This window comes from Rhizobium sp. BK377 (genome assembly GCF_014193935.1).
Classification (GTDB): domain Bacteria; phylum Pseudomonadota; class Alphaproteobacteria; order Rhizobiales; family Rhizobiaceae; genus Rhizobium.
The window spans coordinates 567,508-680,782 of sequence record NZ_JACIAC010000001.1; the positions used below are offsets into that span (position 1 = coordinate 567,508).

The window sequence follows — 113,275 nt, forward strand, 5'->3', positions numbered from 1 at the left end:
CGGTTGATGCTCCTCGCCCCCTCCTCCATCCGGCTTCGACGAGCACGCGGAACAGCCGGTTTGGGTGATGGCGAGCCCCATCAGCCGCTCGGCCTAATCCGGTACGGCCGCCGGCGCCGACCAGACGCAGCCAGAACCTATTTGATCACGCCGCAGGCGATCCTGTCGCCGGCGCCGCCGGATGGCTGGCTTCGATAGTCATCAGAATCGGCATGCACCATCAGCGCCCGGCCACGCACGCCATCCTCCTTGCCATCGAGCGAGATCATGGTGTCGAAGATCTGTGCGCGCAGGATGCCGTCCTGACCGACAAACTGGTTCGGCATGTCGCCTGCATGCGGTCCCTTGGCCGCCAGGAAACCATGCTCGGCCTTGGTCGGATTGAAATGGCCGCCAGCTGATTCATGATGGGATGCCGCGTCACAGCGGCCCGTTTCGTGGATATGAAAGGCAACCCACTTATTGGCCGGCAGGCCGGAAATTTCCGCCTCGATGAAAACGCCGCCATTGGCGGCAGCGGTCAGCGTGGCGCGGCCTGCCTCCTTGCCGTCGGGACCGATAAAATTCGCCGTCGCCGTCTGCTTATCCTGAGCAAAACCTTGGGACGCCGCCCCAAGCATGCCGAGGACAGCGATGATGCCTATGATTTTCATCGGGATTCCTTCCGTTTCGGGGACTGAGTCCCAACGCCTCACAAAGGAAGGTGTTCCGGTCTGCATAAAAGGCAAGAAAAAGCCGGCCGCGAGGCCGGCTGACCAAGCATGCTGACGAAAGGGTCAGGCGGCAGCACCGAGATCGAACTCGCCGTAGGTATTGCGATAGATCTGCATCGCCTGGTCATCGGCATCAGGGGCAAGCTGCTGCAGCGCATAGGGAACGGCCGTTCCGCTCGCCGAGCCGGTGTCACTGTATTCCATCATGAGCGCGACGAGTCTGCTCGGATATTTCGGCGCCGAATTGTCGACATCACCGTCTTCGAGAAATTCCCTGATGATGCCGGGCTTTTCATCTGCCGCGCGCTCGGTGCGGCTCAACACGCCGTCGCCATTGGCATCGAGCCGCGAGAGCGTTGCCAAATATGCATAAGAGATGTCTGGAACTGATGAAAGAGCAGTCATACAAATCTCCATTCACCGCTTCCTACGGTGAGGGTCTGTACGCAGTACGCGGGTGGAAAATATCAAAGACTGGCTTGCTGGTTAAACTGATTTGCGGCCTCGGTCAATAAGCTGTTAACTCTCGATTAACCATAGTTGACAAAGCGTAACTGCCTGCCGCGACGGCAGTTTCATTTTAGCTCGATAAGCCAGGTTTCTTCGTTATTTCAGTAGTTTGTGAGATACGAGCAAATTACCGGCCAGGTATAAAGAGCCGCCCGGTTGCAACCGATTATTAATCGGAGCGGTAGAAGATGCCGCATGCAGGTTGCTGTAAACGGCCATTTGCAGCCTACAAAAAATTGATTCTCATATTCATTTTAGAAAGGTCTTTTTTATGCCAGGCGCGATATGGCACCTTTGCCAATCGAAGACGTCTTTGCCTTTTGCCATGCTTCCATCGCAACCGTCCCGCGAGGGGACCTGTGCGCATGAAAGCTGAGGCGCTTTTCTGGCAACAGTGCACGCAGGCCGTCAATGAGGACGGATCTATCGATGCAGAGCATCTGATGGAGCTCGTCATCGCGACCTATCGCAGCCATGAAAGCGGATATGATGAGATCGAGCGCAGCGCCGAGATGCTGCTTACCGAAAATCGCGAACTTCGGGACACTATCAGTTCCACTGCCCAGGCGCTTGCAGAACAGCACAAGCTCTTCGAAATCGTCCTGAACAATCTGCCGCTCGGGCTCAGCGTGTTCGATGCGGACCAGCGGCTGACCCTTTCCAACCTGCGCTTCCGCCAGCTCTTCGGCTTTAGCGACGGCGATGTTGCGCCCGGCACGAGGATTGCCGACCTGATGCACAAGACGCATGGCACTGAGCAAACCGGTGCCAGGACACGCAGCAGGAAGGAAGGCCAGGAGGCCTCCTCGAAGGCCAGGCGCATTCGCCGGCGCGAATGGCTGATGGATGACGGCCGCATCATCCAGAGCGTCGTCACCATTCTTGCCGACGGCAGCAATATCGCCATTCATGCCGACATTACCGAAGACCGCAAGGCTGCCGAACGCATTACCTATCTCGCCCACCACGATCCGCTGACGGGCCTGCCGAACCGCATTCGCTTCCGCGAACAGCTCGATGCGGCTCTTGCCGAGCGCAGGCAAGACGAGCAGATCGCCCTTGTGCATCTCAATCTCGACCGGTTCAAGTCGATCAACAATACGCTGGGCGTCTCGGCCGGCGACAAGATCCTGCAGCAGGTCGCAGAGCGCATCCGCGCCTCGGCCGGCTCGGAGAATATTCTTGCCCGTCTCGGCTCGGACGAATTCGCGATCCTGCAGACACACCGCCAGCAGCCGTGGAATATCACGGCACTCGCCGATCAGATCCGACGAGAGCTCAGCGAACCCTTCTTCCGCGGCGACAAGCAGGTGGAACTCAGTGTTTCCATGGGCATTTCGATCGCTCCAGACGATGCTGCCGAAAGCGATAAGCTGCTGCGCAACGCGGCGGTCGCTCTTTCCCACGCCAAGGCGGACGGACGCCGGCACCAGCGCTTCTTCACCGACGAGATGGACGAAAAGATGCAGGCCCGCCATGCGCTGGAGGCCGATCTGCGCGCCGCCGTGCAGAACGAGGAATTCGAGCTTCACTACCAGCCGCTCTACGATCTGGCGCAGCATCGCATCTGCGGCTTCGAGGCGCTGATCCGCTGGAATCATCCGGTGCGCGGTCGCGTCCCGCCGATGGAGTTCATCCCGCTTGCGGAGGAGGTCGGCCTCGTGGTCGATATCGGCCGCTGGGTTTTGCAACGCGCCTGTAACGATGCAGTGCGATGGCCCGAAGATATCAAGATCGCGGTGAATGTCTCGGCCATCCAGTTCAGCAGCAGCGACCTGCTGCAGGATGTCAACAAGGCGCTTGCAGCCGCAGAACTCTCGCCGTCACGTCTGGAACTGGAAATCACCGAGAGCGTGCTGATGGAAAATCGCGATGAGGCATTGCCGATCCTGCATGCGCTCAAGGAGCGCGGCATCCGCATTTCCATGGACGACTTCGGAACCGGCTATTCGTCGCTGAGCTATCTATCGAGCTTCCCCTTCGACAAGATCAAGATCGACAAGTCCTTCGTGAACGATATCGTCGATCATAAGGAAGCGCATGCGATCATGCGCGCGATCATCCTGCTCGGCGATGCGCTCGGTATGCGCGTGACCGTGGAGGGCGTGGAGACCGCAGAACAGATGGCACTACTCGAACGCGAGGCATGCGACGAGATCCAGGGCTATCATATCAGCCCCCCAAAACCGTTCGGCGATGCGGCGCACATGCTGTCCATGCCGGCAAAGAAGAATGGCACTACGCCGTTCGCCAAGCGCCGGCACTGATCTCGGCACGTTGCGACTCGCCGGCCAAGCCGTTATCGACTGTATGCGAACCCTTTGAAAACCGGTGACGACGATGTTCAAGGCCGAAGCCTTCTTTCCCCACGAGTCTCTGGCGGTCGAGCTCATTCCACATGCGACCGAGGGTGACGACGGGTCTCATGACCTTGCCCATATCCTGCGTGTCTTCCGCAACGCCATGCGTATCCATGCTGCGGAAGGCGGCAAAGGCCACGTGCTCGCCGCTGCCGTACTGCTGCATGATTGCGTCGCCGTCGAGAAGAACTCGCCGCTGCGCGCCCATGCCTCGGCGCTCGCCGCCGAGAAGGCTTCGCGGATATTGAAAGAGTTTGGATGGGACGCCGAGGATATCGCCGATGTCGCCCATGCGGTGACTGCGCATAGCTTCTCGGCGAACGTGCCACCGGAAACGCTAGAGGCGAAGATCCTGCAGGATGCGGATAGGCTGGATGCCATCGGCATGGTCGGCGCGGCGCGCTGTTTCTATATAGCGGGGCGGCTCGGATCGGGCCTCTACGATCCGTTCGATCCTGCTGCCAAGGATCGAGCGCTCGATGACAAGCGTTATGCGGTTGACCATTTCCAGACGAAGCTGTTCAAACTGGCCGATGGTTTCCAGACCCGGACCGGCCGCGAACTGGCCGCCGCCCGTGACAGGAGCCTGCGCGACTTCCTCGCGGCATTTATGGACGAAATCTAGGAGCCTATGATGCGTGTCAGCGATCTCTTCATCTATCCGCTCAAGAGTGCCCGCGGCGTCGCCCTGCCCGCTACCGAGATCGATGCCTATGGCCTGCCCGGCGACCGGCGCGCCATGGTGACGGACGCGGACGGACATTTTATCACGCAACGCGAGCTCCAAGCCCTTGCCCGCATCGACGTACGGCCCGAAGCCGGCGCCTTCCGGCTGCTGATGCAGGGCAAGTCCGACATCGCCGTTCCGCCGCCACATCCGGACCGGCGGCTCGATGTCACGGTCTGGAAATCGGTCGTCAACGCTGCCGTTGCCGATGATGACAGCAACGGCAGGCTTTCGGAATGGCTCGGCCGCGAGGTAAAGCTCGTCTTCTTCGACGGTCAGGCTCAACGAACGGCCAATGCAGAATGGGCGGGCGAAGGCACGCCGGTGACCTTTTCCGACGGCTACCAAATCCTGGTGACAACGACTGGATCGCTGAAGGCACTCAACGCCGATCTCGCAGCCCATGCCGAAGGCGGCGTTGGGATGGAGCGCTTCCGGCCGAATATTGTCATCGACACGGACGAGGCCTGGGCAGAGGACCGTTGGGCTGCGATCGAGATCGCTGGCATCCGCTTCGACCTCGTCAAGCCCTGCGCCCGCTGCATCATGACGACGCAGGACCAGTTGACGGGGTCGCGCGATGTCGCGAACCCCATGCCCGCCATGGGCCGCATCCGCATGTCGGGCGACCGGCGTGTGCCCGGCCCGCTTTTCGGTTGGAACGTAACCCCGCGCGGGACAGGCAGGGTCGCAATCGGCGACGAGGTGAAGATCATCGACGCGCGGCCGGAAGGCTGGACCTTCAAGGTGCGCGTCCGAGCCTAAACGCTGTCTTAGACGCGAGCCAGCGCCGCATCGATCTCCGTCATCACATCGGCCGGCAATGGTCCCTTTTCCAACGCGCCGGCATTTTCCTCGACCTGCGCCACCGTCCGGAAACCGGGAATAGGCAGGGTGCGAGGCGAACGCGCCCAGAGCCAGGCGAGCGCACCCTGCGTCAGCGTACGTCCGCCAGAAGTCAGCAGGCTGCGCACTGCGTCCAGCCTTGCGGCAAATTCCGGCGCCATGCGTCCATCCTTGAAATAAACCATCCATTCGAGCGCTGCACCACGCACGTCCTTGGCGCCGACGGCCTTGTCCGGCGTGAATTTGCCTGTCAGCAGGCCCATGGCAAGCGGACCGCGATTGATGGAGATAAGGCCGTTCATTTCGACGACATCGATCATTTGAGGCACGGGCTCGAAGACGTTCATCGTATGCTGGATCGAGACGAAACCCGGCCGGCCGGCATGGCGGGCGGCGCGATCGGGGAAATCCGTGCTCCAGCCAAAGGCATCGATCTTGCCCTCATTTCGCATAGCCTCCAGCGTATCGAAAACTGCGTCGGACTGTTCCAGCGGAAAATCGTTGATGTGGAATTGCAGGAGATCGAGACGCTCACGCTTCAGACGGCGGAGAGAGGTCTCGACGGACTGGCGGATGAATGCCGGATCGGCAAAAGCGCCGGTCGCCTGCTTCGTTTCCGGATTGGTGGCAAAACCGAATTTGGTGGCGATGACGATATCGGCGCGATTACCAATCGCCTGTCCCAGAACCTCTTCCGAATGGCCGGCACCGTAATTCGAGGCCGTATCGAAAAAGCGAATGCCAAGGTCAATCGCGCGATTGATCGCGGCGATGGATTCATTGTCGTCCACCTCACCCCAGCCGAGCGGCGTGTCGCCGGCGAAGAACGGACCGCCGATCGCCCAGCAGCCCATGCCGAGGCGGGGAATCTCCTGTCCGTTCCAGAGCGTGATGGTGGTCGATGTATCGGGCCTGGTCAGCATGGCTTCCTCCTTGAGCGCTAGGCACTTTCCTGATCGACGGAGAGATAGGGGTGCGGCGCATAAGGGTAAACCGCCAAAACTGAAGACTATTTTGCAGCAATGAAAAGCCCTCAGGCAGAAAGTTCATCCGGCCGCAAAAGCGCCCGCGCAGCCGGATTCAGCGCCTTGAGTGCTGCCTGAACAAAGCCCTCGCGCGCTGCCGAAGCCTCCAGGCCACGCGGTTCATAGACATGTCGATGCAGAAAGAATCCTGTCAGACGGAATGCTGCCGCGAGACTTTCGAAATCGGCCGCGTGGTTTTCCCCTGCATTCAGGAAAGCTGGCAAAAGGAGCATCTTGTCGGCCCAAGGCTCTCCGGCACCGCGGCTCACGGCGCGGCCGGATTTCGGCGAGACATAGGCGAGATCGGTGCGGGTTCCGGTCGCCGCGCATTCGGTAAGATCGAGCCCGAAGCCGAGGTCGTTCAACACTGCAAGCTCGAAGCGTACGAAAAGCTCGCCGGCATCGGTGGGGTTGTGAAGATGATCGAGGATGACTTCCAGCGCCTCGAAGAGATGCGGATGCGGATCGCGTTCGGGGAGCAGGCGCAGAAGGGCACCCATGGCCTGCACACCGTAGACGGCGGTTGCCGTCTCCATCAGCCGCGCGGCACGCAGCTTTACCGGTTCAAGGCGGAACTCACCGAGATGTTCATCCAGCCGGGCACGCCAGGTGATCTCCACCTCATTGCCGGGCTGCAGCATCGGCTGCATTGTGCGCGAACGGCCGGAGCGGACGAGACCGAGATGACGGCCGCGCTCACGCGTCATCACCTCGGCGATGACGCTCGTCTCGCCATGGCGCTTGACGCCAAGTATGATCGCCTGATCCTGCCATTGCATCGGAAAACCGTCCTTCAGCCTGCCGATTCATTTTAAAGCACGGTTCGAGCTATGTCATTCCGCCGGCGACGGGAAAAGCTTCTGGAGGAAGTCGCGCATCGCATTCTCGTCGAAAGGTTTGACGAGAAGGGGCACATCCTGAAGATCGGTCGGGAAATCCTGCGTATCGGAATAGCCGCTGACGAAGCCGAACGGAATATTCGCCAGCGACAGATCCCGCGCGAAATCGAAGCTCATCGCCTCTCCCAGATTCACGTCGAGAAGCGCGAAATCGTAATCTGCGACCCGGATTGCGTCCCTGGCCTGATCGACGCTATTGGCAATATCGATAGTATCGGCACCAACGAGACGCAGGATATCCTCCGCCTCCATTGCGATGATAAGACTGTCTTCCAGGACCAGAACACGGGTTCTTGCGTTCATGATCTCCATGCCCCTCGTGAAGCGCAGACTATGCGGCGCTTCGGCCTTTTTGCAAACATCATTCCGCCATTGCCCCACCTCGACCGTTGACGGCGATTGCTCACCACAACTGAATAACCACATTTTCGCCTCCGGTCGATAAAAACGAAAGTCGTCGGAAAAGATGACGCGACTCTATTTTTTCCGAAGTCACTTTGCATTTAAAAAAGACATCAAGGCTGAGCAATCCGAACAAGAGAGATTCTACAGTATCGGCTCGAGAATCGGAATCGATTTTCGGAAAGCCTGTTGGGAGATTCAATGAGTTGGAGCGTCCTTTGTGCGTCCGAATGGCGCACAGCGCTCTAAAAGCACATCGCGATCCTTCAGATCCCGCCACGTTTTTTTGGTTGAGGCATGTCGTTATCGCAAAATAACTGCTGCACGCTTTTGCGGGCATGCTTCAGATGAAAGGACGCTTTCCTTCTCGCATTCCTTCCCAGCCCGCCACCTGCATCAGTCCCTCTCCGTCCAGCACGTCGCAGCCGCGTTCCTGCCAGCGGATCAGATTGCGCCCCGCAAGCTTTTTCAGCGTCTTGTTGGTGTGAACGATCGAGAGACCGAGCGTGTCGGCAATATGCTGCTGCGTTATCGGGATGACATTGCGGCCGTTGAAAAGGCTTAGCTTCCTTGCGCGCTCAAAAAGGAAGGCGATGAGATATGCGGCTCTTTCGAGCGCCGTGCGACGGCCAATGCTCAACAGGTGTTCATCGAGAATGCGCTCCTCCTGCGCCGCGATCCAGGTAATATCGAAAGCGAGCGAAGGGTGCCTGTTATAAAGGGTCATCAGTTTGTCGCGCTCGAAGACACAGAGCGTTACCGGCGACAAAGCCTCCACCGAATGTTGCATCTCGCCCATGATCGTGCCCTGCAGACCGATCAGATCGCCGGGCATGATGTAGTTCAGGATCTGCCGGCGGCCATCCTCCAGCATCTTATAGCGAAAGCCCCAGCCTGAGAGCACCGTGAAGAGATGGGCGCTGTGCGCAGCTTCGACCAGGATAGTCGCACCCGCATCGACGGCCAGTTCGCCCCTCTTGAATCTGGACACGAAGTCCAGCTCATCGCGGCTGAACTCCCGGAAATGCGGCAATGGCCGCAGCGGACACTGCTCACAGGGCGTCTTGAAGGAATGGGTGGGTTTTGCCGTCGCCATCTTGCCCCCGCCGTCGCAAAAATCGGCGCTGCAGGGTGCAGCGCCGTTACCATACCAATGCGCCAGCAGGCCGATTTGTTCCTTCGAACAGACAGCGATTTTTATAAAAAAACAAAGGGCTGAGTGCCCCTTGTCAATTTTCTTGCCAAACCAAAGCGCGTCGCGATTTTTTAAACAGCTGCGCACTTTTGCGCGACATGCCTTAGCGCGGAAATTCGAGGCCCATTTCACGGAAGCGCTCAGGATCATCGCCCCAGTTCTCGCGTACCTTGACGAACAGGAAGAGGTGGACGGGCTGCTCGAGGATTTCAGAGAGTTCGCGGCGCGACGCCGACGAGATCGCCTTGATCGTTTCGCCGCCCTTGCCAAGCGCTATCTTCTTCTGGCTATCGCGCTCGACATAAATGACCTGTTCGATGCGCACGGAGCCATCCTTGCGCTCTTCCCACTTTTCCGTCTCGACATGCGAGGAATAGGGAAGCTCCTGATGCAGGCGAAGGAAGAGCTTCTCGCGGGTGATTTCGGCGGCCAGCTGGCGCATCGGCAGATCGGAGATCTGATCCTCCGGATAGTACCAGGGGCCTTCCGGCAGGTTTTTTGCCAAATAGTCCATCACGTCGTCGCAGCCCGAACCGTTCTCCGCCGAGATCATGAAGGTCTGGTCGAAGTCGACCTTCTGGTTCGCAGTGGCAGCGATCGCCAGAAGCAATTCGCGGTTGACGCGGTCGATCTTGTTGAGAACCAAAATCTTCCTCTGGGGAACGTCCTTCAAGCCTTCGAGGATGGCTTCTGCGTCGCCGCGCAGGCCACGCTCGCTGTCGATCAGCAGCATGATGAGATCGGCATCCTTGGCGCCACCCCAGGCGGATGTGACCATGGCGCGATCGAGGCGGCGGCGCGGCTTGAAGATGCCGGGCGTGTCCATGAAGACGATCTGCGCATTGTTATGAATGGCGATGCCGCGCACGATGGCGCGCGTGGTCTGCACCTTGTGGCTGACGATCGACACCTTGGCGCCCACGAGGCGGTTGACCAGCGTCGACTTGCCGGCATTGGTGGGGCCGATCAGGGCGACGAAGCCGGAATGCGTCGGATTGCTTTCGGCGGCGTTCTCGGCCGCCATTTCGTTTTCTTCTGTCATTGATCCCGTCAATTTCCGGCAGATGCTGCCTGCCAAATGCCTTCGCGCTCGAGCATTTTCGTCGCGGCGACCTGTTCTGCGGCGCGCTTGGAGCGCTCTATGCCTGTTTCCGGTGCGACGCCAGCGACTTCTACAGTCACCTTGAAGCGCGGATCATGATCCGGTCCGCTGCGTTCTTCAACCCGGTAGACGGGCGTGACGCCATATTTGGCATGCGACCATTCCTGCAACTCGGTCTTTGCATCACGGCGAGCACCATCGGCGCGCACCGCCCTGCCCTCCCAATAGCGCAAGATGAAGCGGCGGGCGACCTCCAGGCCGCCATCGAGATAAAGCGCAGCGATCAGGCTTTCGACGACATCAGCGCGCACGTTCATCATGCGTTTGTCGGTGAGCTTCTTCACGTCGGCGCCAGTGCGGATATAGAGATGGAGATTGAGTTCGTCGGCAACTGCCGCGCAAGTTTCGGCGCTGACGAGTTGGTTCAGGCGCACTGAAAGTTCGCCTTCCGCCGCAGTCCCGAAGGTACGGAACAGCAAGTCGGCGATGCAGAGGCCGAGAACCCTGTCACCGAGAAATTCAAGCCGCTCGTAATTGCCCTTGTCGGTACGCGCGCTGGCATGGGTCAGCGCGCGGTCCAGACGTTCCTTCTCGGTAAATTCATGCCCGATCAGGGTTTCAAGCTTTGCGCGGTCCGCCGCTGAGAGCGCCTGCGCCTTGCTCATTCAACAACCTTGAAGAGGCGATCCCAGCGCATGTTGGTCGGCCATTTCCAGATTTCGCGGAAGGAAGTGTCGTTGCCGAGCGAGAAGAAGATGACGCTAGCGCGGCCGACAAGATTTTCCGCCGGGACGAAGCCGACATCGAAGCGGCTGTCGAGCGAGTTGTCGCGGTTATCGCCCATCATGAAGTAATGGCCTTCCGGAACGATGAACTCACGGGTGTTGTCACCGCGAGAGACGGGCGACTGATCGAGCGTGTCATAGGTCTTGCCATCATCAAGCGTCTCGCGGAACACAGGCACGTCCTGGCCCGGGTCGAGCTTGTAGTCGGAATTGAAGGCACCATCAGGCACCTTCGGAACCGGCTTGCCGTTGATGTAGAGAATACCGTCGGTTACCTGGATATGATCGCCCGGCAGGCCGACGACGCGCTTGATGTAGTCGACATCGGGATTCGGCGGGAAGCGGAAAACGACGATATCCCCGCGCTTCGGATCGGAACCGAAAACGCGACCGCTGAAAATGTCGGGCGAGAAAGGCAGCGAATATTTCGAATAGCCGTAAGCAAACTTGTTGACGAAGATATAGTCACCGACCAGCAAGGTCGGCATCATCGAGCCCGAGGGAATGGTAAAGGGCTGGAACAGTACGGTCCTGATGACCATCGCCAGGATAAGAGCCTGGATGATGACCTTGATATTTTCCCAGAGGGCATTCGGCTTGGCTTGGACTTTTTCGGACACGCAGTCTTATTCCTTCAAAACGCCATCAAGGCGCATTTCTTTCTGATGTTCTCTCTAGCGGCTTCGGCCGATGGCGGCAATAACGACCGCATTAAAAGCGACGAGAGGCCGCTATCATACGACATCCGGCAGCGCTTCGATGATCACGAAAGCCTGAGCCAACGGATAATCATCGGTTATTGTCAAATGAATGGCGGCCTTATGGCCGGTCGGCAGCATGGCCTGAAGAACGGCTGCGGCACCGCCCGTCAGCTGCATCGTCGGCTTGCCGCTCGGCAGGTTGACGACGCCCATATCCTTCCAGAAAACGCCCTGCGAGAGCCCGGTGCCGAGCGCCTTGGAGCAGGCCTCCTTGGCGGCGAAGCGCTTGGCGTAGGATTCAGCCCGGTTGGCGCGGCGGTCCGAGCGAGCGCGCTCGATCTCGGTGAAACAGCGATGCGTGAACCGGTCACCGAAGCGCTCGATAGATTTCTCCACGCGCCTGATGTCGATGAGGTCGCTGCCAATGCCGATGATCATGCAAGAGGCCTTTCGGGAAAGAACTGCTTCGGGCTCAGACAGTCGGCATCTCTGCGGCCGGATCGGCGAGCCGTAGCCGCGCACGCTCCACCAGCCGGGCGCGACGGCGCGCCTGAAAGCCCCTGACGGTGTAGAATGTCAGTCCATAAAGCGCAACCGAGGTGACGGCTGCCGGCGGGATGGCACCGATCAGCATCGGCTCCAGCACCGGCTTCCAGAGTTCGGTGAAATGCAGCTTATGGAAGAGTTCGGCGAGATCGATCGTCTGCCCCGCCATCTGGTCCTGCCGGCTGAGCAGCAGGTGGCCGACTTCCCAGGTGATGCCCCAGATGAAAGGATAGGTCAGCGGATTGCCGAAGGCCGCACAGCCAAGCGCTGCCGCCACCATATTCCCCGACAGGAAATAGGTGATGACGAAGGCCATGACGAAATGCACGCCGATAAAGGGTGTCCACGAAACGAAGACACCCGCAGCGACGCCCACCGCGACGGCATGCGGCGAGGCAGTCAGGCGCAGGATGCGCATCATCAGATATTTTGGCGGGCGCAGAAAACCTTTACGAGGCCATACGAGCTCTCGCAGCTTTTCCTTAAATCCCGCGGGTTTGCGACGGCGAAACAACATGGCGCGTATTTAGTGCAGCGCACATGACCATGACAAGAGCGGCAAATGGAACCGCTTCACAAACAGGCCGTCTATTTTCTTTTTTCCAAGGGGCATAAATCATGCATAACGCCCCCTTCCTTACTTCAAGTATATCTCAGCGATTAGCGATTGCGGAAGATACCGCGATCGACCTGACGCTGACGATATTCAAGATCAATACGATCCTGCGAGCCATTGAGATATGCCATTTCACGTTCCTGAGCGGTCGGAGCGCGAAGGGCGCGGGCGAACTTCCTGATCGGTTCAAACATTGCTTTGCCTCATCTTCGTTTCATTTTTCGATGACCAGAAGATAGTCCCGGCAATGATTAATTACCACCGCTGTAACCTGAGCACAGCCATGCACATTGCGCATGGCTTGCCATTTCAATATGCCTTTTTGGCCGTGAAATGATCACAAAATATGCAAAACGCAATTCGCAGTCCGCAAGACTTTAATAGAATCCTAATCGTAAAGGCGCCGGACCGTCGCGATGCAGTCCAGATCCTTGAGTTGGGCGAGAAGCTGGTTCAGCTGCCGCAGGTCCCAGACCTCCACCTCCAGGACCATTTCGGTGAAGTCGGTCGCCGCACGCACCGTATTCAGCATGCGGATGTTGACATCCAGGCTTGCGACCGTCTGCGCCACCTTGGCGAGCGTGCCGGGCTCGTTCAGCGCGTTGACCATGATCCGGGCCATGAAGCGGGATTTGTTGGCCTCGTCGAGATCCCAGCGCACGTCGATCCAGCGGTCCGGCTGATCATCGAAGCGCTGCAGCGCCGGCGACTGGATGGGGTAGATGGTGATGCCCTTGCCCTTTTCCATGATGCCGACGATGCGATCGCCGGGCACGGCGCCGGCCGGCGAGAACTTGACGTCGACATTGCCGGAGAGGCCGCGGATCGGCACGATATCGGGATCGCTCTCGGTGGAGGCGCGCCCGCCGTCGAGATCGGCCTTGGTCTTGCCGGGGATCTTGAAGATCATGCCTGCGGCGCTGCGGACGTTGAACCAGCCTTCGTCGCCGGCCGGCTTGACCGTGACGCGCTCGTCCTGATGATCGGGGTAGACAGCGCGCAGCACGTCGAGCGAGGACATCTCGCCGCGGCCGACGGCCGCGATCGCATCTTCCACATCCTTCTGCCCCAGACGATGCAGGGCAGGCTTCATGGCATCACGCGAGAAGATCTTGCCGGCGCGCTCGAAAGTGCGCTCCAGGATGCGGTGGCCGAGACCGGCATATTGCTTACGGATCGCCATTCGCGTCGCACGCCTGATGGCGGCGCGCGCCTTGCCTGTCACGACGATCTCTTCCCAGGCGGCCGGCGGCACCTGCACGCCGGAGCGGATGATCTCCACTTCATCGCCATTGTTGAGACGGGTCACCAGCGGCATGATGCGGCCGTTGATCTTTGCGCCGACAGTGGTGTCGCCGATATTCGTGTGGACGGCATAGGCGAAATCGATGGGTGTGGCGCCGCGCGGCAGGGCGATCAGTTTGCCCTTCGGCGTGAAACAGAAGACCTGATCCTGAAACAGCTCGAGCTTGGTGTGCTCAAGGAATTCTTCGGGGCTGTCGCCTTCGGCGAGCGCTTCGATCGTGTGCCGGAGCCAGGAATAGGCGTTGCTTTCGCGCGAGAGGATATCGCCATCGGCATTGGTGGCGCCGTCCTTATAGAGCGTATGAGCGGCGATACCGAATTCAGCGATCTCATGCATGCGTTTGGTGCGGATCTGCAGCTCGATACGCTGCATCGACGGGCCGACGATGGTGGTGTGCAGCGACCGGTAATCGTTCTGCTTCGGCGTCGAGATGTAATCCTTGAAGCGGCCGGGCACGACGCGCCAGCGCGTATGCACGATACCGAGCGCACGGTAGCAGGAAGGAATATCCTCGACGATGAGGCGAAAACCGTAGACATCGGAAAGCTGCTCAAAGGAGAGCGACTTCGACTGCATCTTGCGGAACACCGAATAGGGCTTTTTCTGCCGGCCCTTGACATAGGCACTCGTCAATCCATTGGCGATCAGCAGGTCGCGCAGTTCGGCCTCGATCTTCTTGACCAAGCCTTCGTTGCGCTTCGACAGTTCCTCGAGGCGTTTGGTGACGGTCTCGTAGGCCTCCGGGTTCATATGCCGGAAGGAGAGCTCCTCCAACTCCTCGCGCATGTCCTGCATACCCATACGGCCGGCGAGCGGCGCATAGATTTCCATCGTTTCTTCGGAAATGCGGGCGCGCTTTTCCTGCGACATATGGTCGAGAGTGCGCATGTTGTGGAGACGATCGGCGAGCTTGACCAGCAGGACGCGCACATCGTCGGAAATGGCAAGCAACAGCTTACGCAGATTTTCCGCCTGCTTGGCTTTCTTGGTGACGAGGTCAAGCTTCTTGATCTTCGTCAGGCCCTCGACGAGGCGTCCGATATCTTCGCCGAAGAGTTCGTCGATCTCGGCGCGCGTCGCCGTCGTATCCTCGATCGTGTCATGCAGGAGGGCGACCGCAATCGTCGATTCATCGAGATGCATGTCGGTCAGGATGGCGGCCACTTCGAGCGGATGCGAGATGTAAGGGTCGCCGCTCGCCCGCTTCTGCTGCCCATGCTTCTGCATGGCGTAGACATAGGCTTTGTTCAGCAGAGCTTCGTTGGCATCGGGCTTGTATTTCTGAACCCGTTCCACGAGCTCGTACTGCCGCATCATTCCAAGGCCACTCCAATAAAATAAAAGCGCGCCAATCGCAGATTGGCGCACACATGGGCAATATTATGCCTAAGCTTTACAGGCGCAAGATTGATGATTGGTAATCGTCGATCTTTTGCCGCGCAGGAAAACCCGACCGCTCAAAGGCCGGGGATGCGCTTAGTAATCGTCGCTCTTTTCCGGCGGGACAAGACCTTCGATACCGGCCAAAAGCTCTTCTTCCGACATCTGGTCAAAGGTGATTGTTTCCGGCAGGTCGTCCTGCTCTTCGCTGTCGGCAGATGCTGCAGCGCCGGCAGCGATCAGGCTCGCCGGATCGGGCTCGGGCTCGTCCACTTCCACATGCTTCTGCAGCGAGTGGATCAGATCTTCCTTCAGATCATCGGGGGACAGGGTCTCATCGGCGATTTCGCGCAGAGCCACAACCGGGTTCTTGTCGTTGTCGCGATCGATGGTGATCGACGCACCCTGAGAAATCAGCCGGGCGCGATGGCTGGCGAGCAGAACCAGCTCGAAGCGGTTCTCTACCTTGTCAATGCAATCTTCTACTGTGACACGGGCCATTGCCTGTCCTTTGCGGTCGTCTTTTCGGGATTAGAACGCCCGATACAATTAAAACCGGGCAAATTCAAGTTTTTCGTTCGTGTTCCCTCGCCTTTATCCGCGGCTGGTCTAAATTTCCATGCACAAGATGACATTTCCACCGAAGGTTGCTTGGAATATCCCGAATCGTGCCCTAAATCTTTCATATATGAATAATTCATAAAGTACGGAACAGCTCGACACCACATCCACAAGCCGCTGTTTTTATTGGGCTTAGTGGCTTATGGATTTCGATTACTCTCTTTGGATTGGTAAGCGATGTTTGACCCACGCGAAAAAATTGCACTCTTCATAGACGGCGCCAACCTTTACGCTGCATCCAAGAGTCTGGGCTTTGATATCGACTACCGCAAGCTCTTGAAAGCATTTCAGAAACGTGGATATCTGCTGCGCGCATACTACTATACCGCGCTTATCGAAGACCAGGAATATTCCTCGATCCGTCCGCTCATCGACTGGCTTGATTATAACGGCTACAAGGTCGTGACGAAGCCCGCCAAGGAATTTACCGACTCCATGGGGCGGCGCAAGATCAAGGGCAATATGGATATCGAGCTCGCAATCGATGCCATGGAACAGTCCGAAACGGTCGACCATCTCGTCATCTTCTCCGGCGACGGCGATTTCACCAATCTGGTTGAAGCGCTGCAACGCAAGGGACGTAAGGTTTCGGTCATTTCGACTATGTCGACCCAGCCGCCAATGATCGCCGACGACCTCCGCCGCCAGGCCGATCACTTCATCGATCTTCTGTCGTTGAAAGCCGAGATCGGCCGGGATCCTTCCGAACGTCCGCCGCGTCCCGCCGAAGTGGCACCTGCCAGCGATTTCGAAGATTGAGCCTTTAACCGCGAATATCGGCCTTTTATTTACGGATAGCGGCAAATGGTCAGCCGTTGTCTTTCAACAGACGGCTCTTCTGCCTGTTCCAATCGCGCTCCTTCTCGGATTCGCGCTTGTCATGCAGCTTCTTGCCCTTCGCGAGCGCCAGCTCGAGCTTGGCGCGGCCTTGATCATTGAAGTAGACCTTCATCGGGATCAGCGTCATGCCCTCACGATTGATGCCCGCACGTAATCGGTTGATCTCACGCGCGGACAAGAGCAGCTTGCGGCGGCGGCGCGGCTCGTGGTTGAAGCGGTTCGCCTGCAGATATTCCGGCAGATAGGAATTGATCAGCCAGATTTCGCCATCCTCATCCGAAGCGTAGGATTCGGCGATATTGGCCTTGCCTTCGCGCAATGACTTGACCTCAGTGCCCATCAGCACCAAGCCCGCCTCATAGGTATCGATGATCTCGTAGTTGAAGCGAGCCTTGCGGTTTTCCGCAACAACCTTCTTCACGATGCGCTGGCTGCCTTTGGGGGCCATGATGATAATTCCATTAGAGGGGCGCGATGCCGCGCCCTCATTTCCTGTCATCTATGTAAGAGAACGGCCCGGTCTTGTGAAGACACGAGCCGGTTTGCAGCCTCAGTTCAGCAAGCCAGCGTGACGCATTGCGGCGTCGATTGCCGCTTCCGTCGAGGGCTCCAGCGAGGACATCAGCGGTGAGCGCACGGTGCGGCTCATGCGGCCGAGCTTCGCGAGGCCGTATTTCGCGCCGCAGACGCCAGGCTCCATGAAGACTGCCTTGTGCAGCGGCATCAGCCGGTCCTGCAATTCCAGCGCCTTGGCGTAGTTTCCTGCGGCCGTCGCCGCCTGGAATTCTGCACAGAGGCGCGGGGCGATATTGGCAGTGACCGAAATGCAGCCAACACCGCCATGGGCGTTGAAGCCAAGCGCCGTCGCATCTTCGCCGGAAAGCTGCTGAAACTCCTTGCCGCAGGTGATGCGCTGCTCGGAGACACGCTCGATCTTGCCGGTCGCATCCTTGACGCCGACGATGTTCTTGTGCGCCTTGGCAAGCGCGCCCATCGTCTCCGGCGTCATGTCGATGACCGAACGGCCGGGGATATTGTAGATGTAGATCGGCAGGTCAACGGCTTCGGCGATCGCCGAATAATGAGCGATCAGGCCCTTCTGTGTCGGCTTGTTGTAATAAGGCGTGACGACCAGAACCGCGTCCGCGCCGACCTTCTCGGCATGCTGGGCAAGCTCGATCGCTTCGCGCGTGTTGTTCGAGCCGGCGCCGGCCATGACGGGCACACGCTTGGCCGCCACTTCGATGCACAGCTCCACCACCCGTTTGTGCTCGGCATGCGACAGCGTCGGCGACTCGCCGGTCGTGCCGACCGGCACGAGGCCGCTGCTGCCCTCCCCGATCTGCCAGGCGACATGAGCGGCGAAGCTGTCTTCATCGACCAGGCCTGCATCGGTGAAGGGGGTTACGAGCGCGGGGATGGACCCATTGAACATGCAAAGCTCCTCACGGCCGATATCCTTGCTTCAGCCGCATTCCATAAATAAGAGTTGCGCACCATAGAGCGGCAATATGGCCGCGACAAGCGCGCATAGATCGGTTTAGGGCAAAATCCGATAGCAAATGTGAATGAATTTTACCTGGTTTGGTAAGGTTTCGTTAATGTGCCTGCAGCCAAATGGAAGGGCGTATTTTCGTTGCGAGTCATCCGGATGAAGAGAGCCGTTCTGATACTGTCCGTCTTCGGTCTGGTGGCCGCGGCCTGGGGCAGTGCTGCATCGCAGCTGCCCGGCGAAGGCGCGCCCCTCCCCGCCGTCAAGCCGCTGGCTTTCGTACCGGAGACCGCATCCTTCCCTGAGTCGATCACGACCGGCGCCATCCCGCGCAATCCAGTGATCACACCTGTCAATAGCGATCTGAAGGCTGGTCTCGACGCGCTCTCCGGCAAGGATCCGCAACAGGCGCTCGCCATCCGCAACACCATGGCAGCGGGAACGCTCGATCGCCACATCCTGACCTGGGCAATCGCGACCTCCGGCCTGAAGGGCGTGCCCTCCTATGAGATCGCCAGTGCTTCAGACGAACTGAAGGGCTGGCCGGGTCTGGAGCGTTTGCGCAGCAATTCCGAGCGCGCGCTCTATGACGAGAACCCTGCTCCTGCCGCCGTGCTGAACGCCTTCGGAGATACGGCGCCCGAGACGCCGCAGGGTGCAATGATTGTGTCGCGCGCGCTCGTAGCGTCGGGAAAGTCTGCGCAGGCGACGAAATATATCGGCGGAATCTGGCGCGGACAGGTGCTAGACAAGGCAACCGAAGACAAGATCCTCGCCGAATTTGCCGGCCTGCTAACCGCAGCCGACCATAAGACGCGGATGGATTACCTGATGTATCGCGGTCGCGTGGCACAGGCCAAGCGCTTCGGCGATATGGGTCAGGCGCAGTCGCTCTACAAGGCATGGGCCGCCGTCGACGCCAGTGCGGATAACGCCGGCGCACTGCTGAACGCGGTCGATGCCAAGTGGCGCAGCGATCCGGGCTTTCTCTTCGCGCGCATCGAATATCTGCGCAAGCAGGACAAGTATCTCGAAGCTGCCAAGCTCTTGCAGCAGATACCGCGCGACCGCAGCGAACTGATGAATTCCGGCGAATGGTGGAACGAGCAGCGGATCATTAGCCGAGGCCTCGTCGACCAGGGACAATTCAAGGCGGCCTATCAGATCGTCGCCGCCGCCGTTGCAACAGTGCCGACGGATATCGTCGAAGCACAGTTCCATGCCGGCTGGTATGCGTTGCGCGGACTGCAGGATCCGACGGCGGCCGAGTCGCATTTCCGCAAGATCCTGCAGGTTTCGAACGGCCCGCTTTCCGTTTCCCGCGCCTGGTACTGGCTCGGGCGTTCGGCGGAAGCCGGCGGGCCGGGCAAGGCCAGCGAATTTTTCGCCAAGGCCGCAAATTTTCCGGGCACCTTTTACGGACAACTGGCGGCCGAGCGACTTGGACGGAAGATCTTGAACGTCACCTATCCATCGCCCACAACAGCCGACCGTCAGAACCTCCAGCAGCGCGAAGCCGTGCAGGCGATCGGACGGTTGGAGGCCGCAGGTCATGGCTGGCGCGCGACAGCCCTCTATCTGGCGCTCGCCGACCAGCTCCAGAGCCCCGGCGAGCTTGCGATCCTGACGGCCAAGGCCGAGCAGGCGGGCGACCATCATCTTTCACTGCAGATCGGCAAGATCGCCTATGGACGCGGCATCGATGTCGCAGCCCTTGCCTTCCCGGTCGGCGTCATTCCTGCGAACGCCAATATTTCCGGCTCGGGCAAGGCCCTTGCCTACGCGATTGCCCGACAGGAAAGCGCTTTCAACCCGGCTGCCGTCTCCGCAGCCAATGCCCGAGGACTCCTGCAGCTCCTGCCGGGCACGGCTCAGGCCGTCGCCAAGCGGCATGCCATTACCTATTCCAAGGAAAAGCTGACGGCCGATGCCGGCTACAATGCGACGCTCGGCGCGCATTATCTCGGCGAGCAGATCGAAGCCTTCGGCGGCTCCTATATCTTGACCTTCATCGCCTATAATGCCGGCCCAAAGCGCGTGCCGGAATGGATCGGCCGCTATGGCGATCCACGCGGCAAGCCGGTTGACGAGATCGTCGACTGGATCGAGCGTATTCCCTTTCCCGAGACGCGCAACTACGTTCAGCGAGTGATGGAGAATTATGAGGTCTATAAGGCCCGTCTGGGGCAGACGCCCGACATCGAGCGCGACCTCATCGGGGGTCGCAGCGCGACCTGAGACCGGCTGGCAGACCTACCGGAAGCACGCTACATCTCATTTTGACAGACGAGATGGGGATGTCATGGGCGAGGCGGTCACGAACGGGTTTACCGAAAAATTCTATGGATCGACCGATGGGCTGAAGCTCTACGCCCGCCATTACCAGCCGACCGGCGGAGACGCCGGTCGGCTGCCGATCGTCTGCCTGCCGGGCCTTACGCGCAATGCCCGCGATTTCCACGAAATCGCATTGCTTCTGGCACGGGACGCAGCTTTCCCGCGGCGTGTCATTGCATTGGACTATCGCGGACGCGGCCTGTCTGATCGGGATGATAACAAAGGAAATTACAATCTCGCTGTCGAATGCGGCGATGTGATTGCCGCCTGCGCTGCGTTCGGCATCGACCGAGCCATCTTCATCGGGACTTCGCGCGGCGGGCTGATCCTGCATCTGCTGGCGGCAATAAAGCCGGAGCGGCTTGCAGGCGTCATCTTAAACGATATCGGCCCGGTCATCGAGGCAGCCGGGCTTATGGCGATCAGGGACTACCTCAATCGTGCCCGCAGACCTCAGAGCTGGAGTGAGGCGGTCGATATCCTCAAGGAAAATCACGGCGCTTACTTTCCCGCACTTGGTTTCACCGATTGGGAGGGCATGGCGAATGCCATCTATCGGGAACAGAATGGCGTACCTGTCGCCGATTATGACCCCGCCATTGCCGAGCAGCTGAAAGCAGTCGATTTCAGCAACCCTCTCCCTGACCTCTGGCCGCAATTCGAAAGTCTGCGCTCCATACCGCTACTGGTTATCAGGGGAGAGTATTCCAATCTGCTATCGCGGCAGACGACCGACGAGATGACGAAGCGGCATCCGCGGATAGTGCAGATCACGGCGAAAGGCCAAGGTCACGCGCCGCTTCTGCATTTAGGAGACATTCCGGAGACGATCGGCAGGTTTGTCAGCAAACTCGGCTGATCCTGCGGCTGAAATCGTTCGCGTCTGACTTCACCTATTTTCAGATTGCCAATATGCATCGGCCCTCCGGTATAAAAATGAAAAAGCCCGGCTCGAAAGCCGGGCTTCTCTGAATGACCGAAGTCAGATCAGATTAGAATGCACGCTGCAGGCGGAAGAAGCCCGACGTTACGTCGTCAGCGTGATCCGGATCGAGGTACTGAACCGAAACCTTAGCGGAGAGGTTGTCAACGATCTGGTAGTCAACCGTTACACCAACCTTCCAGGCGTCGTTGTCCGAGAAGTCTGCGTCGGTCGTGGGGGTAACTACGCCATAGTTGCCGTAGTACTGAACAGCCGGGGTGATCTTCAGCTTGTCGGTAGCCTTGATCGCGTATTCAGCAGCGATAGCCCACTCAGACTTGTTGTAGTAGGCGTTCGGGTTAGTGGAGTAGACAGCTGCGAGGCCGAGCGTGCCCGGACCGATAGCAACGGTACCCATAGCGCGAACAGCGCCTTCTTCGTTATCAGTGTCGTAACCAGCGGTGATCTGGTAGGTGAAGGCGCCAGCCTTGCCACCGAGGCCAACAGCTACACCGAAGTTGTTAGGTTCTTCGCCATTGTAGAACGGACCGTCCTCCAGTTCGTCGACGCTGATGCCAGCGTAGAAGTCGCCGGTTTCGTACTGATAACGGATGGAGTTATGCAGGGTAACCGGGGAGCCGATGTCGTCCGTTTCGCCGGAGAGACCATCGTCCCACCAGGAGTAGAACAGACCAGCGCGGAAGCCGGCGATGTCCAGGTAAGCAGAGTCAAGCTGCGTCTTCTGGTTTGTAGCGTTGTCGGCGTTCGCCTGGATAACGATCACGCCTGTGAGCGGGCCGTATTCCGTGTCGCTCTTGGCCGTAAACTGAACCTGACCACGCGTACGGGCGTCCCAGCTCGAGTCGTTATCAACGAAACCACCGCCGCTGGCGCTGATCGAGCTAGCGCTCGGACCAGCATCAACCTGGAAACGGATGTAGCCGTTAATCTTGAGGCAGGTTTCCGTGCCGGGGATGTAGAAGTAGCCGGTGCCGTAGGCGTCGCAGACGCGAACGTATTCGACCGGTTCCGGTTCAGCTGCAACGATAGCGTCAGCAGCCTGAGCGCCGGAAACTACTGCCATAGCGGCAGCAGAGCCAAGAAGAAGGCTCTTGATGTTCATAATGACCTCCAATTCAAGTTTCGATCGGAGGTAAGATCACGCCTTACGGCGTTTCCCTGCCTTACCCCCGGTGTGAAGAAGTCGGGCGGTCAAGCCCTTGCTTCCGAGGCTGAAAATACAAGACGGCGGCTGTCACGCAATCACCAACTTGTGTTCGAGAGGGGTTTACGAAAACCTTACCCAAACCCTGTTGCTGAAAGGCCACAAATTGGGCAGCGGGGTCGCAGCGTGTTTAGGCTTTATTAAGAAAGTGCTTATTTTCCCGATATTTATTGCGCTTTCATGAGAGGGCAGCGCGTTCCTCTGTGCCAGATCGGCACCATTTTTCTGCCCGATTCCACTTTTTTGAGAAACCGGCCAGCGACCGGTGGAGCTCGCCAATCCGAAAATCGAAACCGCATTCAGCGTTAGCGGACGAGCGGCGATCGGTTTCCGTATGCGATTCGCCCCGCAATCATCGCGATTCGAGAACGAGGCATGTGGCCGGCTGGAGGGCAATTCCAGGCGATTCGATCGATGACGCTGTTCATCGGAGGTTCACGCCTGGGGGCTCAAGCTGAAGACCTAAGAGGATACGTCGATGAGAAAGCTATTACCAGCACTCGCAGCCGTCGTCCTGGCTGCATCTTTCGTCCCACCGCTGAACGCGGCGCCGATCTTCGTGCCGAGAGCAGAGCAAGTGCAGATTGGCAACGTCGAACAGATCAGACATCGGAGCCATCGGCATTGGCGCGCGGATCGCCACTGGAACCACCGGTACGCCTACCGTTCCTGCAGATACTATGGCAGATGCTACGGATATCCGCGCTACGGTTACAGATACCCGCGGTATTACGATCGCGATTATTACGGCTATCGCGATTATTACGGTTACCGTCCGCGGTCAGGAGTGACCTTGTATTTTCGGTTCTAACCGGTGACACTTGTCCGCCATGCCGCAGGTGCGGCAAGCCCCGTTGAGGCAGGCGAAATTCTGCTGTGGCAAGTGGTATGGCTGGATCGATATCGGCTGGCATTCATCTGACTCTATTAGACAGATGGCGGAGAAGATGGGATTCGAACCCACGATACCCTCTCGGGTATACTCCCTTAGCAGGGGAGCGCCTTCGACCACTCGGCCACCTCTCCGGTGGGAGCCCTGATATGGGTATTCACCGGTACGATCAAGCTTTTTTTGCAGTTTTCACACGTCCTTTATTTAGGTGGCAAACGCGATTGTGACGGTTCAAAACTGAAACTGCCTGCAGAGCCAAGCGAGCTGACTCCGCCTTAGCCCAGCAATTGCTTCAGATCGACGGAGGGATCAGCGAGCATCGCCCGATCCGGATTAATGCCTGATTCCAACATCTTCTTGCCCGTCACATAGGCTTTTGCATCGTTGATGGCGTCGACGGCGATCAGCTTGCCCTCGCGGAAATACCAGACGGAGCTTGCTCCTTCGCGGGCGCCGGGGCGCAGCAGCGTGTCGTCGTAGCCCATATTGAAGCCGGCGATCTGCAGTTTCACATCATACTGGTCAGACCAGAACCAGGGTTTCGGGTCATAGGGTTCGTTTCCGCCGGCGATGACGGCGGCGGCGGCGTCCGCCTGATCGACGGCGTTCTGGACCGATTCGAGCCGTATTCGACCGCCCTGCCACGGCAGACTTGCGCAGTCTCCCGCCGCATAAATCGACGGATCAGACGTGCGGGCGAATTCATCGACGATGATTCCATTGCCGACTTCGAGCCCTGCCTCCTTGGCGAGGAGATCGTTCGGCACCACGCCGATGCCGACGATGACGAAATCCACATCGATGATGCTGCCATCGGAAAGCTCGGCGCCGGTTACCCGGCCATTCTTGCCTACAAGATGCTTCAGGCCAGTCTTTTCGCGAATCGTCACGTCGTGGCTCTTATGGATCGCGCGCATGATGTCGGCCGTTTCCCTGGCGGCGACACGCTGCAGGATACGGTCGGCCATCTCGATAACGGTCACTTCAAGACCGAGATGGCGGGCGACGGCGGCAGCCTCAAGACCAATATAACCGCCGCCGATGATGAGGACACGGCGGCCGGGGCGCATTTCCCCTGCCAGCAGATCGGCATCACGCTTATCGCGGGCGACATAGACGCCTTCGAGATCGCCGCCGATGGCCGCAGGCAGGCGGCGGGGCGTCGAGCCCGTCACGATTGCCAGCGTGCCATAGTCGAGAGTGGAGCCATCCTGCAGCAGAACCTGCTTCGCATCGCGCTTGATCTGCTCGGCCCAGGTCGAAAGGCGGATCTCGACATTATTGTCTGGATACCAATGCTCGGGGCGGAACAGCAGGCGGTCGAAGGCCATTTCGCCGAGCAGATACTTCTTCGACAGAGGCGGGCGCTGGTAAGGAAGCACGTCTTCGGCGCCAATCAGCGTAATCGGACGCTCATCCTTCAGCGCACGCAGCTTGGCTGCCAATGCGAAGCCTGCCTGCCCCGCGCCGATGATCACCAGTCTGTCCGTCACGATACCACTCCCGAATATCAGCCATTCAACAGGGATAAGGCCTATCCCCTGCCCCAAACGCCGTCAACGGAAGCGAAGGCTTGCTTCAGCCGATCTCGATCCAGCGGCGCTCATGAAAGGACTGTGCCATGGCATGAACCGACTTCTCTATCCTGAGACCGTCTTCGAATGTCACGATCGACGCCAGCTCCCCGGAAATCGCCCGGATCAGTTCGCGGCATTCGATGATCTTGAGATCGTTGAAGCCGAGGCCGTGGCCGGGGGCCGGAATGAAGCGATCATAGGGATGATGGGCGGGAGCCGCCAGTACCTTGCGGAAGCCCTGCTCGGAGCCTCGTCCCTCGGCCTGATAAAGCTCGAATTCGTTCATGCGCTCCTGATCGTAGAGGATCGAGCCCTTCGAGCCGTAGATCTGCAACGCGATACGGCCCTTGCGGCCCCAGGCGGCGCGGTTTGCCATCAGCACCGCCGAGATACCGCCGCCGAGGCGCATCAGGACATTCGCCGCATCGTGATTTTCGACCGCGCGTCTGCCGCCTTCCTTCAGAGGACGGTCGGCATAGGGTTTGACCATATCCGTGGTGACGGCTTCGACATGGCCGAAGAGATACCAGAGCAGCGACAGCGGATGGACGGCGAAATCGTCGAGTGCGCCGTAACCGGCCGACAATTCGCTCTTCCAATAGAAGAGACCGTCCGGATCAGCCATGAAATCCTCGTCCATTTCGACGCGGATATGATTGACGGAGCCGATCGCACCTTCGCCGATCAGCGTCTTGATATGCCGCATGATCGGGTTCTGGATATAGTTGTAGCCGAGCACGGCGACCTTGCCGGATTGCCTGGCAATCTGAAGCATGCGCTCGGCATCGGCATAGGCGGGCGCCATCGGCTTTTCGCACCAGACATGCTTGCCCGCCTGCAAGGCGGCGATCGCCATTTCGGCGTGGAACTGGTTGGGTGTCGTGACGGAGACGACATCCACATCGGGATCAACAATCAGCGCCCGCCAGTCGGCCGTCGCCCTCTCGAAGCCAAATTCGGCAGCGCGGGCGCTTGCGAGCTCCGCATTCGCCTCTGCAAGATGCACGAGGCGCGGCCGCTCGACATCGCCGAAGACGGTTTTTACCGCGTTCCATGCCAGCGCGTGGCACTTGCCCATATAACCGGTGCCGATCAAACCGATGCCGAGTGGCTTCATTGCAGGGTCTCCTCCTCAACTCCGGAGGAATTTTTGGAATATTTGGATCATTTTGACAAGCATGTCCCGCTGCATCAATTCGGTCCGGCCTTCTCTAAATTGTCTAAAACCCTTGATTTTCAGCCTATTAAAAACAATTAGGCGCCTTCATCGAAATCGTTTATGCTCCGAAATATGGAATATTTGTTTCATCTTCTGAGCCGTCAGCATGGATAATGATCCCCAAAGAGCGCGCGTGCCACGCGATTTCGAAAGCCTGCGCAGTACGATCATCGAGCGCAAGGCGAACATGCCGAAGCGGCTGGCGCAGGTGGCCGCCTTTGCGCTCGGCAATCCCGATGAAATCGCGTTCGGCACGACGGCCAGCATTGCCGCGGCCTCCGATGTGCAACCCTCCACGCTGGTGCGCCTTGCCCATCACCTCGGCTATGAAGGCTTTTCCGATCTCCAGAGCATTTTTCGCGAACGGCTGCGTGACCGGACGCTGAGCTATGAGGAACGCCTCGTTACGCTGGAGCAGTCCGGCGGGGATGATGAGGATGCAACGCTGCTGACAGGCTTTATTTCCGCTGCGAGTCAGTCGGTGAACCGGCTTGCGGCGACGGTGCAGACGGACACTTTTGCGAAGGCCGTCGATATCCTGGCGGCGGCGGAGACCATCTATCTCATCGCCAAGCGGCGCTCCTATCCGCTGACGGCGCACATGACCTACGCCTTTTCCAAGCTGAACATCCGCCATCAGATCGTCGCCTCGCCAAACGGCGTCGATCCGGAGATGGTACAATTCGCCACGCCGCGCGATGCGGCGATTGCGGCGAGCTTTTCTCCCTATGCGGCCGACAGCCTTATCCAGAGCCAGGAGCTTGCCGATCGCGGTGTGCCGGTTGTTGCGATCACCGATTCGGCCTTCTCGCCGCTCGCTGCCTGCGCCACGCACTGGTTCGAAGTAGCGGAGGCCGATTTCGCCGGCTTCCGTTCATTGTCGGCCTCCATGGCACTCACCATGGCGCTGCCGGTTGCCATTGCGGAGCGGCGACGCAAATTACAGCACTCAAAACCCGTGAAGACAAAAATGGAATAAACATTCCGAATTGACAAAGAGACGGAACCAATGTTTCATTATTCAAAATTCGCGGACGGTCCAGGCCGCGTAAAAATCTAGCGGGAGGACATCATGGCACAATCGAATCCGGGCTCACAGCCGGAGCCGACACTCGACGTGATCACCATCGGCCGTTCGTCCGTCGACCTTTACGGTCAGCAAATCGGTTCGCGGCTGGAAGATATCGGTTCGTTTGCGAAATCCGTCGGCGGCTGCCCTGCCAATATCGCGATCGGCACGGCGCGGCTCGGGCTGAAATCGGCATTGATTACCCGCGTCGGCGACGAGCAGATGGGTCGCTTCATCATCGAGCAGTCGGCGCGCGAAGGCGTCGAGACGAAAGGCATCAAGACGGACAAGGACCGGCTGACGGCGCTGGTGCTGCTGGCGGTCGAGGCCGAAGGCGTTTCGCCGATGATTTTCTACCGGTCCGACTGCGCCGACATGGCGCTCGATGAAGGCGATATCGACGAGGATTTCATCAGGTCCTCGCGGGCGGTGCTGGTTTCGGGCACACATTTCTCCCGCCCGAATACGGAGGCCGCGCAGCGCAAGGCGATCCGCCTTGCCAAGGCGAACGGCCGCAAGGTGATTTTCGATATCGACTACCGGCCGAACCTCTGGGGCCTTGCCGGCCACGCCGAGGGCTTCGAGCGTTATGTGAAATCGGACCGCGTCTCATCGAAGATGAAGGAGACGCTGCCGGATTGCGATCTGATCGTCGGTACGGAAGAAGAGATCCTGATTGCATCGGGTGCCGATGATGTTCTCGGTGCGTTGAAGGAGATCAGACGCCACTCGCCTGCGACCATCGTTCTAAAGCGCGGAGCCATGGGCTGTATCGTCTATGACGGCCCGATCAGCGACAATCTGGAAGACGGCATTGTCGGCCAGGGCTTTCCGATCGAGGTGTTCAACGTGCTCGGCGCGGGCGATGCGTTCATGTCCGGCCTGTTGCGTGGCTGGCTGAAGGATGAACCGCTGAAGACCTGCGCCACCTGGGCGAATGCCTGCGGCGCCTTTGCCGTTTCCCGCCTGCTCTGCTCGCCAGAATATCCGACCTGGGCGGAGCTCGACTTCTTCCTGAAGAACGGCAGCAAACACCGCGCGCTGCGCAAGGACGAGGCGATCAACCACATCCATTGGGCCTCGACCCGCAAGGGCGAGATCCCGCTACTGATGGCGCTCGCCATCGACCACCGTTCGCAGCTAACCGCTGTCTGCGACGAGCTCAACATCGATTACAAGCAGATCGTCGCCTTCAAGCGACTGGCGGTGGAAGCCGCTGCCCGCGTTGCCAATGGCCGGACGGGCTATGGCATGCTGATCGACGAACGCTTCGGCCGCGATGCCTTCTTCGACGCGGCCAAGAAGGATTTCACCTGGATCGGCCGCCCGGTCGAGCTTCCGGGCTCCAAGCCGCTGCGTTTCGAATTCAGCCAGGATATCGGCTCACAGCTGGTGGAATGGCCGCTCGACCATTGCATCAAGTGCCTGTGTTTCTACCATCCCGACGATCCGGACGAGTTGAAGAAGGAACAGCAGGAGAAGCTGCGCACGCTCTTTGAAGCCGCACGCAAGGTTGGCCGCGAGCTGCTGGTGGAGATCATCTCCAGCAAGAACGGGCCGCTGACCGACGATACCGTCTCGACGGCGCTGGAAGAGCTCTACGCGCTCGGCATCAAGCCGGACTGGTGGAAGCTGGAGCCGCAGGCCTCAACCGGCGCCTGGAAAAAGATCGATGCCGTGATTGCCAAAAATGATCCATTGTGCCGCGGTATCGTGCTGCTGGGGCTTGAGGCTCCCGCCGACGAACTGGTGAAGGGTTTCGAGGCGACATTGGCGGCGTCCTCGGTCAAGGGCTTTGCGGTTGGCCGCACGATCTTTGCCGATGCGGCGCGCGGCTGGCTTTCGGGCAAGCTCAACGACGAGGAAGCGATTGCCGATATGGCCGGCCGCTTCAAGCAATTGACAGAGGCCTGGCTGAAAACGCGCGGTCTCAATTAAGTAGAGTGAATTTGGGAGGCGCCCGATGGGCAAGACGGTAAGATTGACGATGGCGCAGGCCGTCGCGCATTTCCTTAGAGTGCAGATGACCATCGTGGACGGCAAGAAAGTGCCGATCTTCGGCGGTGTCTGGGCGATCTTCGGCCACGGCAATGTCGCCGGCATGGGCGAAGCGCTCTATCAGGTCCGCCAGGAACTGCCGACCTATCGCGCGCATAACGAACAGGGCATGGCCCATGCTGCAATCGCCTACGCCAAGGCGAGCTTCCGCCAGCGTTTCATGGCCTGCACGACCTCCATCGGCCCCGGCGCGCTGAACATGGTGACGGCCGCTGGCGTGGCACATGTCAACCGCATCCCGGTGCTCTTCCTGCCCGGCGATATCTTCGCCAATCGCGCACCCGATCCGGTGCTGCAGCAGATCGAGGATTTCGGCGACGGGACGGTTTCGGCCAATGATGCTTTCCGCCCGGTCTCGCGCTATTTCGACCGTATCACCCGGCCGGAACAGATCATCACGGCGCTGAAGCGCGCCATGCAGGTTCTAACCGATCCGCTCGATTGCGGCCCGGTGACGCTGTCGCTCTGCCAGGACGTTCAGGCGGAAGCCTTCGACTATCCGGAAAGCCTGTTCGAAGAAAAGGTCTGGACGGTGCGCCGTCCGCAGCCGGATGCCGACGAGCTTGCCAATGCCATTGCCCTGATCAAGGCTTCGCAGAAGCCTGTCATCGTTGCCGGCGGTGGCGTTCTCTATTCGCAGGCGACGAAGGAACTTGCCGCCTTCGCGGAAACGCATGGCGTTCCCGTCGTCGTAACGCAGGCAGGCAAGTCGGCAATCGATGAACGTCATCCGCTGGCGCTCGGTTCCGTCGGCGTAACCGGCACCTCGGCTGCCAATGCGATTGCCGAGGAAACCGATCTGGTGATTGCCGTCGGCACGCGCTGCCAGGACTTTACAACAGGCTCATGGGCGCTCTTCAAGAATGAGAACTTCAAGCTGCTCAGCCTGAATATCGCGGCCTATGATGCGCTCAAGCATGACAGCCATCCGCTGGTTGCCGATGCCCGCGAGGGACTGAAGGCACTCTCGGCTGAGCTCTCCGGCTGGAAGGCACCGGCTGCCCTTGCCGAAAAGGCAACGAAGGAAAAGAACGTCTGGATGGAAGCCGCCGCCAAGGCGATGGGCACCACCAATGCCGCCCTGCCCTCCGATGCGCAGGTTATCGGCGCAGTCGCCCGGTCGATCGGCGGCGAGAAGACGGTGCTGCTTTGCGCCGCCGGCGGGCTGCCGGGTGAGTTGCACAAGCTATGGCCGGCGACTGTTCCCGGCAGCTACCACATGGAATACGGCTTCTCCTGCATGGGCTATGAAATCGCCGGCGGCCTCGGCGCCAAGATGGCGCATCCGGAAAAGGACGTGGTCGTTATGGTCGGCGACGGCTCCTACATGATGATGAACTCCGAGCTTGCGACCTCGGTCATGCTGGGTCTCAAACTCGACATCGTGCTGCTCGATAACCGCGGCTATGGCTGCATCAACCGCCTGCAGATGGCCACCGGCGGCGCCAACTTCAACAATCTCTTGAAGGACGCCTATCACGAGGTCATGCCCGAGATCGATTTCCGCGCGCATGCCGAAGCGATGGGAGCGATCGCGGTCAAGGTTTCCTCGATCGCCGAGCTGGAACAGGCGATCGCCGATTCGAAGAAGAATGACCGCACCTCGGTCTTCGTGATCGACACCGATCCGCTTGTTACCACCGACGCCGGCGGCCACTGGTGGGATGTCGCGGTGCCGGAAGTCAGCCCGCGCGGCGAGGTCAACAAGGCGCATGAGGCCTATGTCAAAGCGCGCGCTGCCCAGCGCGTCGGCTGATCGATTGCTATGATTTTCTGGAGGAGCGGCAGCGCTCCTCCGCGCCATTTCCAAGGAGACTATTCATGAAGGCCAAACTCGGCATGTCGCCCATCGCATGGTGGAACGACGATCTTCCCGAACTCAGCGACGACGTTTCCCTCGAGGAATGCCTGCGCCAGTCCCGCACCGCCGGCTTTACCGGCATGGAGCAGGGCCGCCGTTTCCCGAGCAACCCGCAAGAGATGCTGCCCATTCTGCGCGCCGCCGACGTGACGCTCTGCGGCGGCTGGTTCTCCGGCACGCTTGTCAACGAGGAGCTTGCGGCCAACAAGGACCGTATCGCGCCGATGATCGAGCTGTTCAAAGCGGTCAATGCGCCCTGCATCGTCTATGGCGAGGTCGGCCGCTCGATCCAGGGTGATCGCTCCAAGCCGCTCGCGACCAAGCCGCGGCTTGGCGATGACGAGATGAAGGCCTATGGACGCCGCGTCACCGAATTCGGCGAATGGTGCGCCGATCAGGGCATGCCGCTTTCCTACCACCATCATATGGCAGCTGTCGTCGAGACCGAGCCGGAGCTCGATGCCTTCATGAAGAATTCGGGCGCGGGCATTCCGCTGCTGCTCGATGCCGGGCATCTGGCCTTTGCCGGCGGTGACGTGCTGCGCGCGATCGACAATCACCATGCCCGCATCAACCATGTGCACGTCAAGGATATCCGCAAGGCCGTCGTCGATGGCCTGGATCGCAGCAAGCAATCCTTCCTCGACGCGGTGGCGCTCGGCGCCTTCACCGTGCCGGGCGACGGCTCGCTCGATTTCGGCGCGATCGTCAAGCGGTTTGCTGATTATGGTTATGAAGGCTGGTTCGTCGTCGAAGCCGAGCAGGATCCGCGTAAGGCGCCGCCGCAGAAGATGGCAGAGATCGGTCATGCCGAGCTGATGCGGGTCATGACGGCTGCCGGCTATACGGTGGAGACGGAAGGGTTTCCGAAGGGGTAACGGAAGAGAAAAACCCCTCCCCAGTGGGGAGAGATTGAAGCTAGCGTCGGAGCGCGCAGCCCCCTCATCCGCCCTCCGGGCACCTTCTCCCCGCTGGGGAGAAGGTGGCGGCAGCCGGATGAGGGGGCCGCACGCACCAATTCAGGAGGAGAATACCAATGCCAAACCTCAAGGTAAAACCGTCAGGCACGCATGGCCGCGTCACGCATGTGACCCCGGAAAGCGCCGGCTGGACCTATGTCGGCTTCGACATGTACTGCCTGAAGCCGGGCGAGACGGTATCGGGCGAGACCGGCGAACGCGAGGTCTGCCTCGTCTGGGTGAGCGGCAAGGGCAAGGCTTCGGCCGGCACCAGGGATTTTGGTACGCTCGGCGAGCGCATGAGCCCTTTCGACGGCGCACCGCACGCTCTCTATATCCCGATGGAATCGACATGGTCGGTGACGGCCGAGACTGATCTGGAGCTGGCCGTCTGCTCTGCCCCCGGCGGCGGCACCTATGAGGCGAAGGCCATTCCGCCGGGCACCCACCCGCCGCTGACGCGCGGCAAGGGCACGAATGTGCGCTACGTCAACAATATCATGCCTGAGGACGACAGCTCGGCGCATTCGCTGCTCGTCGTCGAGGTCATCACGCCCGGCGGGCACACCTCGTCCTATCCACCGCACAAGCATGACCGGGACGATCTTCCGCATGAAAGCATGCTGGAAGAGACCTATTATCACCGCCTCAACCCGCCCCAGGGCTTCGGCTTCCAGCGCGTCTATACCGATGACCGCTCACTTGACGAGGCCATGGTCGTGGAAGACGGTGACGTGACGCTGGTGCCTAAGGGATATCACCCTTGCGCGGCGACGCATGGCTACGATCTCTATTATCTCAATGTCATGGCTGGTCCGAAGCGTGTCTGGAAGTTCTACAATGCGCCGGAACATGAGTGGCTGCTGAAAGCCTGACGCAGCTGCAGATCGCTAAATAATCTGACAGCGGGCAAGCCGCACAAATGGTTCAATCCTCCCATTCCAACGCACTGGATGGAGGAAACACCATGCGCGGCTCTAGCCTTACAATTTATGCCCAGACCACCCGCCGAACGGAAACCAGACAGTCCCGGCTTCTTGCAGGTCTGGTGACCGGCTTTCGTTTGATGGCACGAAAGCTCGCCGAACGGCGCAGTCGCAGCGCCGTCATGGAGCTGTCAGACGATCAGCTGAAGGATATCGGTCTTTCCCGCGGCCAGATCGAAAGCGACGTGCATATCTCAAGCCACTACTGGAGCAACAAGGGATTGTGATAAGGTGCCGCGGCGGGCACTGCTCGCCGCGCAAAAATCCGGAAACACCGATGTCGCAATTTTCGACCGCATTGCTCTTGAAGACGAAGACTGTCGCGATCCGCGACATTGTCTGCAATGGGGAATGCCGTCACAAGAGCGACGAGGAATGCGCCCACAAGATGAGCCTCGTCTATCCCTATCGCGGTGTCTTCATGCGCCATGTCGGGCGCGCCGACACGGTGGCGGAAGCCAATCAGATGCTCTTCTTCAATGTCGGGCAAGGCTACCGCATCAGCCATCCCGTCGAGGGCGGTGATGCCTGCATCGATCTTTCCATCGACGAATCCCTTTTGGCCGAGCTTGCGCCCAAGGATCAGGTGCAGGCCGGCGAGCTGTTCGGTTTCAAACGCCAGCGCAGGCGTATCGATCCGCGCGCGCAGGCGCTTGTCGCGCTTCTTCGCCACGGGTTGCGCCGGGGTGTTGCCGAGACGCTGGAAGCGGAAACGCTGGCGCTCACTCTCGTGCGCCGTTCGCTTGGCGAACGCACCTCGCATGCAGCGGGTGCGAGTGCCGGAAGGCAGAAACTTGTCGACCGGGCAAAGCTCGTGCTCTCCTCCGATCTCGCGCGACGCTGGACGCTCGCCGAGATCGCAACGGAAGTCGGCGTTTCGCCTGTCTATCTCACGCAGGTCTTCCAGCAGGTGGAGGCGACGCCACTTTACCGCTATCAGCTTCGACTTCGCCTTGCCCGAGCGCTCGATCTTCTTGGCGGGTATGAGGATCTGACGGCGCTCGGCCTCGATCTCGGTTTTTCCAGCCACAGCCATTTCACCGCATCCTTCCGCCAGGCCTATGGCCAGACGCCGGCGGAATTTCAGCGCGCGACACGGCTTCGGGCGTAAAGTCGCTAAAGAATTCGACAGCGGCGAAAGGCGAGCAGTGGTCTCATGATCCTGCCCCAAACGGGACCCAACCGGAGGATGACAAGATGAAGAAGACCACATGCGCTGCCTGCGACTGCGAGCTCGGGCCGGATGCCATCAGCGTGAAGCTTGGCGGCAAGACCGTTGAAGTCTGTTGCGAGGAATGTGCGCAGGCGCTCGGAGAAGCGGAGGCTGCTGCGGTATCCGCATCCGCACCCGCAGCCAGCGGGGATTGAAAAAGGGCCGCGCCGGCAAGGTGCGGCCCTTTCTTGCTTTTCTTTTCAAGCGGGCAGCAGCCCATAGCGCCAGCCGAGCCGCCTTGCATTGCGCGCAAGCACAGTGAAGGCCAGCAGGAACATGCAGGCCTCGGCAAAGACCGGCACCATCCAGATGCCCATCTCCCCGAACGCACGCGGCAGCAGGAAAGTCAGCGGCAGCGTGAAGAGATAGGCGCGCGACAGGCCGAAGATCGCTGCGCGTCTGGCATCGCCGATCGCCTGGAAATAGCCAGACAGCACCATCATCTGGCCGAACAGAAAATAGGCGCCGATCGTCCATGGCAGGATGCGCGAGACCTCGGCGATGACGACGGGGTCGGCAACGAAGACATGGCCGAGGCGACTAGCCAGCAATTCCACCGTAATCTCTACGCCGGTGCAGTAGACGAGGGCTGCGATCAGGGCAACTTGCAGGCTGCGACCGACACGCTCGGAAAGGCCGGCTCCATAATTGTTGCCGCAGATCGTCTGGAAGGCGATGTTGAGGCCGAGCAGCGGCAGATAGGCGACGGTCATCACACGGGTGATGATGCCGTACGCCCCGACGGTTGCGGCGTAATCGCCCTCGCCCCAAATTGACAGGTTGAAGATCACGGCTGCCGAGCAGAGCGAGATGCCGATGAAGCCGAGGCTCATCGGCGCGCCAAGTGCCAGGATCGGCCGCCAGTCCGAAAGTGGAAAGCGGGTGGCCGGGCGGAGCGCGCGCTCGTTGCGCGAGCGGTAGATCAGCACGGCAACCAGGCAGATCGCCTGGGCGAGCACCGAGCCCACCGCCGAGCCGGCCACACCCCATCCAAGGATCGCCATGAAGAACCAATTGGCGGCGATGTTGAGTGCCGTGGCGGCAAGCATCACCATGGTCATGAAGCCGATCCGGCCTTCGCTGCGCAAGGCATCGATATTGAGCGACAGGAAGAAGGCGATGGGCGCGGCACCGGCCATGATACCCATGAAGGTGCGGGCATTTTCGGCAACGGCGAGATCGCCTGCGGCGGCATTGTCGACGATGTTCCAGCCGACCGTCCAGTAGATCGCGTTGATGACGAGCACCACCACGATTGCCAGCACATGGGCAGCCGCGAACGTGCGCCGGGCAGCATCGCGATTGCCTGCGCCGAGTTCACGGGCAAGGATGCTCGCCATACCGTTCGAGACGAGCGACTGGAGGGCGACCAGCATCATCAGGCCGGGGAAGATCAGTGTGACGGCGGAAAGTGCGCCAGCCCCGACATAGGCACCGAGGAAATAGGCGTCCACCACGGCGAACAGGCCGTTGATAGTGGTGATCAGAATGATCGGCAGCGCAGTGCGGACAAAAACCGCAGGCAGCGGACCGGTCAGAAAGGCATTGGTTTCAGAGCGTGAGGTCATGGACGGAATCCGGGTGCTACGGGCAGCAATTTGGCGATCAGATATCGAGAACGAGATGCGGCAGACCGTTGGAGGTCTTGCGCGGCGAAACGCCATTCTCGTCGATCTGGGCGTGGATGCGCTGTCGGAAGGCCGAGAAGCTCTCGAAGGTCACGACATCAACAGGCTCATCGAAATGGATGGTGATCCTGTAGAATTCGCTGCCCGGGACGGCCGCAAGCGCCAGAACCTTGCCGGTGAAGGGCTGGTTCAGATAACGCCCGCTGACATGGGCGCCGACGAAAATCGGCGAGGCGGGTTTGTCATTGGGCTTGGCAGCGAGGGCAGAGAGCGTATTCCAGTCGCGGGCGCCATATTGGCGGGCGATCAGTTCGAGAGCGGCGGCATGGCTCATCTCGCTGCCGCGCTCGGTCATGGCCTGGCGCAAGCGCTTTGCCTGGGCCTTCAGCTCGTCGATCGGTGGATAGGTCATAGTCATAGTGGTACGAGTCACGGGTTCAGCCTTTCAAAGGCATGCCATTCGACTGTCAGGGGGGCTCGCATTGCCGTCAGTCAGCATGCATAGGGGCTGTGACCATGATCGCGAGGGCTTCACCATGGATGTTTCATCCGCGAGCAGCAGGTGCCTCGAACCGGCTTCTCTATGCGCGACCACGGACGCCAAGTCAATGATGGCGCAGGCTTGACTGAAAATTGGGCGGATTCTGAACAGTATAGCCTGCAATAAAAGCGTTATGCCGTTAGGTTTTGCACAAGCTTTCAATTTTAAGATCGTTGTTCAGCAGATGTAAGTATTCACGCGTTAAAATCTGATCGTACAACAAGCGGAGGCTGATATGGCCTTTCAGATGCACCTCGACACAGAACATCCCAAGCCCGAAGAGGCTTACAGGGAGTTCAACCTCGACCGGCCCGGCAACATCATCTTCGTCGGCCACCATCTCAGCACCGGCACGCAAGTGCGCTGCCTGATCCGCACCATCACGCTCGCCGGCGCGCTGCTGGAAGTCAGCCCCAGCCTAGAAATGCCGCAGAATTTCTTCCTGGAAATCCTCGGCATCCATGACGAGATCGGCGCGACCGTGGTCAAGCGCGAAGACGAGTTCGTGACCATCAGCTTCAACATGCTGCTGAACCCCGAATTCCTGCATCACGTGCTGCGGCTGAGTTTCGAAACCAGCCTGTGATTCCCTCATTTTCGGCCATATAAAAAGCGCGGGCCGTTTGACCCGCGCTGGAAGAGCGATAGCTTGCGGCGATCAGGCGGCAAGATACCGCTCGATCTGATCGACGGGAAGGTTGGTATAATCCTTCGCCACCTCGGCTGAGATCGCTGCCTGCGCATCGGCGCTGAGATTGGGACGCAGCGTGCCGAGCGCACGCGGAGGCGCCACCAGAACGATGCGCCTTGCCTCCTTCTCATGCACGAGTTCATCGAGTTTTACCGCAACTTCTCTCAGGAAGTCGGCTTCGGCCTGGTCCTGCCAATCGGTCTCTTCCATGGCGCTGCCGCTGAGCCCGTCCGGGGCATAGGCGCGGCCCGGCTTGTCGGTACCAAGCTCACGGGTCGGCTGATTGGGCTGTGTGAGAGTTTCACGGACCTGAAGGTTCATCAGCTCGGCGTCACCTGCATTCTGCAGGATCAAGGCTTTTGCCCCATCGCACACGACGACCCAGGATTCCCAGGGAACTTTGACATCTGTCATTTCAGTTTCCTCGCTTTCATCATTGGAAGCAGCGCATCGTTAAGAGAAAACGCCCGGCAATTGAAAGAGTTCGGGAAAAATCTGCCCAAAGAGAATCAACCGCGATCCTGAAGGCAGGCCATGGCACAGAAGGGACAAAGCGGGAGATCGAAGACGATGAAGACAGCGCTCACTGCCTGCGCCGGCTGCCTCGACGCCCGCACGTCCTACGGCGATCAATTAGGCAAAGGGATGCCTCCCTAGCCGAACCTTGGAGTGGCGCTTCTCCATGGTGCCATTTTGGGACTGGCGGCTTACCGCCCCTGCAACATCCCTCGTTTGTCGACACGAAAGGACTGGCCGCTCGCCATGAGCCTCTGGTGGATATTGTTTAGGCGAACCTTTCCGGTTGCGCCCGATGCCTGCGAGGGCCATTGCTCGCAAGATTGCCGGCCTAACGTCCGCCGGTTTATTCCCAAGAGGGTACAATAGATGTGCCGCTACCGCACAAATCTCAAACTCGTTAAAACTGTAATTTTATATTTGACGAATGTGAAAAGCATTCGTGTGAGCCTCTCCGTCGAACAGCCCGAAATTTGAACTGTCTGACGGAGAATGCGAAATGGAAATGCTCCGCGCAACGCACCTCGCCACGGTGAAGTCGGCTGTCTACGACATTCGCTGGGAGGAGTTCAACGTCAAGCGGCCGGCCCGTATCGTCGCCGTTCGTCCCTGCCTGACCGGAATTTCGATACGCAGCGCCGAAATTCTCGAGATTTCCCAGGGCGGCGCGACCTTCGTCGTGTCCACCACGGCCGGCCTGCCCAAGCATTATTACCTGAACATCCTGGGGCTTGCCTATCGCATCGGCTGTGCCGAGGTCTACCGCCATCACGAACGCATCGGTGTTCGCTTCATCAACCTCATCGAACTGGATGTCCTGCGCAAGGTAGTGCGCGCCGACTTCATGATCGGCAATACCGAAGCGATCGACGCGCGCCGCAACGGCAAGCGCGTCTGAGCAGTCGCGAGCGTGAAATAATCTTGCTTGCCTTGGCAAAGCGAGAGCCTATTGTTGCGCGGCTTTTTCAACAGTTTCGGGAAATTGCCCTCGCATGTCTGCCTTCTCGCGCTTCACGCCGCTCGCCAGCGCCCTGCCCTCCACCGTTCCTTTCGTCGGCCCCGAAGCCATCGAGCGCCAGCGTGGCCTGAAGGTCAAAGCGCGCATCGGCGCCAATGAAAACGGTTTCGGCCCGGCTCCCTCGGTCATTACCGCCATGCGGGAACAGGCCGGCGATATCTGGAAGTACAACGATCCGGAAAACTACGCTCTGCGCGAGGCGCTCGCCGCCCATCTCGACGTGACACCGGCCAATATCGCCATCGGCGGCGGCATCGATGAATTGCTCGGGCAGATCGTGCGGCTGGTGATCGAGCCCGACGGCACCGTCGTCACCTCGCTCGGCGCCTACCCCACCTTCAATTTCCACGTGAACGGTTTCGGTGGCCGGCTGGTCACCGTTCCCTATGCCGGCGACCGCGAGGATCTCGACGCGCTGCTCGATGCGGTCAAGCGCGAGAACGCACCGCTCGTCTATTTCGCCAATCCCGACAATCCGATGGGGAGCTGGTGGGATGCCCAAGAGATCGTCGCCTTTGCGCGCGCTTTGCCGGAGACCTGCCTGATGATCCTCGACGAAGCCTATAGCGAGACCGGCCCGGCCTCGGCCCTGCCCTCGATCGCCTCCCTCATCGACCTGCCGAATATCGTGCGCACCCGCACCTTCTCCAAAGCCTATGGTCTTGCCGGCGCCCGCGTCGGTTATGCCATCTCGACGCCGGGTACGGCGCAGGCCTTCGACAAGATCCGCAACCATTTCGGCATGAACCGGCTTGCGACGGTCGCAGCGCTCGCAGCCCTCAAGGATCAGGCCTATCTTTCCGAAGTGATCGGGAAAATCCGTGCCGCGCGCGACCGGATCGCTGATATTGCCAGGACGAATGGCTTGCAGCCGCTGGTATCCGCCACCAATTTCGTGGCCGTTGATGCCGGGCGCGATGGCGCTTACGCGCGGGCGATCGTCGACGGATTGATGGAACACGGTGTCTTCATCCGCATGCCGGGTGTGGCGCCACTCAACCGCTGCATTCGTGTCAGCGTCGGGCCGGAAACGGACATGGCGCTGCTCGAAGAGGCGCTGCCGCTGGTGCTGAAGAAGCTCGGCTGAAAACGAGTAAGCCAAAACGGTAAACCGCGGCCGGCAGAGGACAAGCCGGTCGCGGTTTCCTACTCCTGACATCGGCCCCGTCCAAGGTGCCCCGCCAGCTCCCCTCTTTGAGGTTGTTATTTTGCTCTTGTCGGTTTGTTACCGCAGGGGGACGATCTTAGTGGATCGTCATCCATTCGCGGGCGGCGCGGAGCGCTTCGGCAAGCTGCATCTTGCTCATCGAAGCGGCCACATCGGCGCGCAGCTCGGCGGCGCGGTCGTTGCCCTTGATTGCGGCGATGTTCAGCCACTTGTGAGCGGAGACGAGATCGATCTCGCAACCACGGCCGGTCGCATACATCAGACCCATTTCGCAGAAGACATCGGCGCTGTTGTTTTCGCCACCCATGGTGGCCATTTCAGCATTGTGCATTTCAAAGCGTGCCATCGGTTCTATCCCTGTTTAGCCTGTTAAGACGTACCCTGTTTTACCTTTGGGCCTTGCCATCTTCTGCGGCTTCCGGCCTCTCCGGTCCGGCGGGTTTGCCCCGCTCGTTTGATGGGTTCACTATGCCGAACGGCTTTCAAAAAACGCCTAAAATGCATGATTAATTTGACGCAAACAAAGTGCAAATGCTTGGTAAAATTGGATTTTTGTTAAACATCGGAATCCCTGCGAATTAAGGATTTTTGCGCACCTTTTACGAAAAATTCAGATTTGGAAATTGAGGATCTGTTCACCATGAAATCAGCATCGATCAGGCCATCAGCAGAAAAAACCTCGCGCGGAGGCCGGATTTTTGGCCCTTCCCGCAACGTATTTACCTTTACGTTCGCGTCAGTTATTTTCGCGCCATTTCATATCTCATGGAGGAAGAGATGATCCGTACCCTCGTTCTTGCCGGCGCAATGGCACTCGTGGCAGGCCTTGCGCAGGCAGATGAACCGATTGTCGGCAACTGGAAGACCCGCGCCGGCGATACGGCGGTGATTGCCCCCTGCGGCGGGGCATACTGCATCACACTGAAGACCGGCAAATATGCCGGCAAGAAGATCGGCAGACTGTCCGGCGCTGGCGGCAGCTATAGCGGTGAGATCACCGATCCCGCCGACGACAAGACCTATAGCGGCTCGGGCAGCATCTCCGGCGGCTCGCTCAAGATGCAGGGCTGCGTGATGCAGGTCTTCTGCAAAACGCAAACCTGGACCCGTCTCTGAAACACTCAGGCAGGCTCAGAGAACCTTAGCCGGCCTCAGAAACTGAACGCAAAATGAACCGCCATCTCAGCACCCGTTCAGCCACGTCATGGCAAAACAGCACCATGAAGGGCGTATATCGGGGTAAGGACGTGGACGTGTTCATTCTGGCGAGACGGTTTACAATCATGACGCTGTTTGCGGCGATCTTCGCGATCTCTTTTTCGGCAGTCGTCGTGCGCACCGGCGGTGGCGGCGCACAGCAATCGCATTTCGGCGCGAACTATACGTGCCTGGAAAGCAACGGCGGCTACTGCACCGTCATCCGCTGAGACCCGGAAAAATCTGGGTCTCAGCCTTCGAGCGTCGTTTGCTTGTTAAAAACGACTCTCTATAATGCCTCATGAGCAAACGAATATATCCCCTGTCCGCTTTCGACATTTCGTCCCCTACCCCTTTCGAGCCGCAAGCCTTCGATGATCCGGCAAAAGCCGTCGAAGTTTTGACTGATCTCTACGAGCGCAACACCTCGTTCCTGATCGACAGCTTCACGAAGCTCGCGCAAGGAGCGCCGGTCACCTCCCGTTACCGCGCTTTCTACCCGCAGGTCAGCATCGAGACGGCGAGCTTCGGTCACGTCGACTCCCGCCTCTCCTATGGTCATGTGACGGCACCGGGCGTCTATACGACGACGGTCACGCGGCCGAGGCTCTTCAAGCATTATCTGAAGGAGCAGCTGCTGCTCCTGATGAAGAGCCACAACGTGCCTGTCGTCGTGTCCGAATCCTCCACGCCGATCCCGCTGCATTTCGCTTTCGGCGAAGGCGCCCATGTGGAAGCGTCTGCGGCGGCTTTCGTCGATATTCCGCTGCGCGATCTCTTCGATACGCCTGACCTCAACACGACGGACGATGAGATCGCCAATGGCGAGTATCTGCCGCCGCCGGGCGAGCCCTCACCGCTGGCGCCATTCACCGCACAGCGCATCGACTATTCGCTCGCCCGCCTGTCGCACTATACGGCGACGGGTGCCGAGCACTTCCAGAACTTCGTGCTGTTTACGAACTACCAGTTCTATATCGACGAGTTCTGCTCCTGGGCACGCAAGCTGATGGCAGAAGGTGGCGAAGGCTATACGGCCTTCGTGGAGCCCGGCAATATTGTCACGCTGGCAGGATCGAGCGTTCCGGAAACGGATGCCGCACTTGCCCGCCTGCCGCAGATGCCGGCCTATCACCTCAAGAAGAAGGGCCATGCCGGGATCACCATGATCAATATCGGCGTCGGCCCGTCCAACGCCAAGACGATCACCGACCACGTGGCCGTGCTGCGCCCGCATGCCTGGTTGATGCTCGGCCATTGCGCCGGCCTGCGCAACAGCCAGCGGCTCGGCGATTACGTTCTGGCGCATGCCTATATGCGCGAAGATCATGTGCTCGACGACGACCTGCCGGTCTGGGTGCCGATCCCGGCACTTGCCGAAGTGCAGGTGGCGCTCGAGGCTGCCGTTGCCGAGATCACCGGCTACGAAGGCTTCGAGCTGAAGCGCATCATGCGCACCGGCACGGTCGGCACGATCGATAACAGAAACTGGGAACTGCGCGATCAGGCAGGCCCGGTGAAGCGCCTGTCGCAGGCCCGCGCCATCGCGCTCGACATGGAATCGGCAACGATCGCCGCCAACGGCTTCCGTTTCCGCGTGCCTTACGGAACGCTGCTCTGCGTTTCCGATAAGCCGCTGCATGGCGAATTGAAGCTGCCTGGCATGGCGACCGCCTTCTACCGCACGCAGGTTAACCAGCATCTGCAGATCGGCATAAGAGCAATTCAGAAGCTTGCCGCCATGCCGCCGGAAGCCCTGCATTCGCGTAAGCTGCGCAGCTTCTTCGAAACGGCATTCCAGTAAGATATCGAGGGCAGCCCAGCAGCCGGGCTGCCTTTTATCTAGGCGCTTGCGGCGAGCTGCAGCGCCTGGACAAGGCCGGCAAGCGCGGCGAGCGCGATCACGGTCCTGACCAGCACCTTCATCACCTCGGCATTCTCGAGCGGCGGCATCTTGCGTGCACCGCGTGTGACGATCAGATGTGCTATTCCGAATTCAAGCATGCTCATTGCTCCATCTCCTCGATGTGTTTCGACGGAGCCTTGTCGAGTGTTGTCTCGATCTTTCGACACGCAGGCCGCTAAAAAGATATTTTTCTTCCCTGTCGAAAAGCGCTTACGCTGTTCGTCCAAGGGCTGTGAAAGCACTGCGTGGAGGATAAGCAATGAAATATCTTTGCCAGGTCTGGTTCGACGGCACGGCGCTGTCGGCCATGTCTCCGGAAGAGAAGAACAAGCTCGACCGGGATTCGCTTGCCTATGACCGCGATCTTGCCGAGAGCGGTCACATGATCGTTGCCCAGGCGCTGCAGTCGCCACAGTCGGCGGTCACGGTCAGGGTGCGCAGCGGCGAGATGTCGGTCACCGACGGCCCCTTCATCGAGACGAAGGAAGCGCTCGGCGGCTTCATCCTGATCGACGCCAAGGACCTCAATGACGCTATCCGTATTGCCGCCGGCATCCCGCTGGCAAAGCTCGGCGCGATCGAGGTTCGCCCTATCCACGAATTCGGCTGAGGAGGTCATATCGTGAAGTTTCTGGGTCAGATCTGGTTCGATACCGAGAAGAGCAAACGCGTCCCCCGCGAGGAGTGGGATGCACTCACGCAGGAATGCATCGTCAGCGATGATCACTGGCGCGCCAGTGGCCATATGCTGAGCGCGCTGGCGCTTTACGAGCCGGAGCAGGCAGTGACGCTCAGGATTCGCAACGGCACCGTTGCCGCGACAGACGGTCCCTTCGCCGAAATCAAGGAGCATCTCGGCGGCTTCGTGGTGATCGAGGCCGGGGATATGGCGGAAGCACAGTCGATCATTTCCACCTTCCCGATCCTCAAATATGCATCGGTCGAAATCCGGCCGGCCTATTCAATAAGGGATGGGAGATAGCCATGCGCTTCGTCTGCCTCATCTATAATTCCGCCGATGTGGACGGCACGCTCAGCCAGGCCGAAGGCGACGAACTCGTGAGGGCGCATTTCCACTATGACGAGGAGCTCGAGCGCAAGGGCATCATGATTCACTCCGATGCATTGGAAGGTCCGGGCAGTGCCTCGGTGCTGAGAGTGCGCCATGGCATTCTGTCTTCGACCGATGGCCCCTATGTCGAGACGAAGGAACATCTGGCCGGCATCTACATCATCGAGGCGGCCGATCTCGAAGAGGCGCGCAAAGTCGTCGCGGGCATCCCAAGCGTCCGGGTCGGGTCGATCGAATTGCGGCCGGTGAGAACGCTCACCCTGCCGCAGTGAGGATAGGCACTTGGACCGGGTAATCGAGGACGTCTATCGGCAGCACTCGCGCCGTGTGCTCGCAACGCTAATCCGGCTGCTCGGCGATTTCGACCGGGCGGAGGAAGCGCTGCACGACGCCTTTGCGGCGGCTGCGCGGACATGGCCGGTCGATGGCATGCCAAACAACCCGGTCGCCTGGCTGGTGTCCACCGGCCGCTTCAAGGCGATCGATCATCTCAGGCGGCGGGCGCGCTTCAATGCCTCGCTGCAGCATATCGAGGACGGGCTTTATCCTGGTGGCACGGAAACGGAGATCGGCGACATGGAACCGATCGAGGACGACATGCTGCGGCTGGTCTTCATCTGCTGCCATCCGGCGCTTCCGGCGGACGCGCAGACCGCCATGGCGCTGCGTGAGGTCTGCGGGCTGACGACGGAAGAGATCGCGCGCGCTTTCCTCGTGCCGGCGCCGACCGTCGCACAGCGTATCGTGCGCGCCAAGAACCGGATCAAGACCGAGAAAATCCCTTATGAAGTGCCTGTCGGGGCGGAGCTGTCGGAGCGGCTCGACCGGGTGCTGCATGTGATCTATCTCGTCTTCAACGAGGGCTATTCGGCATCCTCGGGCAACACGATCGTGCGCGCCGACCTGACGGCCGAGGCAATCCGGCTGGCGCGGCTACTGGCAACCCTGCTGCCGCATCCGGATATCGCAGGTCTGCTGTCCCTATTGCTCCTGCAGGAGTCGCGCCGTGCTGCCCGGCAGGATGTCGATGGCGCATTGGTGTTGCTTGCCGATCAGGATCGCTCACGCTGGGATCGAAGCAAGATTTCAGAGGGGCTTTCGCTGCTCGCAAGCGCCATGCGCGCGCCTGAGATCGGCATCTATACGGTCCAGGCGGCCATCGCGGCGGAGCACGCGAAGACCGGCAGATCAGAGGAAACGGACTGGCGGCGCATCGCCTTCTATTACGACCTGCTGATTGCCGCCCATCCCTCTGATATCGCCGAGCTCAACCGCGCTGTGGCGATCGCCATGTCCGAAGGCCCGGAAAAAGGACTGGAGCTCGTCGATGCCATCATCGGCAAGGGAGAACTGACGACCTATCACCTGGCGCATTCGGCGCGGGCAGATTTTCTGCGGCGGCTCGGACGACGCGACGAAGCGATCGAAGCTTACGAGACGGCGCTGAGCTTCTGCCGGCAGGAACCCGAGCGGGTTTTTCTGCTCAGGCGTATCGAAGAGCTCGTGGCTTCCTTATGACGCACGCGTGCGCCGCGGCCGCGCCCTGCCCGCCCGGCCTCTGCCTGATGGTGTTCCGGAGGGTGGCGGCTTCAGATCAGCGGGGTCGAGGGTGATCGCCGGTGTGGCTGCCCGGCCGGCGCGAATATCGGCCGTGCGAAGCTGATCGCCAAAATCGAGCTTCGTCAATGCCTCGATCTCCTCGACGCTCGACAGGAATTCGGAAACGCGCGCCAGTTCTTCCTCATCGCCAAAGGCTTCCGGTCCGAGGGCTTCGGCGGAGATCGCCTCCGGCATGATCTGCAGAACCGGCTTCTGATCGGCAAGCAGAGCGATCGCGCGCAAGCTGTCGCGATCGCTCCAGACGGCGATCTTCCAGAAGCGCAGCGGCACCTTGCTGGCGAAGCGATATGGCGGATCGGCTTCGTCGAAGACCGGGCCGGCAAATACGCTCACACGCTGCTTCATGGTCACGGCGTTTCGCAGCACATATGTTTCCACGGCCCGCCAGCGCAGCTTGCCCTTGGAACCTGGCCGGTCGAGCGCGCTGCCCTGATTGAAGAAGCCAACCTGCGGAGCTGCATTCGTATAGAAGAACGTGTCGCGTTCCGCGGCCAACGCTTCTGTCTCCGAACCCCATGCCGGGTCGCCGCGCAGGACGATATGTCCTTTCTGGAAGATGCGCGCCGTGCGCTCCGGCGATTTCGTATCGAGAAAACCCTTCACGATCTGCTTCTCGTAGAATGGGCGGTTCATCTGTTCCTCAAGCAGGACGCGACGGTCCGGGCGGAAGTCGTCGCTTGCCTCTGCGCCATCCGCGCCGATGGATTCGACGCCAAGATCCTTCAGCGAAGGCTCGTCGATGACGGTCTTGTCCTCGCGATTGATTGCCTTGATGCGTCCGCCATCGATATTGACGGCAGTGAAACCGCAGAGACGACGGTCGGCATTCATGACGATAGAGAAATGGTGATAGGGCAGTTCGTTCGGATCGCCGCCAGCCGGCGGGATCTGGTTCTTGGCGGGGCGCCATCCCGTGCCGCTGAAATCGGGGAGCGGAATGCTGTGTCCCGGGACGAAGCCCGGCTCGTAGCCACCGCGATCGCTGAAATCCTCCGTCTCCCAGCTGGCGGCTTCGGCCGCACCACCCGTCAAAGGACCAGTCTTCAGGCGAGGTTGGCCGCCACCCGTCCGCTCCACGACAGGCGGGGCGGCCAGCGGCGCACGCACGCTGATTTCGATCGGAAAGGTCCAGGTTACCGAGCCGTCCGGATTGTGTCGTGGATTGGGTGCTTCCGGCTTTGGGATGGAACCCTGCGGACCCTCCGGGATCCTCTCTTCCGTCAACTTCAGCGGCGCACCTATCGCATTGGTTTCCGGGCGCCGCGCACTGTCCCATGCAGCGAGCGCGCGGCGCACAGCCTCTGCTGCGGCGCCGGCAAGCCTTGCTTCGCGCAAATACCTGACGATGGCGCTGATGCGAATGCCTTCGTTGATCTCGCGCGCCAAGGGCTTGCCATCTGTGCCCATCACCTCCAGCCAGGGGCCACCCCAGTGATGAAGGGCGATCGGCTCCCATTCATTGTTGAAGACCGGCGAACCGGAAGAGCCCTGTTCGGTATCGGCGACATAATGCAGAACCTGCTGGGTCTCGTCGCGGGCGACGAGATGGTTCTCGCGCAGCACCAGTTCCTTGAACCGCCCATCGGGATGCTGGATGACGTTGGCGATCTCCCCGAGCATATGCTTGTCGCTGGCATCGGAGAGCGGAATGAAGCCGAACTCTTCGAGGCGGCGGGTGCCTGATCGTCGGTGGCCGATGCCGATCAGCGTAAAATCCAACCCCTCGATACCGTCGGTCACGAAACAAAGCGCGGGATCGAACAGGAAAGACGTCGGATTGCGCGCCCGGCCGGCAACGTCATACTCGTAATCGAACTGAACCTGAAACTTGCCGGAAGCGGCCGCCGATTCAATCACATGATGATTGGTCAGCAGAAGGTTGGGCGCGACCAGAAAGCCGGTTCCCTGCGGTCCTTCGTTCAGGAAGGCGATACGGCCGACCGCATCAGCGGCCCGGCGGCCCCGCTCCAGAAAGGAAACGCCGACGAAATCGAGCGTCGATCCAAGAATGGCTTCCGGCCCCGGCATTTTTTCGGCGCGAACACCCTTATCCCTGGCGATCATGTCGATCGCCGACGATATCAATCCCGCTTCTTCGCGGCTGAGACCGGCCTTGACCTGCAGTCTGTCGATGCGCCTCGTCGTCTGGGTCTCGGCTGCAAGCGGGTTGCCCTCGGCGATCTGCGTCAGCGAACGCTCGATCTCCGGCTTCATCCGTCGCAGGCGGCTACGGACGACATTCTCAACTTCTCCGAAAGTCCGCAGATCCACCATGAAGCCCCTCCCTCGTCATGGAATTCCAGCGAAATCAGAAACTATCGCAATCTCACGTTGTTAATATGACAGAATTTGCGGAGATGTCGTCAGGCTTTTCGGCGGCCGAGCGGAAGCGAGATGGCGGTCCCGGTCAGGGCCGAGACTATGATGAGCAGATGTGCGTTGACGCTTGCCTGGGCCAGCGCATCCAGCGCCATGCGTTCGCTCGATGCGCCGAAGGCGACCGCACCGGCGGTGATACCGGCGGGATAGGTGCCGACGCCACCGGGCGCGTGGACCGGAAGGACGGAGGAAAGCTCACCGCCCAGCGCGCCGCCGAAGCTTGCGGCCATCGGCATGACACCCATCAGGCCGAGTGCCCAGGCGAGCACCAGCACCTTCACCAGCCAGTTGACGATTGTCATCGCCCAGGCGCGGCTGAAGGCAACGGCATCGAAAGGCAGCCCATTCTCGATTTCGTGAAGCAGCACCTGCGCCTTGCGCGGCAGAAGTTTTGCACCGAGGCGCAGCAGCGGCTTGCGGGCAGCGAAGGCAAGGACCGGCAGGAAGAGGAATATGACCCAGACGAGCCAGGCAAGCGCGGCATTGGAGGCGGCCACAGCAAAGCCGAGGCCGGCGGCAGCGAGCAGCGCATGCAGGTCCAGCAGCCGCATGACCAGCAAGGCGGAAGTGCCGCGCGTCAGGGGAATGCCGAATTCCGTGCGCATCAGCACCGGAAAGCTGGTCTCGCCGGCGCGGAAGGGCAGCATGATGTTCAGAAGGTTGTGGATCTGGGTGACGCGGAAGAGCGTTGCAAAACGGCCCGCCGTCTCCCGTGGAAAATAATCGTAGATGCGCCATGTACGCAGGAAATAGGTGCTGGTCAGGAGTATCAGTGCGCCGATGACCGGACGCGGGCCGACAGCGGCCCATTGTTCCAGTATGACCGGCCAGCCCCAGAACCATTCGATGAAAAACGCATAGGCTGCGACGATTGCGACCGTCAGAAGGCTCATGCGATTGCGCAGAAACCAGGATTGCCCGCTTTCAACACTCGGGGTCTTCATGTATCAGGCTTCCTAAGTTTGGCTGCGGCGGCTGGTTTTCATCGGTCTTCCATTGCCGCGCCTTTTAGGAGAAATGAAAGTTGCAGACAACGGTAGAGTCCATTCGCGGTGCGAATGATCAGGTACAACCGCTCGAACTATCGCTGGTCGTTCCTGTCTTCAACGAAGAAGACAGCATCGGCCCGCTCGTCGAGCGTATAGCCGCGGCCATGACCGATTATCCGCATCGCTGGGAACTGATCCTCGTCGACGACGGCAGCACGGACGCAACGCTCGTCAATGCCCGCAAGTTCGTCAACCGCGAAGGGCTGGCGCTGCGCATCGTCGAGCTGCAGCGCAATTTCGGCCAGACCGCCGCCATGCAGGCCGGCATCGATACCGCGCAGGGACGGCTGATCGCCACCATGGACGGCGACCTGCAGAACGATCCGAAGGATATCCCTTCCATGGTCTCGGAGCTGGAACGGCGTGAGCTCGATCTGCTCGTCGGCTGGCGCAAGAACCGGCAGGACGGGCTGCTGCTGCGCAAAATCCCTTCCTGGTGCGCGAACTACCTCATCGGCCGCATCACCGGTGTGAAGCTGCATGATTATGGCTGCAGCCTGAAGATCTACCGCGCCTCGATCATCAAACAGGTTAAGCTGATGGGCGAAATGCACCGCTTCATCCCAGCCTGGGTTGCCGGAGTGGTGCCGAGCTCGCGCATCGGCGAAATGGCCGTCACCCATCATGCGCGGCAGCACGGCACCTCGAAATACGGCATCTCACGCACCTTCCGCGTGATCCTCGACCTGCTGTCTGTGATGTTCTTCATGCGCTACAAGGCGCGTCCGGGCCATTTCTTCGGCTCGCTCGGCCTTGGCCTCGGCGGCCTCGCAGCGCTGATCCTCCTCTATCTCGGCTTCGACAAGTTCATCATGGGCAACGATATCGGCACACGACCGATGCTGATGGTCGGCGTCGTGCTGCTCTTGTCCTCGGTGCAGATGATCACCACCGGCATTCTGTCTGAAATGATCGCCCGGACCTATTACCGCGACGATGCCTCGCCGAATTACATCGTGCGCCAGATCTTCTCCCGAGAAAGCTGAACGTGAAGAGCCTTTTCAGCCGCCGGCCACATCTGATCCTGGCGGTACTCGGAGCCTATTTTCTGCTCCACCTGATCGTGCGGCTCAGCATTCCCAATGCGCTGGAGCTCGACGAGGCGGAGCAGATGCTGCTCTCGCAATGGTTCGCTTTCGGCTATAATTCGCAGCCGCCCTTCTACAACTGGATGCAGTACGGCATGACATCGCTCGTCGGCGTGTCGCTGTTTTCGCTGTCGTTCCTCAAATGCACCATGCTGTTCCTCTCCTACGTCTTCTACTGGCTGACGGCGCGGTTGACATTGAAGAACAGCAGCCTGGTGGTGGTGGCGACGCTCGGCCTGCTCACCGTGCCGCAGGTCGTCTTCGAGGCGCAGCGCGATCTGACGCATTCGGTGGCGACGATCTTTGTCGGCTCGCTGTTCCTCTACGGCTTTTTCCGAACGCTGAAGACGCCCTCGGCAATCTCCTATGCCATCGTCGGCATCGCGACCGGCATCGGCATGATATCGAAGTATAATTTCGCGCTTCTCCCCGCCGCCGCTCTGGTCGCCGCCCTCGTCGACACCGATTTCCGCAAGCGGCTCTTCGACTGGCGGCTAATCCTGACAATCGTCTTGTCAATCGCGATCGTTCTGCCGCATGCGCTCTGGTTCCTGCAGCATCTCGACCTTGCCGTCGATCGCACGCTGCACAAGATGACCGGTGAAGAAGATGGCTTTCTGTCACAGGTAGCGACCGGCTTTTTCCGCTTCATCTCCGCGATGATCGGCATCGCCGGCCTCTCGGTCGTCATCTTTCTGGCGCTCTTTGCCAAATCGTTGCCGGCAATGTGGCGTGCGTCCAGCCACTGGACAAGAATTGCGGGTCGCATCCTGCTGATCGAGATCGGCGCCATTGCGCTGATGATCCTGCTTGCCGGCGTCGACAACGTCGCCGACCGATGGCTGACGCCGCTGTTCCTCATCCTGCCGCTCTATATCTGCATGAAGGCCGAAAGTGCCGAAGTCGATGCAGGGGCGCCGCTGCGCAAATCGATCGCTGTCGGTGGTGTCATCATGGGTGCAGTGCTGGCCGTGCTCGCCATGCGCGCCTATTATGGCCCGCTCTTCGGCAAGTATCAGCGGCTGAACATCCCGTACGCGAGCTTCGCCGAGACGATCCGGAAGGACATCGGCGGCGAGCCGGGGCTCGTCGTCGGATACGATCCGCATTTGGACGGCAATATGCGGCTGCAGATGCCCGGCACCCCGGTACACTCCTATTTCTATCCGGACTTCAAGCCGACGTTCCAGCTCGATGCGAAACACCCCGTCGTTTTCGTCTGGCGAGATGACAAGGGCAAAACGCCCCCTGCCTGGCCAGATTACTATTTCAAGGACGTCATCGCGCAAAATGGCTTGAAGCAGCCAGAAATCCATGTCGTGAGCCTGCCCTATATCTACGGTCGGCCTGGCGACACCTATCAGTTCGCTTACGCCGTCGCCTATCCCTAGGCTCGCAACTCCTTCCAGGCAGCATCCAACGCAATCCTGGCGATACGCGCCATCTCGTCGACCTCCTCATGGCTGATGACGAGCGGCGGGGAGGCCAGCATGCGGTCGCCGGTGGCGCGCAGAACGAGGCCGTTTGCGAGAGCATGATTGCGCACCAGCGCACCGATCGGATCGGGCTTTTCGAAGCGGGTGCGGGTCTTCTTGTCAGCGGCGAGCTGCAGGCCACCCATCAAGCCGATGCTTTGCGCCTCGCCGACGAAATCGTGTTCGGCAAGTGCGCCCCATTTCTTGGCGAAATAGGGGCCGATATCGTCGCGCACACGCTCGACCAGCTTCTCCTCCTCCAGGATGCGCAGGTTTTCAAGCGCTGCGGCAGCGCAGACCGGGTGGCCGGAATAGGTGAAGCCGTGGTTGAAGTCGCCGACCTCGTTGATCAGCACGTCGGCAATGCGGTCGCTGACGAGCACGCCGCCGATCGGCAGGTAACCCGAGGAAAGTCCCTTGGCGATCGGCGCGAAATCCGGCTCGACGCCGAAATATTGATGGCCGAACCATTCGCCGAGGCGACCGAAGCCGCAGATGACTTCGTCGGTAACCAGCAGGATGTTGCGCGCCTTGCAGATGCGGTCGATCTCCGGCCAGTAGGTCTCCGGCGGAATGATGACACCGGCCGCACCCTGGATTGGCTCGGCGACGAAGGCTGCGATATTCTCCTCGCCCAGCTCATCGATCTTGGCGTCCAGCTCACGGGCAGCCTTCAGGCCGAATTCGGCAGGCGAGAGATCGCCGCCCTCGCTATACCAATAGGGCTGACTGATATGGACGATGCCTGATATCGGCAGATCGCCCTGCTCGTGCATATATTTCATGCCGCCGAGGCTGGCACCGGCAACCGTCGAGCCGTGATAGCCGTTGCGTCGCGCAATCACCATCTTCTTAGAGGGTTTGCCGGCGGCTGCCCAATAGACGCGGGCCATGCGGAACCAGGTGTCGTTCGCCTCCGAGCCTGAGCCGGTGAAGAAGATGTGGTTGAAGTGCGGCCCGGCCTTGGACGTCACCTTCTCTGCGAGCAGGGTCGCCGGCGGCGAACTCGTGCCGAAGAAAGTATTGTAATAGGGAAGCTCGTTCATCTGGCGGGCCACGGCATCGGCAATTTCCCTGCGGCCATAGCCGATATTGACGCACCAGAGGCCAGCGAAGCCATCGAGATACTTTCTGCCGTGGTTATCGAAAATATGCACACCCTCGCCGCGCTGGATGATGCGCGTGCCTTCGGCATTCAGCTTCTTCATATCGGAGAAGGGATGCAGGTGATGGGCGGCATCGATCGCAGCAAGGTTGGACAGCGGATAAGTATCGGACATGATTGGACCTTTGGATTGAAAGGCTTTGACTGATGGTTTACGAGCTTGGCCTTCTGCGAGAGGATTTTCAAGGTCATGGCGAGCAACGGCAAAGAGGCTGAAGCGGGCGATCCGCGTTTCGAGATTTTGATCGTCGGCATGAATGGCGATCTGCGCGGCAAGCAGCTTCCGCTCTCGGCCGAAAAGAAGGTCTGGGCGGGCGATATCCGCCTGCCGACCTCCACGCAGTCTCTCGATATCTGGGGTGACGACAATGACGATATTACAGGCCTGTCGCTGACGATCGGCGATCCCGACGGCAATGTCATCCCCGACAAGCGCAGCCTGACTCCGGTGCCCTGGGCGCCCGAAGGATCCATGCAGGTGCTCGCCACCATGCACGAATTCGACGGCAGCCGCAGCTTCATGGATCCGCGCGGCATTCTCGCTTCCGTGCTTGAACGCTATGCCGAACGCGGGCTGACGCCCGTCGTCGCGACCGAGCTGGAATTCTATGTGATCGAGGAGAACTGGCGTGAGACGGGCATTCCCTCCCCGCCTGCAAGCCTTACCTATCGCGGCGATCCGAACGGTTTCCAGCTGTATGACATGAGCGCTGTCGATGCACTCGACAGCTATCTTCAGACGCTGCGTGCCTATGCCAAGGCGATGAACCTGCCGGCGGAGGCGACGACGGCGGAGTTCGGCCCCGGCCAGTTCGAAGTGAACCTGCTGCACCGGCCCGATGCGCTGGCTGCGGCCGACGACTGCCTTTACCTGAAGCGCATTGCCGAGCAGGCGGCGCGCAAGCACGGTCTGAAATCCACCTGCATGGCCAAGCCCTATTCGGACCATGCCGGATCGGGTCTGCATGTGCATGCGAGCATCATCGACAGGGATGGAAACAATATTCTCGATGCCAAAGGCGACGAGCCCAAGCTTTTAAAATCGGTGACGGCAGGAATGCTACAGACCATGCAGGAGGCGCAGCTTGTCTTCGCGCCCTTTGCCAATTCCTATCGCCGTTTCCAGCCGGGATCCTTCGCGCCGACCGACCTCACCTGGGGCAGCGGGCATCGCGGCACGGCAATCCGCATTCCTGACAGCAACGGGCCGGCGGCGCGCATCGAACACCGCGTGGCGGGTGCCGATGCCAATCCGTATCTTCTGCTCGCAGCCATTCTCGGCGGCATGCTGCTCGGCATCGACGGAGATCTCGATCCCGGCGAGGAAACGACGCCCGCCTATGCACCACCGGGCGCGAAGCGTCTAACCCATGATTTTCTGACGGCGGTAGACGCCTTCCGGCAGTCGGCCTTCATCGCCAATATCTTCGGCGATAAGTATCGGAAGCTGTATGGCGATACGAAGTATAAGGAAGCAATAGCGTACCTGCGCACGGTGTCGGATTTCGACTATCGCACCTATCTTGCGCGCCTCTAGGGTCGGGCCTCTGGCATCAACTGCCAAGAGCCGCACCTTACCGAAGAACTCCGCAACCGCATTCAGACACATGTCATTCGCCGGCGTCGCTCTCTCTGAGGGTCAGGCCGCCGGCTCGCGCCGCTCTCCCTCCCCTTCTTGTACGGCCAATCCCTGCTTGACAAGGACCTTCAATTCGCCAGGATGCAGCTTGACGGTGACATCACGCTCCAGCGGCAGAAGCTCGCCGTCCATCACGCAATTCGCCTTGGCGCGCAGCTTCGGGAAGTGCAGATGCACCTCGGCCGGGTGCAGGACCATGACCGCATCGTTTTCCCGGAACTTGCCGCGCAGCATGTCGATCGCCAATCGTGCGACGCCGAGCGGTTTCAGCGGTTTTGCCGTGTAGAAGCCGAGTTCGCCGCTGCGCAGATTGTCGGCATAGAGCAGTGCGTTCTCGCCGAAGGGATTGTTCGAGACTGAGATCGCCGAGACGCGTCGGGTTTCTCGCATACCGGCGGCCTCGAAACTCACCTCGAATTCCGGCGGGTTGAACACGACGCCGAAGGCGGCGCGGGTGCTGGCGCGCATTTTTCCAAGACGGGAGCGGTAGCTGTAGGAATTGCGGTAGCGCACCATGCGCGCATGCAAACCGGCGGAAAACTGGTGGATGAACGGCCTTCCGTTGGCGCTGGCGATGTCGACATTGTCCAGTTCACCGAAAGCGAGCACATCGAGGGCCTGCCAGATATCGAGCGGCACTTTCAGCGAGCGGGCAAAGAGATTCATGGTGCCGGCCGGCACGACGCCAAGCGCCACCCCGTTCTTCCAGGCGATGGATGCAGCGGCTGAGATCGTGCCGTCCCCGCCGCCGGCCACGATACCGTCGATATCGTCGCGCCGTGCGGCACGCTCCATGGCGGGAACGATCTCGCTGCCGGAAAAGACGATCGCCTCGAAATCATGCCCGGCATCGCGGAAGACCTCCTCCGCGCGCTTCTCATAGGCCTGCATGTCCGTCGTTCTGAAGGTACCGCCGTCGCGATTGAAAAAGCCGACGAGCCTCATGAGGTGATTGTTTCCTATCCTCGCTGTCCCTGCCCTCAAGAGATGGTTGATGCACCTGCGATTTCAAGCCGGACGGTTTGCCCCGTCACATCGCCGAAACGTAAATATTGCAATGGACGTATGCGGATAGCAGGACGCTGCACTGCAAAAAAAGCACTCGACGCGTTCAGCTTTGCGTTCAATAAATGGAAAACTGGAGGTCACAGCACCTCCACCTCCCGCCATTTCTGCCTGCCAATTCCAAATGACCGGTTCTGCGCTCAACGCCAGCGGCCATTGCCAAGCTTAGACCCTCCGAGGACCGCCCGTGAGCCAGGTTGCCGTCAACGATACCATGGATTCCGAACCGGAGGCAGCCCTGCCCTCGGCCATGACTGTCGCACTGGTGCAGCTGGCGCTCGCCGCCGGCGGCTTCGGCATCGGTACCGGCGAATTCGCGATCATGGGCCTGCTGCCCAATGTAGCCGATACGTTCTCGGTCACGACACCGCAGGCAGGTTATGTTATCAGCGCCTATGCCCTTGGCGTCGTCATCGGCGCACCTGTTATTGCCGTGCTTGCCGCCAAGATGGCGCGGCGCACGCTGCTGCTTTGCCTCATGATGCTCTTTGCTGCCGGCAACCTCCTGAGCGCCGTCGCGCCGACATTCGAAAGCTTCGCAGTGTTGCGTTTTGTTACCGGCCTGCCGCATGGCGCCTATTTCGGCGTGGCAGCGCTCGTCGCTGCTTCCATGGTGCCGGTGCATCGCCGCGCGCGGGCTGTCGGCCGCGTCATGCTCGGCCTGACGGTCGCGACCCTGCTCGGCACGCCGCTGACGACCTTTTTCGGCCAGGTGCTCGACTGGCAGGTAGCCTTTCTCACTGTCGGCATCATCGGTCTCATGACGGTCGCCCTCATCTGGTTCTACGTACCGCATGACAAGGTTGCCGAAGGGGCAAGCGCATTGCGCGAACTCGGCGCCTTCCGCCGTCCGCAGATCCTGCTGACGCTTGGCATCGCCGCCGTCGGCTATGGCGGCATGTTCGCGATGTTCAGCTATATCGCTTCGACGACGACCCAGGTGGCGATGCTGCCGGAAACAGCCGTTGCGCTCATGCTCGTGCTCTTCGGCGTCGGCATGAATGCCGGCAATGTCATCGGCTCATGGCTGGCGGATAAATCGCTGCTCGGCACGATCGGCGGCTCGCTCGTCTATAACATCGTCGCGCTGACGATGTTCTCTCTGACCGCCTCCAACCCCTACATGCTGGGACTCTGCGTCTTCCTCGTTGGCTGCGGTTTTGCGGCAGGCCCGGCGCTGCAGACGCGCCTGATGGACGTCGCAGCCGATGCGCAGACACTGGCTGCCGCCTCCAACCATTCGGCCTTCAACATCGCCAACGCCATCGGTGCGTGGCTCGGCGGCCTCGTCATTGCCTGGGGTTACGGTTTTGCAGCGACCGGCTATGTCGGCGCCGTCCTGTCTTTCCTCGGCCTCTTCGTTTTCGCGGCGTCGCTACGCCTGGAGCTCCGCAGCCGGCGCGTTTAGAGCCTTTGCGATACGCAGTTCCCGCCCCTCCGGACTGCAGAAGACAAATTCATCACCCCAGGCGGCAAGCGCCCGGATGACCGGCTTCAGCGTGGCGCCGAGCGGCGTCATCGCGTATTCGACGCGCGGCGGAACGACCGGGTAAACTGTCCGTGAGATGAGGCCGGAGTCTTCCAGCTCCCGCAGCTGTTTCGTCAGCATGCGCTGGGTGATGGCAGGCAGATGGCGTCTCAGCTCGTTGAAGCGCAAAGTCCTGTCCATCAGGTGGAAAAGGATCACTCCCTTCCACTTTCCATCGAGATAGGTCAGCGTCGCCTCGACCGGGCAGCCGGGGAAATTCTCGATCAGCTTGGCGCGCGGGCGTGACATTTACAGTATCCTTTTTGGTCCTACGTACAGAATTTGTGCATTCTTGCGTTGCCGGAACATAGGTCGCATCTAGCTCTCGTACAATGAACACAGGAGTTTCAAAAGATGCGCGCCGTCGCCTATAAGATCCCACAGCCGATCACCGCCGAAACCTCGCTGATCGATGTCGAACTGCCCACACCCGAGGCCAAGGGCCATGATCTGCTCGTCGAAATCAAGGCCGTCTCCGTCAACCCCGTCGACGTGAAGGTCCGCGCCAGCACGGCGCCGTCCGCCGACCAGTTGAAAGTGCTGGGCTTCGATGCTGCCGGCATCGTCAAGGCAGTCGGCTCGGATGTGACACTGTTCAAGCCGGGCGACGAGGTCTTCCATTCCGGCGTCATCAATCGCCCCGGCTCGAATGCGGAATTCCAGCTCGTGGACGAGCGTATTGTTGGCCGCAAACCCAAAAGCCTCGACTTCGCAGCGGCGGCCGCCCTGCCGCTGACCTCGATCACCGCTTACGAAATGCTGTTCGACCGGCTGCGCGTGTCTGATCCGGTCTCGGGCGCGGCCCCCGCCCTGCTCATTATCGGTGGCGCCGGCGGTGTCGGCTCGATCGCCATCCAGATCGCCCGCGCGCTGACGAATCTGACCGTCATCGCCACGGCCTCGCGTCCGGAAACGCAAGCCTGGGTCAGGGAACTCGGCGCCCATCACGTTATCGACCATTCGCAGCCGATCGCGCCGCAAGTCGCAGCGCTCGGAATCGGCGCGCCGGACTTCATCTTCTCGACCACGAATACGGACAAGCATGTCCCCGATATTGTCGAGGCGCTCGCTCCGCAAGGCCGTTTCGGGCTGATCGACGATCCCAAGACCTTCGATATCGTTCCCTTCAAGCGCAAGGCGGCTTCGGTTCACTGGGAGCTGATGTTCACCCGTCCGCTCTTCGGCACGCCTGACATGATCGAACAGCATAAGATCCTGAACAGGATTTCCGAGCTGGTCGACAATGGCAAGATTCGCACGACGCTGTCGGAGACCGTCGGTACGATCAATGCCGCGGACCTGAAAAAGGCACATGCCATGGTCGAGAGCGGCAAGATGAAGGGCAAGGCGGTTCTCGCGGGATTCTGACGTTTCGCAGGTCGAAAACCGGCCGTTTCCGACGCTCGAAATATTGCGTAAAGGATGCCGACTTATGGTGTCGCGCCAAGGGTGCGGCATTCTGGCGTTAAGCATTTAAGCAGCTTGACTTTTTCCGCATTCGGGACCACCTAGTGTGACACGTGGATGACGTCTGTCGACCACGGATATCAACGGAGCCATCATCACGATGCCAAGCGACAGTAGCAGTCGATTGCCTTTGCCGTACGCGGCCGTCGCGCGCTGACCTGGACGCTCCAGGCTCGCCCATTCGGACGCTACGGCGGATCGACGGAAAGGCGAGCCAATGAATATCAATCGCTTCCCCCTGCGGGCCGGCTATGCCGCCCGTGCCTTCATGAATAACAGCCGTGTCGCCACCATCGCCGAGCGCGTGGAGTCGTTGAACGGACTTGCCCCGGCTGAAGCCGGCCGCATCCTTTCCCGGATGCCGCAGGACTATGCCGTCAACATTCTCGACCGTCCGGAGCTGCGCAATGCGCCGGCCATTCTAGCGCTGATGGACAGCACAGATTCGGCCCGGCTGCTGCACGGCATGTCGAACGACCGCGTCGCCGACGTTCTGCTGGAGCTCGACGTGGATGATCGTGTTCGTCTGTTCTCCAGCCTGGAAGAGCCGGTGCGCGTTGCCATCCAGCATCTGATGGGCTATCCGCCGCGCACGGCCGGCAGCATCATGACGACGGAATTCGTCAGCGTGCCCGACGACTGGACCGTCGCCCAGACGCTGGATCACGTACGCCAGGTCGAACGCTCCCGCGAAACCGTCTATGCCATCTACGTCCTTGACCATAACTCCGGCACGCTGATGCATGTGGTGACGCTGCGCCGCCTCATCACCGGCGAGCCCGATGCCTCGATCCTGTCCGTTGCTCAGAAGGGCACGCCGGTTTCGGCCAATGCACTGATGAAGCAGGAGGATGTCGCACGGCTGATCCGTAAGCACGACCTCCTGGCGCTGCCCGTCGTCGATGACCATGGCATGGTGCTCGGCATCGTCACGGTCGATGACGTCATCGACACGATGATTGCTGATACGACCGAAGCTGCTCAGAAGTTCGGCGGCATGGAAGCGCTCGGCAAGCCCTATATGAAGATCACCTTCGGCGGCATGATCCGCAAGCGGGCGGGCTGGCTTTGCGCCCTCTTCCTCGGCGAAATGCTGACGGCAAGCGCCATGCAGCATTTCGAAGGCGAGCTGGAAAAAGCCGTCGTGCTGACGCTCTTCATTCCACTGATCATGAGCTCCGGCGGCAATTCCGGCTCGCAAGCGACCTCGCTCATCATCCGGGCGCTCGCCGTCGGCGAACTGAAGCTCTCCGACTGGTGGCGGGTGCTGCTGCGCGAACTGCCGACGGGCGTCACGCTCGGTGCCATCCTCGGGCTCGTTGGCATGATCCGCGTTATCTTCTGGCAGACGGCCGGGCTCTACGATTACGGCCCGCACTGGCAATTGGTCAGCCTGACGGTCTTTGCCGCGTTGGTCGGCATCGTCACCTTCGGCTCCATGTCGGGTTCGATGCTGCCCTTCCTGCTGCAAAAACTGCGGCTCGATCCGGCAACGGCATCGGCTCCATTCGTCGCCACGCTGGTCGATGTCACCGGCCTCGTCATCTACTTCTCGGTGGCGCTGCTGATCCTCAGCGGGACACTGCTGTAGGCTCGGCTTCAGATTTCAGGCCGGCCGGCCTGAAATCCTCCGCATCGAGAGCTTTGTTCTGATGCAATTCGGACGAGGTCTTCAATGCCTGCATAGGATGCATAGGATGCATAGGCAGTTTTACACGCTCTATAGGAAATGTCGGATACACATCTGTCATGTCATCATCTGACATTTCCCACACGGCGTACAAAAAATCCTATGCATCCTATGCATCCTATGCAGAGAGCCATTGATCCGGTTCGTTCTGTGCAAGATCAGCTCCATCTCATAGCTTCAACGCATAGCGACGGCGTCGATGCCGATGTGGTCGGCATATTGGGCGGCGTGATCGAGATCGTGGACGACCATGATGGTGGTGCGTCGACTTTCGGGGGCATCAACTGCCTTCGGGCAGCTTCAGCGGTCCATGTGTCTTGATGCTGCGGATAGCGAAATTCGACCTGATATCAGTGACGTTCGGCAGAGTCAGCAGCGTCTCCGTCAGCAACCGCTCGTAGGCGGAGAGATCTTCGACCACCACTTCCGCCAGGAAGTCCGCCGTGCCTGAAATCAGGAAGCAGGAGACGATCTCGGGAATGGCGAGCAGTGCTGCCTGCTGCGCCTCGGAATTCTCCTTGCTATGACGGGCGACCTTGAACTCGACGAAGACGGTGAGACCAAGGCCGACCTCCTTGCGGTCGATATCGGCCGTATAGCGGCGGATCACGCCGAGCTTTTCAAGGTTGCGGATGCGGCGCAGGCAGGGTGACGGTGAGAGGTTCACCTTCTCGGCGATTTCGACATTGGTGGCACGCGCATCCTCCTGCAGGCACTTCAGGATGGCGACATCGAATTTATCGAGATTTGGCATAATTGCGAAACTCGTCGGCATGAATTGGCAGAACATTGCGCGTATCATGTTTTTCGAGTCATAGATAGCAAGGACATGCTTCGGCGCTTGGCGCTAATGTTCTTTTCAACCGGACGACATCCGGAACGGAGGAAAGGACAGAACGATGAGCACGATCGCATTTTCCAATGAGAAGTCACCTTCGCAGGGACTGGGTTATGCCGCCGGCACCGTGACGGTGCTGATCTGGTCGACATGGTTTCTGGCGACGCGCCACAGCGCTGCGACGCCGCTCGGCTCGCTCGATATCGGCCTCATCCGCTTCGGCATTCCGGCACTCGCACTTTCGCCTGTCTGGATGAAAACCGGCTTGTTGCCGAAGGGCCTGCCGCTGCATCTGCTGGCGATCATGGTCGCCGGCTGCGGCGCGATCTTCTTCCTGGTGACGACGCTTGCCATTCATTCCACACCGGCCGCCTCGTCAGGCATCCTGCTCGGCGGCTCCATGCCGCTCGCCACCGCCTTGATCGGCATTCTGCTCTTCGGCGAACGGCCGGATGCCACGCGGATTGCCGGGCTAATAGCGATCGTCGCCGGTGTGCTGATCCTGCTGGTGCGCAGCCTTGCCGATGCTTCCCTGCCCTGGACGAGCTTCGTGCTGCTGCCGGCAGGCGCCGTTCTCTGGGCAAGCTATACCCATGCCTTCCGCCGCTCGGGTCTGACGGCCATTCAGGCGAGCGCGCTGATCGCGGTCTGGTCCTTCCTGATCATGGCTGCGCTGGCACTGGTCTTCGGCATCTCGCTTCCGCAAGCCTCGCTTCCGGACGTCGGCTTGCAGGTGCTGAGCCAGGGCATTCTTTCCGGTCTCGTTGCCATGGTCGCCTATGGCACGGCGGTGCGCACCCTGGGCGGAACACAGGCTGCCGCCTTTACAGCACTGACGCCGGTGCTGGCCACTCTCGGCGGCGGCTTCCTGCTCAGCGAGCAGATGGGCCCTGCCGAAATCAGTGCCGCCGTGATCACCGGCATCGGTGTCGCACTTTCGACCGGCATCGCTGCCAAGCGCCGCTGAGCATTCGCCCAAAACAAAGCCGCCGACAGCGATCCGCTGCGGCGGCTTTTTGTATACCTGTTCGGGCCTAAGCCTCAGGCTGCCGCCTGGATGACGACGACCCTGGCGCCAACTTCGACGCGGCTGTAGAGGTCGATCACATCGTGGTTCATCATGCGGATGCAGCCGCTCGACATGGCAAGGCCGATTGATTGCGGCTGGTTGGTGCCGTGGATCCGAAAATGCGTGTCGTTACCGCCGCGATAGAGATACATGGCGCGCGCACCGAGCGGATTGTTCGGGCCGCCCGGCATGCCGGCGGCAAGCTTGCGATAACGCTCCTCGCGACGCTGCATGTTTTCCGTTGGCGTCCAGCTCGGCCATTCCGCCTTGCGGCCGACATAGGCATTGCCGGCGAAGGCAAGACCCTCGCGGCCGACACCGACGCCGTAACGCATCGCGCGGCCATCCCCGATAATGTAATAGGCCCGCCGCGCCGGCGTATCGACGATGATCGTGCCCGGCGCATAGTCGCCCTCATAGGCGACTTCGGTGCGGCGCAGCTCCGGCTTGATCTGATCGATGGGCACCTGCCTCAGCGGGAATTTCTCATCCGGAAGGGCGGCATAATTCGTCTGGCTGTTCAGAGTGGTCGAAGAGCAACCGGCGACAAAGAGGGGCAGAGCGATCAGGAAGCCCCGGCGCGAGATCGTCATGAACGTGTCCTTAGTGCGTCAAGAAGATGTCGCAAGCTAAGGAGATTATGGTTAATGAAATGATAAATGAGCGGAACGAAAAGAGATAACGAATGCGTTATCAGGTATAAGCAGCGCACTACTCCACGATTGCCTGAGAGTTACTCGACAGCGCAGGAAATTCTCATCACCTTTTCGGCGACGGATTTACGGCGCCGAAAACCACGCGACCTTACATATTCGGATAGACCGGCCCTTCGCCACCTTGCGGGGGGACCCAGTTAATGTTCTGGTTGGGGTCCTTGATGTCGCAGGTCTTGCAGTGGACGCAGTTCTGGGCGTTGATGACGAAGGTCTCTTCGCCGTCCTTTTCCACCCATTCGTAGACCCCGGCCGGACAGTAGCGGGTCGACGGGCCGGCATAGACGCCGAGCTCGGAAGATTTCTGCAGCGCCATGTCCTTCACCTGAAGATGGACCGGCTGGTCCTCTTCATGGTTGGTGTTCGACAGGAAGACGGAGGACAGGCGGTCGAAGGTCAGCACACCATCCGGCTTCGGATAGTCGATCTTCCTGTGCTGCGAGGCAGGCTCCAGCGAGGCGGCGTCGGTCTTGCCATGACCAAGGGTGCCGAAGAAGGAGAAGCCGAAGAGCTGGTTCGTCCACATGTCGAGACCGCCGAGAGCCACGCCGACGGCCGTGCCGAACTTCGACCAGAGCGGCTTGACGTTGCGCACGCGCTTCAGGTCCTTGCCGATATCGCTCTTGCGCCAGTCGTTTTCGATCTCGACGACTTCGTCATTGGCACGGCCCGATGCAATCGCTGCGGCGATACGGTCAGCCGCCATCATGCCCGAGAGCACGGCATTGTGGCTGCCCTTGATGCGCGGCACATTGACGAGACCCGCCGAACAGCCGATCAGCGCACCGCCAGGGAAGGAAAGCTTCGGCACCGACTGGTAGCCGCCTTCGGTGATGGCGCGCGCACCATAGGAGAGGCGCTTGCCGCCCTCGAACGTGCCGCGGATCGCCGGATGCGTCTTGAAGCGCTGGAATTCCTCGAAGGGGTAGAGATAAGGGTTCTTGTAGTTCAGGTGGACGACGAAGCCGACGGCGACGAGATTGTCTTCCAGGTGATAGAGGAACGAGCCGCCACCCGTCGACATGCCGAGAGGCCAGCCGAAGGAATGCTGCACGAGGCCTCGGCTGTGGTTCTCGGGCTTCACCTCCCAGAGCTCTTTGATGCCGATGCCGAATTTCTGCGGCTCGCGATCCTTCTGCAAGTCGAACTTGGCGATCAGCTGCTTGGCGAGTGAACCGCGCACACCCTCTCCAACAAGCACATATTTGCCCATGAGCGCCATGCCACGCGCATAGTTCGGGCCGGGCTCGCCATTTTTCTCGATGCCCATGTCGCCCGTCGCAACACCGATGACGGCGCCCTCATCGTTGTAGAGCACTTCGGTGGCGGCAAAGCCCGGATAGATCTCGACGCCGAGTTCCTCCGCCTTCGTCGCCAGCCAGCGACAGACAAGCCCAAGCGATACGATGTAATTGCCATGATTGCTCATCAGCGGCGGCATCATGATGTTCGGCAGACGGATGGAACCGGCCGGGCCGAGCAGCAGGAAATGATCGTCCTTGACTTCGGTCTTGAAGGGATGGTCGCTTTCGCTGCGCCAGCCGGGCAGCAGGCGGTCGATACCGATGGGGTCGACGACGGCGCCGGAGAGGATATGGGCGCCGACTTCAGCGCCCTTCTCCAGGACGACGACCGAGAGTTCGGGATTGACCTGCTTCAGGCGGATGGCGGCCGAAAGGCCGGCCGGACCGGCGCCGACGATCACCACGTCGAATTCCATGCTCTCGCGTTCCGGCAGCTCAGTCATTTCAGTCATCAATCCGTCTCCGCTCGGCCTTCTCAAGGCCGTTCATCCCCATTCTAAGCTATTCTCTTGTCAAAACCGGAAAACATTGTCGAGCCGGGAAGCGACAGCCAATCCTCCAATTCGCACAATGATATTCCCTAACACAAAAGATTATATAACGCTTACGTTAACGTCAATTATTTGAGGGCCGTGAAAGCGCCTCTTCGAGCTTTTCTTTCACGAGACTTCCGCCTTATAGAGAGGCGACAGGAAATGGAGGAAATCATGGATCTCGGCATCAAAGGCAAACGCGCACTCGTACTGGCTTCCTCGCGCGGCCTCGGGCTCGGCATTGCGAAGGCGCTGGCGCAGGAAGGGGCAAACGTTCTCCTTTGCGGCCGCAGCGGCGAGCAGCTGGAAACCAATTGCAAGGCGATCAACGCCGAAGGCAAAGGCAGGGCCGACTGGATTTGGGCCGATCTTTCCGATGACAATTTCGTCCAGACCGTCACGGCTGCCGTCCAGGAGAAGTTCGGCGGGCTCGATATCCTCGTCAACAATACGGGTGGCCCGACGCCCGGCACGACCGAGGACATGACGCCGGAAAAGCTCGAAACCTATTTCCTTTCGATGGTGGCGCGCGTCATCACGCTCACCAACGCGCTTCTTCCCGGCATGAAGGCGCAGGGCTGGGGTCGCATTTTGACGGTCGCCTCTTCAGGCGTGATCGAGCCGATCGCCAATCTGGCGCTGTCGAACACGCTGCGCCCGGCCCTTGCCGGCTGGAGCAAGACGCTGGCATCGGAAGTGGCCGGCCATGGCGTCACCACCAACCTGCTGCTGCCCGGCAGCATCCTCACCGCACGGCTCGACGATCTCGATGGTGCCGCCGCAAAGCGGACCGGCAAGAGCGTCGAAGACATCCGCACAGAGAAGGAAGCGCGCATTCCGGTCGGGCGGTACGGCAAGGTCGAGGAATTCGCCGCAACGGCCACCTTCCTCTGCAGCCAGCCGGCAAGTTACATCACCGGCTCGCTGATCCGTTGCGACGGCGGTGCGGCGCGTTCCGTCTGACTGATTGCGTTATCCGGCATGGGCCGAAACAGCGGCCCATGCCGTAACGCTATCGATCTTTGCGCCGATATAGGCAGGATCATCCGCAAGTTCGGCGAGTTCGGACAGGCGATGGAAGCCGGTCAGAATGGCGATGCGCCGACGGTCGAGCCGGCGACCTGTCAGCGTCTCATAGGCCGAGACGATACGCGCCGTCAGATCGGGTGAGATGAAGTTCGAATAGATGAATTCCTGATGCAGCGGCCCGAAGCCGGAATCGGCGAAGTCATAAAGACCGTTCAGCCTGCCCGCAGCATGATCGAAGGCCATATTCCAGCCGTGACCGTCGAAGAAGCCGTAGGTGTTGCCGTAAGGATCAGGAGGCAATGCCTGGAAATCCCAGATGAGGTTTTCAGCATAGCTTGCCAATTCAGAGGATAACAGCGGCAAGGCCTTGTCCCTGACGGTCTCGGGCGATTGCCACGGCAGGATCGGCCCGGCACCAAGCGCACGCATGCGGTCGTCATCGAGATCGTGCAGTTCGGCATAGAAGCGGGCGAGATCGTCGCCGAGACGCTGGCGGGCCGCGTTCGGCAGAGCCTCATAATCGTCGGTGATGAGATGTTCGCCTTGGATCTTGGCGTGGCTGGAGAAGATCGGCGGGCCGTCATGGATGCGCATATCGGGGACCGCGATCGACAGCGACGGCCCGATGATGCCGAGAAGGGCGGCCTCCTTCAGCAGCGCCCGTTCGGCGGCCGGATTGCGCGGAAACTTGAAGATCAGGCGGTCATCTACATCGATGGCTATCGAGTCCCAGCCCTTCGTCGCGAGCCTGAAAACGGAAGCCGTAAGCTCCGGAAAGATGTTGGTGATGAGTGAGCGAAATTCACCGGCATTCAACTCAGCCATGACTGCCTGCCTCTGCGTTTTCCAGGTTCCATCCCGCGCGAGATCTGCAGTGCAGCTCAAAAGTGGTTCGCCAATGCAGTCTGCGCTTGGCAGGTCACCAGGTGGACGACGCTGCCTACCCAAATATATATTAGTATAGCTTGAATATTACAGGATGTTCATTACGAAAATTTAAGCCGTTATAACTGGTTAGTGATCACGGTGGGGGTGATTATGTCTTTTTTGCGCCGCAATATAGGCGGCTCAATCAGCGTAGAAAATCATGCAATCTGCCCAAGACAAAACCGGTCTCGCCCATGAAGAAATTTTTCTGGATCACCGTCAGCATTATAGCCGTGGCCGCAGTTGGCTTCTGGCAGTTCGGGGACAAAATCCCCTATGCGTCCGATATCCCCTATCTGTCACAGCTCATCGACAAACCTGAGGGCGGGCAGCATAGCGGCCATCAGCAGGCGCAGGCCGATCAGGCCCAAAGCGGCGGCGGGCAGCAGGGTGGTCAACAGCAGGGTGGCGGGCGCAGGCGCGGTGCCGGTGGCCCCACTATGGTCAAGACCGTGGCAGCCGTGAAGGCCGCTCTGCCCATGGATGTGACGGCGACCGGCTGGGCCGATGCCGAGGATAATACGACGATTGCCGCGCAGGAACAGGGCCTCGTCGTCAGCATCGAAGCCGAAGACGGTGCGACGGTCAAGGAAGGCGACCTGATCGCCAAGCTGGACGACCGCACGGCAAAGGCCGCCGTCGACAAGGACAATGCGATGATCGTGCGCGATACGGCAACGCTCGCAGAATCCGAGACGGCGCTGACCCGGGCGCAGGACCTCTTCAACCAGAAGGCCGGAACCCAGCAGAGCCTCGATCAGGCCAAGGCTGCCCGCGATACTGCGGCCGCAACCGTCGAAGCCGACAAGGCTACGCTCGCCTCGGACCAGGTCATCCTCGAGCATACCGATATTCGTGCGCCTTTCGACGGCAGGCTCGGCGATATCGCTCTCAGCAAGGGTGCCTTCGTCAATGCGGGTGCGGCCATCGTGACCATTGCCAAATACGATCCGATCTATGTGAAGTTCCACCTGCAGGAACGTTACCTGCGTGAACTGAAGAAAGCGCTGGCCGTCGGTCCAGTCGAAGTCAGCACGGCACCCAATTCCACCAAGGGAAAGGTGCGCAAGGGCGAGATCAGCTTCTACGACAACACTGTCGACACCGCATCAGGCACGATCCTTGCCAAGGCGAAGTTCGAAAATGCCTCCGGCGCTCTGTGGCCCGGCCAGTCGGTCAATATCGTCGTGCATTTCAACAATGACGAGCAGCAGGTGGTCGTGCCGACGGTTGCCGTCAGCCCCGGCCCCGACGGTTTCTTTGCCTTCGTGGCCAAGGACGGCAAATCGCATCTGACGCCTGTGACCGTCGCCCGCGCCAATGGGGGCTTCACGGCCATCGCGTCAGGCCTTTCGGAGGGCGACCACGTGGTCGTCGAAGGCCAGGGCCAGCTCAACGACCAGCAGGCGGTCAGCGAGCAATTCGACGACAAGACGCTTGATGTCGCTTCCGCTGACGTGCCTCAGCAACAGCAGCAGGCCGAGACGATCGCGGTGGGGGCTCAGCAATGATCCCGAATTTCTGTATTCAGCGCCCGGTCGCAACAACGCTGCTTGCGATCGGCGTCATTCTGGCAGGTCTTGCGGGCTATCGGCTCGTGCCGGTCGCGGCTCTGCCGCAGGTCGACTTTCCGACTATCAACGTCTCGGCGCAGCTGAGCGGCGCCTCGCCGCAGACGATGGCGACTTCGGTCGCGACACCCTTGATCAAGCAGTTCGAAACGATCCCCGGCATCAGCGAGATCAGCGCGTCGAGTTCGCTCGGCAGCACCAGTATCGTGCTGCAATTCGACCTGAACCGCGATATCGATGCGGCCGCCGCTGACGTGCAGGCGGCCATTTCGCATGCGACGCGGCAGCTGCCCGACAACATGACGACGCCGCCGAGCTACCGCAAGACGAACCCGGCGGATGCGCCGATCATGCTGCTTTCGGTGCAAAGCAATACCATGCCGCGCAGCAAGCTCGACGAGATCGCCGAAGACATCATCTCGCCATCGCTGTCGACGCTTCCCGGCGTCGCCCAGGTCAGCGTCTTCGGCGCGCAGACCTATGCCGTGCGCGTCGAAGTCGACCCCAACAAGCTGCTCACCCGCGGCATCGGCATCGACACCGTCAATAAGGCGCTTGCCGCTGCCAACAGCCAACAGCCCGTGGGCACGCTGCAGAACAATTCGCAGGCCATGACCATCACGGCCAATACGCAGCGTACCAATGCCGAGCAGTTCCGCTCGCTCGTCATCGCCAATCCGAACGGCGCACCGATCCATCTCGGCGATATCGCCGATGTTCAGGACAGCGTCGAGAACCAGTATACGGGCAGCTGGTATGACGGCCAGCGCGGTATCATCCTGGCCATCCAGCGCCAGCCGGACGCCAATACCGTCGACGTCGTCGATGCGATCAACGCCAAGCTGCCGCAGCTTCACGCCGAGATCCCGCCCTCGGTCAACACGGTCATCATGAACGATGCCGCAAAGCCGATCCGCGATGCCATCGCCGACGTGAAGTTCACGCTGCTTCTGACGATCGGCCTCGTCGTTCTTGTCATCTATCTCTTCACCGGTCATGCAACGGCTACGATTATTCCGGGCCTTGCCGTTCCGCTGTCGCTGATCTCGACCTTCGGCATGATGTACGTGCTCGGCTACAGCATCGACAACATATCGCTGCTGGGTTTGACGCTCGCGGTGGGTCTCGTCGTCGACGACGCGATCGTCATGCTGGAAAACATCTTGCGCCATGTCGAGGAAGGCATGCCGGTGCGGGAGGCGGCGATCAAGGGTGCCGGCGAAGTCAGCTACACCATCATTTCCATGTCGGTGTCGCTGATCGCGGTCTTCATCCCGATCCTGCTGATGGGCGGTGTCGTCGGCCGCGTGTTCAACGAATTCGGCATGGTAGTGGCGATTGCCATTATCGCTTCGGCGATCGTGTCGCTGACGGTGACGCCGATGCTCGGCTCGCGCCTTTCCAACAACCACAGTCGCCCGCCGCTGCTCATCCGCATCTTCGATGCCGGTTTCGAGCGGACGCTGCGCGGCTATGACAATGCAGTCGGCTGGTGCCTTCGCCATCGTCCTTTCATCCTCGGGATCTTCCTCGCTTCCGTCGCGCTGACCGTCTATTTCTTCATGACGCTGCCGACGAGCTTCTTCCCGCAGGAAGATATCGGACGGCTGACGATCAGCACGCAGGCGCGACAGGATATTTCCTATTCGGCGATGGAGGCCCTGCAGCAGCAGGCGGCCGCCGTCGTCAAGGCGAACCCGGCCGTCAACCACGTGATGTCGACCATCGGCGGCAACCCCAACAAACCCCAGAATAACGGCTCAATGTTCGTCGAACTGAAGGACAAGGATCAGCGTGAACCGCTTGACCGGACACTGCGCGAGCTGCGCACTGATATCAACAAGATCCCCGGCCTGCAGGCCTTCGTGACACCGAACCAGAGCCTGCGCTTCGGCGGCCGCCAGACCGCCAGCCAATATCAGCTGGTCATCCAGGCGCTGAACGCCGACCAGACCAACCTATGGGCCGGCAAGATCCAGCAGGCGATGCGCGCCGACCGCCTGTTCACGGACGTGACCTCGGATGCGCAGAACAATGCGCTGCAGGCGAGCATCGTCATCGATACCGAGCGGGCAGCAGCCTACGGGATCGACAACGACACGCTGCGCACGACGCTGCAGGAATCCTTCAGCGGCTTTGCGGCCGCGGAGATCCAGTCGACGGGCGACAGCTACGACGTCATCGTCGAATATGACACGAGCAAGCCCTGGGATGATCAGAAGCTCTCGGAAATCCGGGTCGCTTCTTCCAATGGCAGCCTGGTGCCGCTGTCGAACTTTGCGCATGTCGAGCGCACGGTCGGACCTGTCACCATCAACCAGACGGGCCAGCTCGTCTCAACCACCGTTTCCTTCAACCTGCCGGAAGGCGTATCGCTCAGCGACGCGACGGCGAGGATCGACCAGATCAAGAAGGACCTCGACATGCCGGCCGACGTCTTTACCTCCTACGGCGGCACGGCCGAGATTTTCCAGCAGTCGCAGGGCAATACGCCCTATCTGATCCTGGCGGCGGTGCTGACCATCTATGTCGTGCTCGGCGTGCTCTATGAAAGCTTCATCCACCCGCTGACGATCCTCTCCGGCCTGCCGGCAGCGGCCTTCGGTGCGCTGCTTGCGTTGAAGATCATGGGCTTTGATCTCTCGATCATCGCCCTTATCGGCCTCCTGATGTTGATCGGCATCGTCAAGAAGAACGCGATCATGATGATCGACGTGGCTGTCGAAACCATGCGAACGACGGGCGAGAAGGCGACGGCAGCGATCCACGAAGCCTGTGTGCGACGCTTCCGCCCGATCATGATGACGACTTTCTGCGCTCTGCTCGGCGCCCTGCCGATCGCACTCGGCACGGGTGCGAGCTCGGAACTGCGCCAGCCGCTCGGCATCGCCGTCGTCGGCGGCCTGATCGTGTCACAGCTTCTGACGCTGTTCATCACGCCCGTCATCTTCGTCGAAATGGACCGCTTCGGGAATTTCCTCCACCGCGTGCTCAGCCGCGAGAAGAAGGAAGAGCATGTGGCAGCGGAAGCACAACCGATGGCCGCAGAATAGAAAGACGGAAAGGGCGCCTTCCGGGGCCCTTTCACATCAGCGACCTTCGACCAGCCTTGGGAAATCGGCGACCAGTGTGTCCCGCGTCTCGAAGCTGATCGGATTGTCGCTGTAGCGGTGATTGGCGATATAAAGCCTCGCGAAAATCAGCCGCCTGTCGCCCTTCGTCGCCCAGCCGACGAACCAGCCGAGCGGCCGTTCATAATTGATCTTGCCGGCCGCGTTGCGTAGCCAGCCGGCGCCCGTCTTGCCCTGGATATCCCAGCCGCCAGCCGCCTCAAAATGCGGGACGATCGCCTCCGTCATCTGCCGCGCACGCTGCGAAATCGGCAGGCGGCCGGTGCGGAAACGGCGGAGGAACTGCACCTGATCCTCGGCGGAGATCCTGAGCGACGACATCAGCCAGGATTCGGTCAGCCCATCCGTATTATCAGGACCGCCCGAGACATCCTGATTGCCGTAACCGAAGCGCCTGACGTAATCGGCAAAGGCACGTTTGCCGAGCTTGCGGGTCAGCGCCTGTGAGAACCAGACGATGGAATCCCGCTCCCAGATTGTCGGGTCGGTGTCCTTCTGCTCGCGCCGCGGTCGCTTGAGCTTCGGATCATATGTCCAGTGCGGATTGTGCTCATCGACCAGAATGCCGGAATCATAGCCCATCATGGCCAAAGGCAATTTGAAGGTCGATTGCGGATAGAAGCCCTGATCGCAATTGCCCTGACGGTAAATCGTCTCGCCGGTCTTTTCATCGATGATGACGGTGCAGCGGATCGGATCAGCGGCATCGGCCGGCGATGCACTCATGGAAATTGCTGTAATACTTATGAAAAATACCAGAGGAAGAAGTCTTTCGAAAGCCACTTTCGTTCTCCATAGGGTTCGACCTCGGCTTTCTAGGCCAGCCTGGAAGGCTCGATCAAACGATGATATTTGCGGTCAGGCATAAATCAGATTAGGCCATTGCCATGGTTCGACCATATTTGCCGCTGAACTCGCTGCGCGCCTTCGAGGCGGCGGCGCGGCATCTTTCCTTCACCCGGGCGGCAATTGAGCTCTGTGTCACGCAAGCGGCCGTCAGCCATCAGGTGAAGCTCCTGGAACAGCGTCTCGGGGTGAGCCTGTTCCGCCGCCTGCCGCGCGGACTGATGATCACGGAGGAAGGGCTCGCGCTGCTGCCTGCCCTGCAGGATTCCTTCGACCGCATGGCCGACATGCTGGAGCGGTTCGAGGGCGGGCATGTGCGCGAGGTGCTGAAGCTCGGCGCCGTCGGCACGCTCGCCGTCGGCTGGCTCCTGCCGCGCCTTGCCGATTTCCGCGAGCAATATCCCTTCATCGATCTCAGGCTTTCGACCAACAACAATCGCGTCGATATTGCCGCCGAAGGGCTCGACTATACGATCAAGTTCGGCAATGGCGCCTGGCACGATATCGACGCGGAGGCTCTGTTCGAGGCGCCGCTTTCGGTGCTCTGCGTTCCCTCGATCGCTCGCCAGCTTTCGTCCCCTGACGATGTCGCCCATCAGACATTGCTGCGCTCCTACCGCGCCGACGAATGGCCTGGCTGGTTCGAGACGGCCGGCGTCAAACCGCCGCCGATCCGGGGCATGGTCTTCGATTCCTCTGTGCTGATGATCGAGGCGGCACTGCAGGGCGCGGGCGTGGCGCTGGCGCCGCCATTAATGTTTTCCCGCCAGCTTGCGGCGGGGGAGCTGGAGCAGCCCTTCCCGATCTGGATTTCCAAGGGCAGCTACTGGCTGATGCGGCTCAAATCCCGCTCCGTCACGCCCGCCATGGAGATGTTCCGCAAGTGGATCGGCAGGATGGCCGAGGAGACGCGGATGCAGCTCGGAAACTGACGAGAACGGGTTGCTTTCCGACCTCTCCTGTGCGATCACGCGCCTCTCAAAACATCTTCGAGGGCGCAGCAAAGCGCCCTTTCGCATTTCGGGGTATCTGCCCCGGCTCACAAATTTTCGACATATTTGATAGGGAGCACGGCCATGGCACGGGCGCTCGGGCTTGACTTCGGCACGACCAATACTGTTCTGGCGCTGGCAGATGGCGGCGCAGACACGCATTCCATATCGCTTTCCAGCAGCGCCGGCACGGCCGACAGCATGCGCACCGCGCTCTCCTTCATGAAGGACGCGCAGCTTGGCGCTTCGGCGCTGAAGGTCGAGGCCGGGCATGCGGCGATCCAGCAGTTCATCGACAATCCCGGCGACTGCCGTTTCCTGCAGTCGATCAAGACCTTTGCTGCAAGCGCGCTCTTCCAGGGCACGATCATCTTCGGCAAGCGGCAGAGCTTCGAAGACCTGATGGAAATCTTCATCCGGCGCCTGCGCCATTACGCAGGCGAGAACTGGCCCGATGATACCAGCCGCATCATCGCCGGCCGCCCGGTGCATTTTGCCGGCGCCAGTCCGGATCCGGTGCTGGCGGTGCAGCGCTACAACGAGGCGCTGACGCGCTTCGGCTTTCCGGAAATTCACTATGTCTACGAGCCTGTTGCGGCTGCTTTCTACTTCGCGCAGAATCTGAAGTCCGATGCGACCGTTCTCGTCGCCGACTTTGGCGGCGGTACGACCGACTATTCCCTGATTCGCTTCGAGACCAAGGCAGGTAAACTGACGGCAACGCCGATCGGCCATTCCGGTGTCGGCGTCGCCGGCGATCATTTCGACGCGCGCATGATCGACAATATCGTCGCGCCGCTGATCGGCAAGGGCAGCCATTTCAAGAGCTTTGACAAAATCCTTGAGGTTCCCTCGAACTACTATGCGAGCTTCAGCCGCTGGAACCAGCTGTCAATCTTCAAGACCTCCAGGGAATTCGAGGATCTGAAGAAGCTGGTGCGCACGGCGCTGGAACCGGAGAAGCTGGAAACCTTTGTCGATCTCATCGATCATGACGAAGGCTATCCGCTCTATCAGGCGGTCTCGGCAACGAAGATGGCGCTCTCCTCCGCGGAGGAAGCCCCCTTCCATTTTGCCCCGCTCGGGCGCGGTGGCCACCGCATGATCAAGCGCAGCGATTTCGAAAGCTGGATCGTCGATGACCTCGCCCGCATCGAGGGGGCGCTGGACGAGGTGCTGGAAAAGACCAGCACGGATGCATCCGGCATCGACAAGGTATTCCTGACCGGCGGGACGTCGTTCGTGCCGGCCGTGCGGCGCATCTTCACCGAGCGCTTCGACAGGGACAAGATCGAGACCGGCGGCGAATTGTTGTCGATCGCCCATGGTCTGGCGCTGATCGGCGAACGCAGCGATATCGACCAATGGACTGTGCAATAACGGGCGAAAGGGCGTGGGCTGCTCTGCCCGCCCTTTCATTGCCGTTTTCGCTCCGCTAAAGTCGCACCATGATCTCCGCCAACGACCTGAGTCCGGCCGAACTTGCAGCGCTTCTGCATTTCCATGCGGAAGCGGGTGTGGATTGGCTGCTGGAGGAAGAGCCCGTCGACCGTTTCGCCGAATTCGAGGCCATGAAGGCGGCACGCCGTTCGGCAGCTCCGGCCACACAGCCGCAGCTGGAACGGCAAATACCCGCCCGCCCTGCACCAGAGCAGCGCGCGGCCGCACCAGCTCCTGCCTCGCGGCCGCAACCGGCAATCCCTGACGGCGAAGCGGTGCAGCAGGCGCGGTTCGCGGCCGCGAGCGCCCGCTCGCTTGCAGAACTCAAGACGGCGCTCGAAGCCTTCAATGGCTGTAATCTGAAAAACAGCGCCCGCTCGACCATCTTCGCGAGCGGCAATCCGGCAAGCGGTATCATGGTGATCGGTCCGGCGCCGGGTGCGGACGACGAGCGCGAAGGCACGGCCTTCGCAGGCCGGCAGGGCCAGTTGCTGGACCGGATGCTGGCCTCGATCGGCCTTGAGCGGTCAGCCATTCTCCTGACGCAGATCATTCCCTGGCGTCCGCCGGGCAACCGCATGCCATCGGCGGCCGAAACTGAAATCTGCCGTCCCTTCATCGAGCGGCAGATCGCGCTTGCCGAACCGCGCGCCATTTTGCTGCTCGGCAATTACACGGCGCGCTTCTTCTTCGGCGAAAATGACACGATTCATGGGCTTCGCGGCCGGTGGAAGGAGATCGCTGTCGCAGATCGGATCATTCCGGCCATCGCCAGCCTGCATCCGCAGGACCTGTTAACCGCGCCGGTCAATAAGCGGCTGGCCTGGAGCGATCTGCTGGCCTTTCAGGCTAGGCTTAAAGAGCTGTCTCTGCTTACAAATTAGCCAGGTTTTAAAATATTTATGAATTTGTCCATGCAATATACGCATGGCTGCATCCTGCAAGGGTGCATTGAAGAATCAATGCTGCACTGCAATATAGAAGGCGTGTCTTGGGAGGAACGAACAGGAACCAAGGCCATGAGCAAGCGTTTTCGTCCTATACATTGCGGGTTTGAAACCCTGCGCCAAGCAAGCGATCAGGTTCGCACCACTCAGGGCTACAGCCGTTTCGGCTTTGCCACAAACGAACAGATGATCGCCCGCGGCACCGGCATCAGCAGCCGTACCTCGCGTCCGGCCGCGATTTTCGCCGATTTCCAGGAATATTGAAGATTCCGGAATGATGATCCGGCAGGCGGTTCGCCTGCCTTTTCGCATTTCAAGAAGTAACGACCGATGTCAACAATTCTGATTTCACTGCTGCGCAATCTCCACTCTTTCGAGCATATCCGTGCTGCCGTCTGTGCTGCTCACGAATATCGTCGCGAGCTTTGCGACATGCCGCCAGAGGCCACGACCCCGGCTTCCGCGATCGCGCTCTGAGAGTACAGTTTACTGGAATTACTTCAGCAGTTTTCGGCGTCGAATCTCGCCTTTGCCCATTCGAAGGCTTCGTCCACATAGGCGAACTTGATCGCCTGCCAGCCGACATATTCCCTCAGGAAATCGCGCGACAGCCACAGTTGCGACTTCCTCGGCTCGTCGTACCAGCCGAGACAGCCGCGCTGGGCACCCTTGGCGAGGAGCCGCTGGAGATGCGTGCGCGACATCATGAAATCACCGGCGAGCGGGCGGGTCTCCACCCTGCCGATCGAGAGCCGTGCCGGATCGCTTCCCTCGAGGTCGAGCCGGGACATGAAATGATCGATGACCATACCGCCCGCTTCCGTCCAGAGGAATAGCGCCACCTGTTCAGGCGGTTCGCGCCATCTGCTATCTTCGAGGCAGTTATAGGCGACACGCGGTTGGATCCGGCGGAAAAGCACAGGATTTTCATGTAGAAACGCCGCCCGGTTTCCGCCATCGATGAGGTCAAGCGCCCCGAGGTTGGAGTGCAACCAGCCGAACATTGCCTGATGGCTGACTTCGGCCGGCTCGAAATGGCGCGGGCGGCGGCGTTCGTCACCGGGCGTATGGGTAATGAAGCGGTAGGTAAAGAGCTCTTCGATGAAGGCCAGCACCGTGTTGCGGCTGGCAATCTTGTGTGCCGTGATCTTGCCGGTCAGCCGAACGGCAGTAAAACCTGAAGTCGGGTCCTGCGGATTATATTCCAGATGCAGCGCATAAGCCGTCTGCGTCAGCAGCCAGCGTTGATGCGAGGCCAGCAGGCGCGCCAGCCGCGGCCCCGCATCGAACAAGCCGCGCATTTGCCCGGCCAGAAAACGAATGCTCACTACAAAGGAAGGGTTCTGCGCCAGTTGCTCTGCCGTGAACGCCATATGCTTTTCCTCACCCTCGCTCGCAAGCCAGCGTTCGGAGCAGCGATACCGAAACTCCCCCGGCATCTATGGCCTATCGATTATGCATAGCTTTGAATAAATGAAAGTAATTCACTTTCATATCCATATTTTCGGGCGAAGCGATATCCTAAGATTTTGCCAGTTCTGCTCTTTTCTGAGGATAAGCGGCATAACTTTTCAATCACTACGATATTCAATTCGACCTATAATATGGGTTCAGCCGCTCAGGATTGCTGTGCGCCGGCTTTTCGCGCTTCCCGACGCTCGAGGCCAAGCTGATGCTCGCGATAGATGATGAAGATGCCGGCGGCGATGACGATGACGGTGCCGAACAGCATGGTGCTGCTCGGAATGTCGCCGAAAACGAAATAAGCGACGATACCGCCAAGCAGGATCGAACTGTATTCGAACGGAGCGATGGTGGACACGTCCGCATGCCGGTAGCTCTCGGTCAAAAGGATCTGCGCCACACCGCCGCAAAAACCGGCTGCTATGAGGAAAAGTGCCGAGGGCCAGTCGAGGAGAAGCCAGCCGAAGGGGATCGTCGCCAACGAGAAGACCGAAGCGGTAATCGAAAAGTAAAGCACGATCGTCGCCGTCTTCTCGTCCTCGACAAGGCGGCGAACCTGTATCATCGCCATGCCGCCAAGCACGGCCGACAAGAGTACGCAGAGTGCCCCGACTGCCTGTTCGGTCGCCATCCCGCCTTCGCGGAACAGCGTGAGCTTCGGCCAGGAGATGATGGCGACACCGATGATGCCGAAGCAAACGGCGCTCCAGCGGTAGACGCGCACCGTCTCTCCCAGGAAGACGGCCGCGAAAATGACGGCGATGAGCGGCGTGGCGTAACCGAGCGCAATCGCTTCGGGGAGCGGCAGATGCAAAAGCCCGTAGAAGCCGAGTCCCATCGAGATGATGCCGAGCGTGCCCCGCTTCAGATGGCCGATCGGATTGGCGGTGTAGAAGGCAGAGCGCAGCTGATTCCGGTAGCCGAGATAGGCCATGATCGGAAACAGCGCGAAGAAGGAGCGGCAGAAGGTCACCTGCCCCGGCGGGATGTCCGACCCTGCCAGCTTGATGAATGTCTGCATGGCCAGGAAGACCACGACCGACGAGACTTTCAGCGCAATGCCTCTCATCGGGTTTCTGAGAACCGATTCCATGATTCAGGCTCTTATGCGGGCATGCCGAGCGGGGAGACGCGTTCGACTCGAACGCAGCGGACGAGTTTCTCATCGTAACCGAAGAAATGTGCCGATGGGGAAAAATCTGCGCGCACTCGAGCTCCGTGGGTCCATTCGGACGCACACATGACGCTCCAACTCCTGGAATCTACGTATCAGGCTTTCCGAAAATTTTCGAACCGACGCTGTAGCCAGCAAGTATTAGCCGCTTTTCATCTGCCGCTTTTCTGTGCAAGTCCGTTTTCTAATCAAAAAACTTCGCGTTTTACGTTCATTCCCCCGAAAATGTTCAGATTCGGACCCTTTGCGTTAACCGGTTGCAAACCATGCCACCGCATCGTTCTCAGCTAATTATCATACAAAAGAATCGCATTCGTTCCGCAGCCAGTCACGTCACATTTTTTAGGATCCTTTTGATGAAGCCGCTCAGCGCAGAGATCATATCCCAGTCACAAAACGCAACGCCCCGCTCGATGCGTGTCGTGACCGATGGCATCAGCACCGATCTGGAGCGTTTCAGCACCGACAACACCAGTATCGTCAAACAGATCAAGCTGCTTGCCATCAACGCGCTGATCGAAGCGGCGCGCGCAGGTGAAACCGGCAAGGGCTTTGCCGTCGTCGCCAATGAAGTGCAGCGTCTGGCGCAGATCGCGACCGAAATCACCAGCAAATTCGAAAGCAACGTACTCGGGCGCATCGGGCTCAGCCGTGCGATGGCGGATTCGCTGGTGACCGAAATGGAAGGTGTGCGGCTGACCGATCTCGCGCAGACACTGGTTCAGCTTATCGTGCGCAACCTGTTCGAACGCACCGCCGACGTGCGCTGGTGGGCGACGGATCCGGCGCTCTGGCAGGCGTTGCAGGAGCCGGACAAGGAACGTGTCGCCTTCGCAGCCGAGCGTCTCGGCGTCATCAACCGCTTCTATACCGTCTATCTCGACCTCGTCATGACCGATCTCTCCGGCCGGGTGATCGCATCGGCCAACCCGACTTTCCAGCGCAAGATATCAGGTTCATCGCTTGCGGGAGATCCCTGGTTCAGGGCCGCCGCAGGCTGCGCTTCCGGCGACGACTATATCGTCGACGAGGTAAAACCGAGCCTTCTGCACGACCAGCGGCATGCGCTTGTCTACGCGACCGGCATCCGGGAAGGCGGCAAGCTCGACGGCAAGCTGCTCGGCACGCTCGGCGTCTATTTCGACTGGCAGAACCAGGGCCAGTCGATCGTCGAGAAGGAAGCGAACCTGCCGCCGCAGCTTGCGGAGAAGACCACTGTCATGCTGCTCGACGGCGCAAGCCGGGTGATTGCCAGCACCAATCCAGCCATGCTGTTTGCCCATTTCGCGCTCGCCAATCAGACTAGCCAGTCGAAAGGCAGCTATTACGACAATAACGGCTCGATCGTCGCCTTCGCCCGCACGCTCGGCTACGAGGATTATGACGGGCTCGGCTGGTATGGTGTCGTGGTGCAGCAGACGGAAAGCGATGTTGCGATCAAGAACGCCTTCAATCTCAAATAGCAATCTTCTTCTGCTGCATGCACGATAATTCGACCATAATAATTTGGCTGTGAACTTCTCGTTCACTGCCAATTTGCTTTAAGTTTAGTTCAGACTTTAATGTAATCATGGCCGCCAATTTCAGCAGAGCGCGCCCCGCCTCTGCATTCGGCCATTGTCTAAAAAAGGTCTTCAGGCAACATGCGAACAGATACCGGTCAGGTCGTCAATCTGGCAGATTACCGCCCAACAGATTTCGTGCTGGAACGCGTCGACCTGACCTTCGAACTGGATCCGACGGAAACAAAGGTGGAAGCCCGGCTGATCTTCCATCGCCGCGAAGGTGCCGATGTCTCCGCTCCCCTTGTTCTCGACGGCGACGAACTCAATCTTTCCAGCCTTCTCTTCGACCAGAACGAATTGGCGCCGGAGCGCTACACGGTAACGGCCGAAAGCCTCACCATCCGCGACCTGCCGGAAACAGCGCCTTTCGAAGTGACCGTCACCACGATCATCAATCCGGAAGCCAATACCCAGCTGATGGGTCTTTACCGCACGAGCGGCATCTATTGCACGCAATGCGAGGCCGAAGGCTTCCGCCGCATCACCTATTTCCCCGACCGGCCGGATGTGCTGGCGCCCTATACGGTCAACATTATCGCCGACAAGGATGCCAATCCGCTGCTCCTGTCGAACGGCAATTTCCTTGGCGGCGCCGGCTATGGTCCGGGCAAGCATTTCGCCGCCTGGTTCGACCCGCATCCGAAGCCGAGCTATCTCTTCGCGCTGGTTGCCGGTGATCTAGGCGTCGTCGAAGACACGTTCACCACGATGTCCGGCCGCGAGGTCGTGCTGAAGATCTATGTCGAACATGGCAAGGAGCCGCGCGCAGCCTATGCCATGGACGCGCTGAAGCGTTCGATGAAGTGGGATGAAGACGTGTTCGGGCGCGAATACGATCTCGATATCTTCATGATCGTCGCCGTGTCCGACTTCAACATGGGGGCCATGGAGAACAAGGGCCTCAACATCTTCAACGACAAATACGTGCTCGCCGACCCTGAAACGGCGACCGATGCCGATTACGCCAATATCGAAGCGATCATCGCGCATGAATATTTCCATAACTGGACAGGCAATCGCATTACCTGCCGCGACTGGTTCCAGCTCTGCCTCAAGGAAGGCCTGACCGTTTATCGCGACCACGAATTCTCGTCGGATCAGCGCTCGCGCCCGGTCAAGCGCATCGCCGAAGTTCGCCACCTGAAATCCGAGCAGTTCCCGGAAGACGGTGGCCCGCTCGCCCATCCGGTGCGCCCGACCAAGTATCGCGAGATCAACAACTTCTATACGACGACGGTCTACGAGAAGGGCAGCGAAGTCACGCGCATGATCGCGACCTTGCTCGGCCGCGAGACCTTCAAGAAGGGCATGGCCCTCTATTTCGATCGCCATGACGGGCAGGCCGTCACGATCGAGGATTTCGTCAAATGCTTCGAGGATGCGAGCGGCCGCGACCTTTCGCAGTTCTCGCTCTGGTACCATCAGGCAGGTACGCCGCTGGTCACCGCCTCCGGCACCTATGATGCAGGCGCCAAGACTTTCAGCTTGTCGCTGGAACAGATGATCCCCGCTACCCCCGGCCAGCCGACCAAGGAGCCGATGCACATTCCGCTGAGCCTCGCGCTCTTTGCTGAGGACGGCTCCAAGATCGAGCCTGCTACCGTCGACGGCGCCGAATATGCCGGCGAGGTGTTGCATTTGACGGAACGGACTCAGACGGCCGTCTTCCACGGCGTTGCCTCGCGTCCTGTTGTTTCGATCAACCGCAGCTTTTCCGCACCGATCAACCTGCATTTCGACCAGAGCCCGGCTGATCTGGCCCTGCTCGCCCGCTACGAGACGGATCATTTCGCCCGCTGGCAGGCGCTGACGGATCTGGCGCTGCCGAACCTCCTGAAGGCCGCCCGCGATGCCCGCGAGGGTGCGTCGATCGTCTGCGAACAGACCTTCGCCGATACGCTGATTGCGGCCGCCGCCGATGAGAGCCTCGAGCCCGCCTTCCGCGCCCAGGCGCTGGCCTTGCCGAGCGAGTCCGACATTGCCCGCGAACTCGGCAGCAACATCGATCCCGATGCCGTACATGCGGGCCGCCAGGCGATCCTGAAGCAGATCGCCGAAGCCGGCAAAGCCACCTTCGCGGCCCTCTATGACGCGATGATCACATCAGGCGAATTCAGCCCGGATGCCAAAAGCGCCGGTCGCCGCGCGCTGCGCAATACTGCCCTTACCTATCTCTCCTATGCCGAGAGCAGCCCGGCTCGTGCCAAGGCCGCCTTCGACGGCGCCAACAACATGACCGATCTCAGCCATGCGCTGACGATCCTCGCCCATCGCTTCCCCGACAGCGCAGAGGCAAAGGCGGCACTCGAAGCCTTCCGCAGCCGTTTCCAGGAAAATGCGCTCGTCGTCGACAAGTGGTTTGCGATCCAGGCCGGCATTCCCGGACAGGGCGCAGTCGATCGCGTCAAGGCACTGATGGAAAACCCGCTCTTCAAGCGGACCAACCCGAACCGCATGCGCTCGCTGGTCGGCACCTTCGCCTTCGGCAATCCGACCGGCTTCGGCCGCGCCGACGGCGAAGGCTATCGCTTTCTGGCCAGCCAGATCCTCGATATCGACCAGCGCAACCCTCAGCTTGCCGCACGCCTGCTGACCTCGATGCGCTCCTGGCGCTCGCTGGAACCGGTCCGTGCCGATCATGCACGCTCGGCATTGCTCGAGATCGAAGGGGCAGCCAACCTTTCGACCGATGTCCGCGATATCGTCGAGCGCACCCTTAAGGGGTGATTTGTCGTAATGATTTGCCGCCTGGCTGTCTTGAGTTCTTCAGGCAGCCAGGCCGGCCATTGACGAATCCCTGTGAAAAACCAGCAATCACAAATGGTTAACAAATTTTTACCGTCAGCTCTGGACAAGGCGAATCACGCATGATTCTCTGTATGTAGTTCGAGCGAGCGGCGCGCGAATCACACGAGGGATCAGGTTCAGAGATGATGGACGTGCGGCGGGCAACCGCGGCCGAAGGACGGCTGCGTGTCGATTTTGGCGGGCTCAAAGCCTGGCGCGACAGCCTGTCCGGAAATGCTGCGAAAGCTCCTGAACCATTGCTGCGCCACCTGCCGAAGGCAGAGCTTCTCCTGAAGCGCACGATCCCCGTTCTGATCGTCGCCTTCCTTGCCGTCGTGGCGGCCTCGCATTTCTTCGGCATGGTCAGCGAATATAGCCGCATGGAAGCCTCCGCGCGCCATGCGACGGCGCTCTCGGCTGCAACGGCGGCCGCAGTCTTTGCCGATGCGACCGATCTCTTCGACGGCGGCGGCGCCGCGGAGGCGCAAGCGCGACTTGCGAAATTCCTGCCGCAGGACCGGCTGGAAAACGGCGCCTTCGTGCTGCTGGTGGAGGCGAGCGGCAAGGTGTTTGCAGCAACGACGGCCGGCGCCACCTATGTCGGCGCCGATGTCTCCGCCCTCTTCCCCGAGATATCCGCCATCCGCCGCTTCGGCGACCGCTCCGATGTCATCGAAACCAGCATCGGCGGCGAGCTGCACTATGCCGAGATTTCCCTGATGGGCACGGCCGGCGGCTATATCGTTTCCGCCACCTCGCTCAACGAGATCAACCGTCTCTGGCGCGAGGAACTGACCCTCAACGTCACGCTGTTTGCCGGCATTTCCTCCATCCTGCTCGTCGTCCTTTACGCCTATTACATGCAGGTGAAGCGGGCACGCGATGCCGACGACATCTTCCTGGAATCCAATCTCAGGGTCGAGACGGCGCTGTCGCGCGGCCGCTGCGGCCTCTGGGATTTCGATTTCCACAATCGCGAATTCTTCTGGTCACGCTCGATGTACGACATGCTCGGGCTTGCCGGCTCCGACAAGACGATGAGCTTTGCCGATGCGGCACGGCTCATGCACCCGGAGGATAACGGGTTGCACGAGATCGCCCGCGCCGTCGCCAAGGGTGATTCCGGCCAGGTCGATCAGATCTTCCGCATGCGCCACGCGAGCGGTCACTATGTCTGGATGCGCGCCCGCGCCCAGGTGATCCGCGGCCATTCCGGCCGCGTGCACATGATCGGCATCGCCATGGACGTGACCGAGCAGCATCGGCTTGCTCAACGCTACGCCGAGGCCGACCAGCGTCTGGCCGATGCTATCGAGTGCACTTCAGAAGCCTTCGTGCTATGGGACAAGAACGACCGGCTCGTCATGTGCAACGCGCATTTCCAGCAGGCCTACGGTCTTCCCGACAGCGTGCTCGTGCCTGGCACCGAGCGCACGGTCGTCCACGCCGCAGCGGCACGCCCGGTGATCGAGCGGCGTATCGCCGATGCCGACGGCTCCGGCTATTCGCGCACCACGGAAGTGCAGCTGGCCGACGAGCGCTGGCTGCAGATCAACGAGCGCCGCACCCGCGACGGCGGCCGCGTATCCGTCGGCACCGACATCACGCCCTTGAAGCGCCATCAGGAGCGCCTGCGCGATTCCGAGCGCCGGCTGATGGCGACGATCAACGACCTCTCCGCCTCGCGCCAGACGCTGGAACTGCAGAAGGCCGAGCTTTCGACCGCCAATTCCAACTATCTCGCGGAGAAAGAGCGTGCGGAAGCGGCCAACAAGGCGAAGTCGGAATTCCTGGCCAATATGTCGCACGAGCTGCGCACGCCGCTCAACGCCATCCTCGGCTTCTCGGAAATCCTGCAGAACCAGATGTTCGGACCGCTCGGCTCAGCCAAGTACAATGAATATGCCCGCGATATCCATGACAGCGGCAAGCATCTGCTCAACGTCATCAACGATATTCTTGACATGTCGAAGATCGAGGCAGGCCATATGCTGCTGTCGCGCGAGCCCACCGACCTTGCGCCGCTGATCGAGGAAAGCCTGCGCTTTACCGCCATTCCGGCAGCCGAAAAGAACATCGTCATCGAACAGCGCATCTCCTCGGGCATGACGCTGATGGCCGACCGCCGCGCCATGAAGCAGGTGCTGCTGAACCTGCTCTCCAATGCCGTGAAGTTCACCAATGAGGGCGGGCGCATCGCTGTACGCACCCGCCGTGTCGCCGATGGCGTCATGGTCACTATCGCCGATACCGGCATCGGCATTCCCCAGACGGCGTTGAACAAGATCGGCCAGCCTTTCGAGCAGGTGCAGAGCCAATATGCCAAGAGCAAGGGCGGCTCCGGCCTCGGTCTCGCCATCTCGCGCTCGCTGACCAATCTGCATGGCGGCAGCATGAAGATTCGCTCCCGCGAATCTATCGGTACGGTGATCTCGCTGCGCATTCCCGATCACGGCTGACGCGGATAGGCTTAAGCCCTTACAACCGTCTGGAAGACCTTGCGGACGGCTTTGGAGAGCCGCTTCACTTCACCCTCCAAAGTCTTGATGTCAGGGCAGTCTCCAGCCCGGCAGACGAGCTCGGTCAGGCCGGCGGGTGCCTCCTTCGGATCGAAGAGGCCGTCAATGCAGAGACGGATCAGTTGCGAAAGCTCGGTATAGAGCGCGAAAGCTTCGAGGCAGGTATCGAGGTCGCCCGAGCCCATCAGCTTCTCGCCGAGAGCCTTCAGGGCAGCACCTGTCGTGAGGCCGTTGATCTTTATTTCGACGCCTTTTTCCGGCGCAATCAGGGCAAGATATTGAGCGATGAATTCGATATCGACGACGCCGCCCGGAATGAGCTTGAGGTCCCAGGCGTTATCAGGCGCTTTCTCTTTCTCGATCAGGTCGCGCATCTCGGCCACGTCATGGGCGACTTTGGCGATGTCCCGCTTTGTCCGGAGCACATCTGTGATGATAGCTTCCGCCTCGCCGATCAGGCTTTGATCGCCGCAGATCAGCCGGGCGCGCGACAGCGCCATATGTTCCCAGGTCCAGGCCTCCTCGCGCTGGTATTTGCCGAAGGCATTGATGCGGGTTGCAACCGGCCCCTTGTTGCCGGAGGGGCGAAGCCGCATGTCGACTTCATAAAGTACGCCTTCGGCCGTGGGGGCCGAGAGGGCGGCAATCAGACGCTGGGTGATGCGGGTGAAGTACCGTGTCGCATCGAGCGGCTTTGCACCGTCGGATTCGCCGGCGGCATCGTCGTAGTCGTAAAGCAGGATGAGGTCGATATCGGAACCCGCCGTCAGTTCGAAGCTGCCGAGCTTGCCCATGCCGGCAATCGCAATCCGTCCGCCGGGATAATTGCCGTGTGCGAGGCGGATCTCGTTCGTGACCGCGTCCAGAGCGGCTTCAATGATGAGATCGGCGAGATGGGTGAAGGCACGAGCCGCCATGTCGCCGTTGATCGAGCCCGTGAGCAGGCGGATACCGATCAGGAAGCGCTGCTCGGACGCGAAGATACGCAGCCTGTCCAGTATCTCTTCATAGTGCCGCGCCTGCACCAGCGAGGCCTTCAGCCGCTCGCCGAGATAATCGCGCGTCGGCAGTTCCGCCATCAATCCGGGGTCGAGCATGCCGTCGAAGACATGCGGTCTGGCGGCGATGACTTCCGCGAGCTTCGGCGCAGAGGACATGATGTTGACAATGAGTGAGAGCAGCGCCGGATTGCTGCCAAGCAGCGAGAAAAGCTGGATGCCCGCCGGCAGACCGGAAATAAAGCTGTCGAAACGCAGCAGCGCCTCGTCCGCCCGCTTGCTTTCACCGAAGACGCGCAGGAGCTCGGGCGTCAGCTCCGTCAGGCGCTCGCGCGCCTCGACCGATTGGGTGGCGCGGTAGCGGCCGTAATGCCAGGTGCGGATGATGCGGGAAATATCCGAAGGACGCTCGAAGCCGAGTTTCCTCAGCGTTTCCAGCGTATCGGGATCGTCCCCCTGGCCGGTAAAGACGAGATTGCCGGTGCCCACAGAGAGTTTGGTTTCCTGTTCGAAGAGGTCTGCATAACGCCGCTCGACCGCCTTCAGCACCTCCACCAGGCGTTCGGAAAAACTCGGCGTATCATTGAAGCCCATCAAGAAGGCGATGCGCTTCAGTTCCGCGTCCGTCTCCGGAAGAAGATGGGTCTGCTCGTCGCGCACCATCTGGATGCGGTGCTCGACGTCCCTAAGGAACCAATAGGCTTCCGTGAGCTCATCGCGGGTTTCTGCATCGATCCATTTTGCCCTCGTGAGTTCGCAGAGCGTCTCCTCCGTCACGCGGGAGCGAAGAGTGGGCATGCGGCCGCCGGCAATTAGTTGCTGGGTCTGCACGAAGAACTCGATCTCGCGGATGCCGCCACGGCCGAGCTTGACGTTGTGGCCTTTCACGGCAATCGCACCATGGCCCTTGTGGGCGTGGATCTGCCGCTTGATGGAATGGATATCGGCAATCGCCGCATAATCGAGATATTTGCGGAAGACGAAGGGAGCGAGGCCGCGCAGGAACTGCTCGCCGGCCGCGATATCGCCGGCAACCGCACGGGCCTTGATGAAGGCGGCCCGCTCCCAGTTCTGCCCCCTGCCTTCGTAATAGATCATGGCCGCATCGACGGGGATTGCGAGCGGCGTGGAGCCGGGATCGGGCCGCAGCCTGAGATCGGTGCGGAAGACATAACCATCCGCGGTGCGTTCCTGCAGGATACGCACCAGCCGCCGCATCATGCGCGGAAAGATCTCGATCGCGTCGTCAGGGTCGGGCACGATGCCGGCCTCTTCGTCAAAGAAGACGACGAGGTCGATATCGGAGGAATAGTTGAGTTCGGAAGCGCCCAGCTTGCCCATGCCGAGAACGATCAGGCCGGAGCCTTCGCTCGGTGCAGCGATATTTTTCAGCTTCAGCTTGCCACTCTGGTGGGTAGACAGCAGCAGGTGATCGACGGCGGCCGTGACCGAGGCCTCGGCAAGTTCGCTGAGCCAGGCCGTCGTCGTCCGGCCGTCAAAGATGCGTGAGAGATCGGCAAGGGCAATGAGGAAGGCCACTCTGCGCTTGATGATACGCAGCCTCGTCATCACCTGGCTTTCGCTCGGCGCGCTTCCATCACTGTCCGACTTCCAGCAATCGCGCGCCTCAGAAATCAGCGCCTCGATCTGCGGCTCCAGCGGATCGCTGATCGCAGAGGCAAGGATTGCCGGATCGAGATTGGCGATTTCGCGCAGGTAAGGGGAGAGCGTCAGGACAGCGGAGATAAAGTCCCGGAGCGGCCCCTCGGCCTTCAGCATATCGGCGACGACAGGCTCGCTCTTGCCGATATCCTGCAGATCGGCAAGAGCCGATTTCAGCTCCGCCTGGCTCAGCGGTCGCAGGAGCCCTCCAGTGACATCCTTCAGGCCGTGGTTCGATTTCGTCAGCATTCGCTCTCCCTGCCATGCTGCAATGCGACTTTAAACTAGGGTGTCAAAACGAAAGCGCCAATATGAAAATGATCAGGAAAATCAGGCTGGCTTAGCAGGGAAAACCATGCTGACGGTGAGGCCGGGGCGGTCGGCATGACCGGGCTCGGTATCGGACAGTTCCAGCGTGCCGCCATGCAGCTCCATGATTGCATCGACCAGCGAGAGACCGAGGCCGGTGCCCGGTTTCGAGCGGCTCTCGTCCAGGCGCACAAAGCGCTTCAGCACGTCCTCGCGCCGGTCGGGCGGGACGCCCGGGCCGTGATCGGCAACTGAGAGGCAGATGCCCTCGGGACGGCGGCTGAGCTTCACCGAGACGGAGCCTGCCCCTTCGGTATCGGCGGAATATTTGATCGCGTTGTCGAGCAGGTTGAAGATCGCCTGGCCGATCAGTTCGCGGTTGCCTAGGATCTCAAGGCCGGGCTCGATTTCCGAGATCAGCGTCATGCCGGCTTCGTCGGCGACCGGCTCATAGAGTTCGGCGCTGTCGGCGACGATGGCCGACAGTTCGATCGGCGACATTTCGGCGGCTACGGAGCCGGCCTCTACGCGAGAGATCATCAGCAGCGCATTGAAGGTGCGGATCAGTTGATCGGATTCGGAGATGATGCCTTCCAACGCGCTGCGTCGCACCTGACCGTCCTCGATGTCGAGCGCATCGGCTGCCTTGTTGCGCAGCCGCGTCAGCGGCGTCTTCAAATCGTGGGCGATATTGTCCGATACCTGCCGCAAGCCTTCGTTCAGCTTTTCGATGCGTTCCAGCATGTTGTTCAGCGAGACGGAGAGCCGGTCGAACTCGTCGCCCGAACCGCCGACCGGCAGACGCTGCGAGAGATCGCCGGCCATGATCTTCTTGCCGGCGTCCGACATGCGATCGATGCGCTTCAGTGCATTGCGGCCGATGCCGAACCAGATGATGATGGCGCCGAGACCCATGATGGCGAGCGCGATCATCAGCGCCTGGCGCACCAACTTGCGGAAACGTTCCGGCTCGCCGAGGTCGCGCCCGATCAGCACCCGCAGGCCGTTGTCGAGAACGAAGATGTTGGCGATCGCCGTATGCCCGACCACCCCGCTATCGGTGTAGCGCTGATACGTGAAGGGCACCGAGGTCCAGCCCTGTTCCTCGAAGACGCCCGGCTGCACGGAGGCGACGTTGCCGGCCAGTATGTCACCCGAGGGGCCGGCGATGAGATAGAGATTGGCGCCCGGCTGGCGGGCGCGCCGCTCCATCGTGCGCAGAAGCAGGTTCATTCCCCCGGCGTCATAGGCGCGCTGCACCTGCGTCACCTCCTGGGCAACCGCATCGCGGATCTGGCCGGACAGCAGCCGCTCCGACATCGCCGTCACGTAGACGACGAGCGTTGCGGCGCAGATGGCGAAGAGCAGAATATAAAGGGCCGAAAGGCGGACTGCTGTGGACTTGAAGAGAACCCAGAAACGGCTCATCCCTCGTCCTTGATCATATAACCCGCGCCGCGGATCGTCTTCAGCAGCGGCTGGCTGAAGTCCTTTTCGATCTTTGAGCGCAGGCGCGAGACATGCACGTCGATGACGTTGGTCTGCGGATCGAAATGGTAATCCCAGACATTCTCCAGCAGCATGGTGCGCGTTACCACCTGACCGGCATTCTTCATGAGATATTCCAGCAGGCGGAATTCGCGCGGCTGCAGCGGGATTTCCTTGCCGCCGCGGCGGACCTCATGGGAAAGGCGGTCGAGCTCGAGATCGCCAACGCGGTAGACCACGTCCTGATCGGGCGTGCCCTTGCGGCGGCCGAGCACTTCGACGCGGGCAAGCAGCTCACTGAAAGCGTAGGGCTTCGGAAGATAGTCGTCGCCGCCGGCGCGCAGGCCGGTCACCCGGTCGTCGACCTGGCCGAGGGCGGAAAGAATGAGAACGGGCGTATGGACGCCCTTGCGTCGCAGCTCGCTGATGACGGAGAGACCATCGCGACGCGGCAGCATGCGGTCGATGACGATCACGTCGTAGGTATTTTCCGATCCCATGAACAGGCCGCTCTCGCCGTCGCTTGCATGGTCGGCAACGATGCCTGCCTCGCGAAACGCTTTCGTGAGATAGACCGCCGCTTCCAGATCGTCTTCGATGATGAGAATCTTCATGCGGCCGACATTACCCGCCGGTTGCGTTTCGGCAAGGTTCAAAGCGTCTTCCTGTTGTGCGGTGGGCATCGCGGTCGTCCTTCGGATGTGAAGAATTTGGCAGATCTGGAGAATTTGGAACCGCGCAGCCTCTGCGCCTGCGCGGTTCCCGCCTTCTGAGGGCGGAGATCAGCCCTGACCGTTGATCGGAAGGGCGACGAAACGGCTGCCGTCCTTCGACTGGATCTGGAACAGCGCGCGGGTGCGGCCGTCCTTCTTGGCCTGGTTGATGACGCGGACGACATCGTCGGCGCTGGAGACCTCCTGGTTGTTGACCGAGGTGATCGTTTCGCCTTCCTTGATGCCCTTGTCGGCAGCATCCGAATTCGGATCGATGCCGGTGATGGCGAGGCCCTTGCCGTCATCCGACGGGCCGACCGTCAGGCCGAGATCGGCAAGCGCCTTCTCGGAAGCCGGCGGCTGAGCCTGCTGCTGATCGTTCTCGTCTTCTGCAGAAGCCTGCTGGTCGGCCGGCAGCGTGCCGAGTTCGACGGTCACGGACTGGGCCTTGCCCGAACGCCATACCGAAAGCTCGACCTTGCTGCCCGGCGTCATCGCGCCGATGCGGCGGCTGAGATCGCGGGCATCCTTGACCGGCTCACCATTGACGGCGGTGACGACGTCACCGGTCTTCATGCCGGCCTTCTGACCCGGCGTGCCTTCCTGTGCGGAGACGACCAGAGCGCCATTGGCTTCGGAGAGGCCGAGGGAGTCGGCAATGTCCTTGGTGACCGGCTGGATCTGAACGCCGAGGTAACCGCGCGAAACCGTGCCGTCCTTCATCAGGTCGGCAACGACATCCTTGGCGGTAGAGGCCGGGATTGCGAAGGCGATGCCGACGCTGCCACCCGACGGCGAGAAGATCGCCGTGTTGATGCCGACGACCTGGCCGTTGAGGTTGAAGGTCGGTCCGCCAGAGTTGCCGCGGTTCACGGCTGCGTCGACCTGCAGGTAATCGTCATAGGGGCCGGAGCCGATATCACGGCCGCGGGCCGAAACGATGCCCGCCGTGACCGTGCCGCCAAGGCCGAAGGGGTTGCCGACGGCGACGACCCAGTCACCGACACGGACCTTGTTGTCATCCGCCCAGTTCACGTAGGTGAATTTGCGGCCCTTGCCATCGACCTTCAGTACGGCGAGATCAGTGCGCGGGTCCTTGCCGATCAGCTTGGCATCGAGTTCGGTGCCGTCGTTCATGACAGCGACGAAGGCGGAGCCATCGGAAACGACGTGGTTGTTGGTGACGATATAGCCGTCTTCGCTAATGAAGAAGCCTGACCCTTGAGCGACCGGACGCAGGCGGCCCGGACCGCCCGGCTGGCCGAAGCGGCGCTGCTGGTTCTGGCCCTGGTGGCCCTGTTCACCGAATTGGCGGAAGAATGGCTTCAGAGCGTCGGGCAGATCATCGAAGCCGCGGCCGTTGAAATCGAAGGTGAAACCGTCGCCATCGTCGGAGGCCGGCTTGACGCGGCTTTCGACGCGGACGGAAACAACGGCCGGGGAAACGGCGTCAACGACATTGGCGAAGCTCGGAACCGAGGGAGACTGGACATTGACAGCCTCGGCATAGGAACGGGAGATCTCGACAGGGATACCGGTTGCGAGCACGGCGGCTGCCAGACCGGCAACGGTGGACGCCTGGAGCACCGTTTTGAGGGACGGACGTCCGCGGAAATTTTTCAGCATTAGAGCACCTTCTCTTCTTGTTCAGACCTTCGTTCCGGCGATGCCGGATCAGTGATGGACCGAGATATAGGACGCCGCACCTTACTGCGAACTGTCCGGTCCATGAAAAATTCGTAATGTCCCGACATTCTTTTGGTTGCACGCGGGATGTGAGAGATCGCATTTAACCGATTGGTTGACAATCCTGCTCCCAGCCTTTATTTAACCGTAAAGTTACATACGAGGCCATCATGCAGACCGACATTCTGAGCGCCGCTTTCGCAGCCCTCGCAGACCCCACGCGCCGGGCAATCATTGCGCGGCTTGCCGAAGGCGAGGCTTCGGTCAACGAACTCGCCGCCCCCTTCGACATGAGCCTTCCGGCAGTCTCGAAACATCTGAAAGTGCTGGAAAAGGCAGGCCTCATCAGCCGGGGCAAGGAGGCGCAATGGCGGCCGGCCAAGCTGGAGCCGATGGCGATGAAGAGCATTGCCGACTGGCTGGAGCAATACAGGCGCTTCTGGGAATCGAGCTTCGACCGGTTGGATGGCTATCTTCAGAAGATCCAGAAAGCGGACGACAGCAGCTCCCGCAACTGAACATCGACGCACATCTTAGTCAAACAGGGAAGAGAAGCATGGCCGATCAGCTGTCGCGCCCCACATTGCATATGCAGGGGATATTCGATGCACCGCGTGCGCTGTTATGGGCCGCCTGGACGCGGCCGGAAATGGTCGTCGCCTGGCTTGGTCCGGTGGAATGGCCAGCGGTCAGCGTCGTGCAGGACCTGCGTGTGGGTGGCTCCTACAGGGCATGCTTAAAGAATGCGGAGGATGGCCGCCTGCTATGGCAGAGCGGCGTTTACAGGGAGATCGAGGAGCCCTCGCGCCTGTCCTTCACCTTCCAGTGGGAGGGATCGCATGAGGATGGCGGACCGGTCGTAACCCTCGTGACCGTCGTCTTCGAGGAATTGGCCGATGGCCGTACGCGGATGGATTTCACCCATGCGGACCTGAAATCCGAGGAGAGTCTTGCTGGACACAGATATGGCTGGGAGAGCAGCTTCGGCAGGCTGGAAGGCTGGATTGCAACGCAGGGAAATCAAAGGGAGTGAGGACCATGAAACTCGTGACTAATCTCGTCTTCAAAGGCGAATGCCGGCAGGCCTTTGAATTCTACGCCAAAGTGCTCGGCGGCAAGCTGACGGGCATGCATACGTTCGGGGAGGCGCCCGGCGACATGCCGATCGATCCGTCCTTCAAGGACAAGATCATGCATGCCTGGCTCGATGTCGGTGACCAGTCGCTGATGGGCTGTGACGCTCCTCCCGGATATCAGGAGGATATGGGCGGCTTCAGCGCCACCTATCACAGTGAGGATGCGGCAGAGACCAGGCGGGTCTTCGACGCGCTCTCGGAGGGAGGCAAGGTGACCATGCCCTTCAACGCGACCTTCTGGTCGCCAGGTTTCGGCATGTTCACCGATCGCTTCGGCACACCCTGGATGGTCAACACGCTCCCGGCGGGTCAGCCATGAACGAAAAGGCCATGATCTGGACCGGTCGCGTGCTCACCGTGCTTTTTGCGCTCTTCATGCTCGGCGCATCGATTGCGCCCAAGCTTCTGGGCCTGCCGATTGCCGAGGAAACGATGACCCAGCTCGGATGGCCGAACGGATATGTGCTGATGATCGGCCTGATCGAGCTGACCTGCCTCCTGCTCTACCTCATCCCCCAGACGAGCGTCCTTGGGGCGGTGCTGATGATGGGGCTGCTCGGCGGCGCGATGGCGACGCAGATCCGGGCCGGAAGCCCGCTCTTCAGCCATATATTGTTCAGCATCTATCTCGGGCTGTTCATGTGGGGTGGGTTGTGGCTACGTGATCCTGCCATACGGGCGCTGTTTCCCTATCGGAAAGCTTGAAGATCAGCCGCTCCGCGGCCTATGCGGCGGAATGGTTTTTACTTTTCCAGCAACTCGTCGAGCCTTGCCTGTTCTTCGGCCGTCAGCTTGCTGCCGGTGGGTTTGCCGGCCCGTTTGCGGGCGAAGACGATGAGCGACGCCCCGCCGGCGAGGATCAGCAGCACGGGGGCACCCCAGAGCAGCAATGTGCGCACACTGAAACGCGGCTTCAAGAGCACGAACTCGCCGTAACGCGAGACGATGTAGTTCAGCACCTCGTCGTCGCTGTCGCCATCGGCGATGCGCTCGCGCACCAACAGGCGCAGATCCTTGGCGAGATCGGCATTGGAATCGTCGATCGACTGGTTCTGGCAGACCATGCAGCGCAGTTCCGCCGACAGTGTTCGCGCCCGGGCCTCAAGCGCGGGATCGGCGAGCATCTCGTTCGGGTTGACGGCGAAGGCTGGTGCCGCCGAGAGGATCAGGGTCAGAGCAAGCAGGAAACGCTTGATCATTCCGCCGGCTCCATGGCGGGTGCTGCCGGCTTGGCTGGCTTCGCCTTCGCCTTACGGCTCGGCGCCCCGACCCGCAGGCGCCGGTCGGTCAGCGACACGAAGCCGCCTGTCGCCATGATGAGCGCTCCACCCCAGATGCACAGGATGAACGGCTTCCACCAGATGCGCACGACGATGCCGCCATCCTTCGTCGCGTCGCCGAGCGACACATAGAGCTGGCTGAGCCCGAAGGTGAGAATACCGGCTTCGGTCGTCGGCATCTGCCTTGCTGTATAGAGCCGCTTGGCCGACCAGACATCGGCAATCTCTGCCCCGCCCCGGCGGATCGAGAAGTGGCCGCGGTCCTCGCTATAGTTCGGGCCGGTCGCCGGCTCAATGCCATCGAAGACGATGCTGTAGCCGCCGGCTTCGGTCCACTGGCCCTGCTTCATCTCGACCACATGTTCGGTCTGGAAGGTGGTGACCGCGACGATGCCGAGCACGGTGACGCCAAGCCCGGCATGGGCAAGGGCGGTGCCGAAGGCCGAGCGCGGCAGGCCGGTCAACCGTCGCCAGGCGATCTCCGCCTTCACCTTGCCGATGCCGGCGCGATACCAGAAATCGGCGATAGCGCCTAAGATCAGGAACAGGCCGGCGGCAAGGCCGAGCACGGCCATGACCGGACCGCCGTGCTGGATGTAGAAGAAGACGAGCGCTGCGGCGAACGCGAGACCCGCTACGACATAGAGCCGCTGCAGCGCGCCGAGCAGATCGCCGCGCTTCCAGGCAAGCAGTGGCCCGAAGGGCACGATGATCAAAAGCGGCGCCATCAGCAGGCCGAAGGTCAGGTTGAAGAAGGGCGGGCCGACGGAGATCTTATCGCCGGTCAGCGTTTCCAGGACCAGCGGATAGAGCGTGCCTGTTAGCACCGTGCCGCAGGCAACCGTCAGGATCAGGTTGTTGACGACGAGCGCCCCCTCGCGCGAGATCGGCGCAAACAACCCGCCGGCCGAGAGCAGCGGCGCGCGCAAGGCAAAGAGCGACAGCGCCCCGCCGATGAAGATCAGGAGGATGCAGAGGATGAAGACGCCTCTACTCGGGTCGCTGGCGAACGCATGCACCGAGGTCAGGACACCGGAGCGCACCAGGAAGGTGCCCATCAGCGACAGCGAGAAGGTGAGGATCGCCAGCAGCACCGTCCAGATCTTCAAGGCCTCGCGCTTTTCCATGACGAGCGCCGAGTGCAACAGGGCCGTGCCGGCAAGCCAGGGCATGAAGGAGGCGTTCTCCACCGGATCCCAGAACCACCAGCCGCCCCAGCCGAGTTCGTAATAGGCCCAGTAGGAGCCCATGGCGATGCCAAGCGTCAGGAAGGTCCAGGCGGCAAGCGTCCAGGGCCGCACCCAGCGCGCCCAGGCGGCATCGATGCGGCCGTCGAGAAGGGCGGCAACCGCAAAGGAGAAGCAGACGGAGAAGCCGACATAACCGAGATAGAGCAGCGGCGGATGGATGGCGAGCCCGACATCCTGCAGCACCGGGTTGAGGTCCCGGCCCTCGGCGGGGGCCGGATCGAGGCGGGCGAAGGGATTGGAGGTCAACAGGATGAAGAGGATGAAGGCGACCGAGATCCAGGCCTGGACCGAGAGCACATTGGCCTTCAGCGTCTCCGGCAGATTGCGCCCGAAGAGCGCCACCAGCGCGCTGAACAGGGCCAGGATCAAGAGCCAGAGCATCATCGAGCCCTCGTGATTGCCCCAGACGCCGGAATATTTGTAGATCAGCGGCACCAGCGAATGCGAGTTCTCCCAGACGTTCTGAACGGAGAAGTCGGAGACGACATGCGCATAGGTGAGCACGCCGAAGGAGAAGGCGACGAGGGCAAAGAGCAGGACGGAGCCCAAGGGCGCGACATCCATCATCGCCTGATCGCCGCGCCTGGCACCGATCACCGGCACGAGTGACAGGACGATCGCCGTTGCGAGCGCCAGAACCAGCGCATAGTGGCCGATCTCGATGATCATGGCGTTGCCTTCGTTTCCTGGCTCTTTGCTTCCGGACCCTTGGCTTCAGCACCTTGCGGCGCCCCACCCTGCGGTGCGGCTCCCTTACCCTCTTCCCACAGGCCCTGCGCCTTCAGCCTGTCGGCCACGTCCTTCGGCATATAGGTCTCGTCATGCTTGGCAAGCACGGTATCGGCGGTAAAGACGTTGCTGCCGGTCTCGAAGGTGCCTTCGGTCACCACCCCCTGCCCCTCGCGGAACAGGTCCGGCAGGATGCCCTGGTAGCGGACATTGACGATCTCACCGCTCGGGTCGGTCACCGCAAAGCGCACCACCGAGCCCTCGCCGCGCAGGACGCTGCCTGCTCCCACCAGGCCGCCGAGGCGGATGCGAGTGCCCGGTGCCACCGGCGTCTTGGCGAGATCGCCGGGCATATAGAAATAGGCGACCGACTGGCTGAAGGCGAACATCACGAGCAGCACGGCGACAAGGATGAAGCTCATGCCGCCGGCAATCACCGCCAGGCGTTTCTGCTTGCGCGTCATTTGCTCTTTCCTTCCGTGGCACTCGATCCTTCCGTGGCGATGCCGAGTTCCTTTGCCAGCGCCAAAAGCTGCCTGCCCTCTTCCCCCGATGCCGGGAAGGCGGCAAGCCCGCGCTTTACGGCAGCCGCGGCGCGATCTTTATCGTCTAAAACGGCGTAAGAGCGGACAAGACGCATCCAGCCCTCGAAATTATCAGGATCGGCAGACAGTTTGGCATCCAGGCTTTCCACCATGGCGCGGATCATCTGCTGCCGATCGCCGCTACTCATCGTCTCAGCTGCCGCCACATCCTCGGAAGTCGGGCCGCCCGGAACGGACGGTGGGGTCGCAGGCGGTACTTGCCCTGCTACCGCCGTGCCGCCGTTCCTGGCGATGTGCTCGTTGACCAGCGGCAGCCAGGGGGCATCGGCAGGCGATTGCTTGGCCAGCGCCTCGAAGGCGCCACGCGCCTCTTCCGGCCGCCCCGCCTGCTCCATGCTCAGGGCAACGTAAAAGCGGGCACGCGGGTTGTTCGGCTCAAGGGAGAGCGACTGTTCGAGCACCTTGCGTGCATCTTCCGTCACCACACCTTCGGAGATCGCCATCAGCGTTTCGGCAAGACCGTCGAGGCGAGCGGGGTTTGGACCAAGTAAGCGAATGGCGTTACGATAGGCGGTCTCGGCATCGGAAACGCGCATGGTGCTGAAATAGATCGGTGCCAGCACATCCCAGCCCTTGCCGTCGTCGGGATTCTGCGCCAGATGCCGCTCCGCCTTGGCGACGAGAACGGCCATGTCGCTGCCGGGATTGGCAAGCCGCGCCTCAAGCGGCTGGGACGGCAGATCTGGCCTGCCGGTATTCATGTAAAGACAGAGCCCGATGACGGGCAGGAGCAGCACTATGAAGGCTTCGGTCGCGCGGTGATGCCGCGCCGGCTTGCGTGCCTCGGCCGGAGCAGCACCTGAAACGGCGATCAGCCGCCGGCCGATCTCGGCCCGCGCATATTCGGCCTCGTCGGCACTGATCAAGCCGCCGGAGAGATCCCTGTCGAGTTCGCGCAACTGATCGCGATAGACGGCCGCCTCACCGGCGCGCGTATCCTCGACCGCCTTCGCTCCACGCAAAAGAGGGTAAAGCAGAATGGCGGCAACGGCCGCCGTCAGGACGGCCACGAGAATCCAGAACAGCATATCGGCTCAATTACTTGAAGCGCGCTCTCATTCCAACCGGCAATGCCGAGATGACGAAGATTTGAGGCTTTTGGCCGCAAGGATAACGAGCAAGAGAGTTCAGCCGAGTGGCGACCAGGTACCGTTTTCGTTGCGACAGGCGGCACCGCGCGCCAGCGTATCCTTGCCGTCGACCGTCACCGTATGGGTGTATTGTCGGCAGTTCTGCGAGCCGACCTGATAGGGTGCTGCCGCCACGACACTGCCCTTGGCGCTGTGTCCGGTCCAGGTGACCGGCTGGCCGACGGCAGCGCCTTCGAGCGCCCGGTATTCCGCTTCCAGTGCCCGCTGCTTGTCACTGTCACCAAGCTCCACGCCGGTGCGGGCGACGATGCCGCCCTGCAATGCCGCGATGAACGCAGCCGAAGCCGGGGGTTTGCCGCCGCCAAAAAGACCGCGCGTAGCGGCGCCCTTCGTCGTCGTGCAGCCAGAGAGCGCAATGGCGACAACCAGGGAAGAAACGATCATGCCTTGCCAACGTAGAGTCATTGCAATCGAACCACGATCAGGGGTGTCAGTTGAGCCGATCGAAGTGCAGTGTCCCCGTGTCAGCATTAAGGCAATGCATGCTATACATTTGCCACTATCTTTGTGACATCAAGCAGTTGCTCATGCAACATCCTTTGTCACACCCGGCAGGATAAGCTTGGCTTTCAGCCCGCCCCACTCCCCGCGCGTGAGCTCCAGACGGCCCTGGTACTCGTTGGAAATCTCCGTGACGATCGAGAGGCCGAGGCCGGTACCGGGCTTGCTCTCGTCCAGCCGACGCCCGCGCTTCAGCGCCTCGCGGATCTGGTCGGGTTCCAGTCCGGGGCCGTCGTCCTCGACGGCAAGTTCCACCCAATGCTTGCGGGGACTTGCCTCTATTCCCTTCACGTCATCACCGGCTTCGACGGCCGAGAGACGCACCTTGCTCTTGGCAAAACGGGCGGCGTTTTCCAGAAGATTGCCGACCGTCTCCTCGAGGTCCTGCTGCTCCATGGCGACGGCCAGATGCGGCGGCTGGACGATCAGCTCGAATTCGGTTTCGACGTTTAGGCGGCGCATGACGCGCACCAATCGTTCCAGTGCCGGTTCGGCATCGGTACGCGCAAGCACGGATTCACGCTGGGCGGCAATGCGCGCGCGGTTGAGGTAGGATTGCACCTGGCCCTGCATGGCCTCGGCCTGATTGCGCACGAGATCGCCATGCGACCTTTCGAGCACGCGCGCTTCATTGAGCAGCACGGCAATCGGCGTCTTCAGGGAGTGGGCAAGATTGCCAACCTGCATGCGCGCCCGCTCGACGATGCGGCGATTGCTGTCGATCAGCGCGTTGACCTCGTTGGCAAGCGGCAGGATTTCACGGGGGAAATCGCCCTTCAGCTGCTCGCTTTCGCCGGCGCGGATACGCTCAAGGGCTGCGCGGGCCTTATCCAGCGGTCTGAGGCCATAGAGAATGGCGAGCGCATTGACGATGAGACTGCCGACACCGAAGCCTGCGAGCGCCAGATAGAGCCGGTGAGAGAAGTTGCGGACATCGTCTTCCACGACATCGACATTGCCTGTCACACGGACGCGGGCGGCACGGCCATCGGTGTCGAGCACGACTTCCGTTTCTGCCACTTGCACGCGGTTACCGGAGGCATCCATCACTTGATAATAGCGCTCGTAGTTTTTGTCGAAGGGCGCCTCGACGACCGACAGCACGGGGATAGTCGCGGAACCCAACGACGGCGAGACGAGCGGCGCTGTCGTATAGGTGCCGAGCGGCTCGACCACCCAGTACCACCCTGTCTTCGGCTGGGCGAAGCGCAGGTCGCCGAGCTGGGGACTGCCGGACAGCGCGCCCTGATCGCCGATCGTCACGGAATTGATAACGTTGTAGAGCTGCGCACGCAGCAGGTCCTGAAAGCCGCGTTCGGCGCTGCGTCTATAGAGTGTCGAGATCAAAAGGCCGATCACCACCAGCGCCACTGTCGACCAGACCGTGGTCAGAAGCAGCACGCGTGCGGTGAGCGACTTAATTCGCATTGGTCGGCGCTTGGATGCGGTAACCGAGCCCGCGCACCGTTTCGATCAGATCGACACCCATCTTCTTGCGCAGGCGGCCGACGAAGACTTCGATCGTATTGGAATCGCGGTCGAAATCCTGATCGTACATATGCTCGACGAGCTCCGTGCGAGAAACAACCTCGCCCATGTGATGCATGAGATAGGCAAGCAGCCGGTATTCGTGCGAGGTGAGCTTCAGCGCCACGCCGTTGACGATTGCCTTCGAGCTCTTTGTGTCGAGCCGCACCGGGCCGCAGACGATTTCCGAGGAGGCGTGGCCGGCGGCGCGGCGGATGAGCGCGCGGATGCGGGCGAGCACTTCTTCGACATGGAAGGGCTTGGTCACATAGTCGTCGGCGCCGGCATCGATACCGGCAACCTTGTCGCTCCACCTGTCGCGGGCAGTCAGGATCAGAACCGGCATCGTGCGGCCGGCGCCGCGCCATTTTTCGAGCACCGTGACGCCGTCCAATTCGGGCAGGCCAATGTCGAGGATGATGGCGTCATAGGGTTCGGTATCGCCGAGGAAGTGTCCCTCCTCACCGTCGAACGCCTGATCGACGACGTATCCCGCCTCTTTCAGCGTGTCGCTCAGCTGCCGGTTCAGATTGACGTCGTCTTCGACTACCAGAATGCGCATCGCTTGGCCTTCTTCCGCTGCAAATCACTGGAACCATGAATAAGCCGATTCCGCTTACATCGGAACCTTTACCGTCACCTTGCGCGGACGCTGGCCATTACCCTGAACGAGAACGGTTATGATGCAGGTATTGCCAACCGGCTGCACGGAAAGAAGCTGGCCGCCCGTCTCGTCCACGACCTGCTGGGCTGCGGCGCTGCAATCGCCCGCCACACGCAGGACAAGCGTGTGTGTATCGTCCGGTGAGGGCGCCGAAACCGCCAGGCCGGCGGCCAATACTGCGACGCTCAGAGGAGAGGCCATGTGCTGTGCTTTCAATGTAATGCCAACTTGCCCCAAATATGTACTCACGTGACCTGAATGGCAAATGAATGCACGGTAACACAGGGTTTTTAGAACAATTCTCGACTATTGCGCGAAATATATCTGATTTCCGAACGATGGACGGAAAATGCCGTCAACGCCTTCCATTGCCGCGAAAATCCCACCCTCTGTTAAATCTGCACCGGACTTGTTCGACCGAGCCTTTCACCATTAGGTTGAAACTGCTATCGCTCGGCTACCTTCATTGGCTGCGTATCCAGAATCAATGCAAAAATCATTTTCGCTCCGTACGGCACAGACGGTTGGTGTGCTCGCCGTCACCCAGCTTATCGGCTGGGGCACCACCTTCGATATGCTCGGTGTCATGGGCCGGGTGATCGCGCCTTCGCTCGGGCTTCCAAATGAAGCGATCTTTGCCGGGCTGACCATCATGATGGTGGTCAGCGCCTTCGCCGGTCCCACCACCGGGCGCTGGCTCGGCCGCTACGGCGCAGCCAAGGTGCTGGCCGCGTCGTCGGTCACCTTTGCGACTGGCTTGCTGCTGCTTGCCGCCACGACCAACATCATCGTCTATGCCATTGCCTGGGTCGTTATCGGGATCGGCGGCGCGCTCGGCCTTTCTGCGCCCTGCTATACCGCCGTTGTCGAACGCGAGGGCGTGAACGGCAAGCGCGTCATCGCCATCCTGATGCTGTTTACGGGTCTTTCGGCGACCATCTTCTGGCCGATCCTGACGCTGCTCAATGAAAGTTTCGGCTGGCGCATCACTTTTGTCGTCAGTGCCGGCCTGCAATTCTTCGTCTGCCTGCCGCTGCATCTCTTCGGTCTGCCGAAACCGGTGGCCAGCCATACGCAGGGGGCTGCCGCCGAAACGCCGCCAGTGGCGCTATCGCCGGCCGACCGCCGTAAGGCCTTTCTGCTGATTGCCGTCTCCACTACGCTCTGCACCTTCATCACCTTCGGCGTTTCACCATCGCTGCTCGAAATCTTCCGTCAGACCGGCGCATCGCCAGCGCTTGCGCTGCAGCTCGGTTCGGCCCGCGGCGTTATCGGCATTTCGGCGCGCGCACTCGACATGCTGCTCGGCAGGCGCGGCAATCCGATCCTGACATCGATTATGGGCGTCAGCCTGATGCTGTTCAGCTTCCTGATGCTCTTCCTCGTTTCGCCGTCGATGCCGTTGCTCATCACCTTCGTGCTGCTCTATGGTTTCGGCTCCGGGGTGCTGGCGGTTGCCCGGGCGCTGCTGCCGCTCGCCCTCTTTTCGGCCAAGGAATATGGGCTGCAGGCTGCCCGCCTGTCGATGCCGCAGAACCTCGCCAATGCCATCGCACCCGTCATCTTCACCGCCATCCTCGACCGTGCCGGCGCCGGCCCGACAATCATCACCTGCGCAGTGCTTGCGGCCATTGCAATGGTTTTCGTACTGATGCTGATGGCGCTGGTGCGCGGCGCGAGGCCGAGCGTGCAGCCAGCCTGAACAGGAGCGGATCGAGCGCTGCCAATCCGTCAAACTTTTGAATCATTTGCAGCTTTTTTCTAAAGAGCTGCTTCCGGTCCTTCACAGATAGATTCATCTGCTACCGGCGTCGTTTCCAGGCTTTTCGCTATCTATTTGAACCTGAATAAGAATTTTCAAACTGAGCCTTTAATGCCGTGTTTTTGCCTAAGTCATTGATCCTGAATAAGTGTTTCACTTATCCTCAAATCTTCGCGTAAAGAATTTCGAAAACAGAAAGCGACTTTGCCGAACTCGAATTATTTGAGATTTTTGTCGCTAGGTGGAACACTTATTCAGGATCAATGACTTAGCGAGGCACTGCTGGCGCGCCACCGGCTATGGCGGCCCGCCTCGCTGCTGTGCCATACCAGCCGCCAGCCGCATCACCGGACGCTCACCCCTCCAGCCGGCCCTGTTGAAACCTTGTCGCTGCAAGCAATTTGGCGCGCGATCAATCTTCCGGGTGTATCGGCAGGGGACCGGGCAATGATGGGACTGAACGCCGCTCCAGCGCAGCGAGGACAGCGGCGATCTGATCCCGGATCCAGGCACTTCCTGGATCGCGGTCGAAGCGGCGGAGCCAATACATGGTCACGTCCATTTTCGGCGAATCCATCGGTGGCATGAACACGTCGATGCTTAGCCGGTCGGTCAACATACCGGCAAAGTGAACCGGAATGCTTCCGAGCATTTCGCTCGCTTCCACGGCAAGGGCGACCGCCTGGAAATGCGGCACCGTGATCATGACACGTCGGGACAGGCCAAGGCGCGCGAGTGCCGGATCAATCGTGCCGACCTTGCTACCATCGGCTGAGCGGAGAACGTGAGGGAGGTCGCAAAAGACATCCACCGGTATTGCGTCTCCTGGACGAATACCGCGACGGGCGAGATGCGAGTGCCCCCGTTTTGCGATGCATACCAGCCAAGATCGGAGGACCTTGCGGCTCCCGACCCAATCGGGCGGTGCGAGCGATCGATCGATAACGATGTCCGCTCTTCCATCACGCAGCATTTCGAAAACCTCAGATGAGGGATGATCTATCATCTGGAGAGTGATGGAGGGTGCCGCTTCGGCAACACGGGCAGCAAGGGGTGGCATCAGCAGCGTGGAGAAATAATCCGAACCAACCAACATGAACGACCGGGTCGACGTGGCGGGATCAAAAGCAATGGTCGTCGCCAATGCCGCTTCCATTCCTGCCAGTGCTTGCCGGATGGGTTCGCCCAGCTCGAACGCGCGGGCGGTTGGCATCATCTGATTGCCCTCGCGGACGAACAATTCGTCATCCAGCAGGGCGCGCAGTCTTCCGAGCGCCGAGCTCACGGCCGGCTGGGACAAGCCGACACGCTCGCCGGCTCTCACCGTCGAAAGTTCGGCCATCATGGCGTCGAATACGCGCAGCAGGTTTAGATCGAGGGCGGCGAAATTCACGGGATCAATATCCCTTATATGATCATTAGATTTCCTTAGGGCTACGCCCGGGGATAATGATCGACAGCAGCACAGAATTCTAGTCAATAACACTTTGGAGGGAAATGACGATGAGCGTCGCTGCGGAAAACATACGCACTGTTACTTGGATGGGCACAACTTACACCATCAATGTCGGAAGGTTCGAAAGCGGCGGAATCGTCGGAGTTTTTGAAAGTATCGTGCCTGCAGGTGGCGGGCCGCCTGTCCACATTCATCACAATGAGGACGAAGTGATCCATGTGATCGAGGGCGACTATGAATTTTGGATGAATGGCGAAGTCGTCCTGGTACGCCCCGGCAACTCTATCTTCCTGCCCCGCGGCGTAGCACATACTTTTCGCGTCGCCAGCACCTCGCCGGGACGTAACCTGACAATCTTGACACCCGGCGGCATGGAGGAATTCTTTGTCGAGGCGGCTGCACAGGCCCCACGGCTACCCGAGCACATGGATCGGTTACTGCAGCTTGGCGACCGATATGGCATCGAATTTCGCGGGCCGGCGAACTGGGTAGTCGACCAGGCGCATTGAGAACAGCATTGAGCTACAGCTGTAATTGCTACGGATGAATGGCGGGCACAACAGCCATCGTCAGTCCTGCAGGGGCCTGGTAACCGCCTGTTCACTATCGAAATCGGCGGCGACCCTGGTATCGCGGAGCGGTTTTACTGTGCGGGTGGAAAGGTCATAATCGGGATGCGCCTTGTAGGCGGCGAGCGTTTCCTCGCTTTCGAATTCTCCATAGACGACAAAATCGATCGCGTTGCCCCACTGGTCCACCTTGACGTTTTCGCCGATTTCCAACTTCAGCGCGTGCGGTATGCCCGTCAGTATCGATAGCCCCTTGCGCACAGCATCGCGGTTTTCCTCCGGCACGGTGAAGAAGACGATATGGCGGATCACGCGGGACACTCCTGTGGCAGTTCTCTGGATTGAGCTTTATAAGCTTGACCCGGGCGATAACACGCGCAGCCTGGGCCATCAACCGGGCCACAATGCCGCGTCAAGCCTATACCCTACGTCCAAAGAGCTGGATGCGGGCGGATCGCCGTGAGGAAAGCCCGTCCATATTCGGCAAGCTTTTCCGCCCTGTCGGTGCCGTTGACGATGCGGCGGGCATTGACCCAGTCTTCCCGCTCTTCATTGAGTTGATCGCAAAGCCGATGACCGGTGAAGCTGCCGCGTAGCATGCCTTCGATCAGGATCGTCACAGCCGGCGTCATTTCCATGGCGCGATCGGGCTCGGCGACGAGATCGATGCCTGTCACGTCGCTCATCGCCTCGTAGTTTCGCTTGTGGGTGAGCTGCACCAGCCCGCGGCCGAGCCAGCACTTGCCGTCCTCGTCCGCTCGCCAGTAAGGCGACTTCACCCAGGAGAGCCGGCCGGACGCGAAGGCGGTTTCGAGGATCTCGATGGCGCGCGAATCGCTCGTTGCCAATGTCTCGCGCACAGGCTGCATCGTGTAAGCGGTCTCATGAAATGCGGTGGCCAAAATATAGGCCAGCCAGCGCCGATCAGCAGTGGCCAAATTCGCGTCCCAGTAGTCGAGGATCGCATTCATGCCTTCGATCTGGGCCGGCGCGAGGTTATCCTTGAACAGCGCATGCTGCACCATGTCGAAGAAGAATTGCCGATCGAGTGAGGCAGTCATGATACGCTTCTCTAAGGCCCGCTGTGGTTAATGCCGGCTTAATCGATTGAATTTTTTTTAATCGTTTCAAGTGTGACCGGGGTCGATTTACACGCAGTTTTTGTTGTGCAATGCATCAATCCGTAAGCACACCCTTGCTGAGGAACAGAGGTATACGATGCAGACCACCGCAGAAACTCCGACCAAGATCCCCCAGCACGTCGTCGACCAGATGGAAAACGAGTGGCGCCAGGTACGCACGCAGCGCGAGAATCCGCGCCCGGTCCGCATGCCCTCCCAGAACGACGCTTGAACACAATCATGACGGGTGAGAACGTCCTGGACCCCTCACCCGCTGCTCCCCGCGTTGCCGGCACTCGTGCTCCTGCCATCGCAGCGGCCACGACTTATCCCCCACGCTTCGTCGCAGCCAGCCTGCCAGCCAGCCGGTCCAGGGTTCTGCGGAACATTTCCTTGTCATCCAGCGCCCGCGAGAGCACCAGTGCGCCCTGAATACCGGAGACGGCCTCTTCGGCCGCGGCAAGTGCGTCATCCTCGGAGCAGTCGGCGCGGACCAGCGCCTGGCGCAGCGCCTCGATCCAGCGGACGAAATAACTCCTGATGACCGGCGAGAAGCGCTGGCGCGTTTCGTCCAGCGCAAAGGCACCGACGAGGCAGACACGGCTGCCGGAGCGGAAATAGTCCATCACATTCGTCCACATCGCATCGATCGCCGCCCCGGGATCGTCACGGCGCAACGGCTCGTAGATAGCGCGTTCGAACCAGCCGTCGACATCGGCAATGACGGCGGCCGCCATCTCCTCTTTCCCGCCGGGGAAGAAGTGATAGAGGCTGCCCTTGCCGATGCCGGTGCGCTCGGTAATGCGGCTGAGTGTCGTGCCCTCGTAGCCAAGCTCGCGGAAGATCTCTGCGAGCAGCGGCACGACATCGGCACGTTCATAAACGGTCTTCACACGTCACCTTACCTTCGCGCCTCAAAGGCCGAGGTCGGAAAGGCCCGGATGGTTATCGGGCCGCCGGCCGAGCGGCCAGTGGAACTTGCGATCCGATTCCTTGATCGGCAGATCGTTGATGCAGGCGAAACGGTGCTGCATCAAGCCCTCGGCGTCGAATTCCCAGTTCTCGTTGCCATAGGAGCGGAACCAGTTGTTGCTGTCATCATGCCATTCGTACGCAAAACGCACGGCGATGCGATTGTCGGTGAAAGCCCAGAGTTCCTTGATCAGGCGGTAATCCAGCTCCTTCGCCCACTTGCGTGTGAGGAAAGCGACAATCTCGGCGCGACCGGTGACGAATTCGGCGCGGTTCCGCCACTGGCTGTCCGGTGTGTAGACGAGGGAGACGCGCTGCGGATCGCGGCTGTTCCAGCCGTCTTCCGCAAGGCGGACCTTCTGGATTGCGGTTTCATGGGTAAAGGGAGGAAGCGGTGCGGGCATGTCTTGTCTCCGTTACTGGATTGTACCTTTCGTTTTCCATTGTACCGATCAGTACAATTGATGCAAGTGGTTTCGGCAGACGCCGTCTGCGACATTTTGGCTTGAGGGCATCCGCACAGCAAAAAGCCGTTCGAGGAACTCGAACGGCCCGGCATTCATATCAGGCGCTTTTCAGAGCGCGGCACTTGCAATGCGGAACGTCAGGCGAGCTTGCCCTCTTCCGCCTTGTAGAAATACTGGCTTGCCACCAGCCATCCCTTCAGCGGCCTCAGTGGCGGAATACAAGTGGCGAACATGAAGGGGCCAGTGACCAGCAGCTGGACCCAGAGCGGCGCCGAGAAGGCAACTTCCAGCCAGACGCCGAGCAGCACGCTCGGCACGCAGGCGAAGCAGATCACGAAGAAGGCCGGGCCATCGGCCGGATCGGCGAAGGAATAATCCAACCCGCAGACTTCGCATTCCTTCTGCAGCGCAAGGAACCCCTTGAACATATGTCCCTGTCCGCAGCGCGGGCAACGGCCCCGGATGCCGGTCTGCATCGGAGGGAGAGGAGGATATTCGGTGTCCATGGCGATCTCGCTTTTCGACGTTGCCGGGCATCGGTTAATCCATTCAATGCCCCATAATGTATGCATACAATATAATTACATTGAAAGCGGATTGCCAGTCTATTCGTCAGAATGACGCAGGGATTTGCGCGTTGGGTTTGCGACGTGTGACGGCGGGAGAATTGCGGCTGCTGGGCGCATTTGCGCGCTCGTCAAAACCCCTCCCTGGGGCTAACCCGTGGCACCGTATCGCCCAGCTTGAAACATTGAGGAAGTGAGAAGCGGCCGCAGCAAGTTAAGCCCCTCCCCTTGTGGAGAGCGGTTTGGGGCGGAGTCTTTATTGAATTGAAGCCGTCAGTTCAGAAAAACGAAGCCGACATTTCCGGCGGCCCCTCAAGCGCATGCGCCATGAAGTCCAGCGCGCCCTTCAGCCTCTCGCGACCGATCGGCCCGCCGAGGCAGACGCGCACGGCTTCGGGGGCAGCACCTTCGACCGTGAAAACGTCACTTGCGACCACACCAATGCCGGAGGAGCGCATGTGGCTGCCGAAGGTCGAGCGGGTCCAGCCGTTTGTCAGCGGCAGCCAGATGTTGAAGCTGATCGGATCGGCCCTGTAGCTGCCCTTGGGCAGGATATTCGCCACCATCTGCTGGCGCGCGGACGTTTCCGCCCGGATGAAGCGCAGGATCGTGTCCGCGGTGCCGTCCTCGATCCAGCGGGTGGCCAGCGCCACCGTCATCGGCGAGGCCATGACATTGTTGGTGCGCATGGCGCTGACGAAGGGCCAGATCGCCTTGGTGTCAGGCGCCACTACGTAGGCAAGGCGAAGTCCGGCACCGATGCATTTGGCGAGACCGCCGATATGCCAGGCCAAGTCGGGCGCGATGGCCGCCAGCGGCGGCGGACCGTGCAGCGGGATGAAGCCATAGGCATCGTCCTCGACGACAGGCACATGATACTTGCGGGCGACGGCGGCGATTTCCTCGCGGCGCTTTTCAGGAATGGTCAGCGTCAGGGGGTTCTGCAGGGTCGGATTGAGATAGAGGGCCTTCGGGGCCAGGCGCTCGCAGGCCTCGGCAAAGGCGTCTGGCAGGATGCCCTCCTCATCCATCGGCAGGCCGGAGAGATTGAGGCGAAGCTGGGCGGCGATCGAGCGCATGCCGGGATAGGTGATGTTTTCCGACAATACGGTCTCGCCAGGCTTGGCCAGCAGGCCGAAGATCGCGAGCAGCGCCGGATGGGCGCCGGGTGTCACGAAGATGCGCTCCTGCGAGAGCACCAGCCCGCGGCGGCTCAGCCAGGCGGCAGCCGCCTCCTTGTCCATGCCCGAGCCTCCAAAACCCTGGTAGCGTAGCAGCGGGATGAGATTGGTTGCCACCGCCGACATGCCCTCGCGCATACGGGCGATCAGATCCTGATCATCCGGCTCGGGCGGCAGGTTCATGGAGAAATCGACGACGGAGGCGCGGCGCGGATCGGGCGCGGCATCGGAGGCGAAGCCGCGGCGCTCCCTGTCCTGCCTGCCGGTGACGAAGGTGCCGCGGCCGACATGCGAATCCACCAGGCCGCGCTTGTGCGCCTCCACATAACCGCGCGCCACCGTGGTGAAATCGATGTTCAGGCGCTTGGCGAGCTCGCGCTGCGGCGGCAGCCGGTCCCCCACCGCGAGCACGCCGCTTCGCAGATCCATTTCGATCAGATCGGCAATTGCCATGTAACGGGGGCTTGATGAGCGGGTAAGGTCGGGATGCCAGTTTTTCACGTGTGATCCAAAATCCATTCTCAAGGCCGGCAGGATCTGGCCTGGATTGACTGTATATTGTTGTGTAGCGATCCTGTCATCCCAAAACATTTGGCATGCGACAGCGTATCACTCAGCTGACCATTCCGCCTGCCTGAGCGAGTCCCGCAGCACCACAAACACCCTGTCATCCAGCGTCTGCGAGACATTGAAGCGCATGAAGCCTGTTGCCGATTGCGACAGGCTGAAGGCGTTGCCCGGGGCGAGGACAACATTCCGGGCAAGTGCGGCACGCGCGACTGCCGCGGCATCCAGACCATCCGGCAGGTGACACCAGAGGAACATGCCGGCCTGCGGCTCCAGCCAGGGGCGAATCCCCAGAGGCTTCAGGCGGGCCGTCACTTCGAACATCACCTTGGCAAGACGGCTGCGCAGGCCCTCGGCATGTTTGCGATAGCTGCCGTCGCTGAGCACACCAAGCACCAGCTCGGCATTCAGCCTGGCGCCGCCGAAGGAGGTGGCGATCTTGAGGTCGATCAGGCCCTCGATCCATTGCGGTCGCGCCGCGATGAAGCCGCAGCGCGCGGCAGCCGAGAGCGTCTTTGAAAAGCTGCCGATATGGATGACGCGATCGAGGCCGTCAAAGGCGGCAAGGCGCGGAGCCGGCGTCAGTTCGAAATCGGCGAAGATATCGTCCTCGATGATGGTGAGGCCGTGTTGCTCGGCAAGCTTGAGCAGCCGGTGGGCCGTGACCGGCGAGAGCATGGCCCCGGTTGGATTGTGGATAGCCGAATTGGTGATGTAGAGGCGCGGCCGATGCTCGGTAAGCGCTGCGGCGAAGAGCTCGATATCTGGGCCTGAGGGCGTATAGGGGACGCTGACGACCTTGGCGCGGTGGGCTCTGAGCAATGCATGGAAGTTGAAGTAACAGGGATCGTCGACCAGCACGGTATCGCCCGGCTCGATGAGGAAACGGCAAAGAAAATCGATCGCCTGCGTGCCGGATTCGGTGAGCATGACCTGATCCGGCGATGCCTCGATGCCGCGCTCCGCCGCGCGGCGTGCAATCAGCTGACGCAGCGGCTTGAGGCCGAGGGGCGAGCCGTAATCGGAAAGGCTTGCGGCATCGGCGCGCGACAGTGATCGCAATGCCCGGCGGATCGCGTCTTCGGGAAGCCATGCGGGCGGCAGCCAGCCGCAGCCCGGTTTGAGGTCGCTTTCCTGCGCCTCCAGCGATTGTCGCGATACCCAGAAGGGATCGACGGCGCGGTCGAGCTTCGGGCCGATATTGGCGAGCGAGAGCGGAGCTGTCTGGCTGGCGACATAGAAGCCGGAACCGGGGCGGGAGAGGATCGCGCCTTCGGCGACCAGCCGCTCATAGGCATCGACCACGGTCGAGGCCGAGACTTTCAAGGTTCCCGACAGGCTGCGGATCGAAGGCAGCCTGGCGCCGGGCGTGAGGCTGCGGCCGGCAATACGCTGGCGGATCGTCGTCATGACCATGCCGACCCGGCTGCCTGCTTGTATCTGTTCGTCCATCCGTACTGCTTCCTTTACCATAACAGTTTCGGCAAATTGTATCGAACCGTGGCTGGCAGCGCCAGTGCGAACGGCGGATAAGCATGGGGCAAACAAAGGAGTGCCTACATGGATCGCACAACGACCGGATGGATCAATGGTTTTATCGGCGTGCTCATCTTCAGCGGATCGCTGCCGGCCACGCGTGTGGCCGTGATGCAGCTCGATCCAGTGTTCATCACGGTGGCGCGAGCGGCGATTGCCGGTATCCTAGCGCTCTGCCTGCTGATCGCCTTCCGGGAAAAGCGGCCTTCGCGGCAGGATCTCACTTCGCTCGTTGTCATCGCGCTCGGCGTCGTCGTCGGCTTTCCGCTGCTGACGGCGCTGGCTCTGCAGCATGTGACCTCGGCGCATTCGATCGTCTTCATCGGCCTGCTGCCGCTCGCAACCGCAATCTTCGGCGTCATCAGGGGCGGCGAGCGCCCGAAGCCGGCTTTCTGGCTCTTCTCGCTGCTCGGCAGCGCGCTGGTCGCGGGCTTTGCGCTGATGCAGGGGCTTACCGCCTCGCCCATCGGCGATGCGCTGATGCTCGGCGCCGTTATCGTCTGCGGGCTTGGCTATGCAGAAGGAGCACGACTGTCACGCCAGCTCGGCGGCTGGCAGGTGATCTCCTGGGCACTGGTGGTTTCGCTGCCGGTGATGATCGTTCTAGCAATCGCCTACCGGCCGCCGAGCTTTGCCGAGATCCAGACGCCGGCCATGCTGGGGCTCGCCTATGTCTCGCTCTTCAGCATGCTGATCGGCTTCATCTTCTGGTATCGCGGCCTCGCGCAGGGCGGTATCGCCGCCGTCGGTCAGCTGCAGCTGCTGCAGCCCTTTTTCGGCCTGGCGCTTGCTGCAACGCTGCTGCGCGAAACGGTGAGCTGGTCGATGCTCGCCGTGACGGTGGCTGTCATTCTCTGTGTGGCGGGAGCGCGCAGGTTCGCGAAATAGGCCGGCAAATTGACAGGCCGGGCGTCATGTAATAACTAAAGTTACATGCAGATTGACGATCACCCCAGTCCGCCCGCCTCTCGCAGGACGGCATCTGCCTTTACCGGCGATGCCGTCAAATCCTATCTCAAAGGGCCGCCGCGGCAGGTACCCGGCTTTTCAAGCCTGCATCGGATGGCGGCAATGCTGATGGCGGAGCGGATGCCTGACAATGGTCGCGTGCTCGTGCTCGGCGCCGGCGGCGGGCTTGAACTCAAGGCCTTTGCCGAGGCGCGTGCGGGCTGGACTTTTGATGGCGTCGACCCCTCCGCCGACATGCTGCAATTGGCGCGGGAGGTTGCCGGAGAACATAGCAGCCGTATCGGCTTTCACCAGGGCGGCATCGATGCCGCGCCTGAAGGCCCTTTCGACGCCGCCGTTTGCCTGCTGACTTTCCATCATGTCCCCGTCGAGCAGAGGCTTGAAATACTTTTGCAAATTCGCCGCCGACTGAGAGCCGGCGCCCCCTTTGTTGTTGCGCATATGAGCTTCCCGCAAACCGAGCCGGAGCGATCGCTGTGGATCGATCGCCATATCGCCTATGGCGCGCCTGACGGAACAGACCCTTTCCGACAGGAGAATGCACGCAAGGCGGTGCGGGAAAGGCTGCATATTCTCGCCCCCGACGAAGAGGAGGCCATGTTGCGCACGGCAGGCTTTTCAGATGTCAGCCTGTTCTACGCCGCCTTCAGCTTCAGGGGATGGGTCACTTATGCTTAGGCAGCCTGCTCCGGCGGCCTTTAGACCTGCCTGATCCGGTCGCGGTGTGCGGCCTGCTTGGCGCGGTTGCCGCAGAGCGCCATGCTGCACCAGCGCCTGCGGTGACCGCGCGTGTGGTCGGCAAACAGCAGGGTGCAGGACTGTCCCTCGCAGGCTTTTACATTGGAAAAATCCTCGGTGCAGACGAAGCGGCCGAGCGCCTCGCCGACCGGCAGCAGCAATGCTTCCGGCGAGCGCCATTTGCGCATCGGCTGGAATTCGAAAGCCTCGCCTTCGTCGGTCTGCCGCACCACGACGCGGCTATAGCCTTCGTCGCGCTCCAGCAGGCGGTTCAGCGGTTCGAGTTCGGCCAGGGCGCCGGGCTTCAACCGTTTTCCCTTGTGCTCGCGGACGAAGGTCCGGAACCACTCGCGGAGGTTCCTCGCTTGATCGGCGACCTTGTCCAATTCTCCCGGCAGCGCCTGAGCCCGCATGGCTTCCAGCGTTTCCGGCGAGACAAGCTTTGCCTGATCGAGCCAGCGCAGCAACCCCTCCCCGTCCTTGATCCAGTCGACAGGCACATCGACGGGTGTTGCCACCGAGTTCAGAAAATCCAGC

Annotated in this window: 110 protein-coding genes, 1 tRNA gene and 1 pseudogene (2 of these 112 running past the window's edge); 54 read left to right on the forward strand and 58 right to left on the reverse strand. The window is 60.6% G+C overall.

Going from position 1 to position 113,275, the window contains the following annotated elements; all coding sequences use genetic code 11:
- A protein-coding gene (locus FHT92_RS02825; RefSeq protein ID WP_183822368.1) for a tyrosine phosphatase family protein crosses the window boundary here: on the forward strand, positions 1-7 show its final stretch. The gene continues 524 nt to the left of window position 1, outside the view; only the last 7 of its 531 coding nucleotides appear in the window; the start codon falls outside the window, past its left edge; it ends in the stop codon at positions 5-7.
- A gap of 130 nt (positions 8-137) precedes the next feature.
- Here FHT92_RS02825 and FHT92_RS02830 read toward each other — a convergent pair whose 3' ends face one another.
- Both FHT92_RS02830 and FHT92_RS02835 read right to left on the reverse strand, forming a co-directional pair.
- Positions 138-653: a superoxide dismutase family protein gene (locus FHT92_RS02830; protein ID WP_183744362.1), complete on the reverse strand. Its 516-nt coding sequence runs from the start codon at positions 651-653 to the stop codon at positions 138-140.
- Between the two features lie 123 nt (positions 654-776).
- Positions 777-1,118 carry a hypothetical protein gene (locus FHT92_RS02835; protein WP_183744365.1) on the reverse strand — a complete coding sequence of 114 codons (342 nt, stop codon included), beginning with the start codon at positions 1,116-1,118 and terminating at the stop codon, positions 777-779.
- Between the two features lie 470 nt (positions 1,119-1,588).
- On the opposite strand from FHT92_RS02835, the gene FHT92_RS02840 reads away from it, so the two are divergent.
- The 3 genes from FHT92_RS02840 (at position 1,589) to FHT92_RS02850 (ending at position 5,075) form a co-directional block, all read left to right on the forward strand.
- Positions 1,589-3,490: a bifunctional diguanylate cyclase/phosphodiesterase gene (locus FHT92_RS02840; protein ID WP_183822371.1), complete on the forward strand. Its 1,902-nt coding sequence runs from the start codon at positions 1,589-1,591 to the stop codon at positions 3,488-3,490.
- Positions 3,491-3,563: 73 nt separating this feature from the next.
- On the forward strand, positions 3,564-4,208 hold the full coding sequence (locus FHT92_RS02845) for an HD domain-containing protein (RefSeq protein WP_183822373.1): 645 nt from the start codon (positions 3,564-3,566) through the stop codon (positions 4,206-4,208).
- A 9-nt stretch (positions 4,209-4,217) separates the two neighbouring features.
- Complete coding sequence (locus FHT92_RS02850) at positions 4,218-5,075, forward strand: MOSC domain-containing protein (protein ID WP_183822376.1); 858 nt, start codon at positions 4,218-4,220, stop codon at positions 5,073-5,075.
- A gap of 8 nt (positions 5,076-5,083) precedes the next feature.
- Here FHT92_RS02850 and FHT92_RS02855 read toward each other — a convergent pair whose 3' ends face one another.
- The 12 genes from FHT92_RS02855 to rpoZ form a co-directional block, all read right to left on the reverse strand.
- The gene (locus FHT92_RS02855) at positions 5,084-6,079 is read right to left on the reverse strand and encodes an aldo/keto reductase (RefSeq protein ID WP_183822379.1); all 996 of its coding nucleotides are present in this window, start codon (positions 6,077-6,079) and stop codon (positions 5,084-5,086) included.
- 110 nt (positions 6,080-6,189) lie between these two features.
- Complete coding sequence (gene recO / locus FHT92_RS02860) at positions 6,190-6,960, reverse strand: DNA repair protein RecO (protein WP_183822381.1); 771 nt, start codon at positions 6,958-6,960, stop codon at positions 6,190-6,192.
- A 54-nt stretch (positions 6,961-7,014) separates the two neighbouring features.
- Positions 7,015-7,383, reverse strand: coding sequence for a chemotaxis protein CheY (locus tag FHT92_RS02865; protein WP_183744377.1), 369 nt, complete (start codon positions 7,381-7,383; stop codon positions 7,015-7,017).
- Positions 7,384-7,825: 442 nt separating this feature from the next.
- Complete coding sequence (locus FHT92_RS02870; protein WP_183744380.1) at positions 7,826-8,578, reverse strand: Crp/Fnr family transcriptional regulator; 753 nt, start codon at positions 8,576-8,578, stop codon at positions 7,826-7,828.
- 202 nt (positions 8,579-8,780) lie between these two features.
- Positions 8,781-9,719 (reverse strand): GTPase Era, encoded by a 939-nt coding sequence (gene era, locus FHT92_RS02875; RefSeq protein ID WP_183822384.1) that lies wholly within the window; start codon positions 9,717-9,719, stop codon positions 8,781-8,783.
- An 8-nt stretch (positions 9,720-9,727) separates the two neighbouring features.
- Entirely contained in the window at positions 9,728-10,444 is a 717-nt protein-coding gene (gene rnc / locus FHT92_RS02880) for a ribonuclease III (RefSeq protein WP_183744386.1), read from the reverse strand.
- Positions 10,441-11,184, reverse strand: a complete 744-nt coding sequence (gene lepB / locus FHT92_RS02885; protein WP_183822387.1) for a signal peptidase I — start codon at positions 11,182-11,184, stop codon at positions 10,441-10,443. Before lepB ends, rnc begins: the two co-directional genes overlap by 4 nt.
- A 114-nt stretch (positions 11,185-11,298) precedes the next feature.
- Positions 11,299-11,703, reverse strand: a complete 405-nt coding sequence (acpS, locus tag FHT92_RS02890) for a holo-ACP synthase (RefSeq protein ID WP_183822390.1) — start codon at positions 11,701-11,703, stop codon at positions 11,299-11,301.
- A 34-nt stretch (positions 11,704-11,737) separates the two neighbouring features.
- Positions 11,738-12,328 (reverse strand): DUF2062 domain-containing protein, encoded by a 591-nt coding sequence (locus FHT92_RS02895; RefSeq protein ID WP_183822393.1) that lies wholly within the window; start codon positions 12,326-12,328, stop codon positions 11,738-11,740.
- Positions 12,329-12,471: 143 nt separating this feature from the next.
- Positions 12,472-12,621, reverse strand: coding sequence for a DUF3563 family protein (locus FHT92_RS02900; protein ID WP_183744396.1), 150 nt, complete (start codon positions 12,619-12,621; stop codon positions 12,472-12,474).
- Positions 12,622-12,815: 194 nt separating this feature from the next.
- Entirely contained in the window at positions 12,816-15,050 is a 2,235-nt protein-coding gene (locus FHT92_RS02905; RefSeq protein WP_183744399.1) for a bifunctional (p)ppGpp synthetase/guanosine-3',5'-bis(diphosphate) 3'-pyrophosphohydrolase, read from the reverse strand.
- Between the two features lie 159 nt (positions 15,051-15,209).
- Complete coding sequence (gene rpoZ / locus FHT92_RS02910) at positions 15,210-15,614, reverse strand: DNA-directed RNA polymerase subunit omega (RefSeq protein WP_183730782.1); 405 nt, start codon at positions 15,612-15,614, stop codon at positions 15,210-15,212.
- 297 nt (positions 15,615-15,911) lie between these two features.
- On the opposite strand from rpoZ, the gene FHT92_RS02915 reads away from it, so the two are divergent.
- Positions 15,912-16,493 (forward strand): NYN domain-containing protein, encoded by a 582-nt coding sequence (locus tag FHT92_RS02915; RefSeq protein ID WP_007820126.1) that lies wholly within the window; start codon positions 15,912-15,914, stop codon positions 16,491-16,493.
- A 49-nt stretch (positions 16,494-16,542) separates the two neighbouring features.
- On the opposite strand, the gene smpB is transcribed toward FHT92_RS02915, so the two are convergent.
- Together smpB and dapA are read right to left on the reverse strand one after the other, a co-directional pair.
- On the reverse strand, positions 16,543-17,022 hold the full coding sequence (smpB, locus tag FHT92_RS02920; RefSeq protein ID WP_183730785.1) for an SsrA-binding protein SmpB: 480 nt from the start codon (positions 17,020-17,022) through the stop codon (positions 16,543-16,545).
- Between the two features lie 102 nt (positions 17,023-17,124).
- Positions 17,125-18,009 (reverse strand): 4-hydroxy-tetrahydrodipicolinate synthase, encoded by an 885-nt coding sequence (gene dapA, locus FHT92_RS02925; protein WP_183822395.1) that lies wholly within the window; start codon positions 18,007-18,009, stop codon positions 17,125-17,127.
- A 216-nt stretch (positions 18,010-18,225) separates the two neighbouring features.
- Between dapA and FHT92_RS02930 the strand changes: the two genes are divergently transcribed.
- Together FHT92_RS02930 and FHT92_RS02935 are read left to right on the forward strand one after the other, a co-directional pair.
- Positions 18,226-20,304 (forward strand): lytic transglycosylase domain-containing protein, encoded by a 2,079-nt coding sequence (locus FHT92_RS02930; RefSeq protein ID WP_183822398.1) that lies wholly within the window; start codon positions 18,226-18,228, stop codon positions 20,302-20,304.
- A 64-nt stretch (positions 20,305-20,368) separates the two neighbouring features.
- Entirely contained in the window at positions 20,369-21,262 is an 894-nt protein-coding gene (locus FHT92_RS02935; RefSeq protein ID WP_183822401.1) for an alpha/beta fold hydrolase, read from the forward strand.
- Between the two features lie 133 nt (positions 21,263-21,395).
- Here FHT92_RS02935 and FHT92_RS02940 read toward each other — a convergent pair whose 3' ends face one another.
- A complete protein-coding gene (locus tag FHT92_RS02940) occupies positions 21,396-22,448 on the reverse strand; it encodes a porin (RefSeq protein ID WP_183744411.1) in 1,053 nt (350 codons plus the stop codon).
- Positions 22,449-23,028: 580 nt separating this feature from the next.
- On the opposite strand from FHT92_RS02940, the gene FHT92_RS29170 reads away from it, so the two are divergent.
- Positions 23,029-23,361 carry a hypothetical protein gene (locus tag FHT92_RS29170; RefSeq protein ID WP_246715271.1) on the forward strand — a complete coding sequence of 111 codons (333 nt, stop codon included), beginning with the start codon at positions 23,029-23,031 and terminating at the stop codon, positions 23,359-23,361.
- Positions 23,362-23,486: 125 nt separating this feature from the next.
- Here FHT92_RS29170 and FHT92_RS02945 read toward each other — a convergent pair.
- From FHT92_RS02945 to FHT92_RS02955, 3 genes are all read right to left on the reverse strand, one after another.
- A tRNA-Ser gene (locus FHT92_RS02945) sits at positions 23,487-23,576 on the reverse strand.
- 141 nt (positions 23,577-23,717) lie between these two features.
- A complete protein-coding gene (locus tag FHT92_RS02950) occupies positions 23,718-24,935 on the reverse strand; it encodes an FAD-dependent oxidoreductase (RefSeq protein WP_183744452.1) in 1,218 nt (405 codons plus the stop codon).
- Between the two features lie 85 nt (positions 24,936-25,020).
- A complete protein-coding gene (locus tag FHT92_RS02955) occupies positions 25,021-26,136 on the reverse strand; it encodes a Gfo/Idh/MocA family protein (RefSeq protein WP_183822403.1) in 1,116 nt (371 codons plus the stop codon).
- Positions 26,137-26,344: 208 nt separating this feature from the next.
- Here FHT92_RS02955 and FHT92_RS02960 point away from each other — a divergent pair, with 208 nt between their 5' ends.
- From FHT92_RS02960 to FHT92_RS02995, 8 genes are all read left to right on the forward strand, one after another.
- Positions 26,345-27,217, forward strand: coding sequence for a MurR/RpiR family transcriptional regulator (locus FHT92_RS02960; protein WP_183822405.1), 873 nt, complete (start codon positions 26,345-26,347; stop codon positions 27,215-27,217).
- Between the two features lie 93 nt (positions 27,218-27,310).
- Positions 27,311-29,245, forward strand: a complete 1,935-nt coding sequence (iolC, locus tag FHT92_RS02965) for a bifunctional 5-dehydro-2-deoxygluconokinase/5-dehydro-2-deoxyphosphogluconate aldolase (protein WP_183822407.1) — start codon at positions 27,311-27,313, stop codon at positions 29,243-29,245.
- Positions 29,246-29,270: 25 nt separating this feature from the next.
- The gene (gene iolD, locus FHT92_RS02970) at positions 29,271-31,121 is read left to right on the forward strand and encodes a 3D-(3,5/4)-trihydroxycyclohexane-1,2-dione acylhydrolase (decyclizing) (protein WP_183822409.1); all 1,851 of its coding nucleotides are present in this window, start codon (positions 29,271-29,273) and stop codon (positions 31,119-31,121) included.
- A 65-nt stretch (positions 31,122-31,186) separates the two neighbouring features.
- Complete coding sequence (gene iolE / locus FHT92_RS02975; protein ID WP_183822411.1) at positions 31,187-32,104, forward strand: myo-inosose-2 dehydratase; 918 nt, start codon at positions 31,187-31,189, stop codon at positions 32,102-32,104.
- 158 nt (positions 32,105-32,262) lie between these two features.
- Positions 32,263-33,060, forward strand: a complete 798-nt coding sequence (iolB, locus tag FHT92_RS02980; protein WP_183744466.1) for a 5-deoxy-glucuronate isomerase — start codon at positions 32,263-32,265, stop codon at positions 33,058-33,060.
- A gap of 92 nt (positions 33,061-33,152) precedes the next feature.
- Positions 33,153-33,398, forward strand: a complete 246-nt coding sequence (locus FHT92_RS02985; RefSeq protein ID WP_183822413.1) for a DUF1127 domain-containing protein — start codon at positions 33,153-33,155, stop codon at positions 33,396-33,398.
- Between the two features lie 50 nt (positions 33,399-33,448).
- On the forward strand, positions 33,449-34,282 hold the full coding sequence (locus tag FHT92_RS02990) for an AraC family transcriptional regulator (protein ID WP_183822415.1): 834 nt from the start codon (positions 33,449-33,451) through the stop codon (positions 34,280-34,282).
- An 86-nt stretch (positions 34,283-34,368) separates the two neighbouring features.
- Positions 34,369-34,539, forward strand: a complete 171-nt coding sequence (locus tag FHT92_RS02995) for a hypothetical protein (RefSeq protein ID WP_183822417.1) — start codon at positions 34,369-34,371, stop codon at positions 34,537-34,539.
- 45 nt (positions 34,540-34,584) lie between these two features.
- Here FHT92_RS02995 and FHT92_RS03000 read toward each other — a convergent pair whose 3' ends face one another.
- A complete protein-coding gene (locus tag FHT92_RS03000) occupies positions 34,585-35,952 on the reverse strand; it encodes an MATE family efflux transporter (RefSeq protein ID WP_183822419.1) in 1,368 nt (455 codons plus the stop codon).
- Between the two features lie 37 nt (positions 35,953-35,989).
- The gene (locus FHT92_RS03005) at positions 35,990-36,430 is read right to left on the reverse strand and encodes a glyoxalase superfamily protein (RefSeq protein WP_183745343.1); all 441 of its coding nucleotides are present in this window, start codon (positions 36,428-36,430) and stop codon (positions 35,990-35,992) included.
- 370 nt (positions 36,431-36,800) lie between these two features.
- On the opposite strand from FHT92_RS03005, the gene FHT92_RS03010 reads away from it, so the two are divergent.
- Positions 36,801-37,139 (forward strand): hypothetical protein, encoded by a 339-nt coding sequence (locus FHT92_RS03010; RefSeq protein ID WP_183745347.1) that lies wholly within the window; start codon positions 36,801-36,803, stop codon positions 37,137-37,139.
- 72 nt (positions 37,140-37,211) lie between these two features.
- Here the strand turns inward: FHT92_RS03010 and FHT92_RS03015 are convergent, their stop codons facing one another.
- A complete protein-coding gene (locus FHT92_RS03015) occupies positions 37,212-37,658 on the reverse strand; it encodes a host attachment protein (protein WP_183822421.1) in 447 nt (148 codons plus the stop codon).
- A 156-nt stretch (positions 37,659-37,814) separates the two neighbouring features.
- Between FHT92_RS03015 and FHT92_RS29815 the strand changes: the two are divergent.
- The 3 genes and pseudogenes from FHT92_RS29815 to FHT92_RS03025 all read left to right on the forward strand — a co-directional run bounded on the left by FHT92_RS29815 (position 37,815) and on the right by FHT92_RS03025 (position 39,865).
- Positions 37,815-38,129, forward strand: a pseudogene (locus FHT92_RS29815) (hypothetical protein).
- Positions 38,130-38,259: 130 nt separating this feature from the next.
- Positions 38,260-38,658: a PilZ domain-containing protein gene (locus tag FHT92_RS03020; protein ID WP_183744483.1), complete on the forward strand. Its 399-nt coding sequence runs from the start codon at positions 38,260-38,262 to the stop codon at positions 38,656-38,658.
- Between the two features lie 94 nt (positions 38,659-38,752).
- Entirely contained in the window at positions 38,753-39,865 is a 1,113-nt protein-coding gene (locus tag FHT92_RS03025; protein WP_183822423.1) for a pyridoxal phosphate-dependent aminotransferase, read from the forward strand.
- A 157-nt stretch (positions 39,866-40,022) separates the two neighbouring features.
- On the opposite strand, the gene FHT92_RS03030 is transcribed toward FHT92_RS03025, so the two are convergent.
- Positions 40,023-40,292 carry an SEL1-like repeat protein gene (locus tag FHT92_RS03030; protein WP_007821684.1) on the reverse strand — a complete coding sequence of 90 codons (270 nt, stop codon included), beginning with the start codon at positions 40,290-40,292 and terminating at the stop codon, positions 40,023-40,025.
- Positions 40,293-40,723: 431 nt separating this feature from the next.
- Between FHT92_RS03030 and FHT92_RS03035 the strand changes: the two genes are divergently transcribed.
- The 3 genes from FHT92_RS03035 to amn all read left to right on the forward strand — a co-directional run bounded on the left by FHT92_RS03035 (position 40,724) and on the right by amn (position 42,947).
- Complete coding sequence (locus FHT92_RS03035) at positions 40,724-41,062, forward strand: DUF2147 domain-containing protein (RefSeq protein WP_183822425.1); 339 nt, start codon at positions 40,724-40,726, stop codon at positions 41,060-41,062.
- A 131-nt stretch (positions 41,063-41,193) separates the two neighbouring features.
- A complete protein-coding gene (locus FHT92_RS03040; protein ID WP_183823807.1) occupies positions 41,194-41,373 on the forward strand; it encodes a hypothetical protein in 180 nt (59 codons plus the stop codon).
- Positions 41,374-41,444: 71 nt separating this feature from the next.
- A complete protein-coding gene (gene amn / locus FHT92_RS03045; protein ID WP_183822427.1) occupies positions 41,445-42,947 on the forward strand; it encodes an AMP nucleosidase in 1,503 nt (500 codons plus the stop codon).
- Between the two features lie 38 nt (positions 42,948-42,985).
- Here amn and FHT92_RS03050 read toward each other — a convergent pair whose 3' ends face one another.
- Positions 42,986-43,153: a hypothetical protein gene (locus FHT92_RS03050; protein WP_183744493.1), complete on the reverse strand. Its 168-nt coding sequence runs from the start codon at positions 43,151-43,153 to the stop codon at positions 42,986-42,988.
- 155 nt (positions 43,154-43,308) lie between these two features.
- Here FHT92_RS03050 and FHT92_RS03055 point away from each other — a divergent pair, with 155 nt between their 5' ends.
- From FHT92_RS03055 to FHT92_RS03070, 4 genes are read left to right on the forward strand one after another with little or no spacing between them, the layout of a single operon-like run.
- Complete coding sequence (locus FHT92_RS03055) at positions 43,309-43,659, forward strand: YciI family protein (protein ID WP_183744495.1); 351 nt, start codon at positions 43,309-43,311, stop codon at positions 43,657-43,659.
- 12 nt (positions 43,660-43,671) lie between these two features.
- Complete coding sequence (locus FHT92_RS03060; RefSeq protein WP_183822429.1) at positions 43,672-44,031, forward strand: YciI family protein; 360 nt, start codon at positions 43,672-43,674, stop codon at positions 44,029-44,031.
- 2 nt (positions 44,032-44,033) lie between these two features.
- The gene (locus tag FHT92_RS03065; protein ID WP_183822431.1) at positions 44,034-44,393 is read left to right on the forward strand and encodes a YciI family protein; all 360 of its coding nucleotides are present in this window, start codon (positions 44,034-44,036) and stop codon (positions 44,391-44,393) included.
- Between the two features lie 10 nt (positions 44,394-44,403).
- Positions 44,404-45,639, forward strand: coding sequence for an RNA polymerase sigma factor (locus tag FHT92_RS03070; RefSeq protein ID WP_183822433.1), 1,236 nt, complete (start codon positions 44,404-44,406; stop codon positions 45,637-45,639).
- Here the strand turns inward: FHT92_RS03070 and FHT92_RS03075 are convergent.
- Positions 45,634-48,015, reverse strand: a complete 2,382-nt coding sequence (locus tag FHT92_RS03075; protein WP_183822435.1) for a DNA/RNA non-specific endonuclease — start codon at positions 48,013-48,015, stop codon at positions 45,634-45,636. The two genes, FHT92_RS03070 and FHT92_RS03075, sit on opposite strands and share 6 nt — an antisense overlap.
- Positions 48,016-48,104: 89 nt before the next feature.
- On the reverse strand, positions 48,105-49,064 hold the full coding sequence (locus FHT92_RS03080) for a lysylphosphatidylglycerol synthase domain-containing protein (RefSeq protein ID WP_183744506.1): 960 nt from the start codon (positions 49,062-49,064) through the stop codon (positions 48,105-48,107).
- Positions 49,065-49,144: 80 nt separating this feature from the next.
- Here FHT92_RS03080 and FHT92_RS03085 point away from each other — a divergent pair, with 80 nt between their 5' ends.
- Both FHT92_RS03085 and FHT92_RS03090 read left to right on the forward strand, forming a co-directional pair.
- On the forward strand, positions 49,145-50,155 hold the full coding sequence (locus FHT92_RS03085; protein WP_183744509.1) for a glycosyltransferase family 2 protein: 1,011 nt from the start codon (positions 49,145-49,147) through the stop codon (positions 50,153-50,155).
- 2 nt (positions 50,156-50,157) lie between these two features.
- Positions 50,158-51,648, forward strand: a complete 1,491-nt coding sequence (locus tag FHT92_RS03090) for a glycosyltransferase family 39 protein (protein WP_183822437.1) — start codon at positions 50,158-50,160, stop codon at positions 51,646-51,648.
- Here FHT92_RS03090 and FHT92_RS03095 read toward each other — a convergent pair.
- Complete coding sequence (locus tag FHT92_RS03095) at positions 51,645-53,012, reverse strand: aspartate aminotransferase family protein (protein WP_183822439.1); 1,368 nt, start codon at positions 53,010-53,012, stop codon at positions 51,645-51,647. The two genes, FHT92_RS03090 and FHT92_RS03095, sit on opposite strands and share 4 nt — an antisense overlap.
- A gap of 75 nt (positions 53,013-53,087) precedes the next feature.
- Here FHT92_RS03095 and FHT92_RS03100 point away from each other — a divergent pair, with 75 nt between their 5' ends.
- Positions 53,088-54,434 carry a glutamine synthetase family protein gene (locus FHT92_RS03100; RefSeq protein ID WP_183822441.1) on the forward strand — a complete coding sequence of 449 codons (1,347 nt, stop codon included), beginning with the start codon at positions 53,088-53,090 and terminating at the stop codon, positions 54,432-54,434.
- Between the two features lie 102 nt (positions 54,435-54,536).
- Here the strand turns inward: FHT92_RS03100 and FHT92_RS03105 are convergent, their stop codons facing one another.
- Positions 54,537-55,481, reverse strand: coding sequence for a diacylglycerol/lipid kinase family protein (locus tag FHT92_RS03105; protein WP_183744518.1), 945 nt, complete (start codon positions 55,479-55,481; stop codon positions 54,537-54,539).
- 307 nt (positions 55,482-55,788) lie between these two features.
- Here FHT92_RS03105 and FHT92_RS03110 point away from each other — a divergent pair, with 307 nt between their 5' ends.
- A complete protein-coding gene (locus FHT92_RS03110; RefSeq protein WP_183822443.1) occupies positions 55,789-57,009 on the forward strand; it encodes an MFS transporter in 1,221 nt (406 codons plus the stop codon).
- Here FHT92_RS03110 and FHT92_RS03115 read toward each other — a convergent pair.
- Positions 56,977-57,378 carry a winged helix-turn-helix transcriptional regulator gene (locus FHT92_RS03115; protein WP_183822445.1) on the reverse strand — a complete coding sequence of 134 codons (402 nt, stop codon included), beginning with the start codon at positions 57,376-57,378 and terminating at the stop codon, positions 56,977-56,979. The genes FHT92_RS03110 and FHT92_RS03115 overlap by 33 nt on opposite strands.
- A 105-nt stretch (positions 57,379-57,483) precedes the next feature.
- Between FHT92_RS03115 and FHT92_RS03120 the strand changes: the two genes are divergently transcribed.
- Positions 57,484-58,497, forward strand: coding sequence for a zinc-binding alcohol dehydrogenase family protein (locus FHT92_RS03120; RefSeq protein WP_183822448.1), 1,014 nt, complete (start codon positions 57,484-57,486; stop codon positions 58,495-58,497).
- A gap of 316 nt (positions 58,498-58,813) precedes the next feature.
- On the forward strand, positions 58,814-60,187 hold the full coding sequence (gene mgtE, locus FHT92_RS03125) for a magnesium transporter (RefSeq protein ID WP_183822450.1): 1,374 nt from the start codon (positions 58,814-58,816) through the stop codon (positions 60,185-60,187).
- Between the two features lie 379 nt (positions 60,188-60,566).
- Here mgtE and FHT92_RS03130 read toward each other — a convergent pair whose 3' ends face one another.
- Positions 60,567-61,088 carry an Lrp/AsnC family transcriptional regulator gene (locus FHT92_RS03130; RefSeq protein ID WP_183822452.1) on the reverse strand — a complete coding sequence of 174 codons (522 nt, stop codon included), beginning with the start codon at positions 61,086-61,088 and terminating at the stop codon, positions 60,567-60,569.
- 97 nt (positions 61,089-61,185) lie between these two features.
- Between FHT92_RS03130 and FHT92_RS03135 the strand changes: the two genes are divergently transcribed.
- Positions 61,186-62,091 carry a DMT family transporter gene (locus FHT92_RS03135; RefSeq protein WP_183822454.1) on the forward strand — a complete coding sequence of 302 codons (906 nt, stop codon included), beginning with the start codon at positions 61,186-61,188 and terminating at the stop codon, positions 62,089-62,091.
- A gap of 74 nt (positions 62,092-62,165) precedes the next feature.
- Here the strand turns inward: FHT92_RS03135 and FHT92_RS03140 are convergent, their stop codons facing one another.
- Both FHT92_RS03140 and FHT92_RS03145 read right to left on the reverse strand, forming a co-directional pair.
- Complete coding sequence (locus tag FHT92_RS03140) at positions 62,166-62,786, reverse strand: L,D-transpeptidase (RefSeq protein ID WP_183744536.1); 621 nt, start codon at positions 62,784-62,786, stop codon at positions 62,166-62,168.
- Positions 62,787-62,997: 211 nt separating this feature from the next.
- A complete protein-coding gene (locus FHT92_RS03145; RefSeq protein ID WP_183822456.1) occupies positions 62,998-64,662 on the reverse strand; it encodes an electron transfer flavoprotein-ubiquinone oxidoreductase in 1,665 nt (554 codons plus the stop codon).
- A gap of 255 nt (positions 64,663-64,917) precedes the next feature.
- On the opposite strand from FHT92_RS03145, the gene FHT92_RS03150 reads away from it, so the two are divergent.
- On the forward strand, positions 64,918-65,706 hold the full coding sequence (locus FHT92_RS03150; RefSeq protein ID WP_183823809.1) for an SDR family oxidoreductase: 789 nt from the start codon (positions 64,918-64,920) through the stop codon (positions 65,704-65,706).
- Positions 65,707-65,715: 9 nt separating this feature from the next.
- Here FHT92_RS03150 and FHT92_RS03155 read toward each other — a convergent pair whose 3' ends face one another.
- A complete protein-coding gene (locus tag FHT92_RS03155) occupies positions 65,716-66,597 on the reverse strand; it encodes a phosphotransferase family protein (RefSeq protein WP_183822458.1) in 882 nt (293 codons plus the stop codon).
- A gap of 296 nt (positions 66,598-66,893) precedes the next feature.
- Here FHT92_RS03155 and FHT92_RS03160 point away from each other — a divergent pair, with 296 nt between their 5' ends.
- Complete coding sequence (locus FHT92_RS03160; RefSeq protein ID WP_183822459.1) at positions 66,894-68,210, forward strand: efflux RND transporter periplasmic adaptor subunit; 1,317 nt, start codon at positions 66,894-66,896, stop codon at positions 68,208-68,210.
- On the forward strand, positions 68,207-71,323 hold the full coding sequence (locus FHT92_RS03165; protein WP_183822460.1) for an efflux RND transporter permease subunit: 3,117 nt from the start codon (positions 68,207-68,209) through the stop codon (positions 71,321-71,323). Before FHT92_RS03160 ends, FHT92_RS03165 begins: the two co-directional genes overlap by 4 nt.
- A 36-nt stretch (positions 71,324-71,359) precedes the next feature.
- On the opposite strand, the gene blaOXA is transcribed toward FHT92_RS03165, so the two are convergent.
- Positions 71,360-72,184, reverse strand: a complete 825-nt coding sequence (gene blaOXA, locus FHT92_RS03170; RefSeq protein WP_183822461.1) for a class D beta-lactamase — start codon at positions 72,182-72,184, stop codon at positions 71,360-71,362.
- A 104-nt stretch (positions 72,185-72,288) separates the two neighbouring features.
- Here blaOXA and FHT92_RS03175 point away from each other — a divergent pair, with 104 nt between their 5' ends.
- The 5 genes from FHT92_RS03175 to FHT92_RS03195 all read left to right on the forward strand — a co-directional run bounded on the left by FHT92_RS03175 (position 72,289) and on the right by FHT92_RS03195 (position 76,103).
- Entirely contained in the window at positions 72,289-73,179 is an 891-nt protein-coding gene (locus FHT92_RS03175; protein ID WP_183822462.1) for a LysR family transcriptional regulator, read from the forward strand.
- 144 nt (positions 73,180-73,323) lie between these two features.
- On the forward strand, positions 73,324-74,619 hold the full coding sequence (locus FHT92_RS03180) for an Hsp70 family protein (protein ID WP_183822463.1): 1,296 nt from the start codon (positions 73,324-73,326) through the stop codon (positions 74,617-74,619).
- A gap of 68 nt (positions 74,620-74,687) precedes the next feature.
- Positions 74,688-75,563 (forward strand): uracil-DNA glycosylase family protein, encoded by an 876-nt coding sequence (locus FHT92_RS03185; protein WP_183822464.1) that lies wholly within the window; start codon positions 74,688-74,690, stop codon positions 75,561-75,563.
- Between the two features lie 135 nt (positions 75,564-75,698).
- Positions 75,699-75,890: a hypothetical protein gene (locus FHT92_RS03190; protein WP_113427356.1), complete on the forward strand. Its 192-nt coding sequence runs from the start codon at positions 75,699-75,701 to the stop codon at positions 75,888-75,890.
- Positions 75,891-75,956: 66 nt separating this feature from the next.
- Entirely contained in the window at positions 75,957-76,103 is a 147-nt protein-coding gene (locus FHT92_RS03195) for a hypothetical protein (protein ID WP_183822465.1), read from the forward strand.
- 23 nt (positions 76,104-76,126) lie between these two features.
- On the opposite strand, the gene FHT92_RS03200 is transcribed toward FHT92_RS03195, so the two are convergent.
- Together FHT92_RS03200 and FHT92_RS03205 are read right to left on the reverse strand one after the other, a co-directional pair.
- Positions 76,127-76,999 (reverse strand): hypothetical protein, encoded by an 873-nt coding sequence (locus tag FHT92_RS03200; protein ID WP_183822466.1) that lies wholly within the window; start codon positions 76,997-76,999, stop codon positions 76,127-76,129.
- 245 nt (positions 77,000-77,244) lie between these two features.
- The gene (locus tag FHT92_RS03205) at positions 77,245-78,183 is read right to left on the reverse strand and encodes a DMT family transporter (RefSeq protein ID WP_183822468.1); all 939 of its coding nucleotides are present in this window, start codon (positions 78,181-78,183) and stop codon (positions 77,245-77,247) included.
- Positions 78,184-78,620: 437 nt separating this feature from the next.
- Between FHT92_RS03205 and FHT92_RS29600 the strand changes: the two genes are divergently transcribed.
- The 3 genes from FHT92_RS29600 to FHT92_RS03220 all read left to right on the forward strand — a co-directional run bounded on the left by FHT92_RS29600 (position 78,621) and on the right by FHT92_RS03220 (position 85,075).
- Entirely contained in the window at positions 78,621-79,727 is a 1,107-nt protein-coding gene (locus FHT92_RS29600; protein ID WP_183822470.1) for a methyl-accepting chemotaxis protein, read from the forward strand.
- Between the two features lie 180 nt (positions 79,728-79,907).
- Positions 79,908-82,556, forward strand: coding sequence for an aminopeptidase N (gene pepN, locus FHT92_RS03215; protein WP_183822472.1), 2,649 nt, complete (start codon positions 79,908-79,910; stop codon positions 82,554-82,556).
- Between the two features lie 203 nt (positions 82,557-82,759).
- On the forward strand, positions 82,760-85,075 hold the full coding sequence (locus FHT92_RS03220; protein WP_183822474.1) for a PAS domain-containing sensor histidine kinase: 2,316 nt from the start codon (positions 82,760-82,762) through the stop codon (positions 85,073-85,075).
- Between the two features lie 11 nt (positions 85,076-85,086).
- On the opposite strand, the gene FHT92_RS03225 is transcribed toward FHT92_RS03220, so the two are convergent.
- From FHT92_RS03225 to FHT92_RS03240, 4 genes are all read right to left on the reverse strand, one after another.
- Positions 85,087-88,044: a bifunctional [glutamine synthetase] adenylyltransferase/[glutamine synthetase]-adenylyl-L-tyrosine phosphorylase gene (locus tag FHT92_RS03225; RefSeq protein WP_183822476.1), complete on the reverse strand. Its 2,958-nt coding sequence runs from the start codon at positions 88,042-88,044 to the stop codon at positions 85,087-85,089.
- A gap of 81 nt (positions 88,045-88,125) precedes the next feature.
- On the reverse strand, positions 88,126-89,532 hold the full coding sequence (locus FHT92_RS03230) for a HAMP domain-containing sensor histidine kinase (RefSeq protein WP_183822478.1): 1,407 nt from the start codon (positions 89,530-89,532) through the stop codon (positions 88,126-88,128).
- Positions 89,529-90,275 carry a response regulator transcription factor gene (locus tag FHT92_RS03235; protein WP_183744585.1) on the reverse strand — a complete coding sequence of 249 codons (747 nt, stop codon included), beginning with the start codon at positions 90,273-90,275 and terminating at the stop codon, positions 89,529-89,531. Before FHT92_RS03235 ends, FHT92_RS03230 begins: the two co-directional genes overlap by 4 nt.
- 99 nt (positions 90,276-90,374) lie before the next feature.
- The gene (locus tag FHT92_RS03240; RefSeq protein ID WP_183744588.1) at positions 90,375-91,931 is read right to left on the reverse strand and encodes a Do family serine endopeptidase; all 1,557 of its coding nucleotides are present in this window, start codon (positions 91,929-91,931) and stop codon (positions 90,375-90,377) included.
- A gap of 230 nt (positions 91,932-92,161) precedes the next feature.
- Here FHT92_RS03240 and FHT92_RS03245 point away from each other — a divergent pair, with 230 nt between their 5' ends.
- Genes FHT92_RS03245 through FHT92_RS03260 form a run of 4 tightly spaced genes read left to right on the forward strand, consistent with a single transcriptional unit; the run spans position 92,162 to position 93,832 of the window.
- A complete protein-coding gene (locus FHT92_RS03245) occupies positions 92,162-92,509 on the forward strand; it encodes a helix-turn-helix transcriptional regulator (RefSeq protein ID WP_183822479.1) in 348 nt (115 codons plus the stop codon).
- 38 nt (positions 92,510-92,547) lie between these two features.
- The gene (locus FHT92_RS03250) at positions 92,548-93,024 is read left to right on the forward strand and encodes an SRPBCC domain-containing protein (protein WP_183822480.1); all 477 of its coding nucleotides are present in this window, start codon (positions 92,548-92,550) and stop codon (positions 93,022-93,024) included.
- A 5-nt stretch (positions 93,025-93,029) separates the two neighbouring features.
- On the forward strand, positions 93,030-93,446 hold the full coding sequence (locus FHT92_RS03255) for a VOC family protein (RefSeq protein ID WP_183744596.1): 417 nt from the start codon (positions 93,030-93,032) through the stop codon (positions 93,444-93,446).
- A complete protein-coding gene (locus tag FHT92_RS03260; RefSeq protein ID WP_183744599.1) occupies positions 93,443-93,832 on the forward strand; it encodes a DoxX family protein in 390 nt (129 codons plus the stop codon). Before FHT92_RS03255 ends, FHT92_RS03260 begins: the two co-directional genes overlap by 4 nt.
- A 38-nt stretch (positions 93,833-93,870) precedes the next feature.
- On the opposite strand, the gene FHT92_RS03265 is transcribed toward FHT92_RS03260, so the two are convergent.
- The 8 genes from FHT92_RS03265 to FHT92_RS03300 all read right to left on the reverse strand — a co-directional run bounded on the left by FHT92_RS03265 (position 93,871) and on the right by FHT92_RS03300 (position 101,035).
- The gene (locus tag FHT92_RS03265; RefSeq protein ID WP_183822481.1) at positions 93,871-94,326 is read right to left on the reverse strand and encodes a cytochrome c-type biogenesis protein CcmH; all 456 of its coding nucleotides are present in this window, start codon (positions 94,324-94,326) and stop codon (positions 93,871-93,873) included.
- Positions 94,323-96,326, reverse strand: a complete 2,004-nt coding sequence (locus FHT92_RS03270) for a heme lyase CcmF/NrfE family subunit (protein WP_183822483.1) — start codon at positions 96,324-96,326, stop codon at positions 94,323-94,325. The genes FHT92_RS03265 and FHT92_RS03270 overlap by 4 nt, the downstream gene beginning before the upstream one ends.
- A complete protein-coding gene (gene ccmE / locus FHT92_RS03275; RefSeq protein WP_183822485.1) occupies positions 96,323-96,850 on the reverse strand; it encodes a cytochrome c maturation protein CcmE in 528 nt (175 codons plus the stop codon). Before ccmE ends, FHT92_RS03270 begins: the two co-directional genes overlap by 4 nt.
- Complete coding sequence (gene ccmI, locus FHT92_RS03280) at positions 96,847-98,019, reverse strand: c-type cytochrome biogenesis protein CcmI (RefSeq protein WP_183822487.1); 1,173 nt, start codon at positions 98,017-98,019, stop codon at positions 96,847-96,849. Before ccmI ends, ccmE begins: the two co-directional genes overlap by 4 nt.
- A 99-nt stretch (positions 98,020-98,118) precedes the next feature.
- A complete protein-coding gene (locus tag FHT92_RS03285; protein ID WP_183744614.1) occupies positions 98,119-98,547 on the reverse strand; it encodes a hypothetical protein in 429 nt (142 codons plus the stop codon).
- 120 nt (positions 98,548-98,667) lie between these two features.
- Entirely contained in the window at positions 98,668-100,071 is a 1,404-nt protein-coding gene (locus tag FHT92_RS03290; RefSeq protein ID WP_183744617.1) for a sensor histidine kinase, read from the reverse strand.
- Complete coding sequence (locus tag FHT92_RS03295) at positions 100,061-100,732, reverse strand: response regulator transcription factor (protein WP_183744619.1); 672 nt, start codon at positions 100,730-100,732, stop codon at positions 100,061-100,063. Before FHT92_RS03295 ends, FHT92_RS03290 begins: the two co-directional genes overlap by 11 nt.
- A 54-nt stretch (positions 100,733-100,786) precedes the next feature.
- The gene (locus FHT92_RS03300; RefSeq protein WP_183744622.1) at positions 100,787-101,035 is read right to left on the reverse strand and encodes a hypothetical protein; all 249 of its coding nucleotides are present in this window, start codon (positions 101,033-101,035) and stop codon (positions 100,787-100,789) included.
- A gap of 286 nt (positions 101,036-101,321) precedes the next feature.
- Between FHT92_RS03300 and FHT92_RS03305 the strand changes: the two genes are divergently transcribed.
- Positions 101,322-102,536 (forward strand): MFS transporter, encoded by a 1,215-nt coding sequence (locus tag FHT92_RS03305; protein ID WP_183744625.1) that lies wholly within the window; start codon positions 101,322-101,324, stop codon positions 102,534-102,536.
- A gap of 472 nt (positions 102,537-103,008) precedes the next feature.
- Here the strand turns inward: FHT92_RS03305 and FHT92_RS03310 are convergent, their stop codons facing one another.
- Positions 103,009-103,989 carry a LysR family transcriptional regulator gene (locus FHT92_RS03310; RefSeq protein WP_183822489.1) on the reverse strand — a complete coding sequence of 327 codons (981 nt, stop codon included), beginning with the start codon at positions 103,987-103,989 and terminating at the stop codon, positions 103,009-103,011.
- Between the two features lie 110 nt (positions 103,990-104,099).
- Here FHT92_RS03310 and FHT92_RS03315 point away from each other — a divergent pair, with 110 nt between their 5' ends.
- The gene (locus tag FHT92_RS03315; RefSeq protein WP_183822491.1) at positions 104,100-104,561 is read left to right on the forward strand and encodes a cupin domain-containing protein; all 462 of its coding nucleotides are present in this window, start codon (positions 104,100-104,102) and stop codon (positions 104,559-104,561) included.
- Between the two features lie 60 nt (positions 104,562-104,621).
- Here the strand turns inward: FHT92_RS03315 and FHT92_RS03320 are convergent, their stop codons facing one another.
- Both FHT92_RS03320 and FHT92_RS03325 read right to left on the reverse strand, forming a co-directional pair.
- A complete protein-coding gene (locus tag FHT92_RS03320; protein ID WP_183822493.1) occupies positions 104,622-104,933 on the reverse strand; it encodes a Dabb family protein in 312 nt (103 codons plus the stop codon).
- A 113-nt stretch (positions 104,934-105,046) separates the two neighbouring features.
- Positions 105,047-105,682 (reverse strand): hypothetical protein, encoded by a 636-nt coding sequence (locus tag FHT92_RS03325; protein ID WP_183822495.1) that lies wholly within the window; start codon positions 105,680-105,682, stop codon positions 105,047-105,049.
- 157 nt (positions 105,683-105,839) lie between these two features.
- Between FHT92_RS03325 and FHT92_RS29605 the strand changes: the two genes are divergently transcribed.
- Positions 105,840-105,974 (forward strand): hypothetical protein, encoded by a 135-nt coding sequence (locus FHT92_RS29605; RefSeq protein WP_281413009.1) that lies wholly within the window; start codon positions 105,840-105,842, stop codon positions 105,972-105,974.
- Positions 105,975-106,068: 94 nt separating this feature from the next.
- Here FHT92_RS29605 and FHT92_RS03330 read toward each other — a convergent pair whose 3' ends face one another.
- The 5 genes from FHT92_RS03330 to FHT92_RS03350 all read right to left on the reverse strand — a co-directional run bounded on the left by FHT92_RS03330 (position 106,069) and on the right by FHT92_RS03350 (position 110,968).
- Positions 106,069-106,635 carry a TetR/AcrR family transcriptional regulator gene (locus tag FHT92_RS03330; RefSeq protein ID WP_183822497.1) on the reverse strand — a complete coding sequence of 189 codons (567 nt, stop codon included), beginning with the start codon at positions 106,633-106,635 and terminating at the stop codon, positions 106,069-106,071.
- A 21-nt stretch (positions 106,636-106,656) separates the two neighbouring features.
- A complete protein-coding gene (locus tag FHT92_RS03335) occupies positions 106,657-107,118 on the reverse strand; it encodes a nuclear transport factor 2 family protein (protein WP_183822499.1) in 462 nt (153 codons plus the stop codon).
- A gap of 200 nt (positions 107,119-107,318) precedes the next feature.
- Positions 107,319-107,687, reverse strand: coding sequence for a DUF983 domain-containing protein (locus tag FHT92_RS03340; protein WP_183822501.1), 369 nt, complete (start codon positions 107,685-107,687; stop codon positions 107,319-107,321).
- 338 nt (positions 107,688-108,025) lie between these two features.
- A complete protein-coding gene (locus FHT92_RS03345) occupies positions 108,026-109,429 on the reverse strand; it encodes a PLP-dependent aminotransferase family protein (protein ID WP_183822503.1) in 1,404 nt (467 codons plus the stop codon).
- 108 nt (positions 109,430-109,537) lie between these two features.
- Positions 109,538-110,968: a PLP-dependent aminotransferase family protein gene (locus FHT92_RS03350; RefSeq protein WP_183822505.1), complete on the reverse strand. Its 1,431-nt coding sequence runs from the start codon at positions 110,966-110,968 to the stop codon at positions 109,538-109,540.
- 87 nt (positions 110,969-111,055) lie between these two features.
- Between FHT92_RS03350 and FHT92_RS03355 the strand changes: the two genes are divergently transcribed.
- Entirely contained in the window at positions 111,056-111,919 is an 864-nt protein-coding gene (locus FHT92_RS03355; protein WP_183822507.1) for a DMT family transporter, read from the forward strand.
- A gap of 45 nt (positions 111,920-111,964) precedes the next feature.
- Positions 111,965-112,678 (forward strand): class I SAM-dependent methyltransferase, encoded by a 714-nt coding sequence (locus tag FHT92_RS03360; protein ID WP_183822509.1) that lies wholly within the window; start codon positions 111,965-111,967, stop codon positions 112,676-112,678.
- A gap of 20 nt (positions 112,679-112,698) precedes the next feature.
- Here FHT92_RS03360 and FHT92_RS03365 read toward each other — a convergent pair whose 3' ends face one another.
- Positions 112,699-113,275, reverse strand: the 3' portion of a protein-coding gene (locus FHT92_RS03365; RefSeq protein WP_183822511.1) for an ABATE domain-containing protein. Its footprint extends 44 nt past the window's final position; only the last 577 of its 621 coding nucleotides appear in the window; the start codon falls outside the window, past its right edge; it ends in the stop codon at positions 112,699-112,701.

Bases quoted from the DNA above. Each gene is read 5' to 3' on its own strand.
- FHT92_RS03180 (WP_183822463.1), top strand. From the start codon at position 73,324: ATGGCACGGGCGCTCGGGCTTGACTTCGGCACGACCAATACTGTTCTG.
- FHT92_RS03295 (WP_183744619.1), bottom strand. From the start codon at position 100,732: ATGCGCATTCTGGTAGTCGAAGACGACGTCAATCTGAACCGGCAGCTG.
- FHT92_RS03065 (WP_183822431.1), top strand. From the start codon at position 44,034: ATGCGCTTCGTCTGCCTCATCTATAATTCCGCCGATGTGGACGGCACG.
- FHT92_RS02935 (WP_183822401.1), top strand. From the start codon at position 20,369: ATGGGCGAGGCGGTCACGAACGGGTTTACCGAAAAATTCTATGGATCG.
- FHT92_RS03050 (WP_183744493.1), bottom strand. From the start codon at position 43,153: ATGAGCATGCTTGAATTCGGAATAGCACATCTGATCGTCACACGCGGT.
- FHT92_RS02990 (WP_183822415.1), top strand. From the start codon at position 33,449: ATGTCGCAATTTTCGACCGCATTGCTCTTGAAGACGAAGACTGTCGCG.
- FHT92_RS03150 (WP_183823809.1), top strand. From the start codon at position 64,918: ATGGATCTCGGCATCAAAGGCAAACGCGCACTCGTACTGGCTTCCTCG.
- FHT92_RS29170 (WP_246715271.1), top strand. From the start codon at position 23,029: ATGAGAAAGCTATTACCAGCACTCGCAGCCGTCGTCCTGGCTGCATCT.
- FHT92_RS03250 (WP_183822480.1), top strand. From the start codon at position 92,548: ATGGCCGATCAGCTGTCGCGCCCCACATTGCATATGCAGGGGATATTC.
- FHT92_RS02835 (WP_183744365.1), bottom strand. From the start codon at position 1,118: ATGACTGCTCTTTCATCAGTTCCAGACATCTCTTATGCATATTTGGCA.
- FHT92_RS03350 (WP_183822505.1), bottom strand. From the start codon at position 110,968: ATGGTAAAGGAAGCAGTACGGATGGACGAACAGATACAAGCAGGCAGC.
- FHT92_RS03000 (WP_183822419.1), bottom strand. From the start codon at position 35,952: ATGACCTCACGCTCTGAAACCAATGCCTTTCTGACCGGTCCGCTGCCT.
- FHT92_RS02895 (WP_183822393.1), bottom strand. From the start codon at position 12,328: ATGTTGTTTCGCCGTCGCAAACCCGCGGGATTTAAGGAAAAGCTGCGA.
- FHT92_RS03265 (WP_183822481.1), bottom strand. From the start codon at position 94,326: ATGATCAAGCGTTTCCTGCTTGCTCTGACCCTGATCCTCTCGGCGGCA.
- FHT92_RS03030 (WP_007821684.1), bottom strand. From the start codon at position 40,292: ATGGCACGCTTTGAAATGCACAATGCTGAAATGGCCACCATGGGTGGC.
- FHT92_RS03130 (WP_183822452.1), bottom strand. From the start codon at position 61,088: ATGATACGCGCAATGTTCTGCCAATTCATGCCGACGAGTTTCGCAATT.
- FHT92_RS03200 (WP_183822466.1), bottom strand. From the start codon at position 76,999: ATGGCGTTCACGGCAGAGCAACTGGCGCAGAACCCTTCCTTTGTAGTG.
- mgtE (WP_183822450.1), top strand. From the start codon at position 58,814: ATGAATATCAATCGCTTCCCCCTGCGGGCCGGCTATGCCGCCCGTGCC.
- FHT92_RS03220 (WP_183822474.1), top strand. From the start codon at position 82,760: ATGATGGACGTGCGGCGGGCAACCGCGGCCGAAGGACGGCTGCGTGTC.
- FHT92_RS03305 (WP_183744625.1), top strand. From the start codon at position 101,322: ATGCAAAAATCATTTTCGCTCCGTACGGCACAGACGGTTGGTGTGCTC.
- FHT92_RS03300 (WP_183744622.1), bottom strand. From the start codon at position 101,035: ATGGCCTCTCCTCTGAGCGTCGCAGTATTGGCCGCCGGCCTGGCGGTT.
- FHT92_RS03135 (WP_183822454.1), top strand. From the start codon at position 61,186: ATGAGCACGATCGCATTTTCCAATGAGAAGTCACCTTCGCAGGGACTG.
- FHT92_RS03005 (WP_183745343.1), bottom strand. From the start codon at position 36,430: ATGACTATGACCTATCCACCGATCGACGAGCTGAAGGCCCAGGCAAAG.
- FHT92_RS03165 (WP_183822460.1), top strand. From the start codon at position 68,207: ATGATCCCGAATTTCTGTATTCAGCGCCCGGTCGCAACAACGCTGCTT.
- FHT92_RS03240 (WP_183744588.1), bottom strand. From the start codon at position 91,931: ATGCTGAAAAATTTCCGCGGACGTCCGTCCCTCAAAACGGTGCTCCAG.
- FHT92_RS03290 (WP_183744617.1), bottom strand. From the start codon at position 100,071: ATGCGAATTAAGTCGCTCACCGCACGCGTGCTGCTTCTGACCACGGTC.
- FHT92_RS03205 (WP_183822468.1), bottom strand. From the start codon at position 78,183: ATGGAATCGGTTCTCAGAAACCCGATGAGAGGCATTGCGCTGAAAGTC.
- FHT92_RS03055 (WP_183744495.1), top strand. From the start codon at position 43,309: ATGAAATATCTTTGCCAGGTCTGGTTCGACGGCACGGCGCTGTCGGCC.
- FHT92_RS03080 (WP_183744506.1), bottom strand. From the start codon at position 49,064: ATGAAGACCCCGAGTGTTGAAAGCGGGCAATCCTGGTTTCTGCGCAAT.
- FHT92_RS02845 (WP_183822373.1), top strand. From the start codon at position 3,564: ATGTTCAAGGCCGAAGCCTTCTTTCCCCACGAGTCTCTGGCGGTCGAG.
- FHT92_RS03315 (WP_183822491.1), top strand. From the start codon at position 104,100: ATGAGCGTCGCTGCGGAAAACATACGCACTGTTACTTGGATGGGCACA.
- iolC (WP_183822407.1), top strand. From the start codon at position 27,311: ATGGCACAATCGAATCCGGGCTCACAGCCGGAGCCGACACTCGACGTG.
- FHT92_RS03035 (WP_183822425.1), top strand. From the start codon at position 40,724: ATGATCCGTACCCTCGTTCTTGCCGGCGCAATGGCACTCGTGGCAGGC.
- rpoZ (WP_183730782.1), bottom strand. From the start codon at position 15,614: ATGGCCCGTGTCACAGTAGAAGATTGCATTGACAAGGTAGAGAACCGC.
- FHT92_RS02855 (WP_183822379.1), bottom strand. From the start codon at position 6,079: ATGCTGACCAGGCCCGATACATCGACCACCATCACGCTCTGGAACGGA.
- FHT92_RS02955 (WP_183822403.1), bottom strand. From the start codon at position 26,136: ATGAAGCCACTCGGCATCGGTTTGATCGGCACCGGTTATATGGGCAAG.
- FHT92_RS03095 (WP_183822439.1), bottom strand. From the start codon at position 53,012: ATGTCCGATACTTATCCGCTGTCCAACCTTGCTGCGATCGATGCCGCC.
- iolE (WP_183822411.1), top strand. From the start codon at position 31,187: ATGAAGGCCAAACTCGGCATGTCGCCCATCGCATGGTGGAACGACGAT.
- FHT92_RS03335 (WP_183822499.1), bottom strand. From the start codon at position 107,118: ATGCCCGCACCGCTTCCTCCCTTTACCCATGAAACCGCAATCCAGAAG.
- dapA (WP_183822395.1), bottom strand. From the start codon at position 18,009: ATGTTCAATGGGTCCATCCCCGCGCTCGTAACCCCCTTCACCGATGCA.
- FHT92_RS03270 (WP_183822483.1), bottom strand. From the start codon at position 96,326: ATGATCATCGAGATCGGCCACTATGCGCTGGTTCTGGCGCTCGCAACG.
- FHT92_RS03160 (WP_183822459.1), top strand. From the start codon at position 66,894: ATGAAGAAATTTTTCTGGATCACCGTCAGCATTATAGCCGTGGCCGCA.
- FHT92_RS03010 (WP_183745347.1), top strand. From the start codon at position 36,801: ATGCACCTCGACACAGAACATCCCAAGCCCGAAGAGGCTTACAGGGAG.
- FHT92_RS03260 (WP_183744599.1), top strand. From the start codon at position 93,443: ATGAACGAAAAGGCCATGATCTGGACCGGTCGCGTGCTCACCGTGCTT.
- FHT92_RS02905 (WP_183744399.1), bottom strand. From the start codon at position 15,050: ATGATGCGGCAGTACGAGCTCGTGGAACGGGTTCAGAAATACAAGCCC.
- FHT92_RS03155 (WP_183822458.1), bottom strand. From the start codon at position 66,597: ATGGCTGAGTTGAATGCCGGTGAATTTCGCTCACTCATCACCAACATC.
- FHT92_RS02840 (WP_183822371.1), top strand. From the start codon at position 1,589: ATGAAAGCTGAGGCGCTTTTCTGGCAACAGTGCACGCAGGCCGTCAAT.
- FHT92_RS03195 (WP_183822465.1), top strand. From the start codon at position 75,957: ATGTCAACAATTCTGATTTCACTGCTGCGCAATCTCCACTCTTTCGAG.
- FHT92_RS03340 (WP_183822501.1), bottom strand. From the start codon at position 107,687: ATGGACACCGAATATCCTCCTCTCCCTCCGATGCAGACCGGCATCCGG.
- rnc (WP_183744386.1), bottom strand. From the start codon at position 10,444: ATGAGCAAGGCGCAGGCGCTCTCAGCGGCGGACCGCGCAAAGCTTGAA.
- FHT92_RS03355 (WP_183822507.1), top strand. From the start codon at position 111,056: ATGGATCGCACAACGACCGGATGGATCAATGGTTTTATCGGCGTGCTC.
- FHT92_RS03100 (WP_183822441.1), top strand. From the start codon at position 53,088: ATGGCGAGCAACGGCAAAGAGGCTGAAGCGGGCGATCCGCGTTTCGAG.
- FHT92_RS03015 (WP_183822421.1), bottom strand. From the start codon at position 37,658: ATGACAGATGTCAAAGTTCCCTGGGAATCCTGGGTCGTCGTGTGCGAT.
- FHT92_RS03075 (WP_183822435.1), bottom strand. From the start codon at position 48,015: ATGGTGGATCTGCGGACTTTCGGAGAAGTTGAGAATGTCGTCCGTAGC.
- FHT92_RS03020 (WP_183744483.1), top strand. From the start codon at position 38,260: ATGGAAATGCTCCGCGCAACGCACCTCGCCACGGTGAAGTCGGCTGTC.
- FHT92_RS02870 (WP_183744380.1), bottom strand. From the start codon at position 8,578: ATGGCGACGGCAAAACCCACCCATTCCTTCAAGACGCCCTGTGAGCAG.
- era (WP_183822384.1), bottom strand. From the start codon at position 9,719: ATGACAGAAGAAAACGAAATGGCGGCCGAGAACGCCGCCGAAAGCAAT.
- FHT92_RS02930 (WP_183822398.1), top strand. From the start codon at position 18,226: ATGAAGAGAGCCGTTCTGATACTGTCCGTCTTCGGTCTGGTGGCCGCG.
- FHT92_RS03285 (WP_183744614.1), bottom strand. From the start codon at position 98,547: ATGACTCTACGTTGGCAAGGCATGATCGTTTCTTCCCTGGTTGTCGCC.
- FHT92_RS03145 (WP_183822456.1), bottom strand. From the start codon at position 64,662: ATGACTGAAATGACTGAGCTGCCGGAACGCGAGAGCATGGAATTCGAC.
- FHT92_RS29605 (WP_281413009.1), top strand. From the start codon at position 105,840: ATGCAGACCACCGCAGAAACTCCGACCAAGATCCCCCAGCACGTCGTC.
- iolD (WP_183822409.1), top strand. From the start codon at position 29,271: ATGGGCAAGACGGTAAGATTGACGATGGCGCAGGCCGTCGCGCATTTC.
- FHT92_RS03190 (WP_113427356.1), top strand. From the start codon at position 75,699: ATGAGCAAGCGTTTTCGTCCTATACATTGCGGGTTTGAAACCCTGCGC.
- FHT92_RS03230 (WP_183822478.1), bottom strand. From the start codon at position 89,532: ATGAGCCGTTTCTGGGTTCTCTTCAAGTCCACAGCAGTCCGCCTTTCG.
- FHT92_RS02985 (WP_183822413.1), top strand. From the start codon at position 33,153: ATGCGCGGCTCTAGCCTTACAATTTATGCCCAGACCACCCGCCGAACG.
- ccmE (WP_183822485.1), bottom strand. From the start codon at position 96,850: ATGACGCGCAAGCAGAAACGCCTGGCGGTGATTGCCGGCGGCATGAGC.
- FHT92_RS02995 (WP_183822417.1), top strand. From the start codon at position 34,369: ATGAAGAAGACCACATGCGCTGCCTGCGACTGCGAGCTCGGGCCGGAT.
- acpS (WP_183822390.1), bottom strand. From the start codon at position 11,703: ATGATCATCGGCATTGGCAGCGACCTCATCGACATCAGGCGCGTGGAG.
- FHT92_RS02865 (WP_183744377.1), bottom strand. From the start codon at position 7,383: ATGAACGCAAGAACCCGTGTTCTGGTCCTGGAAGACAGTCTTATCATC.
- FHT92_RS02940 (WP_183744411.1), bottom strand. From the start codon at position 22,448: ATGAACATCAAGAGCCTTCTTCTTGGCTCTGCTGCCGCTATGGCAGTA.
- FHT92_RS03245 (WP_183822479.1), top strand. From the start codon at position 92,162: ATGCAGACCGACATTCTGAGCGCCGCTTTCGCAGCCCTCGCAGACCCC.
- FHT92_RS02915 (WP_007820126.1), top strand. From the start codon at position 15,912: ATGTTTGACCCACGCGAAAAAATTGCACTCTTCATAGACGGCGCCAAC.
- FHT92_RS02830 (WP_183744362.1), bottom strand. From the start codon at position 653: ATGAAAATCATAGGCATCATCGCTGTCCTCGGCATGCTTGGGGCGGCG.
- iolB (WP_183744466.1), top strand. From the start codon at position 32,263: ATGCCAAACCTCAAGGTAAAACCGTCAGGCACGCATGGCCGCGTCACG.
- amn (WP_183822427.1), top strand. From the start codon at position 41,445: ATGAGCAAACGAATATATCCCCTGTCCGCTTTCGACATTTCGTCCCCT.
- FHT92_RS03115 (WP_183822445.1), bottom strand. From the start codon at position 57,378: ATGTCACGCCCGCGCGCCAAGCTGATCGAGAATTTCCCCGGCTGCCCG.
- FHT92_RS03235 (WP_183744585.1), bottom strand. From the start codon at position 90,275: ATGCCCACCGCACAACAGGAAGACGCTTTGAACCTTGCCGAAACGCAA.
- FHT92_RS03225 (WP_183822476.1), bottom strand. From the start codon at position 88,044: ATGCTGACGAAATCGAACCACGGCCTGAAGGATGTCACTGGAGGGCTC.
- FHT92_RS03325 (WP_183822495.1), bottom strand. From the start codon at position 105,682: ATGACTGCCTCACTCGATCGGCAATTCTTCTTCGACATGGTGCAGCAT.
- FHT92_RS03255 (WP_183744596.1), top strand. From the start codon at position 93,030: ATGAAACTCGTGACTAATCTCGTCTTCAAAGGCGAATGCCGGCAGGCC.
- FHT92_RS03360 (WP_183822509.1), top strand. From the start codon at position 111,965: ATGCAGATTGACGATCACCCCAGTCCGCCCGCCTCTCGCAGGACGGCA.
- FHT92_RS03140 (WP_183744536.1), bottom strand. From the start codon at position 62,786: ATGACGATCTCGCGCCGGGGCTTCCTGATCGCTCTGCCCCTCTTTGTC.
- FHT92_RS03175 (WP_183822462.1), top strand. From the start codon at position 72,289: ATGGTTCGACCATATTTGCCGCTGAACTCGCTGCGCGCCTTCGAGGCG.
- FHT92_RS03025 (WP_183822423.1), top strand. From the start codon at position 38,753: ATGTCTGCCTTCTCGCGCTTCACGCCGCTCGCCAGCGCCCTGCCCTCC.
- recO (WP_183822381.1), bottom strand. From the start codon at position 6,960: ATGCAATGGCAGGATCAGGCGATCATACTTGGCGTCAAGCGCCATGGC.
- FHT92_RS02900 (WP_183744396.1), bottom strand. From the start codon at position 12,621: ATGTTTGAACCGATCAGGAAGTTCGCCCGCGCCCTTCGCGCTCCGACC.
- smpB (WP_183730785.1), bottom strand. From the start codon at position 17,022: ATGGCCCCCAAAGGCAGCCAGCGCATCGTGAAGAAGGTTGTTGCGGAA.
- FHT92_RS03105 (WP_183744518.1), bottom strand. From the start codon at position 55,481: ATGAGGCTCGTCGGCTTTTTCAATCGCGACGGCGGTACCTTCAGAACG.
- FHT92_RS02850 (WP_183822376.1), top strand. From the start codon at position 4,218: ATGCGTGTCAGCGATCTCTTCATCTATCCGCTCAAGAGTGCCCGCGGC.
- FHT92_RS29600 (WP_183822470.1), top strand. From the start codon at position 78,621: ATGAAGCCGCTCAGCGCAGAGATCATATCCCAGTCACAAAACGCAACG.
- FHT92_RS03185 (WP_183822464.1), top strand. From the start codon at position 74,688: ATGATCTCCGCCAACGACCTGAGTCCGGCCGAACTTGCAGCGCTTCTG.
- pepN (WP_183822472.1), top strand. From the start codon at position 79,908: ATGCGAACAGATACCGGTCAGGTCGTCAATCTGGCAGATTACCGCCCA.
- FHT92_RS03120 (WP_183822448.1), top strand. From the start codon at position 57,484: ATGCGCGCCGTCGCCTATAAGATCCCACAGCCGATCACCGCCGAAACC.
- ccmI (WP_183822487.1), bottom strand. From the start codon at position 98,019: ATGCTGTTCTGGATTCTCGTGGCCGTCCTGACGGCGGCCGTTGCCGCC.
- FHT92_RS02960 (WP_183822405.1), top strand. From the start codon at position 26,345: ATGGATAATGATCCCCAAAGAGCGCGCGTGCCACGCGATTTCGAAAGC.